Source organism: Lysinibacillus sp. NPDC097195 (genome assembly GCF_044762075.1).
Classification (GTDB): domain Bacteria; phylum Bacillota; class Bacilli; order Bacillales_A; family Planococcaceae; genus Lysinibacillus.
Map to the genome: position 1 here is coordinate 230,687 of NZ_JBIWDP010000003.1, position 115,343 is coordinate 346,029.

The following is a 115,343-nucleotide window of genomic DNA, read 5'->3' on the forward strand; positions in this document are numbered from 1 at the left end:
TCCTGGTACAAATATATCATGCACACCTTCTAATGCATCAAGCTGAGCTACGTTTAGTTCGATGATGACTTGGTCTGCTTCTTGCACGAAAATCGGAGAGTTACCAACTGAAGTTGTAGGAATTAATAAGCCGTCTTCTGTAATGGCAGTAGCTTCAATAATCGCAAAATCAATAGGACCAATAATACCTTGACGTACTAGTTCCGCATTGTGTGATAAATGGGCATCCACATATGTGATGTCTCCACTATTAATCTTATTACGAATACCTGAATCAGCTTGGAAAGGGCTACGCTTGCGAATAACACCAGCTTCTGCTAAGTATTGGTCAACTTCTGGCCCAAGAGATGCACCTGTATATACATCTACTTTGAAGCTTTCTGTTTTCGCTTTCTCTACAAGTGCAAGCGGTACCACTTTTACGTCACCCGCACGTGTAAATCCACTCATACCAAGTACCATGCCGTCCTTAATCCAAGATGCTGCTTCTTCTGCTGTTACAACTTTGTTTCGTAACTGTTCATTACGAAGCTTTTTTGCTAACTTTTCATCCATTCCTTATTCCTCCATCCCACTTTTATTTACTTCAACTAGATTATTTGCCCTTGCCATTGGTACACCCAACCAATGTAAAAAAACAGGAGATAAATAACCTGTCGCCATACATAATTTTACACTATTCAGAAGATTTAAGCTATATCTAACAAAATAATTTACTTTACGATGTATTTTTCATTGTTACTATAACGGCAATTACTCTAACACTTTTTGCTATACCGTTGATATCTGCTAGGGCGGTGCTTTTTTGTCGGCACTACGTAAACAAGAAAGAATAGCTTTTTAAAAGTTGTGTCTCATGCTTTGCTAAATGATAAGAAACGTTCTAGATGGAATCTATCATTCGATTTTAGAAAAAAAGCGTGCTATGCTTTTTATAAAATGGGTAAAAGGGGATTTTTAAATGGTAAAAGAATTATTACGTAGTCACTCTTCTGTTCGTATTTATGATGGCAATCCAATATCTAAAGAGATTGTCGAAGATTTAATTGCTACTGCACAAATGGCTGCTACATCTCACTTTGTTCAAGCATATAGCGTAATTTGGGTAACAGACGAGGAGAAAAAAGAGCAACTAGGCTTACTTTCTGGAAATCCACGTCAATACGAAACGTCGGGCGGTGCTTTTGTTTTTTGTGTAGATTTTAAACGACTGCAAATGGCAGGAAAATTAGAGGGCGTTGATATAGTTGCGGATTCTGCAGAGAACGTGCTCGTTGGTGTTGCTGATGTAGCATTATTTGCGCAAAACTTTGTAATTGCGGCTGAATCTATGGGATATGGCATTTGTTATATCGGCGGTGTGCGTAATAAGCCTGAAGAAATTAGTGAATTATTTAATCTGCCTGATTATGTTTTCCCATTGTTCGGATTAACAATCGGTGTTCCAGCTCGACGTAATGAGGTGAAGCCTCGTTTACCAGTTGCAGCCGTCCTACATGAAAATGAATACAATACAGCAAAGTATGAGGAACTTTTACCTTCTTACAATGAAACGATGGAAGCCTATTATAATAGTCGTTCCTCCAATCGTAAAATTGATAACTGGACGAAGCAAATGGCTGATTTCCTAATTGAACAACGTCGTCCTCATATCAATAGCTTCTTAGCTAAAAAAGGATTTAACTGGAAATAGAATTATTAAAATGGAGTTACTATCGTATGATAATAACTCCATTTTTTTCAAATTACAAATGGCTTTTTATTAACAAACTAGTATTATCGTCTTGTTCTATATGTTAAATTCAGGGACAAATTAAACGAAAAGACACTTCCCTTTTCCAACATTTCCATTAATATTAATAGAAGGACTTTATCTCGAAAGGAGTTATGTCAACATGTCCTACGTCAATAAGCATCTTGCTCGTACCCTAGAACAACAACATAAGAGAAGCGTAAGAGGTTTATTTTTAAAAATCCAAGACTTAAACAATGACTGTTTACTTTTAAGAAAACGGCTTGAACAACATATTGACCTTACGCAATACAAAGACGCGATTGACTATGTCGATCAATTCGTTTCCTATACAAGCATTTTAAATTTGAAATTTGTTACGAATACACAAAACCTTGAAGTAGTAGTATTGCATGCTCTTTTACTGGAATATATAATCGAACAACAATCAGCCTCTACGTTTGACTATGAACTTAATTTATTGCATGACTATATGCAAGAAATTCTCGCATTAAACGAACATGCGTCAACACTTTTTTCCAACCATAAAGAAAAAATGCTTCGGTACATCGAGAAGCAAAACATATAAAAAAGACGATCAAGACAATAGAATTCATTGTGCTGATCGTCTTTTGTTTTTATTGTAAACCTTTAATGATAAGCGAGCGTACTGGTAAGAATTGCTCTCCAGTTTCATTATACGTGAGGATGACTTCATCGCCTTCTTGTAAGTAAATAGCAAGAGGCTCAGTTTCAGCACTTACTAAATAATTTTCACCGTTATTCAGTAAAAACGATACTACAGTAAAGTCTCCAAGGCGTTCCTTATAGACACGCACTACTGTTCCACTTGCATTTTTCTGTTCTGCATGTGAACTACCATCGACCGTACTGCCACCACGAGTTAGCGCTGTTTTATATAATTTTAACGCTTCTTTTGGTGTTGTAGCATAAGCTGAAATCTCAGGATTTGCGGCAGAAACAATAAAGTAATTTTGTAAGAAGCCATTAGAATCTAGCACTGCTGTTAACCAACTCGCCTCTCCATAAAAATTATATAAAACAGGCATTTCTCCAGCCCATTTTTTCTCAATAAATTTCTTTTCAATAATTTGCAAATTACCTTGTGAATCCATATAAGATTCATCTTTATTTCCTGTGTAATAGGTTGCTTCACCAGTTCTGGCATTTGTTAATGAGTAACCAAGCATAGAATCGACGCCCTCTTTTGGACTCGTGAAGTCTGTGAAATAATACATATCGCCCGCTTCATCGAAAATCGGACTGACATTTGCTTCGGTCCCTTCATCAGAAGGCAACTTGACATCTTTTTTACCAAACATACTATTCCAATAACCATGAACATATTTGCCATAATAACTATTTTGTAAACTTACTGTCTCAGGTGAAACGGCACCATCAATAAATGCTGGCACATCGGCTAATTTCACAACTTCAGATTTACCTGTCAAGGCATCCACAAGGACAATACCTTTTACGTCGAAGCCATTTCGAGCAGATATAAATTCTCCATATGAACGGATGTAGTATGGTTTACCGTCATCATCGATTTCCAGTTGGACATCGCCATAAAAAATAAGAAATGGATGCTGTAAGCGCATGTGACGTTCTAAGTTAGCATTTAGAAAAGCTGAAGGGACATATTTCATTTCCTGTGCAACAAATTTTGGATTGTCCGCTGAGTCTGTGGCACTCATTGTAAAATAACCTGGTGTCGTCTTACCGTTCATCCATTTAAAGAAGCCTGAAAATTCCACTGGTGCGATATAAACATACTCGCCATTAACCTTCTGTATTTGTAAACGTCCTAGCTCATAATAACTTGTATTTGGTACTTGCCCAAATGCCTTTTTCATTTTATTGCGGACGAATTTAGGCGGGACACTCGCCGGTGTTTGCGTTTCATCAAACGGCTTAATCTCGACCTCTTCTTTCATTTCCGCAGATTTAAATTTTTCGTTAGCATTCCATAGTGGTGCGGATAATACATAGACCCCCACTACTAAGCTCGCTAAAAATAAAAGACCTTTTATTTTTCTTTCAATACCACTTGCTAAAAATGCACCACATAAAGTTAGTAGTATAATTACCGGCCAAAAGACAAGCCAGTTAACATCAATTTTTGTCACATAGAGCGCAATACCCGATGCGATAAATCCGATAACAAACACAGCGATAAAAAAGTAGCCCACTACTTTCTTCGATTGTCCATCTTCACGCTTTTTTGTTATGAGCGGTGTTAACAATACACTCGCAATAATTGCAATGACTGCAGAAGCTATTAATAGCTTAGTCATTTTATTCACCCTCTCCTCACTTACTGTCTTTCTTATTTACGGTTACATAGAGAAAAAGTTTCAAACATAAATTGAACGGATATTGCCTTCACGCTTACTGATTAATAGGATGTTAAAAGAACTTGTCATCAAAAAGGGAATTTAAGCAGTAATAGAGAATTTCAAAGAAAAGGAGCTGAAAATTTGGTTAGAAAAATTTTGTTAGCATTTATCATCTTATTTGGTCTTTATTATATTTTTTTCTTTTCACACATTGACCAAAGAGTAATACTTATTTTCAAAATTATCCCGATGATTTTGATTATTATCATGGCAGCAATTCCAAAAGTACAGGCGATCAAAAAATATCAATTATTAATTGTTATTGGCTTAGTATTTTGTATGATAGGAGACTACACATTACAATGGTTCCTTATCGGTCTTACTAGCTTTTTAATAGGCCATATTTTTTATATCTTTGCTTTTTCAAGCACTAATGAACAGCCAGTACCAACTTGGGCAAAAGTTTTATTACTTCTATATGGCGTAATGATGGCTATATGGATTGCTAGCACAGTCTTTAAATCTGGTGAAACAATACTTACATTTGCCGTTCTTGCCTATATTGCAATTATCTTAACAATGGGTTGGACTGCCATTCGCACCCGTTCTGCATTCGCTATAGTTGGCGCAATTTTGTTTATCGCATCGGATTCGTATTTAGCAGTGAATAAATTTGTTATGCCACTACCTTTCTCGCACGAAGTAATTATGTTGACGTATTATAGTGCGCAAATACTTATTGCATTGAGCATTGTTCAATATTCCGAAATCCGAAGTAAAGTGGTACAATGAAAGTGCCTGGCACTCAAACAATTCTGAATTGTTTGAGTGCCAGACACCTACAAAGGAGGCCATATATTCTATGAAAGAACAAGTAATCGAGCGATTAATTCGCTACGCAAAAATCGATACTCAATCAGACTTCACAAGCGAAACAACTCCTTCTACTCAAAAGCAATTCGATTTATTGCATATTTTGAAGGATGAACTTGCCGCAATTGGCTTAACAGACATTACTTTAGATGACAATGGCTATTTATTTGCAACACTTGAAGCAAATACAGATAAAGAAGTACCAACAATTGGCTTTCTAGCACATGTTGATACAGCGACTGATTTCACAGGCAAAAATGTTAATCCGCAACGAATTGATCATTACGATGGCGGTGACATTCGATTAAATGAAAATTTAGTCATGTCGCCAAAAGAGTTCCCCGAACTTAAAAATTACGTTGGACAAACACTTATTACGACTGACGGCACGACATTACTTGGTGCAGACGATAAAGCAGGCATTGCTGAAATCATGACGGCTATGGAATATTTAATTAATAACCCTTCCATTAAGCACGGCAAATTACGTGTAGCTTTCACACCTGATGAAGAAATTGGGCGCGGACCTCATAAATTTGATGTCGCTGCATTCGGGGCTGACTATGCTTATACAATGGATGGCGGACCATTAGGCGAGCTTCAATTCGAAAGCTTTAATGCTGCAGGTGTGAAAGTGACAACAAAAGGCACAAGTGTACACCCAGGTTCGGCAAAAAATAAAATGGTTAATTCTATTACAATGGCTATTGCATTCCAAAACGAAATGCCATCGGATGCGGTACCTGAGAAAACAGAAGGGTATGAAGGCTTTATTCATTTAATGGACTTTAAAGGGGCTATTGAACATACTGAGCTTTCTTATATCGTACGTGACCACGATCGTCAAAAATTCGAGGCGAAAAAACAATTAATGCGTGATGCCGCTGCTAAAATTCAAGCACAATTTGGCCAAGATGCACTGACAATTTCAATCGAAGACCAATACTATAATATGGGTGAAAAAATTGAGCCTGTAAAAGAAATTGTAGACATTGCACGCCAAGCAATGGATAAATTAGATATTACCCCAAATACATTACCTATCCGCGGCGGTACAGACGGCTCACAACTTTCTTACATGGGCTTACCAACACCAAATATTTTTGCTGGTGGCGAGAACATGCATGGTAAATACGAATATGTATCTGCCGAAACAATGGAAAAAGCTACACAAGTTATTATTGAAATCGTGCAGCTATTTGAACAACAAGGTAAGTAAGTTTATTTACTTTCGAATGATAAAAATTAATAATAAAGACGCTATAAACAGTCTTTAAGCTAAAATCCGCTTCGCTCCCGATGAATAAGGCACGACTAGCACAATTCATTAAAATCGGTGCATTTGCTTGTTCTTAGGAGTCTACGCGGATTTTTCTTTACTACGAAAGAATGGGGACAGATTGATAAACTGGCTTTCATTCTCAATATTAATGACTGAATTTTCGAATTACATAAAAGTTAGGTGATGGATTATGAAAGAAATTGCATTAGGCATTATAGCTTCACTATTTTTTGCGGTAACATTTATTTTTAATCATGCAATGGAACTGCAAGGTGGCAGTTGGCTATGGAGTGCATCACTTCGTTACTTCTTCATGCTACCTTTTTTACTAGTTATCGTCTTTTATCGTAAGGGCTTTTCACAGCTTACAAAAGAAATGAAAAATAAACCTGTAGCATGGCTACTATGGAGCTTTGTTGGCTTTGTGCTCTTTTATGCACCACTTACATTTGCAGCAGCGTTCGGTCCAGGCTGGCTCGTTTCAGGTACATGGCAATTTACAATTGTTGCTGGTGTACTACTCGCTCCCCTATTTGTGTCAGTAATCGCCGGAAAAACAGTGCGTCAAAAAATTCCGTTGATTTCCTTTCTTATTTCATGTGTTATTTTAGTAGGGATTTTGCTTATTCAAATACCACAAGCACAGTCTGTAACATCGAAAAATCTAGTATTAGGAATTTTACCGGTAGTTATTGCAGCATTTGCTTACCCCCTCGGTAATCGTAAAATGATGGAGATCTGTGGAGGACGCATTGATACATTCCAACGGGTACTAGGTATGACTGTTGCATCGATGCCTGCATGGATTGTCATGGCTTTGTATGCCGTTTTGACCGTTGGGCTACCTTCATTAAACCAAGTGTTACAATCATTACTAGTCGGTATTAGCTCAGGCGTCATTGCGACCATTCTATTTTTCATCGCAACTGATCGCGTTCGTGAACATCAAGGCAAACTAGCTGCTGTGGAGGCAACCCAATCAACGGAAATACTATTTGTCATTGTTGGTGAAGTACTACTACTCGGCATTGCGTTTCCAGATCCGATTGCACTTGCAGGACTTGGCGTTATCATTGTCGGTATGCTATTGCATAGCTACTATACGATGATTCTTGGAAAGAAAAGTGTTCCTCAGCCAACATCCCCTTCTGAGCAGTCGAGCACTACTTAATAAAGGCTTATGTTTTGTTGGCTTAACAAAAAAGGACGACTCATTCCTATACGGATGAGTCGTCTAGAGATTTTACGTTCCCAAAAAATGAGGGGGGTTTTAGGAGCGCTTTATGAACTAGCAAACTTCTGGAGAAAAGTAGCTAAAGTTCATCCTCTCTACACTCGTTTTGCAGAGAAGGAATAATCTTTACACTGATAATGATAATCATTATCAATTAAATTGTCAACTACAATCTTTAAATTAACTAAAAATTTTTTTATTGGTCATAAAGCTTTTTTCAATGAACGGCGGTATTGCCATTGTTTTAACTGAAAATGTAAAAAACAACCGATACAAAATCCAGCAATTGCAACCGATGAAGCAATTACTACCATCGTAGTCATCACATACCCCACCACTTGCCAATTACACAAAAAGGCTACTAGGCCACTAGCTAAACATATGCAAGCAATGCTGGAATTAAACCTTTGTTGCTGTGCATCCTCCGGTATATAGGCAGTAGGAGCTTTTCGTAAAAACAATGTTCCAAATCTAATAACCGGATTAAAATGACATACAACACCGAGTAAGTTAGCAACTAAGGGAATCGCTAATAACCATGCATAGCCTGTAATCCATGATACTAATACACTAAGTAAAATTGTCCATTGATTGAAACGAACAAGCGGTCTTGGAATTGCATGTGTTAATGACATCTAAAACCAACCTTTCTTATATGTTTAATGTATTTTACTATATTGCATTCCATTTGTGAAGTAAAAATGAATAACATATAATTGAAGGTAATGATTGAAAAGAAAAGGTGATGACAATGCCCGCTTTAACGATGGATCAAGTCAGACAACTGAATTCCTACAGTATTTATACAACAGAGCCAAAACGAACGCTTTTTACATTAGCTGATATACATAAAGACTTTTACCATCCTGATTTTTTAAACCTTATGATGGGCATTACAGATGCCGCAACAGAAACAGCCGCTATCTCCCATTTTGCACGACGCTACGGCATGTTTTTTGCTATGCAACTTTATATGCTTGCCGCCTACGATGAAATTTGGGACGGAAAACCAATTGAGCTTCGCTTTGATGCGGCTAAGGAATTCAATAGCTTCACTGTCGCTATGTTCGTTAATCCTAACGATTGGCGTTATGTGGAAGAAGAAGAGCGACAAGCTGTCATTGAAAAAATATTATATGACGGGCATGTCATCGTTTCGCAGCTGCGTAAAGTTACATCAATTTCCCCTTTAACCATTTGGGAAAATTTCTTTGGCTACCTACTTTGGCATTACCATCAATTATTGGCTAACCCCGGCTTGGCAGACCAAGCAATGGATGATATCGAAGTATTAGAAAACCCTAAAACATGGGCTCGTTTCTCGCAAAAATCGTGGTGGGCGGAATATACCGGTGGTCAGAGTCCTACAAATTTAGTAAATGTTCCGGTTCGCAAATCTTGCTGCTTTTCCAAAGATATTCCTGGTCTTTTGGCATGTGGATTTTGTCCACTTAAGAAATAACAAAAAGCCTTACTTCTCACGTTTGGTGAAAAGTAAGGCTTTCTTTTATTTTTCAAAAACAACAAACCATTCATTTTGTTCTTCATACATCGAAGTTCCTGTAAACCCTTCTTTTAAAAGCTGCTGTTGCATGGCTGTATCTGACATGACAACAGCTTTTTTTTCAACATATTGTGGCTGTTCAAGTTGTAAATCCTTATAAAAAATATAGCGTAATTTATCTACATATTTAATTTTCAAGCCCTTGATAACTAGCCCTTGTGAAAATTTATCCTTTAAGCTCGGAATATTATACGGTTTAACCGTTGAACAAACGTAGTCATAGCTATTTAAATCTATTTCATTCATCACAATAGTTGCTAATGTTTTTTGTAATCCATAACCTCGATAAAGGGGCGAAACATTCGAGATTTCTTGATATAACACGCGATGGAATTGCTCCTCTGGAATAGCACAATCATATCCAAGGTGCTCGTCATCAACAGGTGGATTTAATAATGCTCGGAAGCCAATTAGCTTATTTTCAACATATGCTCCAATCATCAAGCCATTGCCTTGTAAAATGTATTCGAATTCTTCTGTCGATAAAGGCTGTAAAATGCTTTGATCCGGCAATACTTCATATACCTCTTGTTGCAATGTCAGTATAGCTGGTAAATGGTGCAGTTGTAATATCGTGACATAAAAAGGCGTTTGTCCAAGCAGACCTTCATAAATTCTATCCATGTTGAAGCCTCCTTAAGCTGTTACGGTTGTTGAAAATTGGCATAGTTCCTTCAGAACTTCTTCATCGACAGCTACACCTAGTCCAGGTTGTTCTGTCAGGCAAATGAATGGGACATCATAGTGTAAATTTCCGACATCCTTAGAGAATTTCAGAGGCCCTGTCAATTCGACACTTGTCATAATCTTTTTAGAAAATGCAACGTGGAAACCAGCTGCTGAACCTACAGACGATTCCACCATCGAACCAATCTGACATTCGATGCCAGCCATTTCCGCCATAACTGCTAATTTCATCGCAGGGTAGATGCCTCCGCATTTCATTAATTTAATATTTACTTTATCTGCTGCACGCTTTGCAATAATTTCACGCATTTCACGTACGCCACGAAGCCCCTCATCAATCATTAACGGCACATCGGACTTCGATTTAATTTCTACCATGCCATCAATATCTTCACTATCAACAGGCTGTTCTAACCAATCAATATTTAAATCCTTTAGTGCACGTAAACCTTGTAATGTTGTAGCCGCATTGCCCCATCCTTGGTTTACATCGACACGTATCGCAATATCCTCGCCTACACGCTCACGTACTGCTTTTATACGAGCAACGTCACGTCTAACTTCAGTTCCTACCTTCATTTTAAATGACTGATAGCCCATTTCTACACGTTTAGCTGCCTCGTCTGCCATTTCTTCAGGCGTTCCAATACTCAACACATGAGTAATTGGGAATTTATCATGATAACGTCCGCCAAGCAGCTGATAAACCGGCACTTGTAATGCTTTGCCAGCAATATCAAAACACGCAATATCAATTGCTGCTTTAGCAGCAGGTACATCCTTCACAATATGATTCATTTTATCGTGAAGCTTTTCAAAAGCCATTGGATTTTCTCCCATAATGGCCGGTACTAACTGGTGTGTTAATACTGCATACGTACTTTCCCATGACTCGCCTGTTACATGTTCATCCGGTACCGCTTCTCCGTATCCGACAATACCCGTATCTGTTGTGATTTTCAAAATAATCGAAGGCATTGTATTATATGTAGCATAACTAATAATAAATGGCTCAATAAGTGGTAATTGAATCGCAAAAACTTCTACTTGTTGGATTTTCATTTTTTATCATACTCCTGTATAATTTATGTTGTCGTTAATATGTCGCTAAATACTTAAAAAATATAAAAAGGAACGATGCCTTTGTCTACAAAAATAGCAGTAATATGCTCTCATGCTTTTAAAAAGCGTATCTCTAGTATCGCACAAAACATAGAGAATATTCAAATAGAATTTTATCTTTACAAACACCCTTCCGATGCACCGGCTTTGTTAAAGCAAATCAACCCATGTGATGCACTTCTATTAGGAGGTACATTGCCATATTTATATGCCCAATCATCTCTTGAAGCATTACCGATTCCTTGGAATTACTTAAAACAAGATGAGATGACCATTTCTACGACTTTATTGTCACTTATAGCAAACAAAGCAATCCCTTTACCAAGACTGTCCATAGACGTCATGCATCCAACATTCGTTGATAACGTACTAACTGAGATTGAATATATTGGCGCAAAACCTTATGTTCATCGCATTTCCATTACAGAACCAACAGACAATGTCTTGCATAAGCATATTGCCTTATGGGATGCTCAGCACATCGATTTTGTCATCACCAGCATTCATAGTGTATATGATGAGTTACAGCTACGTAACATACCTGCTATGCGTATGATCGATGCCACAAGTTCAATTATGCAATGTCTAGAAGAAACAAAAACACAATCACTACTTACTAAATCCGAATCGGCAAAGGCTGTCGTTGGATTTTTAGATATTCCTTACAACAATCGTAGTGCAGATATTTTACACAATATAACTACATCTACACATGCAACTTATAAGCAAATTAATCCTAACTATTTTGAGCTATATACAACAGCTGGACATTTACAAAATGCGCTTGAAAAGGAACATTTCCAGCAGCTTAGCCAACAGCTAGATTCACCTTTCAGACTTGCCTTTGGCTATGGACACTCCATTTATGAAGCAGCTGAGAATGCTACACAGGCATTGAAATTTGCTAAGCCTTTTGAAATATATATTTTGGATGAACACAAAAATCTATTAGGGCCATTCCCAAAATTTGAAGGTAAACTGTCTTTAAAAACGAAAGATCCGTATATTTTACAAATGGCAAAACAAACAAGCTTAAGTCCATTAAACATCTCAAAAATTATTCAATTCAGTAAAGAACGGCAATCTTCACAATTTACAGCACAAAATCTTTCAGAATACTTGCAAGTTACACGTCGAACAACTGAACGTATTATTAAAAAGTTGGTTGATCATGGTTATGCGAAGATTGTTGGTGAAGAAATGACACACCAACAAGGTCGTCCTCGCACAATATACGAATTAAACTTTGCAACCTATTAATAGGCAAAGACAAGCTCCAACACAGCGTTGCTCATTGGCTAGTGCAATACCTAAGCATATGACATATTCCATGCTTACGGCCTTACTTCACTAACCAAACGCAATTTACTGATGGGGCTTGTCTTAATTTTCATTTAATTCACAGTCTTAGTCGACTGCAACCATATTATTCATCTCTTGTTCTTGCACTTCTTTTTTACGTTGCTCTGCTGCTTCCACTTCTTCTGGCGTCATTTTAATAATTTTAAATCCGATATAGCCATAAATAATTGAAATAATTGGCACCGTAAAGTTTAGTATTGCATATGGGGCATATTCCATAGCACTAACACCTAATGTGGCTAATATAAATACCCCACAAGTATTCCAAGGGAAGAATACGGATGTTAACGTTCCCCCATCCTCTAGAGCGCGCGATAAATTTTTCGAATGCAAGCCTCGTTTTTGATAGACATCAGCAAACATCCGTGAAGGGACTACAATTGATATGTACTGCTCAGAACATGTCGCATTTGTTGTAATACATGCAGCAATGGTTGAAGCAATAAGGCTACCTGTAGATTTAGCAAACTTCACCACAACATCCATAAGCGCCTTCAACATGCCCGAATATTCTAACACCCCACCAAATGTCATGGCAACAATTGTCATTGAAACCGTATACATCATTGAATCTAAGCCACCACGATTAAAGAGCTCATCCACCATTTCATTTCCTGTAGAAATAACAAAGCCTTCTTGTAATGCATGAACAGCCATCGTTGGTGTTCCACCTTGCACAAAAATCTGTAATAAGAAGCCTGAAATAATACCAACAACTAACGCTGGAATTGCTGGAACCTTTTTCGCTACCATAACAATTACCCCTACTGGGACAAGTAATAGCCACGGTGAAATAACAAAGCTTTTTTCCATAACAGCAAGCGTCGTCAATATGTTTTCTGAATCCATTGCTACATCAGCAAAACGTCTTCCCATAAAACCAAATGCAACAAGTGTAATAATTAAAGCCGGGATTGTCGTATAAAGCATATGTTTTATATGCGCAAATAAATCTGTATTTGTTAAACCTGCTGCTAAATTCGTCGTATCCGATAAAGGTGACATTTTATCACCAAAGTAAGAACCTGAAATAACTGCTCCTGCAATCATCGGTGCTGGAATACCCATACTTAAACCGATACCCATACCAGCAACACCTATCGTTGCCATTGTCGACCAAGAACTACCGATTGCTAGTGAAACGATTGAACATAATAGCAAAATCGTCACTAAAAACCAAGCTGGAGAAATTAATTTTAAACCGTAAAAAATCATTGTGGCAACGACTCCCCCACCAATCCATGCGCCAATTGTCAAACCAACTAAAATAATAATGACAATTGCAGGAAGAGCAAGGCGTATACCTTTATACATCATTTCTTCAATTTCCACCCACTTATAACCGTGTTTTTTGGCAACAATTGCTGCTACAATTGTTCCCACGATCAGTGGCACGTGAGGACTTTGCTCTAACACAACTACTGTAAATAACATCGTAGTTATCATTATTACAAAAGTTAGGAGTGCCCAAGTCGCACTAATTTCCTTTTTCATTGTCCCATCCCCTTTTTTTGCACCTAATTACAATTTCCCATTCCACAAGCGCAAATATATTTTTACGTTTTTTAGCTTAATATTCAAAAAATATAAAGTCAACGCAAAAAATTTATGCTTCTATAGCAATTATCATAGTTAAAGGGCAAAAAAACGCTTCCAACTAGCTGATACAAACCATTCAAAACGCCGCATTTTTATGCATTCTTTTAAAATAGCGCAAACAAAAAGGCTCCACCAAAATTTGATGAAACCTTCAAAATATTTTTTATTTATGTTCAGGCTTTTTTTCTAATAAACACGCCAGTACTTTCGATGCATCGATTAATGCACTTCGTTCAAAAGTCATTTTCGGGTGATGTAAACCAGGTACTAAATTAGCACCAATGCCAATCATGGTCGCTTTTAGCTCCGGTTTTTTAACTGTATAAAAATGAAAATCGTCGCTACCTGGCGTTGTAATTTCATCAGCTAAAAATTGTTCACCAAGCGTTTCTAATATAGCATTTTTAGCCATATTGGCCGCAATCGGCGACACTTCGGCACCAGGGGTGAAATCAAGCCATTTCCAATTTAGTTCAATATCAAACTGTTGCTGTATTGATTTCAATCCAGCTTCAATACGATTTCGGAGCAATTCCAGCTGATCATTATGCTGCGCTCGAATATCCATTGAAAAGCTCGCGCTACCCGGAATGATATTCGTGCTTCCACCATCTGCAATAATCTTCGTTAACTTTGCAGAGTGTGGCTCGAACGGCGATAAATGAATACTCGTTAACATTAATTGAATTGCCATTATGACATCAATCGCATTTTTACCTTGATGTGGTCTTGCACCATGTGCATCCGTACCATGAATAGTACCATCTAAAAAGTAAGCAGCACCATGGTGGATAGCCGGTGACACTTTTCCTAATGGAAGCTCTTCAATCGGTCTCAAATGAACACCAAATAAATGCGAAACACCATCTACAGCACCACGTTCAAATGCAGCACATGCACCATTCCCTACTTCTTCTGCAGGTTGAAAAATAAAACGTACACGATGTTGCAATGGTCGATCTTTTAGCAGCAATAATGCTCCTAGTACCATTGTAATGTTAGCATCATGACCACATGAATGGTTTGCCTGCCATTTACCATCAACTTCTTGCCATAATGCATCAATGTCTGCACGCACTGCCACGATCTCATCGCCTGTACCAATTTCAGCAAGTAACCCTGGTACATCGCCTAACAAACGATAAGATACATTTAAGTCGTCTAAGATAGACGCAATTTTCTTCGTTGTTTCAAATTCCTTCCAACTTACCTCTGGATAATTATGAAAATGTTCAAACCATTGATACATCGTTTCTTCTAACATTGCTGCACTTGTCATAACGACACCTCGATACATCTTTTTTCCAATCATTATACATGAAAGCTTTTTAGAAAAGTATATATGAAATTAGTACTATAATGATTTAAATATCATTTAACTTGGTAATAAAACACTCAATTAATCATTATTATTTTATGTAAACTTTATTGAAAATGTGCGAAAAATTCTTTTATACATAGCAAAAGACTGTGTTAAAAGATCTAGTTCCACTTTTAGCACAGCCTTTTGAAAATGCAATTATAAGCTTGTAAAAAAACCCTCTGGATATTCTTCATAATGTATTTGAAGTGGTTGCTCCTCATTATTATTTGTCGTTTGTAATTCAGGCTCTTGATCCATCAAATACGTTTCAAATTTCGAATTAAAATTAAGCTCCATTATCTTGCCTCCTTTATTAATAGAATTTTCTGATAATTAAATTATATACTATCTTTTTACGGAAAATCAACAAATAATACTTATTATGCATAATTTATATCAATTTAATCTCTTATCGAGATAATAACACATTGAATTTTGTGGAATTACATGTAAATATCCAGATTTCTTCTTCTGTTATATCCACTAATCGATGGAGACAAAAGAAAAAGTGTTAGATTGACTGCCATCAATCTAACACTTTTCGAGGCCGTTGACGTCCGCTACGGCGGTGCTTTCCGCGGACACACTTGTAAGCCGCAATTCGCTAACGCGCAGGCTTGTTGCGCCTTACTTTGCGTGCATGCTGAACAGAAGTACCAACTTCGCTACCATCAGCGTTTCATTTTGTTTATATGGTACAAACATCATTAGTTAAACACTTTTTGCTATGTCGTTAATGTACGCTTCTTAACTATTAATAACTTTATTAAACTGTTACACTTTTACTCTGCGAATTTCCGTTATCAGAGCCGTTACCGCCATATTTATGCTGTGTTAAAATTTGAATCGTTACTAGCGCAATGAAAATGGCCAAGCCTGCCCAATCCGAGAACTTTTCAGGGTAGATAAGCAATAGACCCGCTACGATCGCAAATAAACGCTCGATCCATAGTACTTTTCGGTACCAGAAGCCTATAACGCCAGCGCCAATTGCCACCATTCCGGTAACAGCTGTAAATACAACCCATAAAATTTGCGGAATTGTTGTATCAATCATTAGCAAAGCCGGCGAGAACACGATCATATATGGAATGATAAACGCTGCAATGGCAAGCTTTGCCGAGTTAACACCTGTCTTAATTGGATCGCCACCTGATATACCGGAAGCAGCAAATGCGGCGAGTGCCACTGGCGGTGTGATATCCGCAATAATACCAAAGTAGAATACAAAGAAATGCGCCGATAATAAGACAACAACTGGCACTAATTCCTGTGGTGTATTTGGTGATAATAATGCCACAATGGCAGGCGCTGCAATTGTCGATGTAATGACATAGTTGGCCGTTGTTGGCGCGCCCATTCCTAAAATGAGCGAAGCAATCATAACGAAGACAAGTGTTAAAATAATACTGCCTCCTGCCAACGCTACTAAACTATTAGCTAAACTTAAGCCGAGACCTGTTTTCACAACTACACCTACAATAATACCCGCACAAGCTGTTGCTGCTACAACACCTAATGCTGTGCGAGCTCCCTCAACTAATGCATCGATAATATCTTTCGGCTTTAAGCGTGTATCTTTGTTGAACATTGTTACACCAATTGAAATAACAATACCGTAAAGGGCAGCATGCATTACAGGTGTACCCGTTAACATCAGTACAATAATAGCAATAATTGGTAGTAATAAATAAATCTTCTTAAATACTTCTTTACGGTTAGGCATTTGATCATCACGTAAGCCTCGTAAGCCGACACGCTTCGCTTCAAAATGCGTCATTATCCAAATCCCTGTAAAATAAAGCAACGCAGGAATTGCGGCTGCTTTGGCAATATCCCAATATGTAATTCCGCGTCCAATAAACTCCACCATTAGAAACGCCGCGGCACCCATAATCGGAGGCATTAACTGACCACCAGTAGAAGCTGCTGCTTCAACTGCCCCTGCAAACTCTTTCCGATATCCTAGCTTTTTCATCATCGGAATTGTGTACGAACCTGATGTTACAACGTTTGCTACAGAACTTCCCGAAATCATCCCCTGTAATGCACTTGAGAACACAGCTACCTTAGCTGGCCCACCAATTAATTTTCCAGCGAACGCTACCGCTAAATCATTAAAATATTGGCCAACTCCCGTTTTTACGAGGAATGCCCCAAATAATAAGAACACAAAAATAAAGGTAGCAGATACGCTAATTGGCGTTCCTAAAATACCATCTGTCGTAAAATACATCAGGTTAACAATGCTTTCAAAATCTTGCCCTCGGTGCGCCATAAAGGCAGGAAAATAAGGGCCAAAATAAGCATAAATCAAGAAACATGTTGCAATAATCGTAATCGGTAAACCGACTGCACGACGAGCAGCCTCAAGCACGAGAACTACCGCTATTAAACCGACAATAAAGTCCAACTGTGTAATGGTACCATTACGATTAACAAGCTCCGTATAATTCAATGTCCAATACGAACCGACCACTACAGCTAATAACGATAAAATATAATCGAACCAGGCAATTTTATGCTTTGGTGCTTTTCGTCGAGCTGGGAATAGCAAGAAAATAAGTGCTAAACCAAACCCTAAGTGGATCGTTCGTTGAATTGGTGCTGTAAATTGCCCAAAAATAGCCGTGTATAACTGAAACAAGGAGAATGCTAATAATCCAAAGAAGATGACATGTTTCATAATACCCGAAATTGTACGTACATTGGATTCAATATCATATTTTTCAAGTATGGCTTGTTGCTCTTCTGCCGATATTTGTTCGAATTCTTCTTTTACTTCGTTGTTGCGTTCTTGTAATTTTGTCAAGTCAATCTAACTCCTTTCCATCGTTCATATAGCGATATACGCTTCACCTCAAATAAATAGGATTTACCCCTTTGCAAATCTTTTTTTAAATCATATTCATAATTTTTATAAACAAATACAAGATCTAAATCTAAGTCCCCTATAAAAATTGTAAAATCCTCAATAAATTCCTTATCAAATTGCAAAAAATATTTTCCATCTCTTTGTGTTAAAGTTTGATTTTCCTCTGCGTAGGCGGGCATACCAATCGCTAAGTCCTCATACTCCATCCCTAACATTTGAATACGATTTCCTGCTACGCTTCGATAATATTCAAGCACATCTGATTTATGGATTGAATGTGTGTACCTTATTCCAAAAGCATCATCACCAGCAAAAGGTAAATAATGCACGACTGGATTGTCTATCCGTGTTTCTGTAAATGCAAATACCTTTTGAAGAGGAAGAAAAATGAATATGCCAACGCCAATACTACATATCGCTATTACAAATACTAATCTCCTCATTCGCATCACATCTATTCCCCCACTTTAAAAACTATCCGCTTTTAGCCTGTTCGTAATAAAAAAGGGCCCGAAGCTTTACGCAATCCGAGCCCCAATTGTATGTGTAAGAAAGTATCCATTCTCTTATCAATGTCCAGAAAATCACATCACTGATCAAACAATTCAAACAGGCAAGTTACTTTTGAGCTTGTTCATCAAAGTACTTTTGAGCACCAGGGTGAATATCAATGCTGATACCATCTAAAGCTGTTTTAGCATTAATTAATTTTCCTTTGGCGTGTGAAATCTTATCTGTGTTGTCATAAATAGCCTTTGTCATTTGGTAAACAATATCTTCCGAAAGATCCTTATTTACTGCTAACATCGCAAGAACAGAAACGGTCTCCGTATCTTTTGCAATACCGTAAGTACCAGCTGGTACTGTATCTTTTGCATAGTAAGGATATTTGGCAATAAGCTCATCTGCTTTACCCGCATCTACACCGATAATATTGACTTTAGTTGTAGCATTTAACGCCTCTACAGCACCTGTTGGTGTACCAGCGGTAATAAATGCAGCATCAATTTGACCTGATTGTAAACCATCAGCCGATTCACCAAAGTCAAGATTTTGCGCTTTAATGTCATCCATTGTTAAACCATGAATTTCAAGTAATTGTTCCGCATTGGCATAAGTACCAGAACCCGGAGCGCCTACAGAAACTTTTTTTCCTTTTAAATCAGCATATGTTTTAATACCAGAAGCTTCAGTCGTCACTAATTGAACCGTCTCAGGGTATAGTGCGCCTAATGCAGCAATCGTATCGATTTTTTTACCTTCAAACATTAATTTTCCTTCAGTTGCGTAATAAGCAATATCCGTTTGCACAAACGCAATATCACCTTTACCATCTTGCAATGCAGTCATGTTAGCCGCAGATGCTTGTGAAACTTCAGCAGTCGTTTTAATGCCTGTTTCTTTTGAAATGAAATCAGCAAATGTTCCACCTAATGCATAGTAAGTCCCCTGTGTTCCACCTGTTAATAAACTTATAAAATCTGGCTTCTTAGAGCTTGCTGTATCACCATTTCCTGAATCCTTCGACCCTGTACTACTATCCGTCCCACATGCAGCTAAAATTAATAATGCAATGGCACTTAGTAGCATCAATAAACTAAAATGTTTTTTCTTCATAGTAACCTTCCCCCTTTGGTTATAATTAAGAATCAATTTAAAATTATCAAACTTAGTATAATTATGTCAACACATTAATAGTAAATTCAGATAATTATATTTATACAGAATGTCCAACACCTCAATAAACCCCTTTCAGTAAAACATCTCCTTTACCCTTTAATTTTCTCTACTAAACTTTTAAATTCTTATTTTCTGAAATTATATTAATATAAATAATGTATACATTTTGTATAAAAGTCTACTAACTTGTATTTATTACATTAAAAAACGGTAGGGAGCTATACAGCACCTACAATCTTGTTTATCCGCGAAAATCCATTGAAAAAAAAAGATAAGCTCCACCATAAAGTTATGGTGGGCTTACCCGTCTTCATTATTGAATGACACCACAAGCAATTCTTGTACCCGAATTGCCAGCAGGATCTGTTTTGTAGTCATCAGCTGATTCATGAATTACTAATGCTGTACCTTCTCCATTTAGTAGTGAATTTCCAGCATTTTTTTGTAGTGTAACACCTTCAGCTAAGAAAGTTAAATCGACTGTGCCATCTTCCCCAATTTCTAAATTAGGTAAATCACCTAAGTGATAGCCCTTCGGATTTAAAGTGCCGTGCTCTTTGTTTGTCGGGTTAAAATGAGAACCCGCTGATTCAAACGTTGGCGCTTCACACTTACCAACAGCATGGATATGAGTTCCATGATTTCCTGCTGGTAATCCACTTAAAGCTAATGTCACTTTGACTCCGTTGTCCTCTTCCTCGAAATAAGCATTACCATAACTTTCATTATTAGCGCCAATGACTTTAGCAGTTGCTGTTAAGGACGCATTAGCATTAGAGTTAACGGCTACTTTTTCCTCTTTCTTATTAAAAAGGTTGCATCCTCCGACAAATACAGTCAAAGAAATAAGTAATATTGATATTTTTTTCATGTTATTACCTCCTCTATTTCTGATGTTGCCCATCTCTGCCAATACTTATGCAACGGAAAATTGGGTTTTCTCATCACAATAATAAAAGGTCATATCAAGATTTCTAGAATCACCTGTTAAACCATTCGAATCGCTGATTGAACCTTAAAAATCACCGGTAAAACTTCTCGAACCGCCGAGAAATCCCTAGAAATCGCTGATAGAATCTTTATAAGTACGGTTTTTTCTAAATGGGGATTAACATACTAAAAGGCAGTAAGAGAGAACTCTTACTGCCTTTTGTCTATAATATAAGACGATACTTATTAAGTTATAGCCCTTTTCTATTATGATTGAATGACACCACAGGCAATTCTTCCACCGGATTCACCAGTCGGATCTGTAGTGTAGTCATCTTCGTTTTCGTGAATGACAATGGAAGTGCCTTCTCCATCCATCATAGAATGTTCAGCATCTTTTTGTAACGTCAAACCTTCTGCAAAGACAGTCATTGTTGCAGTGCCATCCTCTTTGACCTCTAAATTCGGTAAATCACCTAAATGATGACCATGCGGGTTATCCTTGCCATGCTCTTTCAGCGTTGGATTGAAATGTCCGCCAGCAGTACCGAAATCCGGTCCTTCACACTTGCCAACCTCGTGTATATGCATACCATGTTTGCCAGGAGGTAAATTACTTACCTCTACCGTTACTTTTACACCATTAGCCTCTTCTTCAAAACGCGCTTCCCCTATATCTTCATTATTAGAACTAATTACTTTTGCGCTAGCTGTCAATGGAGTATCTGATTGGACACTTTCTTTTTCAGCATTCTCCTTCGAACCAGCACAACCTACCAAAAATACAGCCAAAGAAATAACCAATAAAGTTGTCAATTTCATTAAATTACCTCCTTTTTTTATAATTTTATCATCTGTCCGAATAATTGCGCAACTGATAACTGGGTATTTATACTTATAGAAAAAAATAGGAATTTCCCATAATAATACTGAGAAATCCCTACTGTTATTAATTTAAAATTTTCACTGTAACTGTTCTAACTCCCCAATTACGGGCTTGTCCATCAGAAGGGATAAAGACATCGATTTTATTCCCCTTTATGGCACCACCAGTATCTGCTGCAATTGCTTCTCCATAACCTTCTACCCATACTTTTGTACCGAGCGGGATAACCCGAGGATCAACGGCAATTACTTTTAAATTTGGATTGGAGCGTATGTCTGTACCATTTGCTGTAATACCCGAACATCCTTCACAATAAGCAGTATAAGCTGTTGCTCGCATCGTATAAGTTTGACCATCTTTGTTAGTTGGCGCACTCACGGCTTTGGTAACTGGTTTTGTTGTAGTTTTCTTAGCAGCGCTTGCAATACTTTTTGTCGGTTTAGGTTTTGCTGCAGATGCTTTCACAGCTAAAGTTTCACCGACAAAAATTAAATCAGACGAGAGGTTATTCCATTCTTGTAAATCATCGACTTTCACATTATAGGCTTTAGCAAGGCTGTATAATGTATCGCCCGCTTCAATACGGTGAGTAGTATCTTCCTTATCTTCCTTATCTTCCTTTTCTTCCTTTAGAATTCTCTCTACACCTAGCAACTGCTCCGACTCAACCCAAATGGAATCAATTTCATCTAACTGTTGAAACTCAGCTAAACTTAAATTATAAATATACGGGATCCCCCAAAGTTTGCCACCCAGTTCACCAGCATTTACCCCCTTAGCAGAAGTAGTACTCCCGAACATTCCTACGCCAAGAGTCAATGCCACAGCAAGTGCTATCGCTTTTTTCTTCATAATAAGTAATACCTCCAATTGTTTTAAATTTCTACAATCTGTTGCTAGCACACTAGAGAATTAGGCTCTTAAATATGCACGCAATATTGTAGAATGTAGCTAAATATCACAGGACATCGGACCTGATATTACAAATTATTACTATTTATCCGGTAATTTATACAATTTCACTTATTTTTTTAGTAGCACAAACAATTTATTGGGAAAAAACAGCTCCAATCACTATTATCTATTTGCATATTTTATATAATGGAAATACAGTCTTATTAACCGATAAGATAGAAAAGGAGATGTTTTTTAAGCACGAATTTATAGAGGGTTTTAACATATAGCGCTACAAATTATCTGGATGTGGAGATAAAAAAAGACCATAATCAAATATGGCGCTTTACATTCTAAAAGTACTCACCACTTTTATAAATGGTAAATAAAGTTAAAATAATGGTAAAATATGTTGCGTTGTATATTAATTTGAAAGTTGGTGTTCCTATTGTGATTCGAGTCATTATAGTAGACGATGAACCATTAGCTCTTTTAAACATGGAAAAACAGTTAGCACAATTTGATTCAATAGAAGTTGTTAAAGCTTTTTCTAAGATTCAAGATTTGCTCGATCAAGCACCGACATTAGATTTCCACGTAGCCTTTTTGGATGTAGAAATGCCTGGTATGAACGGATTGGAAATTGCTCAACTGTTAAAGCAGTGGAAAAAGAATGTCAGTATTGTATTTGTTACAGCCTACCGAGATTATGCAATTGAGGCATTTGAAATTAATTCTCTCGACTATTTACTAAAGCCCATTTCTAAAGCCCGACTTGAAACCACGATTAACAGAATACACGAACTTCTTCAACTAGAGCTAACAACGCCTGCACAAAATCTGCTAAATGAACCATCACCATCTCTAAGTATCCGTTGCTTAGGTGGCTTCACTGTCTTATATAACGAAACTGTCGTGCATTGGCGAACTGTTAAAACAAAAGAGTTATTTGCCTTCTTACTAGCCAATCTTTACACGCATATTCCAAGAGACACGATTATTGATGCTTTATGGGCAGAAACGGATTATAAAAAGGCAAGGGTGCAACTACATACAACAGTTTCCTATCTACGAACAACGCTATCTGCTTTAGGATATTTAAACGTATTACAATATGCTAACGGGTGTTATATTTTACGATTGGATAATTTTCACTGTGACGTATTGGAATTAGAACAGCTAATTAAAACTAAAGAGGAAGTTGGTGAGCTCGCTATAGATGAAGCGGAAGTCTTTATTCAAAATTATCAAGGTGAGTACATGGCAACCTTAGATTACGCTTGGATTCATAGTAAAACCAATTTCATTCACAACCAACTAACACTTTTGCTCAGTTATTTAGTGGAGCATTATACAATAACAAATAATTTTAAAAAACGGGAGCAGACCTTACTTTTGATGATTGAGTATAATCCTTATTCTGATAAAATAATCCAACAACTTATACAACATTATGTAGATGAAGATAATCGTGCAAATGCAGTAAAAGCATACAAAGCATTTAAAAAAAATTTATTTACAGACCTCGGGATTCTTCCTAACCAAGAAACGTTAGAGTTATATGCTACAATTGCGCATGATTAAATAATCAGCACGAAATAAATGCAAAAAAGTGTTAGATTGACCGCCACCAATCCAACACTTTTTGCATTGTTATTGTCTATTACGGTGGTGCTTTCCACTCAGCACAGTAAGCACATCCCGACTTACACACCGACTGTCCACGTCTTCTAGCTTTTTTCTCGTTTAATTAACCACGAGGGAAGCATCAACTACCCGTATACAATTTCTACCCGACTGTTTTGCCTCATATAATGCTTGGTCAGCAATTGCAATTAATTGATTGGGGTCACTAATATAGGATGTAAAAACAGTAATACCTGCTGACAAAGTTACCGGACGCCCACTTGGATTTTCTGCAAATGCTTGTTTAAGCCGCAATTCTTCAGCTACTTTAATAGCGTCATCTATGGCGGTATGCGGTAAAACAACTAAAAATTCTTCTCCCCCATATCTAAAGCAACTCCCCTGCCGCTGTACAATTTCTTCCATCTGGATGGCAAAGGCTTTTAAAACTTCATCACCGACCGTATGACCATATGTATCGTTCACTATTTTAAAATCATCTAAATCGATTAATAGTATGGCATGTGGCACTTTTTCTGCAATTAATTTATTCAATACTTGATCCATACTTCGCCGATTAGGAATACCGGTTAAGGAATCTAATTTTAATTGGTCAGTTAATTCTTCAATTTTACTTTGTGAATCGCAGATTGATGTTAGCAGAACATTTTTTAAGTTACTCGCTTCTGCATACCAAACATCCACCGATTTTAAATTGCTAACCCCATAGGCCTCTTGTCCACTTTTAGTCATTTCCCGCAGTGGGCGGGTAATTTTTAAAGCAAACCACCATACTACTATGAAAACGATTACAAGCATGACTAACAAAGGAAATAATATTTTTTTTAAGAACACTTTTATCGAAAGAATATCTTCCTGATTTACAGCTTTTTTAAAGTCTCCGTCCGCCACCATTTCTTTCTCACTGTTTTTCATTATCCCTTTTACCCCTTGGACATTATGTTCAGCTATTTCTGAAACTTTCCCCATATACTCTTCCTGCATAATAAGTTTAGGTTGGATAAGCATGTCATTAAAACTTTGATAACTAAACCAAATGCTGATACTAGATGTAACGAGTACAGTAAGCATCACCATACTAACAATGACAAACGATAATTTAAAATTGAATTTCCCCACAACAGATCATTTCTCCCATTGAGATTGATATTTTGCTAAAGCTATATAGTGTTTCCATTCCATTACTAAAAGTTTTTATTTTAACATCATACGTCATACCTCTTAAAAAATACTTAACAACTAATCGTTTTAACCTGTTTTTTCAAAAAAATATTACGTAAAAAGAACTAAATTTTATCATTTTCTTAATATAAAGTTTTCTTTTCCTAAAATGCATGGCATGGTAAAACAATGCAATATATTACGATTTATAGGAGGTTCAATGAAGCGTTGAAAAAAACTTTTGCCAGACATTTACTCATTATAGCTTTCATTTTTATCGTCCTTACAATCTTCCGCATACTTTGGCTAGCATATTTTACACCATCACAGGAGCAACCAACTGCACAGGCAGGTATTTTAGATATGCGCAATCAGTCATTATCAGAGGATATCATTTTTCAAATGAATGGCGAATGGATTTATTATCCTGAAGTTTTAGTAGATACAACTAACTCCAATCTTCTAGAACAAATGATTAGAACCATCCCTATGAAAGATGCATCAGCTACGACTCAACAAGTCGGCACTTATCGTTTAAAAATTTTATTAAATACTAATGACAATCGTTCAGATCACCGTTATGCAATCCAAGTTCCTGCTATCGCAACTGCTTCAGCCCTGTATATTAATGGGAAACTTGTAGGTCAGTCAGGCGTTGTGTCTACAAATGCCAGTGAGCATCAGGGACAGGCGGCCCCATACACTGTCTATTTTACGGAAGAGCAGCCTGTGATTGACGTTATATTACATGTATCCAATTTTGATACACCATCTAATGCAGTTATTACTAAACGACTTTCTTTTAGCTCAGCGCCAGCTATGATGCACCATCAACTTATTACACAATTATCACTTGTATTTATTGCAATGTTACTCATTTTATTTGCATTATTTAGTATCCTTGTCTTCCTCTTTATTTACCGAAAAAAAATCGTATTGCTGTTTACTGTCGGTTTTCTTTTACCGTTAGCTGATGAACTCATTACATATGATCGATCCATACTTAATTGGTTACATCTAGATTATGCATGGTCAGTAAAACTATCTAATATTGTTTACCTCGGTGCTTCCTTTTTCTTTGTGCAATTTATGCGCACCTTGTTAGAGAAATATCAACAAGTAAAATATTTTAAATGGTTCTCCATGCTATATGGCATTGCAACATTGCTTATCTTACTATTGCCTATTGGTTGGCTATACACCGTTAATCTGCTGTTTTATTTACTCTATATCGTGTCATTTTTATCTGTCGTTGCACTTGCCTTAAAGGAGTACATAGGAAATCAAGAAAGTTCAGCTTTTATTGCCTTCACAGCTATCGGTACAACCAATGGCATCATTTGGGGCTTAATTAAAATGTATTTCGTCATAGATATTCCTTTCTATCCGTTCGATTATTTAATGATTGCCTTAGGTTTTTCAGGTTATTGGTTTCAACGCTTTTATGAAAATAAACAACAAATTGATCTACTTGTTGCTCAATTACAAAAAGATGTGGATATGAAGGATGAATTTTTATTAAGCAATGCACAGAAATTATGGGACCCTATGAATAAAATGATTACGTTGGGACAAACAATTTATGATAATAAAAACAATCATTTTGATACAGAAGACAAACAGAATTTAAAATATTTAATTGATATTGGACGAAGCATGTCCTTCACGCTAAATGATATTTTGGATTATACCCGCTTAAAAGATGGCAATTTACATCTTCATAAAAAAACTGTTAGTATTCAAGCCGTTGTCTCAGGAGTTTTCGATATGCTGCGTTTTATCGCAACAGGCAAACAAATCCAAATGACTTCTACTATCGCAAGAAGCTTCCCTTATGTACTAGCAGATGAAAAACGGCTTATACAAATTTTATTTAATCTTTTACACAGCTCAATTAAGTATACGAATGCTGGTCAGATAGAAATTAGCGCAACTATAGAAAAAAATATGGCTCTTATCCATATTAGAGATATAAGTTCTGGTATGGATAAAAACGATATGAAGTGTTTAGATCAGCAATTTTCTTTTGCACAAGGGCTGGAAGATAATGATGGCGTTCACCTTAGTTTATTAATTTCTAAGCAATTAATTGATTTACACGGTGGGGCATTGCAAATCAACGCAAGTCCAAATAATGTCCTCGATTTATTTTTTACTTTGCCGATTGCTGAAGATATGAAGGTTGAGGAGCAGGATAATACACCACAAGAGAATGTATTTTTATCAACGAGTGCTGTAAACTTTGAATCCGTACCTTCAGAAAAAAAGTTTAAAATTTTAATGGTTGATGATGATCCTGCTAATTTAACAATGATGCGAAGTTTATTTACCACAACAGAATATGATATTACTGCACTGACAAGTAGCGAAAAAGTAATGGAATTATTGCCTTCGCAAAGATGGGATTTAATTATTATGGATGCCATGCTACCGTATATTTCTGGATATGCCTTGATTGAAAATATTCGCGCGCACTACTCCTTACTAGAGCTACCAATATTATTATTAACAGCTCGTAGCAATCCTGAAGATGTCTATACTGGATTTGCACTTGGAGCGAATGATTATGTTACGAAACCTATCAATTCCTTGGAACTGAAAGTACGTTGTCGCGCTTTAATTGACTTAAAATATAGCATTCATCAGAGACTACATTTAGAAACAGCATGGCTTCAGGCTCAAATACAGCCTCACTTTTTATATAATACGCTGAATACCATTGCATCACTTAGTACAATTGATCCGAATCGCATGATTGACTTAATGCACCATTTCGGCAAGTATTTACACGCCAGTTTTGATGTGAAAAACTTGCAACGAGTGATACCGCTTCACGATGAGCTTGAGCTCGTCCGTTCGTATCTTTATATTGAACAGCAACGTTTTGGAGATTTATTGCAAATAGTTTGGGACATTGATGAAAACATCAATATTGAAATTCCACCTATTACAATTCAGACTTTAGTAGAAAATGCACTACGGCATGGTGTATTAAAACAAAAAGAAGGAGGCACGGTTTGCATTCGCGTTAAAGAGCTTTCACAATATGTAGCCATAAGTGTTATTGACGACGGTATCGGGATAGACGCTAGTACATTAGACGGCTTGCTATCCGAAACAAATACCTCTAGTCCAGGCATCGGCTTACGTAATACAGATTTACGCTTAAAAAGAATCTATGGACAAAGGTTACAAATCACAAGCACACCGAACAAAGGAACAACCATCACCTTCCACATCCCCAAAAAGTGACAGGCACGCAAACAATTATGAAAATTAAGAAAAAATCCACATGTTCTCCTGCAGCTTACGTTAGGCTCGCGGAGACATAGTGGATTTTTTTATGGTGCCAGGCACTCACACAATTTTATACAATTTGCTAATCACCAAAGTACTGGCTTTGCTACCATTAGCCATAGCATTATTAGCAATAACACAATATACATCCATGCCTTGCGATGCAATAACGCGGCAAATTGTTGCTGATTGTAAGCAGGCGTATTAAATGTTCGAATGGTCGGCTTAAATGCTCTTGCCAAAAAGACAATGGATCCCGCCATCACTAAAAATGTTAGCACTACCCAAGACGTTGTCCACGGATATCCCCCACGCCACATTAACAAAATACCTGACGCAACTAAAACATGCCCAGCATGTTTTACAATTGTAATGGCCCCTTGAAATACGTGGATGTAGGCTGGCATTTCCACATGTGAAGCTGTCCGCATTTTTTTGACGATTGCTAAAACAACAAACAAAGGCCCAATCGAAAGAACCGCACTTAAAATATGTATATATAGAAGAAGTGTATAAATCGATATCATATTGCATACTCTCCCTTTAATAAGTCTTACTAATTATAGCATTCCCCTTTACATTCTCTTATACTAATTGTGAATCCTTTGTAAACGCAGCGTCAATCATTGTAAAATTGTTTGAAATCTACACAAAGAGGGTATCTATTATAGTAACATGCACTTATAGACACAAATAGGAGTGATTATTATAGGAATTCATCATTTTTTTACAAGTCTTAATGATTTAGAACGCATTATTCGTGCACCAGGCCGCTTCAAATTTGAAGAACATAATGTAGCTGCCCATTCTTGGAAGGTCTCTCAATATGCGATGTTTTTTGCTACACTGGAAGAAATGAACGGTGCTACAGTGAATTGGAAATCGTTATATGAAAAAACTATTAACCACGATTTTGCAGAAGTATTTATTGGAGATATTAAAACGCCTGTAAAACACGCTAGCCCTGAGCTTAAACAGATGCTTGCACATGTGGAAGAAAAAATGATGGAAAAATTCATTATGAACGAAATCCCTAAAGAGTTCCAAGATATCTTTTTCGACCGCATGAAAGAAGGCAAAGATGCAACAATTGAAGGACGTTTACTTGAGTTTGCTGACAAACTAGATCAGTTTTATGAAGCATTTGCGGAATTAAAACGAGGCAATACCGATATGGAATTTGTCTACATGTATCAATCGGCATTGTCAAAACTTTTATTGATTCCCCTACCAGCAACTGTAAACTATTTCAAAACTGAAATATTAAAGGATGCGGTTAAGGAGAAAACGCATATTGATATTCAAGCGCTAACAAATGAAGTATTAAACACAAAAAAATAACGTGCATGTACAAGTTTTCCGGTGAATTGATCGACGGAAGGCTTTTTTTATTTTCTGAAAAAAGTCGTATAATAGAAGTGATAGGAGGGAAAATTTTGTCACATGAATGTTCCGTTGTAGAAGATTTACTACCCTTATATAAAACGAATGGCCTCCAAGCCGACACGACTGATTTTATTGAGCAACATTTAGCTAACTGCAAGCATTGTCAGCAACTAGCCGCATCGAAGCTATCATCTAATCACAACTTATCGATGAAAAGCACCTTAACATTTTTCCATTTGGTTTTCATCGTGCTATCTTTTATGTTTGCCCTGAACTCGTCACTACTTGGCAATCACAAAAGCTTTGTCGCGTTATATGCCCTGTTTGGTTGCCTTACTTATTTATTTTATAAAAACATTTGGATTGTCTTTGCAATAAGCTCTATTCCCGTTTTCGTTTGGGCCATTATAAATAATTTTAGCAATCCGCTTTATATTAAAAACTTCTCTTTAATAGAAATTAGCTCACTTATAGCGGGCGCTAGCTATATAGCTCTTTTACATACAATTTTCGCCCTACTCGGCTCCGCTTTCGCCATTATTTTACGTAGGTTTTAAATGATAAAAGCATCTCTCGTTAGAAAGATGCTCGTTTATCATTGCTTGCTTACGCTTTTTTCACAAACTCTGATTTTAATTTCATCGCCCCGAAACCATCAATTTTACAATCAATATTGTGGTCCCCTTCAACAAGACGAATACTTTTTACCTTTGTGCCAATTTTTAAAGTTGAAGAGCTTCCCTTCACTTTTAAATCTTTAATAATGGTTACCGCATCACCATCTGCTAGCAAGTTACCGTGAGCATCTTTTACAATCAGTGCATCTGAATCCTGCTCTGTTGCATTAGTGCTCCATTCATGTGCACATTCTGGGCATACAAAGTTTGCGCCATCCTCATATGTGTATTCAGAATTACATTTCGGACAATTTGGATATGCTGACATTTCCGCTTCCTCCCTTTACATTTCGATAGATAAATGATTACGCTCCTATCTTTACATACTTACTATCATTTCGCAAAGGTTGTTCGCATTTTCCGTTCGTATTTGTGAAAAATATATGAAGCACCGCTATATAATCCAAGCATTTACTATCCATTATTTTCACGTTTAAGAGCACGTGCCCATTGACTTTTTTTCATAAACCCTCTTACTTGCATCTTTGTTTAGCATGCATTATTATATCCTTAAAGGCTGCATTGTTCGTATAATATTAAGTTTTAACCTTTAAGCTGTAAAAGGGAGTTTTATTATTGGAGTTGGAATGACGGGCCTCACACTAAGGTGCATGAGGATAAGCAGGAAAACTTCTGCGAACACCCACTTTGAGGAGTGGTGGTTTAAAACTTTCTATAATAAATACGGCATACGCGGCTTTTATATTTACTATTAGAGCCTCAGGGCTTCAAAGCGACTCACCCTTCTTTATTGGAGGGTGAGTTTTTTTGTACTAAAAGCCAAATACCTTATGAAATCACCCTTTTTTCATCAGTATCCATCAAGTAAATTCCTGTATCCGACTGAATAACAAATTGTTTTTTTCAAGATTGACCATCCTCATTTATCCAACACTTTGCAATACTTTCAATATAAGAGAAGTTCGAGTTGGATAATTGACGTAGTACTTTTTCCCATTTCTCACCGAAATTACTTTTTACATAAGAATCCTTTGGTATTTCCCTTAAAAGCTCCGCATCGTATTGAAAATAACAAGTTTGCTTTTGTTCTTCGCAATAACTCGCAAAATATAATACATCTTTTGTTGGTATAAGCGCATGACCACTCGAATGTAATTTTTTCATTAGATTATATTCATTCCTCTCAAAAATTTAACTTTGTGCCACTACAGGCACTTTTCTCTTCTCAAAAACCCGCCCTAAAAATGGAACAATAATACAATTTATTTCGTTATTTAACGTAACACACTCCAAAGGGGATGATAATAAATGAACTCAGCTATTATTTTCGATATGGACGGTACATTATATCAGACAAACTTAATTTTAGAGCCTGCACTAGAAGCAACTTTTGAACAACTACGTAAAAACGGACTATGGACAGGCACTACACCTATTGAAAAATATCGTCAAATAATGGGTGTACCTTTACCTGTTGTATGGGAAACTTTATGTCCAGAACACAGTATTGAAATTCGCCAAGAAAGCAATAGCTTATTCCAATTGGCACTGATTGAACAAATTTCATCATGTAATGGAGCTTTATATAATGAAGTAGAAAATACTCTAGCAAAGCTTTCGAAACATTACCCTCTGTTCATTGCAAGTAATGGGCAAACCGAGTATTTACAAGCAATCGCAGATACTTATCAGTTAACAAAATGGATTAAAGGTATTTACAGTATCGATTTAATTGCGTCAGGGAATAAATCTGAGTTAGTAGCTACCGTTTTAAAAGAAAATAATATTAACCATGGCTTTGTAGTTGGGGATCGCTCTTCAGATATTCAAGCGGCATTAGATAATGATTTGATTTCAATTGGTGTTCGTTTTGACTTCTCTCAAGAATCTGAATTAGAAAAAGCTCATTATACAGTTAATCATTTTGATGAAATAGACAAAATCATTGAGCATGAATTAAATACTACTGCTTTCGATTAAGGAAAATATATGAGCATAATTCCTATTAAATCCACTGGTATCGCTGCTATTTTATTAAAAGAAATAAATAATATGTATCATGTATTACTACTCAAAAGAGCATCTCATCATTTACATAATACATGGTGCTATATAGGAGGGGGTATTGAAGAAGGTGAAACAGCAATACAAGCTGTTTATAGAGAAATTGCTGAAGAAACAGGAATTACAGAGCTCGTATTGTATTCCTCGAACCAATTTGATCAAATTTTCTCTCCGCAAGAAAATTACATTTACATAGCACCTGTCTTTGTAGGCTTTGTTCATCAAGAACAACCTGTTGTATTAAACGATGAGCATAACGACTATCAATGGCTTCCTTTTGAACAAGCAAAAGAAACTGTGAGTTTACCTGGTAATGAGGAAGTTCTTCAATCTATTGAAAATAACTTTGTGAAGAAAAAACCTTTAAGTTATTTACAAATCTAATTTAGGTATACATTAACAGCCACGAAATTATGATTTCAACATTTCGTGGCTTTTTTAAGACCATTGTTTATCCATCCGAAGTTCGAACGAAACTTCAAAGTTATTCCTCTATACAAGAGGCATTTGCTAATTTCTTTGCCGATATCATTAATGACGGATACACAGAAGAGCTTAATAAAGGTTGTTTTTGTATTAATACGATGGTGGAACTAGCACCACATGATGAGAAGTTTGAAATTTTGACGCGAGAACATCAAATGTATCTAACGGTCATCTTTCAAGAGACCATTGAACGAGGCATAAAAACGGGAGAACTCGAAGCAAATACTGATGCAAAAGCTTTGGCTCAGTCACTGATTGTTGCGTTAATAGGTCTAACAGTTATGATGAAATCTCGCCCTCAACGTTCTTTTATCGACAATGCTATTGCAACAACCCTTACATTGCTTCGCTGATAGGATGCTATAAAAATTAAAATCCACTACTTCCCATGGTACAAAGACACAATCACGATCGATGTCCTTGCACCATAGAAATTCAAGTGGATTTTTATGCTACCTTACATTTTCCACGCGCTTTCCATTAACGAAAAATGATAGCACAAGGCCAACAAGGGCAATGGCTGCTATAAAGAAGAAAGCGTACTTTGTTCCTTGTGCCAATAATTCAAATGATGAAGCATTGTGGAATTGCTCCATATATTTGCTTTGCCCACTAACCATTAATGTAATAGCTAACGCTGTTCCTGTTCCACCTGCTATTTGTTGTAATGTGCTCATTACTGCAGCTCCATCAGCGTATAATTCACGTGGTAACTGATTTAAACCATTTGTTTGAGCAGGCATAATAATCATCGAAATACCAATAAAGAATATTGCATTCGCCACAATTATTTGCCAAACAGGTGTATGAGCGGAAATCGTGAAAATAAAAAAGATGCTTCCTACAAAGGTGAACAGATAACCGAGTGGTAAAAATTTCTTTGCGCCAAATTGATCGAACAGCTTTCCTACAACCGGTGATAACATCGCATTCATCGCACTACCTGGCAAAAGAATAAGACCAGCAACCGTAGCACTAAATAGTAAAGAGCCTTTTAAATACATCGGCAATAATATAGCTGTTGATAAAATTAGTAACATACCACTAAATAACAACACAGTACCTAACGTAAACATAGGATATTTAAACGTTCGTAAATTAATCATTGGTTGCTCCATTTTAAATTGGCGAATGACGAATAAAACGATAGCCACGATTCCAACAATAAACGGGATATATACATCTGCTGAAGCAAAAGATTTTTCTGAAACAGTACTTAAACTGTAAATAAAGCCACCAAATCCAAGCGTCGATAAAATAATGGACAGCACATCAATCGCTGGTTTCGTAATCTTAGAGACATTATCAATTTGTTGAAGCCCTGCTATCACTAACCCTGCATAAAAAACAAGGCTAATCCAGAAAATATAAGACCAATCCAATGAGTCCACAATTAACCCAGCTAATGTTGGCCCAACTGCAGGCGCTGTCGTGATAACTAGCCCCATTAAGCCCATGACTGCTCCACGTTTATTAATTGGAAAAATTAATAAAATAACATTCATCATGAGCGGTAAAATAATACCTGTTCCGAATGCTTGAATAATACGACCTAGCAGTAAAATGGGAAAGCTTGGTGCTAACGCTGCTAAAATCGTTCCCACAATTGAAAAAATTAATGATCCAACCACTAACTGTTTTGTTGAAAACCATTGAATAAGAAGGGATGAAACAGGAACTAAAATTCCGATTGTTAATAAATAACCTGTCGTAAGCCACTGCGCTGTTGCAGCTGTCACGGTGAAATCAGCCATAATATTTGTCAGTGCCATATTTAAAGCTGTTTCACTAAATAACCCGATAAAAGCCGCAAACATAAGGACAAAAGCCATACTTTTAGGTTTGCGTACGGGCACAACTTGCATTGATGGAGCCATAAAATACTTCCTTTCTTTCTCTAATTAATTAGACCGGTCTATATAATAAGCATAAAAATGAAGCCCCTTGTTACTTCGTAAGCAATAAAGGGATCATTTTATTAATATGAATTAAAGGCTCATCCGATTTCTTTGTTATACAGTGTGTAATGCCACCTTCAATTAAGGCACCGATGGTTTTACTAATTAAGAATGCACGTTCTTCACTAAACCCACTACTTCTTAATTTCTCAAAGTAAAGATTTCCCCATATTTCAAAGGTCTCTTCACAAGCCTGGCGTAAATTCTCATTGACAAATGCTGTTTCCATGGCGAGTAATCCCATTGGAACGTTTTTTAAATTTGATATTGGTTCTATGTCTTGAAAAATCCCCGAAATACTTTCTATATGATATTGGAAAGCCTTTACTGGATCTTCGAAAGCTGCTAAATTTTGCTCAATTTCTGCCGCAATTCTTGTTGCTGATAAATTGATCGCTTCAACAGCCAATTGTTCCTTACCATTTGGAAAATGATAATATAAAGAACCTTTTGGGGCCCCACTCTCTTGGATAATTTGACTTAAACCTGTAGCGTGGTAGCCTTTCAGATGAAAAAGTCGCGTTGCAGCTTCTAGTATTTTCTCTCGTGATGAATTTTTACTAGACATAGGCTGTACCTCCTTCAAAAATTATAACGAACGGTCTACATAATAATAAAAGTCTTTGATGATGTTGTCAATTGTAATAATAAATTATTTTACTTCCACGACAAATGTATATGAAACCTCACCGTTTGACCATTGAGCGAACACCTCATATACATATCGCCCCTTACTTATCGGAGCTATTATCTCATCGTTATGCAATAAAATTCCTTTCTCTCGACCGTCTTCATTCCAAAGATAAACGTTGATTGTGGGATTTTCCTCAATTTCGACTTGGATGTTCGTACTAGGTTCTAACGGAATAGCATCAAGATTTTCGGCTACTTGGTTGGGAGATGCATGATCGGTTAGAACAGTTTCAGTTGATAGTCCTTTTCTCCTTTCCCATCGATAGCCACCCGCTTCTATTTCATACTTTTTACCATCAACATGAACCCAGCCTGTCATAGATGGAGGGAAATTTTCCTTATTGTCTTCTACTTCAAGGGAATTTTTATTTACATTGGAACAACCCGCTAAGAAAAGTGCAAAAATACTCATTAATAAAAATACCTTTTTCAAAGTCCTTCCTCCTTTTCCAAATTAGACTCTCAAATGGTTAAATCGTTTCATTTTTTTACATTAAATGAAGTGATTGCTCTCATTGAACAATCACTTTTTTTGCCAAACTATTTTTTATGGACAGGAAATTTGGAGGAATAAATTAATTCTTCCGATTTTGAATAACAGCTAATGTTCACTGGCAAATAGATTGGTCCATGTGCTTTCTTAAGAAAAAAACGCTGCCCATCCGACTTTATAATGTTCGCATTTTCAAAAATACCTTTCTGCGTCTCTACCGTTATTTTAACGATTTCAGGGTCTATAATGACTCCAAAATAATAACTTACATTCTCTTTGCTCTTTCCTGATGCACTCCATGTAATTTGATCGTCTTCTAATGGAGGGTAATACGTTGAGGATAGCGTACCTTCCTCGCTTAATTTCCATGTACCAAGCCAATTTTGTTTTAGTACTGCAACCATTATCGATTGGCTATTTCGAAAGATCGTTAGCCATTGCTCATCAATTTCTTTGATGAGATAAACATCCTCTGCTGATTTAGACCAATTTTTTGTTATATTCAGTACATCCTTTTCAGTTGGTTGTTGAAGATGCTTGTAGGTTATAAATAATGAGCAAATAATTGCTGTTAGAACAAAAACAAAGCTAAGCAAGATTTTCTTCATAAGATAATCCACCTCTTTTGTTTGCGATTTCATCAAGGTTTTTTAGGGTTCAACTCCACCAAAAATTTTCAATAATCTGTTACACTATCGATATATTCCTCCGACTCTATGTATAAAAATGTTCTGCTCGCTCGTTAGCCCACCACCAAAATGGTGCTCCTTGGCATACAATAAACCTATCCAACCATAATTCAAAGTTCATTGCGAGAGGTATCAGTTCTTCAAACGAAGCAATGTGGTCTTTCCAACATAGGTAATTCAAATTGTGTTGTGAATATATTGAAGAATTGATAACAATATTTTTTTCGTAAATATAGGCAATCGCATAACAGCCTTCATATTGGTCAAAGTGTTTATTATAGTCGATAATTTGTTGTAAACTATACAGTTCAATTTCCCCACCGTAATGAATATCATCAAATAAGCGACAGCCATTCGTTATTTTCAAAAATGCTCTATAGTCTGACGGAATGATCCATCCTGTTTGTTGCTCAAAATCCTTTAATTCCTTCTCACTTGCAGGAGCATTAAATGTACATTTAGCTTTATATAAATATCCTTGCTCACTTTGAATTTGGAGAACATCCCCATTTTCCTCTAAACGCTTTTTTAAAGCTTGTAACGTTTGTCTAACAATATCACCTTCTTTTAGCATTCAGCATCCACCTCAACCATCCATTTATTTACATATATTAACTTATTCAACAGTAAGCAAATATTTACCTTCTATTAAAAAGAAACTGCACATTATCTAATTAATTTCAATTGTCTGTTTTTTTGGTTTGTGGTATAAAAAAACTGAAAAAGACCCGATAGGAGGCGATTATCATCAAATTAAGGCAACAATATACTTGTCCGTTGGAGCTAGTTCAAGACATGATTAAAGGCAAATGGAAATGTATTATAATTTGGCGATTGCGGCTTGGTCCTACATCTCCATCAAAGTTAAGACGTGACATTAAAGGAATAACTGAAAAAATGCTGTTACAACAATTAAAAGAGCTAATGGATTTTCAGCTAGTGCAGAAAGAAGAATATCTTTCCACTTACCCGCTTCGAGTAGAATATCGTTTGAGTCCAAAGGGGCAAGAAGTTTTAAAGTCTTTAGAGATATTACAACGATTAGGGATTCAATATATCGAAGAAAATGAAATATTAGGACTTCAGCAAATGTAGTACCCTTACAAAAAAGTGGGTAATTGTCGATTATTTTTTCGCCATGTTATGATGACCTCAACTAAATGATATGGAGGTACACACCATGAAGAAAAAATACTTATTTATGCTATCTATTATTTCACTGCTAGCTATAGCTGGATGCAGTAGCAAAAATGAAAAGACTTTTGTCGTAACAAGTTCTGGAATAGTGGATGGCGTTATTCAAGATCAATATGGGCAATTAGGCGATTCATTTAATGAGCATGGTATGCCTACTTATTCATTGCCATTAAAGTTCGAAAATGCCCCAAAAGAAACGGTGTCCTATGCATTAGTAATAGAGGACAAAGATGCTTTCCCTGTTAGTCAAGGATTCTCTTGGATTCATTGGACTGCAGCTAATATTCAAAAAGATGAGTTAAAAGAAAATGAAAGCCAGACAGCGACTGATTTTGTCCAAGGTGTCAATAGTTGGATGAGCCCTCAAGGAGGCAGTCAAAGCCCTGAGCTCTCTAGCTTTTACGGTGGGATGGCTCCACCTGATAAACCACATACTTACGAAATTCATGTCTATGCATTAGATACTACAGTCGACTTAGAAAATGGATTTTTAATGAATGAGCTGTATCATGCGATGGAGGGACATGTCTTAGCTGAGTACACTTTAAAAGGTACTTATCCGAATAAAAAATAAGTATCTACTCTTTTAAAGTTATATCAATGTAGTTTTATGTAATAAATAAGTCCAGGACTGCTCGTTTTTGAGAGTCTCTGGACTTTTTTGTTTGCTCCTAGTAACATTGGAATAAGAACAAATTGTTTTAGTTTTTTCATGAAATCATTGAAATTTTAGCCAGTCATTAGCAACAATTTAGACAAAAAGAGCTTGGCTAATCATTTTTTTGTTTTCTTTACTCAATGAATATAGGATATACTTTTATAGTCCTGTTATTGGCACGTAAAAATAGAAATTTAAATTCAGAAAGTTTTATTGGAGGTTTATTATGAATTACAGAATTATTAACAAACAAGTATTTGAACAAGCACAGCTACGTTCCGTTTCGGATGTACCATTTACTGAAGAAGAACTTCAAAACGGTATGAAAATTGCAGTTTCTAAAGCAGATGAAACGTTGGCTTTGTATTTACTAGATATCGAAGGTCATAGAAAATTTGAAGTTCGTTGGGATGATTCATCAGAAATTTTCAACGGTTGGTATTCAGCTTGGGATAATTTCTCTTGGTGCCTAGATGTAGTAAGCAAATAAATAGAACTTGATGAAATAATATCAACTAGAAACGAACATCCTTTTGTTTTTGGTTGATATTATTTTATTTATATAATATTTCAAATTGCTAATGAAGGATGTTTCATACAAGAAATAAAAATAACGAACGGCTTAACCCATTAGAATTAAAGGGCCAAGCCGTTAAATAAATTATTTTTAAAAGAAAATCCAATGAGCATTTGCTTTTTAATTATATTTTAATGATATATATTTGATTAACGATAAAAAGTTGCTGATGTTATTAGTTGATAGCGATTAGAATCTTTGTAGAACCATACTTCATCTTTATATTCTTTGTATAGAACTGGCCACCTCCAATGAGGTTTAGTATATCGTTTCCATGTATAGTAGATACGTCCTCTTTCAGACGATAGAGCGCTAACAAAAGCAGATACTACTCCCGCAATGGCTGGTACCACTATTCCTCCAGTAAAAATTGAAGCAACAAGTCCTGCAAGCGCACCTACTGCTAAAGAAGTATAGCTAAATGATCCATTATCCGTCCATTCATATTTCCATTGTGATCCCCCAAAACCTGCACCTTGATCAACCGAAAAAGGTCTGATAGTGAAACTGTTAATATTCCCCTCACTTTCACTCACCATACTATTTCCAATTTCATCAACTAAAGAACGTAACTCTGATGGAACTAACTGACCATCTAAATATAAGTCTCCTGTTTCTAAATCATATGTTGCTTCATATTTTTCTACACCATTATCCGCCAAAACACTCCTCTTGCTATCATTCATAGTTGTTGTAAAGGTATAGCCTTCTAAAACGCCCGAACCTATACTCACTTTACTCTCTGAATTATTTATTTTTTGTGCGTTAATATATTTGGGAGTAAGGAACGAAAAAAGCAAAGTAAAAATCAATATATAAGTTATACTATTTTTCATAACTATTGCCCCTTTCTCAAATTATTATTATTATATATTCGGAATAATAAAATTACTTAATTTATTTGTCAATATATTATATGGAGTGATATTATGAAATTTTTAAAAAAGATTACATTTATCCATCCTATAAGAAAGTACATACATGTCATACTAGTCATTTTCATGTTTTTTCTTGTCGTTCCTGCTGGATTCAATCCACTATTTTTAAATTTAATCATGGTCCTTTTTGGATTCGTCATATTAAATCGTGGTTTTGATTACAAAGGAACGGACAATAAAGCTTTTTACAAATGTTTGTATATGGGCATAGCGATGTGTTTATTATTTATTGTTTTATTTATTGTCCAATTTATAAGAAATGAATAACATACGTTACGCATGCCTTTCACTTTCGGGTAGTTAGCAATGCACGGAAGATGATTTTCTTTCATTCGTTAGAAAAAATAATCTAACTCCCTTTCCCCTTGTATAATTCATACGCAATTTGAACATATATGGAGTAACAAGGGAGGAATGAACATGAAAAAACTACTTTACATCTTAGTGCTATTCACATTATTACTATCAGCCTGTGGAAAAAATGCTGAGCCGAAGGAAGTAGCCGTCGATCAAGACACATCTGTTAAAGATATTGTAGGAGCAATCGTTAAAAATAAATTTACTGTAGAAGAAACGGATGGTATTGTGACAATATCGATTCAAGATACAGATGTTCGAGAAGGGTCGAAAAATCAGATGCTGAAAGATTCGGGCAGAATCTTTGCGGAGCTTTCTAAATTAAAAAGTGTGAAAACGCCTTCGATTATTTGGTTCGCTCCATTAACCGGTGCTAATAACAATGAAGAAATGACAGAAGTATTAAGCGTGTATTTTGACGAAGAAGACTTTAGAACCGTCAATTGGGCTGATTACGCTCAATTAAACATCGAGTCCATAGCGACTAAATATAGAGAGAATCCAGCACTAGGCGATTAAAATACTGCTCTGTGAAATGAAGTTCACGCTTTAAGACACGGACAAGTAGAAGATGCGGCTCTCGATTGATTTGTTTCCACGGAAAGGACTACCGTAGCGAACATCAACAGCACGGCAAAAAGTGTTAGATTGTAGTCAATCTAACACTTTTTTCTTTTGTCCTTGCTCTTTAAGAAACTATGTATGATTTTCCTTCATATAAAAGTAAGGGTATTCGTTTTCGAGCTCCAATAAAATTTATATCCCTATTGTATTCATTAATACGAGGCGCCAACCATCTGGATCTTCAATCGTCACACCTTTTTCTGCCCAATAAATGTTTTCTGGTGCTACTTCTGGATATCCCATTTTCTCCAGTCGTTGCACGATACGTTGAATGGTCTCAGGGTTTGGCATATACAGCACAAGAAGATTATCCTTCGTCGGTGCAGGACATGGGCTACCATCAACATGCTCAGTAAATTCTAAATGATAATGGGCATTCGGCAGACCAATCATAATACCATCATAGCCTCGATGCCCTTTAAACGAGCCAATCTTTTCTAAACCTAATCCTTCACAATAAAATCGCTCTATTGCTGTTAGCTGATTAGTTGGTCTTGCGACACGTACCTGTACAACTTCCTGCGCCCATAGTTCTTTCATCATCATCTCTCCTTTTAGGATAATTATATAATGGAAAAACTTGAGAGGAGAACGGTCAATAGTCTGAGTTCTATCGCGCGAACCATATATAATCTGCTGTTACTAATGGTTGTTCCTTTTTTAAGTAATAAGCCTCCGCAACCCAATACCTTTGTTCATACTTCCGCATTATTGCCGATTCATCCCCTATATACGCATCACGCTTTAACACCCTTTTTTTCTCAACTCTAAAGGGCATTCTAAAAATATTGTATAGTCATAAAACTTCCGCCATTCATTGCGCTGAAGAAAGACTCCTTCTACTAAAAGAATACTGTTCGCTATAAATTCTCTTGTTATATTAAACACTGTATTTGTAGCACTGTGATAAAAAGGAAGTGTAAATTCTTGAACATTGCCATGTACTTTTTCGAGAAAATTTTTAATACATGCTACATCCCATTGTAAATAAAAATATTCAAACCATTGATCATAACCAGTATTGTAACGTTTTTCACTTTCGACAATATAATCGTCCATATGTAACACATTAATAGTACATTCCTTTTTCAACGTGGTCGCTAATTCATTTACAAACGTTGTTTTACCAGCACCCCCTAAGCCATCAATAGCAACAATAAGTGGTCTTGCATCACGATCAGGACTATTAAATCGCTTCATAATCTCGGCTGTAATTTGGTCTTTCAATACATTCACACTCCTATCCTTAAAAAATAACCAGCTTACTCCTGAAAGTAAACTGGTCTCTAATGATTAATGTGGTAAAGCAACATCAAATGAAGCAGCGGTTTTTGCCTTAACTTCCTCCAATGTTACACCTTCTGCTAATTCTATTAACTGCATACCTGCATCTGTAAAATCAAAAACAGCTAAATCTGTTATTAATCTGTGCACGACACCTTTTCCAGTTAACGGTAACTCACATTGCTTTTTAATTTTCGACTCACCGTTTTTATTGACATGCTCCATTACAACAACGACTCTTTTCGCACCGACAACAAGATCCATGGCGCCGCCCATGCCCTTTACCATTTTCCCAGGAATCATCCAATTGGCAAGATCACCTGTTTCAGATACTTCCATTCCACCTAGAATAGCAAGATCAATATGCCCCCCGCGAATCATTGCAAAGGACTCTGCGCTATCAAAATAGGATGCACCTTTCACTGCAGTCACAGTTTCTTTTCCCGCATTAATAAGGTCAGGATCTACTGCATGTTCATCGGGATAAGGACCGATACCAAGAAGTCCATTTTCGGATTGTAACAATACATCATAATCAGCAGGAATGGCATTGGCAATAAGTGTAGGAATACCGATACCTAAGTTAACATTCATACCATTTTGAATTTCTTTTACAGCTCTATTAACAATTTTATATCTAGTATCTAACATTATGCTTCCTCCTTTCTGACCGTTAAGCGCTCAATACGTTTTTCATAATTGTCACCGAGTAAGACACGTTGCACAAAGACACCTGGTGTGTGAATATGATCTGGATCTAACTCGCCCACCTCTACAATTTCCTCAACCTCCGCAATGGTGATTTTACCGGCCATCGCAGCCAATGGGTTAAAGTTACGAGACGTTTTTCGATAAATTAAATTGCCAAGCTTGTCTGCTTTCCATGCTTTGACAAGTGCAAAATCTGCGACAATCCCTTGTTCTAAAATATATTCCTTGCCGTCAAAAACCTTTACTTCTTTACCCTCAGCAATTGGTGTGCCAACCCCTGTAGCAGTATAAAAGCCAGGAATACCTGCTCCTCCAGCACGTAAACGTTCTGCTAATGTCCCTTGGGGTGCAAGTTCTACTTCCAGCTCCCCACTTAAAAATTGTTGTTCAAATATTTTATTTTCACCAACATAGGAAGCTATCATTTTTTTTATTTGTTTATTCGCTAGTAATAATCCTAATCCCCAATTGTCCACTCCGCAGTTATTACTAATTACCGTTAAATCTTTCGTTCCCTTTTGCTGTAACGCAGCAATTGCCTTTTCAGGAATGCCGCATAAGCCAAATCCCCCTACTGCTAATGTAGCACCATCCTTAATATCTGCAACGGCTTCCTCAAACGTATTCCACACTTTCCCGTTTTCCATATCGAAACCCCCTATAATTGCTCGTTTATTAAGGAAAATTCTACATCATTACTAAATCGCAAGTAAAGGAATTAATTGGAATAGTATTTATGCTTATTTTGCATAAATCTAACTATACTATTCTTCTTCCGTTCGAATTGTCTTTAATAATTGCTTTAAAGCATATGATTGATATGTATTTTTTTTCGTAATTACGCCAAGGCGCCAAGGCATATGAAAGTTCTGTAAAGGGATAATTTTGACATTATGATTCGTCTGCTTTGCAGCAATAGAATAAGGCAAAAGGGTTACGCCTAAATTGGAAGATACGAGCTCCACAATTAAATCCCATTGTGAACTTTTGTAGCCAATGATAGGGGTGAATCCTGCCTTTTGACATGATTTAATGACATAATCATGCAATGTAAATTCTTCTGTAAAAGTAATAAAAACTTCATTTTTTAAATCTTGTAATAAAATAGCTTCGTGCTGTGCTAGTGGGTGTTGTTCATTAATAAAAACAAAGAACTGATCTTCCACAAGTGATTGCACGATAAATTTTCGTTCATCTGAAGGTAACACGACGATGCCCATATCCACTTCTCCATTTTCTACTAATGTCCCAATTAATTTCGCTCCTCGTTCAATGAGCTCTAAATGGACATTTGGATATTGTTGATGAAACTTACGCGCAATTTCAGGGAAAAATAAAGTGCCAATAAGTGGTGGGATACCTAATTTAATTGACCCTGATTTAATGTTCAATAAATCATCGAGCAATTTATGTAAGTCATGGACAGAACGCATAATTTTTTGGCCCTGTTTATACACAATAAGACCCGCATCGGTTAACTCCACCTGGCGTGTAGTTCGATTTAATAATTCTACATGTAAATTGTCTTCTAATTTTTTTATACTCTTACTTAATGACGGCTGTGACACAAAGGATTCACTCGCCGCTTTTGTAAAACTGCCATGTTCCACTACTTCCATAAATGCCTTTAAATCACGCAATTCCATCTGAACACCCCTTATTTATTCTTATTTGTTATGAAAAGTTTTCTAAAAGTACTATTTAGTTATCAATTCTCTTTCTTTCCTGTTAATCCTTCTACAAAGTAACAATAGCTATAAACTGCAGCACGATAAGGTTTTCTTATTGAGTAAATAATATTTTCAGCAAACGACATCGCTTATAATACAACGTATTATTTCTAACTCATGTATCATTCATCATCCTTCATTCGAATTTTCTCTTTATTTACCGATTTCTCTATGTAAAATTAAAAATGAGTGTTACTAAGACTAAAAGGGGGATTATGTAATTGAAAACACTAACGAAAATATCAAATGCTATTATGGAAAAGTATTTACCCGATCCGTACATTTTTGTCACTATACTCACATTACTAGTTTTACTATTAGGGGTTTCCTTAACAGATTCCTCGCCATTGGACATGATTACTTACTGGGGAGATGGCTTCTGGGAGCTACTAGCTTTTACAATGCAAATGGTCGTCGTATTAGCTGCTGGACATATTTTGGCGAATAGTCCTGTCTTTAAAAAAGGGCTCACTGCAGCAGCAAGTAGAATTAAAACGCCAAGTATGGCTATTATTGTTGTGACATTTATTTCTTTAATTGCTTGTTGGATTAACTGGGGATTCGGGCTAGTAATTGGGGCACTTTTTGCAAAGGAAATTGCACGCCAAGTTAAAAAAGTAGACTATCGTTTATTAATCGCAAGTGCTTATTCTGGATTTGTTATTTGGCACGGTGGTTTAGCAGGTTCGATTCCGTTATCGATTGCAACGGATGGTCATCCATTTGCTAATATTATGGGGGTTATCTCAACAAACGTTACACTATTCTCGACCTACAATTTATTTATTGTGGTTGTTATTATCTTAACACTGCCATTTTTTAATCGTTGGATGATGCCAAAGGATGAGGATATGGTGGAAATTGAGCCTTCCTTATTATTTGAGGAAAAAATAGAACTACCTAAGCCTGAAAAACATTTTGCAAGTCGTTCAGAACGTAGCTATCTATTAACCATTTTAATAGGTCTTATTGGGGTTATTTATTTAATTCATCATTTTACTACAAAGGGCTTTGTCTTAAATTTAAATGTTGTGAATACCATTTTTATTGTACTCGGTATTATTTTCCACGGCACGCCACAGCGTTTTCTTGCCGCTGCGCAAGATGCAATTAAAACAACAACAGGTATTGTGTTTCAATTTCCGTTTTATGCCGGTATTATGGGCATGATGACCGCATCAGGCTTAGCCATAGTATTTTCAGAGTGGTTTGTCAACATCTCAAACGACCACACATTTTATTTATTCACATTTTTTTCTGCTGGTCTTGTTAACTTTTTTGTGCCTTCAGGGGGTGGTCAATGGACCGTTCAAGCACCGATTATGTTGGATGCAGCCACTAAATTAGGGGCTGATTATGCTAAAACGGCGATGGCCATTGCATGGGGAGATGCTTGGACAAATATGATTCAACCATTTTGGGCGCTGCCTGCACTCGCAATTGCTGGTTTAAAGGCTAAGGATATTATGGGCTTCTGTTTATTTATCCTACTCTTTACAGGTATCATCATTAGTATTGGTTTGTACTTCTTCTAAAAAATAGCCATTTAGAACCTCTTTTGAACAAAACTCATGTTCATAAGGGGTTTTTTGTTTTATATTACAGATTAATCTATGGTAAATTTTTATGAATACCGGTATATTTGACTAGTTGAGAGATTTTTGAGAGTTTTATTTCCTATAATAAATAAGAATTTTGTCATAATTTATCGAAGATTGGAGATAGAACAGATGTTAAAGCAATTGCTTGAAAATCGTACTGTAAATTTAGGCTATACCGGTTTCTCATTTCATCACCATGTTTATGAACTACAAAATTGCGTAGAAGTATTAGGAATTGAAGCGAAGTCGCTTCATCTTGAACATAGTCAAATTGCAGCGGCTTATATAGATGGTAAACGTATTTTTATAAAAAGTATGCACTACGGAAAAACACTGATGAAGTTAACAGATGGTCGTGATGAGGCAATCGTACAATTATCTGTTCTACCTTCAGGAGAAATTCATGTAGAAGTTAAACCCTTTATAGGAAATGCCAATATTGTTTCTGTTTATTTTCGTACAATTTTAGCAGATACTGCAATCGCCATTGATTTGAAAGGTGCATTAAAAAGCTTTTTACTGGCTAATCAACTGATGAACGATACAGATAGTATTTTAGAAGTGCACTATCAATCGATGCACCCAAACGTCTTAAAGAATTCCTATGCTGGTAATTTTGTATTAGGCTATCACCCTACTGGTGAATCCATCGCAAATGGTGATGAATATGCATTAGCTAATCGCATAGCGAATTTACAGTTTTCAAAGATCGTCATTTTGCAAGACGGTATACATAAAATAATTGCCTTAAAAATGTTACTTTCCTTTGTCATTAGTAATCGTATCTTTGTTAATAATGAATTATCGATGTGACTTCTTTACTAGAGAAGCAATCATGCAAGGTTTACATATTATTTCAATAGCGCTCATTCTTTCATTTTTACTAAATAACAGGTCGATTTCTTTGCTTTGTTAAGTGACTATTGAAGTCATGAACGAGGACTTGTCACCATTGTTAATTGTTTTGTACTAAATTTAAAATAAAAGGGATTTTATTAATGCTTATTTTTTTGTTCATCTTATGTGTCATCATCATTGGAAGCTTCTTGTTACAAAGAATGCTTCATAATAGAAAGAATCGATTAGAAAAGAAGAAGGTTATGGAGGAACGTTTGAAAAAACTTATTTTTACAAATAAACAACCACAAAGATAGTATTTCCTAACTATTTTATTAGCATTTATGTAAAGTGGTACACCTATTTCAAAGAAGTGATAATTGGCATCATACTAGGTTCACAACTTTTAATAGCTAATCTTTATAGGAGGAAATTTGTAAATAAATTGTGCTTTTTATTTCAAATCTTTTTAGTTTAGTGGTAAACTATCTAATGTCAATTAAATGAAGTAATACTGAGTATGATTTATTGTTATATGTCAATACTCAGTTTATCACTCACTCTAGGAGGAATTTTATTATGAAACGTGTTGAAAATAAAGTAGCACTTGTTACTGGCGGTGCATCAGGTATCGGTTTATCAGCAGCAACTTTATTAGCTAAAGAAGGAGCTAAAGTTGTTATTGCTGACTATAATCTTGACGGTGCAAAAGAAATTGCTGATGCATTAGTAAAAGAAGGCTATGAAGCAGCTGCAGTATTTTTAGATGCTGGTAATGCTGATTCAATCAAAGCAGCAGTAGAATTCACTGTTGAAACATTCGGTTCTTTAACAGTATTATTTAACAATGTAGGTTCAACAAACTTACAAAAAGACTTAGATGTAGTAAACATGGATTTAGAAGAATTTGATCGTCTAGTAAACATCAACTTAAAATCAGTATTACTTGGTAGCCGTTTCGCTATTCCACATATGCAAAAAGCTGGTGGTGGTTCTATCATTAACACTGCATCTATGGGTGGATTTGCAAGTGACCAAATCCGTACAGCTTACGGTACAACAAAAGCTGGCGTAGTTCACTTAACAAAATATATTGCAACTCAATACGGTAAAGATAAAATCCGTTGTAACGCTGTAGCTCCTGGTTTAATTTTAACTCCAGCTGCGAAAAACAGTTTACCAAAAGAATTACTAGAAATTTTCACTAAATACAATGCATTACCATACAACGGTGAAGCAGATGATATCGGCTATGCAGTATTATTCTTAGCATCTGATGAATCTAAATTCATGACTGGTCAAACACTTCAAATTGAAGGCGGCCACTACATTGCGAACCCAACAATCGCTGATACAAACCTTTGGGCTTCAAACCAACAAAAATAATGCGCTGCTCAACAATTAGTTGAGCTTGCAACTAGAAAAGACATTAAGGCTTGTACGCCCCATGTCTCAGACTGTAGATATACTCCAATAAAATTTGGATATGTCTACAGTCTTTTTTATAAATTGTTTCCGTGCCTGGCACTTCACAAAATGCTAAATTGGAGAAATCCACTTTGCTTTCCACGGGTATAGTGTAAGCCGCAACCCGCTAACGCGCGCTCTGTTGCGTCTTCCAACTTGTGCGTTCCCGCAGGAGTCTTTATGAATTTTTCCTTAGTAATTATAAAATTGTTTGTGTGCCTGGCACCTCTCGAAATGCTAAATTGGAAAAATCCACTTCGCTTTCCGCGGGCATAGTGTAAGCCCACATTTCACCGCCATAAACGCTGCGAAAGTTCAGAATTGTTCGAGTGCCTGGCACCTTAATGTTAGTTAGCCTTCTCTAATGCTAATTTAATGCCGAATGCTATTAATACCGTTCCTGTTAAGCCTTCAATTACCGCTTTTGTTACCGGCTTCTTCATAAAGGCGCTAATTTTATCTAGTAAATAAACATAGAAGATAAACCACATTGCCGTTAAAGCAGTATAAATAAGGCCCATCAGTAAAAATGGGAAAAATGTGCCGTTTGAACCGTCCACAAACTGTGGCAAAAACGTTAAAAAAAACACAGCTACCTTTGGATTTGTAACATTGGTGAAGAAACCTTGTTTAAAGCACGATTGGTGATCATATTTATTATCGATTTGTGTGTCATCATTGACTACCGGCGACTGCGAGCGAATCGTTTTTAATGTCCATAATGTTTTAATACCTAAATAGCACAAATACACTGCACCAACGTATTTTAAAATTGCAAAGATATAAGCCGATTTTACAATAATTGCAGAAAGGCCAATGACTGCTGCTAAAGTATGAATAAATAACCCACAGCATGAGCCAATTATTGTTTGCAACCCACCCTTTTTATTCACTGTTAATGTATTTTTCGTCGCAATTGCAGTATCGGGACCAGGCAAAATAATTAATAAAATACACATTAATAAAAACATCGGGATATTCTCCACGCCAACCACCTCCGAAACGTCTGAAAATTATAAAAATAATTCTACCATACGTATTCCTTTTAAAAAAGATAGAAGTTCCCATATCCATTGTGATTGACATATAACCATAAGGTGTTATATATTTGTAACACCTTATGGTTATATTTATAATAAAGGAGCTTATACAATGCCTGAACAACTACAAAATATTATAAAAACGGTTATGTTAAATGCACCGATTGATAAAGTATGGGAGACGGTGACAGATGCCGAAAAACTTGGCTCTTGGTTTATGCCAAACGATTTTAAAGCTGTCGAGGGACATGAATTTTCACTACAATCTCCATTTGGACCTTCGCCATGTAAAGTAGAAAAAGTAGAAGCACCACATTTTGTACGTTTTGCATGGGATACAGATGGTTGGTATGTAACATTTGAGTTAAAGCAAATTGGGGAACAAACAGAGTTTACACTTACGCATGGTGGCTGGAAAGAAGCATCTCATATCATTCCAAAGGCAAACATGCCAGCTGAAGCTGTTCGAAAAAATATGGATGGCGGTTGGACAATGCTTGTAGGCAAAAAATTAAAAGAAATTGCAGAAGCAAAATGACACAGCTTGCGGAAAAATATGATGTTTTCCAAGCAATTGCCGATCCAACAAGACGGCATGTATTGCAACTACTAGCAGCAAGCGATAAACCAATTGCTGTTATTTCGGAGCATTTTACAATTAGTCGCACAGCTGTCGTCAAACATTTACACATATTAGAGCAAGCCAAGCTGGTATCTGCCCAAAAAAAAGGCCGAGAAAAAGTATACACTTTACACACCGACCGGTTAAAGGAAATTGAAGATTGGTTACAATACTTCCATTTATTTTGGGATAATAAGTTGGCACAATTGCAAAATATCGTGGAAAACGACTAAAGAATTTTAAGAACAGCATAAAACGAAAGCCGCAACGATTCGCACGAGCAATCGTTGCGGCTTCCTCAATGTTACCTCATGTAAAATAACCCACCATTAATAATGTCTATCTTAATTTTGGCATCATATTGTTCTTCTAAAGCCATTTTTTCTATTTCGTAACATTCTGGTTTTTCTTCTACATCTTCATAAAAATAGTCTAATACGCGTTGTGCTCTTTGCCATCTTTTTTTAGCTTGTTCAGCCCAACTATGGTCATCCTGTTGAATAATGGCATCTATCGCTTCATCCAAGCGTTGCAATGCTCGTACAGGTTTAATGATATATTGTACATAAAATGCATCTTCTGACTGCGTTAACTCCCAATCGAATTTATTGATTGTTTCATGGAAATGTTCATTAATCGTACCTGTTAATAAGTTGATGCCAAAAGAGTAGAGCATTTCTTTCGTTCGATCGCAGCAATACGAAACTTTATAGTTTACGCCAAGCCATGGCGTAAGCATAACTTGACCTAAAGCCGGATCAACCTTTTGAAACATTTGAACAAAGGCACCTAGTTCTCTCGTTGCTTGAAAAATTTGATTGAGCCGCGGTGATCCAAAATGCACAACTTCCCCAAGAATTTTCCCCGACAATGCATTTTGATCTGTAATGAATGTCACTTGTGCAGGGTTAGGTTCACCATTTGTAGCTTCTACGTATTGCCAGTAAAAAGGGCGATTCATAATTCTTTTATCCATTGCAATCGTTAATTGTACTGTTAGGTAATGCTCATCCTCGTATACCATACTACATTCATTTTCTAAGAAAAATTGTCGTAAATAATTGTGAACCTGTTGTGGATACATGCCCCTCTCCCCTTACAATATCATTACGCCTTGGCGTTCATTACATCCTAACTTGCTTTTCTATTGTCATCTGGGACATCCGCCAATGCTTGGTTTTTTCTTTTGTTAAACGGATTTTTTGAAATTCGTTAAAATCGCATCTAGATCTCCAACTACCTTTTCAAAAACATCAATTTTTGTATGCAATAATGCCAATATATCTTTTTCAATTGTGTCTTCTACTGCAAGATTATAAATATGGACATCATGTTCTTGTCCTAAACGGTGAACACGCCCTATCCGTTGCTCTAACTTCATTGGGTTCCAAGGCAGATCGTAGTTAATTACATGGTGGCAAAATTGCAAGTTAATCCCTTCCCCACCTGCTTCTGTGGCAATTAGTACTTGCGCTTTTTCTTTAAACAAGTGCTTCATGTAATCACGCTTATTTTTATTGAACTTACCATTAAACAGCACACTCGTAATACCATGAGAATGTAAATACCACTGTAAATATATTTGAGTTGCACGGTATTCTGTAAAAATAATGACTTTATCCTTAGCCTGTTCGATAATTTCAAGTGTCTTAACAGCCTTAGAATTTACTTCTAATGCCATAACCTTTGCTAGAATGGCTTCTAACTCTTCCCGTTCCTCACTATTTTCAAGCATATTGGATAACGTTAATGCGGTTGCTTCTTTGCTACTACACATTTCTTTTTGCAATGTAATTAATGAAAACGAGGCTGTTGCTGTAAGGGAGCCAAGTAATTGATAGACTTCCATTTCTTCCGGGCTAAAATGGATGGGCACAATTTGAACACGGCGTTTTGTCCACTCAACACCTGTATCTTCTCGTCTATTTCGTACCATTACCTGATTGACTAGTTCCTTTAAATAATCATCGTGCTGTAAGTCATGCTTACTTGCGGAAAATGCAGATTGGAATGTTTCATAATTTCCCAGATGACCTGGTTTGAGCAATGAAATAAGATAATAAAGCTCGAACACATCATTTTGAATCGGTGTTGCCGTTAATAATAAGCAAAACTTCTTCTTTAACCCTTGTACAAATTCGTAAATTTGGGTTTTATGATTTTTTAACTTATGCGCCTCGTCAATAATGATCATGTCATAATCTTGGGCATAAATAAGTTCTTTATGTGGGCTTTTTTTTGCTGTATCCATGCTCATAATAACAATATCGTAACGCTCAATTGGGCAATTTTTTTTATAAGCAATAGCAGGTATGTGGAATTTTTGATTTAATTCTTCCATCCATTGATTAATAAGCGATGCAGGTGCTAGAATTAATGCTTTTTTTACGAGCCCTCGTATTAAATATTCCTTTAATATTAATCCTGCTTCAATTGTTTTACCAAGCCCCACCTCATCCGCCAATATCGCTTTACCATTCATTTGTTCTATAACGGTTTGAGCGGCTTCTAGCTGATGGGCAAGTGGCGTTAGCTTCGGTAAAAACTTAGGTGCTTGCAAACCAGTAAATTCCGGAATTAAATTCATTTTCACAATTTCATAGTTCATGTTATATAATGTCCAACTATGCCAATTTTCTAGATTTTCAAGCCTGCTTATAAATCCTTCTTGCCAATCGGACGACCTCTCCACAATCATGATCATCACCTCATGCTATTATTTCTAAATTAGGTTGTCCAAAAAAGAAAAAGCTATGTCCATTACTTATAGGTTTCTCTTCGAAGTGAAGAAAAACATAAAATGTACGCTTCTATTACTTTTTGTTACACTAATGGAAAAAGATATAGGAGAAAGCAATGCGCAGAAAAATTTTTATTTTACATGAGATTTACGGAGTTAATGATTTTATAAAAAAACAAGCGCGAACGTATAGTGATGCGAATACGAGCGTCGAATGCATCTCACTTTATCAAAACGCAGAAGTATTTACATATAATCAGGAAAAGGAAGCTTATGACTACTACATACAAGAAATCGGTTTTGATAAACCCCTTCAAAAGCTAACAACCCTCCTAATGGAAGCTAAAAATCACTATCAGGAAGTAGTTGTAATGGGATTTAGTGTGGGCGCAACATTAGCTTGGAGACTATCTACTTATCCAATAGATCGTATTATTTGCTTATATGGTTCAAGAATCCGTCAATATATGGACATACATCCCACATGCCCAACGCTTGTCATATTGCCAAATAACGAGAAAAGCTTTGATGTCAATGAATTAAAGCATGGACTAGAGAAATTGCCTAATGTTCAAGTAAGTCAATTTTCTGGCAATCATGGTTTTATGGATGACAACAACTTAAATTATTGTCAACAAAGTTATCAACAGGCACAATCTGAAATTTTGCGTTTTTTACGCAGCAAAAGCTTTCGGGAGGACTTAGAATGACTCAAATTGAAAAGATTGTTATCGAACCTTATAGCGAAGCAGGTAATATTATTTACCCTAGTTTCCAACTGCCATTACAGTCTGCTAGTATCATTGGCATTTATACTGACGTAGCAAAGATTCAGCCATTAATGCAGTGGTTTTTAAAGCAACCTAATTCATATAGTCATGTGCGAGAAAATGCATTATATGAGCGGCTAACAGTAATGGAGTATATTCAATTCTGTTTTAAGCTTTTTACAGTGCCTTTAAACAGCAAAGATGCCATCTTAAAGCTCTTAGCTCTAACCGAACAAAAAAATACGAAAATAAATAAACTCCAAAATGGCGAGAAGCAACGCTTGAAACTGCTCCATACATATCTTAATACTGCACATAATCAAATTATTGAGGAGCCTTTTCAAAATCTCGATGAATTTTCTAAGCATAGCGTTCAGCAATTATTAATTGCACTGCAAAAACAAGGAAAATCCATACTTTTACTTTCTAATAATTTGGAGGACTTACTCATTTCGTGCAACGAAATATACAGATTAGACGCTATAGGTCTGCATCCACTCGATCTTAAAGAGGAAGACACAGGGGCATCTCCCCCTTCAAGCGAAAATATTGCCATTAAACTCGATAAAATTCCTACAAAAAAGAATGACAAATTAATTTTGTTTAATCCACCTGAAATTGACTATATCGAAAGTGTAGAAGGTAACGTTTTCGTCTATGTAGCCGGTGAATCCTATCCTTGTACGTTATCATTAACTGACTTAGAGCAAAAATTGACACCATTCGGCTTTTTCAGAAGTCATCGTTCTTATATCGTGAACCTCCAAAAAGTACGTGAAATCATTACTTGGACCCGTAACAGCTACAGTCTTACGTTAAACAGCAATGAAAAAACAGTAGTACCTTTGTCGAAAAATAAACTAGCAGATTTAAAAGAAATACTCGGAATATAGTAGATTTCCCAGGAAATAAACGACTCCTGTCAGCAGGATATTGCTCCTGTGAAGCTTATTTTTCCGCCTCTCACCTGTAATTTAATGTTTCGTTTCGCATCGTGCCTTAAAGTGGAGATATCAACAACCACAGGAGGTTACATATGGAGACAGTCATTGATGTACAACATTTAAAAAAGGTCTTTCATAAGGAGACAGCATTACAGGATGTTTCCTTCACTATTAAAAAAGGAGAAATATTTGGTTTCCTCGGTCCAAGCGGCTCCGGGAAAACGACGACAATTAAAATTTTAACTGCACAAACAGAAAAAACTGCTGGAGAAGTTTCTTTATTTAATCGACCTGCCAGTGAAATGAAAACCAGTCAAAACCGCCAACGCTTTGGCATTTTAACAGATAATAGCGGACTATATACACGGCTTTCAATAGAGGAAAATTTATTACTTTATAGTAGCTTATATCACTTGCCAAATACAGCAGTAAAAGAGGCGTTAGATTTTGTGAACCTTTATGCTGAGCGGAAAAAGAAAGTAAATCAACTTTCTAAAGGGATGATTCAGCGTGTTACATTAGCGCGTGCCATTATGCATAAACCGGAATTATTATTTTTAGATGAGCCCACTTCAGCGCTCGACCCTGTCAATACACAGCATATTTATAATGGCTTACGAAAATTAAATGCCTTGGGGACAACTATTTTTTTAACGACACATGATATGGGCGAGGCAGAAATACTTTGTGATCGTGTTGCTTTTTTACATCAGGGAAAGATTCGTGCAATTGGTTCTCCTAAGCAGTTAAAACAGGAATTTGGAGACGAAACCTTTACGGTCGAATTAACCAATGGGCAAAGTGAAACGATTCAAAATGGCGCTCAAGATGCGCAGAAACTCTATGATTGGATGCAAGCTAATGCTGTTGCACGTATTTATACAAATGAACCAACTTTAGGCGATATTTTTATGCAAATAACAGGGAGTGATTTAATATGAATATTTCTATGTCTCGTATTCAAGCCATCTTTATGAAGGATTACAAGGAATTTTCCAGAAATTACGCAGTATCTGTGATGATTTTTTTACCGCTTATTTTAGCTTTTGCTTACAATAAAATGGGCACTAATAATATTGACGCTTATTTTTTACCGATAAATTTAGCCTTTGCAGGTGTTACTGCTTATGTACAATGTTGCTTGATTGCCGAAGAAAAAGAGAAAAATACGCTTCGCAGTTTAATGCTGTCTCCCGCTTCACTTGCAGATATTTTAATAGGAAAAAGTCTATTCGTCTCCATTGTGACGATTGTTATAGTAGGTTTGTCCATTTACCTTGTTGGTTACGAGCCGGCTAATCTTTTCATTTTAGCTATCGCCCTATTACTTTCAATTATTTTCTATATCGCCCTTGGAACATTATGTGGCTTGTTTGCCAAAACCATAATGGAAGCATCTATTATCGTGCTGCCTGTCATGTTTATCTTCTCATTTGGCCCGTTCGCTTTAGCACTAGCCTCTGTCTATCCAGTGTTAGAAATTGCAAAGTGGCTTCCAAGTGCCCAACTCATCCTTTTAGCAGATGCTTTAGAAGGTAGCTACTCTTCGATGGACTACATTATTCCTATCGTTACGATTATTGCTTGGTCAGCAATCGCTTGGATTGCCACAGGCTTAATCTACAAAAAAAGAATGGTAGATTAAGTGCCAGGCACTCACACAATTTATAAGCTAAAACGAATCGAAGCCGCAACAAACCGCATAACAGCGGGGGTTGCGGCTTCCAAAACCTAGTGCCAGGCACTCACATAATTTTAAACTTTTCATTACAGCAATTGCTGTTCGAGTTCTTCGATTTCTTCTAATGTGTCTGCATACCAAACACCAACAAATCGCGATTCTACTTTATTGTCATAGTAGTCCCCATCATAAAATGCTAGTGGAAATAGAACACCTTGTTTAATATATTGTTCAATTTTTTGATAGAATGTTTCATTATCCTTCACATCTTTTGCTGCATAGGTAGCAAATTTATTAACAGGTTTACCTAATGCTTCATGGAACATTAACATAGAAGTCGAACCGTTTTGGCGGAAGTTCAGATCAATTGCTTGCACATCTCCAGCCTCTGTTACAATTAAATCAAAACCTGCCACACCGACAAATCCTTCTGCTACACCACGTTCCATAATATGACGACCTACTTCGATGACCTTTTCTGGTACTTTTTCTACAATAACATTTCCTTCATAGATACCATTATCATCTGTCATTTGTTGAGAAGCACCTAAATACTGTATACCTAGCTCTTCACTATAAACGAACTGACAACTGTAATTATCTTTTGCCTGTAAAAGCTCTTCAATAATAATACTTTCCGTTCCATTCATCCGAAATTGACGTAAACCCTCTGTTAACTCATCTTGATTTTGGCAAATGATGACGCCATAACCACCAGAAGTGGGTGAATCATCTCCTGGCTTGAGGACAACAGGTGGCTTCCAATTTTTCATTGCATCAGATAATCTATATAATTCGATATTTAAACGACTTGGGACATATTTGCTATCAATTAAGTGGTCAATATATGCTTTTGTATTGAGTTCATTAAACTTAGCAGCATCCATCCAATAACAATTACGGCTCATATGCTCGGCGTCATGCAAGTACTGACAAACAATCGTTTTCCCCTCTTCACACCAGGCATCTAATTGCGCTAAATATTCTTCTTGTGTTTCGTAAGTATAAGGTTGCTCGACCCAATCTAAACCCGCTAATTCATGTAGTTTTTGAGCCTTCTCTGTTTGTGTCGCTCGATGTACTAAAACAGGAATATCCGCAATGGCAACTTCCCTTGCTGTTAAAGCATCTAGTTTATGGCAGTCATCCATCATCCACGGATTATCGCTATATGGCGTACGAGGTGTATACACAGCATTATCACCGTAAATTTGTCGCAATGTTAATTTCGGCTTTAACATACTAGTCCCCCACTTTTCAAAATAGATTTTATGTTATCTACCCGTGAATGCCAAAGCCAACACATCATTTAACGAAAACTAGCTTTTTAGACTAATAAAAATCCATTTTTTTACTCTTTTTTAATAATTAACAGTAATGTCTATTGCATTTTTAAGTTACTTCCTTGCTAACAAGCTTTCCATCTGTACCTTTACTACGGGCCATTCTTCTATTGTTATACTATACATGACCGTATGCCGTGTCGAACCATCTTTGCGTACCATATGATTGCGTAAAACACCTTCTTTTATTGCCCCAATCCTTTCAATTGCCTTTTGGGATCGTCTATTTTCATAATCTGTTTTAATTTGTACTCGTTGTAGACCAAGTACTTCAAAACAATAGCTCAGTAATAAATATTTACAATTTGTATTTACCGCACTTCGCCAACTTGCTGGGGTAAGCCATGTTGAGCCTATTTCCAGCCTTTTATGTTTGCAATCTATATCCATATAACGGGTTGAACCTATAATTTGACCTGAACGTTTATCCACAATGACAAACGGAAACTCCTCCATTTTATCTTTTTTAGTCAACGCATTTTCCACAAAGTTATGCACATCCGCTTCTTTTTCTATCACTGTGGATAGATACGGCCAAATTTCTGGATAACTGCCTGCTTTCAGTAGCCCTTGTATATCCTCTTTTGCTAGTGGTCTTAATAAAACAACCTCATTTTCCAAAGCTTTAAATTCCATTGTCCACACTCCTTTTTCATTATTAAACGGTAATTTTGATATGATAGATAGTACCAATTATTAAAATTCTGGCCATACCAGGGAGTTGATAGATGATGGAACTTGCTATTTCGTTCTCAGAACATTTGCCTAAATATGTACAGGTTTACGAAAACATTAAACAAGCTATACTTTTAAAGAAACTTTTAGCACACGAACAATTACCTTCAAAGCGCACGCTTGCCACAACATTAAATGTCAGTGTTCATACTATTAAAGAGGCATATGAGCAATTACTAGCAGAGGGTTATATTTATAGTAAAGAACGCTCAGGCTATTATATAGCGCCATTTGATTTGGAATGGCTTCAGCAGTCACAAAGCAAAGATGTCGCTTTCTTATCCACAAGCGAAGATACAGTGAAATTTGATTTTAATAATGGTCATGTGGATAAAACCGCCTTTCCTCTGAAAACCTATCAAAAGCTGCTGAAAAAACACTTTACTGTGGATGTTTTATCAACAAGTCCTTGGCAGGGTGAATTTGCTTTACGTCAGGAAATTGCCCACTATGTCAATCGCTCCAGAGGAGTTATGTGTGAACCATCGCAAGTTTTGGTCTATAGCGGTACACAAAGCCAACTGCAAGCGCTATGCCACTTTTTCGGGCCTGAAATTGAAGTCGGTTTAGAAGAACCAGGCTTTAAACGAGTACGAGTTACTTTACAGCAATGTGGTTTAGCAATTCATCCTATTCCTGTGGATAACTTAGGAATTACCGTGCCGAATAAGGGTATTCACATGTTATACACAACACCCGCTCATCAATTTCCACTTGGCATGTTTATGTCCATGGAACGACGTGTAGCACTACTCCAATGGGCTACACTAAATGATGCTTTTATTATTGAGGACGATTATGATTCTGAATTTCGTTATAAAGGGCTTCCCATTCCATCTCTGGCAAATATGGATCAGCTTCAGCGAGTCATTTACTTTGGGACGTTTTCGAAGACTTTGCTTCCTTCTCTACGAATGAGCTATATGATTTTACCTAAGTCTCTTGTAGAGCCCTTTATCCGCTTTTATCAGGAACAAAAATCTATCGTCTCCAAATTAGATCAGCTCGTATTAGCAGACTTTTTATCGCAAAGATTATTCGATAAACATTTAGCAAAAATGCGCACTATTTACCGTAAAAAACAGCAGACTTTACTGGCAGCGATTCGTAGTTATTTCTCTGATGAATTCGAAATTATCGGTGAGAATGCTGGACTACATATTATTGTGAAATTACCTAAAAGATTGTCGGAGCAAGATGCCATTCACCTTGCACATGCAGTAGGAATCAACGTCTATCCTTGTTCTACATCATTTCAATTACCTAGTGAACATGGCATGATTATTATTGGCTATGGCGGATTAGCACTAGAGGAAATTGATGAAGGCATTGCCTTGCTTGCATCTGTCTGGCAATAGTCTTACGTTACCTTGAAACTTTTTAAACTAGTTTACGTATTGTAATTAAATGCACTTACAAGGGGAATAGTCGAATGGACACTCAGGAGCAATTAATTAACTATTTACAGGAAATAGAAGCGTGGGAAAAAGATCAAAAAGGGCTATGGTTTTGGGAAAGATTAGGGCGAATACCTTTTAAAATTTTAGATAAGATGACTCCGGCTTTTATTCAACAAAAATTAGCTTTACTTGTCGATGAGCTCGGAAGCTATATTCAATCTGGTGGCAAATATTTAATCAATGAACAAGCGATGCTTCAAAAAATCCGTAAAAATTCTTCGGATCAAAATATTTTTACAATCTCTGATATCGGCAATATTCCTTTAGAGGAGATGATTGCACTTAGTGGCCAGCTTCAAAAAGAGCGCGTAAAATTGGCAACAGTCCAAGGTGCCTCAACTGGTTTTGGTGGTATTTTCACATTAGCAATTGATATCCCCTTTATTTTAGGAATGGCTCTAAAGACTTTACAAGAGATTGCAATTATTCATGGCTATGACCCGAATGATAAAATGGAACGTATTTTCATTGTGAAATGTCTGCAATTTACGTCTGCTGATATTGTTGGCAAAGAAGCTATTTTGGAGGAGCTCTCTTCTATGCATAGCAACAATAATGTATCTGAAAAGATGATTTCACAGCTTCAAGGTTGGCAGGAAGTATTTTTCACATATCGCGATCAAATGGGATGGAAAAAACTTTTCCAAATGGTACCGATTGCAGGCATGATTTTCGGGGCCTACGCCAATAAAGGGATGATGCAAGATATTGCCGAGACAGGCATCATGCTATACCGCAAAAGAAGAATATACGAAAAACTAAAATAGTGCCAGGCACTCACACAATTCCCACACAATTTAGAAAGAGCCAAGGAATACAGGTTTTCCTTGGCTCTTTGCGAGTGTCAGGCACTCACACAATTCTCACACAATTTTAATTAATATTTTCCCTTGATGCTGGCGGCTCTCCATCAAGGTATGTGCCTTTTCCATGTCCTCTAAGCTAAACACGGCAGCAATGGGCACTTGGAAACTTTCATCCTGTAATAATGCAAAAACATCCGAAGCGACTTGTTGTAACAGTTCTGGTTTTAACGCTCGAGTCGTCCCTAAGCTAAAGCCTTTGACATTACGGCAGCTACTATGTAAATCCGACGTTTTGATTTGCCCCACTTCACCACTACTATTACCAAACTGTACAAGTGTACCAAATGGAGCTAAACAGTTAAAACCTTCTTGTGTAACCGTTCCTGCAATGGAATCAAAGATAACATCGACCCCAAGACCATTCGTATAGTCATTAACTTTCGTACTAAAATCGTCATATGTTAGCACATGGTGTGCACCTAGCTCATATGCAATTGGCGCTTTCTCGATATTGCTTACAGTACCAATAATTTTTTTTGCACCGCAATTTTTCGCCATTTGTATCAGCATTGTGCCAACCCCACCTGATGCAGCATGAATTAACACACTCTCTTCAGAACTAATTTGTGTAATCCGATGCGTTAGCATATAAGATAAAAATAAAACAGTCGGTATCGCAGCTACCTTTTCAAGAGGTACACCCTTTGGTATGCGGAAGACGAGCTGTTCATTGGCGACAACATATTGTGCATACGCACCGTTTTTAGGAAAGGCAATGACCTGGTCACCCTTGCTAAATCCACTGCTATCATCAAATACCTCTTCTATAACACCCGCTACATCCAAACCGAGTATCATTGGAAAATTAGCTTTTGCTTTATTGCCTGTTCGATTTTTTATATCAGCAAAGTTTACACTTGTATAGGACGTGCGAATGAGCACTTCCCCTTTTGAAATCATTGGTTTTGGACAATCTACAACAGTTAATACTGACGGCGGTCCAAAAGCATTTATCGTCACAGCCTTCATAAATTCCCTCCTCCCTGTTATAGTAAAATTATAACTAAATTTTCCTGATAATAGTTAGTTAATTACTTCAATACTTTTGGATTAGGAGGGATTTTGATGACCATCAAACCTAGTAAAGAAACTTACAACGATATCGCTTACAATTTTTTCAATATGAACAGTGATAAAATTTGCTTTATGTTCGCTGGTACAGGGTACAACTATGACAAACCACTACTGCATTATGCTACTTCGTTAATGCTTGAATTAGGCTATGATGTTGTTCAAGTTTGTTATACCTTTGAACAACATCAGTTTAACCAACCAGCAAAAGCTATCTCAGAAATGGTTTATCACAGTGTGAATTCTATCGTGACATATTATTTACAATCGAACGCCTACAAAGAAGCTGTGTATATCGGTAAATCGCTTGGTACATTACCGATTTCTGACTATTACATACCGCAGGAGACCTTACTGCCTTCTCGTTATATACTGTTAACACCGCCGCTATCGTTTGAACATGTTATGCAAAACTTAGCAAATCAACGAGCATTTATAGCTATTGGAACTGCTGACCCGCATTTCTCCGAGGAAAGGATGCAGCAACTTGCTTCCCATCAGCTGACAATTGCAGAAAATGCTAATCATTCATTAGAAACTGCTCACAACACAGTTGAGTCCATTATTCGCTGTCAGACATTATTATCAGAGCTCAAAACTTATCTTCAATCAGTAGACCATGAATGACGATATACGAGTAAGGGCTATCAATCGAATGAAAAAGTAAACTTTATTAATGAAGACAAATAGCCGTTCTCATATTGAGTACTATATATTAAGATTGTAGTGTTAAAACACCATCTTCCATGCGGTAAATTCGGTCACAGTAAGTTAACATACGCTCATCATGCGTTACCATGATAGCCGCCTTTTTACGCTTTTTCACTTCATTAGAGATAAGCTGAACAACCTCGAAAGCGCGCTTAGAATCTAAACTTGCTGTTGGTTCATCTGCTAAAATTACACTTGAATCATTCATAAATGCTCGGGCTATTGCTACACGCTGACGTTCCCCTCCGGATAACTCATTCGGAAATTTTTTTAGCTTTTTCTCTAACCCTAAATCTGACAATAATTGCTTTGCAAACTGCTGATCAGCAGTTGATACTTTGCCTGCCATTTTTTTTACTAAAAGTAGTTGATCTAGCACATTTAAATAAGGTATTAAATTAGATGTTTGTAAAATAAACCCTATCTCATTTAAGCGAAATTCAGAGAGTTCTTTCTCCTTTAGAGCCTCAATTTTTTTACCATTTACAATCACACTACCTGATGTAGGCTGTAACAAAGCACCAACTGCTGATAATAATGTACTTTTCCCGGAACCAGAAGGACCAATAATGGCTACTAACTCACCTGCCTCTACTTCCATTGACACTTTGTTAAGAGCCGTAATAATTGAACCGCCCTCATCATATGTTTTCGTCATGTTTTTCACTTCTAAACGTTGCATCTATTCCACTCTCCCTAATGCTGTTAATGGATCTACTTTAGACACTTGGCGAACACAGACAAAAGAACTTAACACACTAATTAGTAAAAGAGCGAAACCATAAAGTACAACTAGTGTAGGATCTAAGTTAAATGGCATGCCTTCCGGGAACACAAGTGCTGTTAAATATGTCAGCACGACGCCTATAAGAATGCCTACAAATGAAATGACAAACACTTGTGACACAATTGCTTTTGTAATAAAGCTATTTTTTGCACCAATGGCTTTCATTACACCAAATTGTTGTGTCTTTTGAATCGTCAAAACATAAAAGAATACTGCTATAACAAATGCAGAAATAGCAATAAGAAACACTAGCATCATTACAATTGTCCCGTTCTCTTCCATATACCCTGGCATTCCATTAATCGCCTGACTTTTCGTTGCCGTTTCTATGTCACCGATCTTTTTACTAAAGGAATCTGTATCTAAATTAGATGCCTGAATTGCTATAGCATTTACAACGTCTTCAATGCCGTTATTGGCACCTGGTGCAGCAAATTGATAAGCTCTCCATTGTTCTACCGTGCTAAATAATACCGGTAAATGGTTATAGGTTTCATTTTCAACAAAGCCGACAATTTTCAGTACTATTGTTGAACTATCCACTTTAATTTCGTCACCTATTGCATAGCCTTTGTCTTGTAAAGTTTTATTGGCTAAAACTCCATTTTCAATATTTTTATCTAGTTTCTTACCTTCAATGACTTTTGGTTCGATAAATGAACCTGCTTCAATCCCCAATAGCGCAATATCGGTTTTTTCATCAATACCCTCTTTAGAAACAGCCGCCATTGCAGAGCCAAATAATGCGCTATCTTCAACTTCACTTTGTGAATCTATTTTTTCTTTTAACGTCGCAGAAATTAAAGATTTACTAAATTTAGATCCTGAGCCTTCCTCATATACTACGTAATTAGCATTAAGATTTTTTATTGTAGCTGCACTTAATGTGGAAAGTCCGTTCCCAAGACCAGACAAGATAAACGTTAACCATGCTATTAACACAATAATCATTGTAATCATTGAGTAGCGTAACTTTGCATGTTTAATTTCTTTTAAAGCTAAAAACATCGAAAATTTCCTCCTCCAAACTTTAAAGTTACACATGTGTCACTTTGGAATAAAAAAAAGTACACATACGCAACTAGTATTATACTCATTAGTTACACATGTGTCACTTATTTTTTCCTCTTACGCCATTTAAAATTAATAACTTCGTAAATTTGATAAATTCTACATCATCCATTTGACTATGATTAGGAATATTAATACTCTGAAAAATAAATCCGAGGACAAGATCATTTGGTATGTCTACATCTACAAAGCCCTCTTCTTTTCCTTGTTGGACAATACGCATTAAAGGCCCGTACATATTAAAATGCATTGCTGATAGCTTTTCTTTTTTTTCTAGCATTTGCGGGTTATTGGACGTTGGGATAATATCAGCAATTCCTAATAGCAAATGTAAATCCTTGGAACGGAAAATACTATGCAATAACTCGTCTAATTGGTCAAGGTAAGATAAATCTGCAGGGATTGATAATAACTCTTTCACGTTTTTATCCATTTCGTGTAGCATAAAATCCATAAGTAATTCATCTTTATTTGTATAGTATTTATAAATAGCTGCTCGTGAAACCTCTAACGATTCTGCTAACCGAGCTATCGTAAATCCTTCATAACCAACAGCTAATACTAATTTTTTTGATTCTAAAAATAAATCGAGCGTACTAAACTTTCGATCGCGACCCATGTATTCCTCACTCCCTACACTTTAATTATATCCTTTAGCATACGCTACAATTAAATAGTTAACAATATTTGCAAAATCTTATTTAATTCTATATCAACCCAACAAATGAATTTGCCAAATATTTTGCGTTCTACTCTTTAAAGTTTTATGTAATGATAAAAACACCCCGTTCAATGTTAATTACCTTAACATCCACGGGGCATTTTATTTAGTTATGATTAATATTAATACACTAAGCCAAATAGCGCTTTGATGTGTGTAAGATAGCGAATGTTAGACGCTTCTTTCATAAGTGTTGCTGGAAGACCTTTAAGTTGTGTGTTGCTAGCTCCAATAGTAGCAACTGCATCTTTGCGGCCTAAGCTTGCAAGTGTACCAGAGTTAACTGCTGAGAATGGTTTCATTTCTTGGTTTTTATATTGTGCGAATAAGTTGTAACCAGCGCATTCGCCCATTTGCCAAGCAACTTGTGCAGTTGGTGCGTAAAGTGGACGTCCACCATCAGCTGGTAATGCAACAGAAGCATCTCCGATTACAAATACATCTTCGTGAGATGTAGATTGTAAGAATTCGTTGATTGTTGCTTTGCCACGGTCAGCAGCAAGACCAGATTCAGCTACGATTGGAAGTGCAGCTACACCACCAGTCCAGATAAATGTATTGGCAACGATTGGCTCACGGTCTTTAAGTGAAATTACGTTACCTTCAACACCTGTTACAGGCGTACCAGTGATGAATTCAACACCACGTTTTGCTAAACTTTCAGTTGCACGTTCAATAAGTACATCTGGAAGTACTGGTAAAATTTTAGGACCAGCTTCAACTAATTTAATTTTTAAATCTGCAAAGTTTACACCGTGTTTTGCTGCGATTTTCGGGAAGTTGTCCACGATCTCACCAACAAGTTCAACACCTGTTAAACCGCCACCGCCGATAACGATTGTTGCATCAGCTTCGTCTTTTGACTGTGCATATGCTTTAATGCGATCTTCGATGTGTTTGTTGATTTTGTTTGCATCGTTTACAGACTTAAGTACCATTGAGTTTTCTTCTAATCCTGGGATACCGAAGAAACCAGTTTGGCTACCTAAAGAAACCACTAATGTATCATAATTTAAAGTGTAACCATTATCTAGGTCAACCTTTTTAGTATCTACATTGAATTTAGTTACTTTCGCGATTTGTAAATCAATATCTAAACCTTTAAAGATTTTTTTAAGCGGTAAAGCTACTGCACCTTCTGCAATAGTACCACCAGCTAAACGGTGAAGTTCAGTGATGATTTGGTGCGTTGGGAATTGGTTTACTACAGTGATTTTAGCTTCATCAGCTGATAAATACTTACGTGCTGTTAATGCAGTTAATACACCCGCGTAACCAGCACCTAAGATGACGATTTCTTTTGACATGATTAATTAATCCTCCGTCCTTACAAATTGAATATATATCGGGTCTTATTTAGATTTACGTTCAGCGTTTACTTGTAAAAAAGCATTAACAAAACGGAAAACATTTTGAACTTGTGGGTCTTTGATCATTTTTACAAGACCAAATAAACCGATTACTTCACGGCTTTCAGAAGCACGATCTTTTGCTTCAATAGCAGTAGCTGCAAGTTGTTTAGCTGATCCTACTACTGGCGCAGCCATTTCTGTTACAGCACCAACAGTATCGCTTTTTAATACTTCATCAGTTGCAACTGCTTGAGCGAACTCATATGATTTAGTTAATAACGTCATCATTTCAGTTAGCTTCGGTAATTGCTCAACTAAAGTTGTTAGAGATTCTTGTACCTCAGGCTTTAATAGTTGGTCTAGTACATCTAATTGTTCTTGACTCACAGTTAATTGTTCAGACTGTGCTTGGTTATTCGTTTCTGACATTTTTGAACTCTCCTTTGCCGTCAATAATACTATTTTTTATATTGCCTCCATGTAAAAAAGACCATTAAGCGATCTCTTAACAGTCCTTACAGCGGATTATCTTACATTCACCAGTCACAAGGGCTGGAAAGCGAATTTCATGATTTGTTACATATTCTCCATTTTGCACAAAGCGCATCACAATTCCATCCTTATCTCTTATCTTGGTGATATTACAACATCCATTATAAGACTGTTTGCGCATTATTTCAATCAACTACAGCACAATCTTTAAAAAATAGTTTATTTGTAAACCATTTTAAGCTGTTAGTGCTCTATTTTTGCTTGTTTTGGAAAATAATGAAAGTTTATCAACTAATTTATTTCTGCAAGGACGCTTTAAAAAATGTTATTACCTACAATTTTTCTCACTTTTCGACTGATAACCAAAAGAAATTAATAATCTCTTTTGCCGCTTCATTAACTGTTTGAAACAGTCTTTTTCCTTCGCCATCCTTAAAATAGCCAACGGACATTAATGCCATAAACGTATGGGCGAAAAATTCCGCATCCCCCTCACGAATTGTCCCTATTTCCATTTCCCGTTGCATCGTCTGTTCAATCGTTTTATACATCTCATTTTCTGATGCATGCACTTTTTTTAATTGCGCATTGGATAAATTAATTGTAGCTTCTCGCATAAAGTTCTTCATATCAATATCTACAGTGGCTGATAAATGGACTTGGATAAGTTGCTCTAATCGCTCTTTAAATGGGATAGGCTGTTCTAAAATTCGTTCAATATGGACTCTAATTCTTTGCATCATTGCAACTAATGCCGATGTATATAACTCCCCTTTAGTTGGGTAATAGTAATAAATGGTGGCTTTCGTAACATTACAAGCTTTCGCTACGTCATCCATTGATACATTTTTATAGCCATCTTTTATAAATAGCATTGTCGCTGTCTCCAAGACAATATCTTTTGTAGGTTTAGCCTTGTCATCATGGCGAGGTCTTCCTAGAACACGCGGTGATTGTTTCAACAAGTTCGCCTCCTTATAATGTGCTTCTTTTAATCATATTATAACATATCAAAACTTCTTTATTGATTAATTAACCTTCTAGTATATATAATTAATATACATTACATGAAACGGAGGTTTTCTCATGAAAAAACATCCACTTGAGCAATGGGGCTCAATGGTGGCAAATAAAAAAGGGCGCTTTTTAGCACTCGGATGCTGGGTTTTACTTGTCCTCGTCCTGTCATTTGCTTGGCCACAGATTAATAGCATAGACAGTGAATCAGGTAAAAATTTACCCGATAATGAAATGTCTGAGCAAGCAGCAGCAATTATTGCTGACGAATTCCCAAATGATGCCGGTACCCCATTATTGCTCGTTTGGCATAGAGAAAGCGGGTTAACAAACGAAGATTTTAGTGCCATTCAAAAGGTTTATGCAGAACTTAATGCTAATCCTTTAGATAAACAAACTTTAGTTCCACCTTATGATCAAATGCCCCCACAGGCATTTGCAGCATCTACATCTGAAAATGGTTCTACTATTGTTACACCTGTATTTTTTGAAAAAGATGCTTCAACCGATGCTTTACAAGAAAGTCTTGATACATTAACAAAAACAATGGATGCTAATAATGTCCAATTAGATAAAGATTTATCAAGCGATGCACTCCATGTGCGCTATTCTGGACCTGTCGGCATTGCAACTGATGCCGTTAGCTTATTTTCACAAGCTGATGTGAAATTAATGATTGCGACAGTGCTTCTTGTATTAGTGTTATTAATTTTAATTTATCGTTCTCCATTACTTGCAATTATCCCATTAATCGTTGTAGGCCTTGCTTATGGTGTCATTAGCCCAACGCTCGGGTTCTTTGCAGAGCAAGGATGGATTGATAAAGATTCACAAGCTGTTTCCATTATGACCGTATTATTATTTGGTGCAGGAACAGACTATTGTTTATTCTTAATTTCAAAATATCGAGAAATTTTATTTACTGTTGAGGATAAGGCGACAGCAATGAAACTCGCTGTGAAAGAATCGGGTGGCGCTATTATGATGAGTGCCTTAACGGTTGTTATTGGTCTTGCTACGCTTAGTCTTGCCCATTATGGTTCTTTCCAACGCTTCGCAGTGCCATTTAGCTTTGGTGTATTAATCATGGGGATTGCAGCACTAGTTGTCTTGCCAGCTATTCTCGTAATTATTGGGCGCGTAGCCTTTTTCCCTTTCACTCCTCGTACAGAGGAAATGGCAAAAGCTAAGGGCAAAAAACAGCACAAATCTTCACATAAAGTTAGTCATAAAATTGGGCGCTTTGTAACGCACAAGCCTTGGATAGTTATTGCAGTCACTGTCTTGCTCCTTGGTGGCTTAGCAGCCTTTGTACCACGAATCCAATATACATTCGACTTATTATCTTCATTCCCAGAAGATATGCCGTCCCGTGAAGGCTTTACTTTAATAGAAGAGAATTTTTCACCTGGCGAGCTAGCACCAGTACAGCTAGTTATCGATACACAGGGTAATGATGTAGATTTACAACAACAACTTACAAACATTTCATATATTGATAATGTTTCAGATGTGCAAATTGGTACGAAAAACAATTCTATTCAATTATACGAGTTATCATTCAATGCAAACCCATATGCACAGGAATCTTTAGATCATATTCCGGAATTAAAAGAAGAAGTTGTACAGTTACTTAAAGATGCCGGAATAAAAAATGCTGATAGCCACGTATGGATTGGTGGAGAAACAGCTAGTCAATACGATACAAAACAAGTGACTGAACGTGATGAATCTGTCATCATGCCGACAATGATTGCTTTAATAGCCGTCTTATTATTTGTCTATTTACGTTCAGTAACAGCAACCGTTTATTTGCTTGCTACAGTTATTATTTCGTATTTCGGCGCACTTGGTGCAGGATGGCTTATTTTGCATCATATTATGGGCGCAGAGGCCATTTCAGGCTCCATTCCGCTATATGCCTTTGTATTCTTAGTGGCACTTGGTGAGGATTATAATATCTTTATGATTTCAGAGATTTGGAAGAAACGCAAAACGAAGGATCACTTAACAGCAGTAGAAGAAGGCGTTGTGCATACTGGTAGTGTAATCACATCAGCCGGGCTTATTTTAGCAGGTACATTCGCAGTGCTTGCTACATTACCAATTCAAGTATTAGTTCAATTTGGTGTCGTGACAGCTATCGGTATTTTACTCGATACGTTTATCGTGCGACCATTACTAGTTCCAGCCATTACAACAGTACTTGGCAAGTACGCATTTTGGCCAGGAGCCCTCTTTAAAAAAGATAACTAAATTGTTTGAGTGCCAGTCACTCAAACAATTTAGAAATTTATGAAAAACAAGCCTTTGACAGGAACATAGAAAGCCTCAACAATTCAAGCATTCACGAGGGTTATCCCACACTTTTCACCCGGGGAAATGCACCTGAGAAGTGTTCTGAGAAGTGTTCTGAGAAGTGTCAGGCACTCAAACAATTCTTCAATAAAAATCCCACCGACAAGCTTGTCGGTGGGATTCTTTTTGTATCTTTAATTATTTTGTAGGTTTTTTCAAGTCCATTGTAGCTGCTGCACTTTCTACTTTTACACGTTTTAAGAAGAACGCAAGTATTAAGGCAACTACTGTCAGGAATGCCGCGATTAAGAAGGAATGTGTAATACCATCTAATAAAGCATTTTGCATAATTTGTTCTTGCATTTGTTGCATTTGCTCTGCTGTAGGTACAACACCTGATTGTGCTGCTTTCTCCTTAGCTTCGGCAATTAAGTCAGCTGCTGTTGATTTTGTACGATTATTCATAAATGTAACTAAAACCGCACTACCAATAGCCCCAGCTACTTGTTGTAATGTATTGTTGATTGCCGTACCATGTGGGTTCATCATTTGTGGTAATTGATTTAAACCATTCGTCATAATTGGCATCATTACCATTGACATACCTAACATACGAATTGTATACAGCGATACGATAAATGTATAACTAGAATCTAACGCTAATTTTGTTAAACCGAATGTTGCAATTGTAGTAATTGTTAAACCTGTGATGGCTAAAATTCGTGGTCCGAACTTATCAAAAAGTTTACCAGTAATTGGAGACATAATCCCCATTGCAAGTGCACCCGGAAGCATCATTAAACCAGCTTCAAAAGGCTCAATGCCACGAATTGATTGCACATATGCAGGCGTTAAAATCATCCCAGAGAACATCGCCATCGAAACAATTACAGAAATACCAGAAGCTAAAGCAAACATTGGATATTTGTAAATACGTAGCTCTAGTAAAGGCTGTTCCATACGTAATTGTTTAAAGATGAAGATAAATAAAGAAATAAACCCGATGATAATCGTACCGTAAACCCAAGGACTAGACCATCCTTTATCACCAGCAGTACTGAAACCGTATAGAATACCACCAAACGCAATTGTAGATAATAATACGGAAGGAATATCTAAGTGCACTTTACGTGTTTCCATTACGTTATCTAATTTCCAAATACCAAATAGCAGACTGATAATTGCAAATGGTATTATCATTTGGAATAGCATACGCCAGTCATGGTGTTCAACAATATACCCTGATAATGTTGGGCCAATCGCCGGTGCAGCAATCATAACTAACCCGAATACGCCCATTGCTGCTCCACGTTTTTCTTTCGGGAAGCTAGTCAACATAACGTTCATTAATAATGGCGACATACTCGCAGCCCCCGCTGCTTGCACCATACGACCTGCAAGCAACAAGCCAAACGTTGGAGCAAAGCCTGCCATAATTGTACCTATTGTAAAGATAGACATTGCAGCAATAAATAAATGTCTATTTTTAAAGCGTGTCACGAAAAATGCTGAAGCAGGTACTAAAATACCACTTACAAGCATATAACCCGTTGCAAGCCATTGTACTTGTGCATACGTAATACCAAAATCTTTCATGATTGTTGGCAATGCAACATTTAACAATGTGTTGTTAAGAAAAGCAACAAAAGCACCCACGAACAAAATGGCAATCATGCCATAAGGGGGCTTTTTCATTGTTAAGTCATTATTCATTTATATCCCTCTTTCTTCCTTGTTGTTTTGCGATAAAACTAATTTTATACTCGCAGTCTACTTTTTTCAACAATTAAGATTAAAAAATTTTAAAACGTTGATATATAAGCGTTTACATTGTAGAATACGAGTATAATAATTTAAAAAGGTGAGGTCATGAACAAAAGAAAAAGACAAATTATCACTGCAGCTCGGGAGCTATTTACAGCAAAAGGATTTTTAGATACTTCCATTAACGATATTATTAGCGCAGCCAAAGTTTCAAAGGGCACTTTCTACAATCACTTTGTTTCTAAGAACGAATGCTTAATCGCCATTTTAGACGAGGGTCGCGAGGAAGCAAGTAATCGTCGACACGAGCTTCTTTACGGAAAAGATCCTACAGATTTAGAAATATTAACACAGCAAGTTGCTGTATTGATGCATGTTAATCGCGAGCACAACCTAGTACAAATTTTTGAATCAATTTTCCATTCACGGGATAGGGAGCTAAAAAAAATCCTGTTAAATTATCACTTCCAAGAACTAGAGTGGCTTGCAAATCGACTTGTCCAAGTGTTTGGTGAAGAAATTAGACCGATGAGCTATGAATGTGCCGTTCAAACATTCGGGATGATTAATATTTCTTTACGTGCCGTGTTAGTAGCTGATTATAAATATTTAAACCGCGAAGCAATTGTACGAGTAGCATTACGCAATATAAGCGTAATTATACCTACTATGCTTGAATCAAAAGAAGTGCTTATTAGTGCGGACATGATTAACGCGATACAAAACGTCATAAATTATCAACATGTAAGCAAAGAAGTGGTGATTGAGCAATTGCAAGGCTTTATAAAGGGACTTTCAGAGGACGAAACACTCGAAGGTTTTGAGTTTGCAACATTCCTTTTAGAAGAACTTCAAAAGCAAAAACCAAAGCTCTTTATTATTGAATCGCTACTTACGCCTTTCAGAAAAGCATTTGTCGGAACAGAACATGCAGCTGAAGCACGTGATATCGCCAATAGTTTATGGCGCTATGTGAAACTGGAACAACCATCGGAGCAATGTAAAAGATAAATAACGATGAAAAGTGTTAGATTGACTGCAATCAATCTAACACTTTTTTTCATTTTTTACGCCGTGCACCGTTTTTTTTGCACTTAGATTATTCCACGAAACACCTTTATGGGAAGACCGCCTTTTACTTAGTTATGGCTATTTTATGTTATTTTCCATTCCGTTCATAAATCGCACAGCAAAAACATTATTTATTTGAGGTAGCCTATTATTTTTAGTAGCGACAGCCTTCACTTATAGTTCAAATGATGGCTCATTGAAGATAAAAAGGCAATGGACGTCTAAATTGATAAAGCGAATACCATCTATGCGCTATGCTAATGGAAGCTATCAAGAAATTTATGATTTCCGCTTAAACGTTTTACCTCCTGGCTTTGATAATCCACTACTATTCTATAGCGCTTATTGTCAGTCCATTATTTTTCCGCATGGCACTTGTGAGAAATCATACCTAGAACTTACACAAATGACATGTTGCTTATAGCAGGCTCATTGCTGTTAGCAGCAGGAGCTTTGTTTAGCCGCCTTTCTATTTCAATCACGAGCTTTACAGCCTTGCTTTTGAAAGTGTCGGTAAGTTATCGTTGACCAATCTTATTGCAAACTTTATTTGTACTACTGTGTTTTACGGATATAGTCTAGGCTTATTCTTCAAATTAAGTATGTTTGAGGGCATTTTTGCATTGCAGTATATAGCTTGCAATGTGAAAAAGGTGAAAATGGGGTCCATTTAAAGCAGTACTTTGCATTTGGACAAATGGGTCTTGGAGTAGTCGGATTAAACAGAAAGGAAGTAATTCAAATGAATAGTGGCTCTAAAGAGGATTTCACTGACACTTGGTGGTTTCTAGGCATTTGCGCAACAGTTACGTTCGTTTTAACAATTTTTGCACTTTAATCGCTAACTACTTTCATCAAATACCCGTTGCTAAATATTGCATCACATCTCTTAGCCCCTTCTGTTATTCGTTTTCAAACGCCCCCTACTGTATACTGTAAGTACAAAAACAGCTTAGGGGGCTTTTTAGTGTTACAACGAATGATAATTACAGGTTATAAACCACATGAACTAGGAATATTTAACGACAAGCATCCAGGAATTCCTATCATTAAAAAAGCGTTAGAAAACCGCTTGAGAATTTTAATAGATGAAGGGTTAGAATGGGTTATTATTAGTGGTCAGCAAGGCGTGGAAACATGGGCTGCCGAAGTTGTCTTAACGTTAAAGGAAGAGTTCCCTGACTTAAAATATGCCATCATTACACCTTTTTTAGAGCAGGACAAGAACTGGCAAGAAATGAAACAAGAAAAATATCAGTCGCTTGTGGCACGGGCAGACTTTGTAACGAGTGTCACAAAAAAACCATATGAAGCGCCTTGGCAATTCACTGAGAAAGACAAATTTATTATTCAAAATACGGATGGTCTATTGCTCGTCTATGATGAAGAAAATGAAGGCTCCCCGCAGTATATCAAGCGCTTGGCTGAAAAATATATGGAAAACCATGACTATATACTTCTAACTATTAACTCCTATGATCTCCAAGTGATAGCAGAGGAAATGCAACAACAGGATTGGTAGTTTAACAAATGCCTCCCCACTAGTGAAGTATGTAAAATCTTTGCGACAGTTTAATATTGATATAATTTTCTGACAACTTTATAATAGATGGAATAATATTAGTAAGAGTCTTGAAAGGAGCTGTTGACATTTGAATAGAAAAATCGAAATGATTTTAGAGCCTTCTCCAGTGAATGTCTCACACGATACGTATCGAAGAGAGTGCCGGTATACACGAGGCATTCATATTGAGGAACAAGAGTTTAAAGCCATTTTAAATACAATGTGCCACGATTCACGCTTATATTTTGATTTCCACAACCCAAGGAAAGAGATTAAAAAGGGAACTTATTTAAATGGACACTCCGGTTTAGCGCGAAATATTTATGATTACTATAAAACTTATTACAATATTGAAGTACCTGAAATAATAAACGGCAAAGATTTTTACGTAAAAATAATTTAAATACCCATTTAAGTCAGGCACCCAAACAATTCTGAATTTTAACAGGAAATAAAAAAACTACACCCCGCTTGTCCAACAAGCGGGGTGTAGTCTAATACCATTATTTATAATTAATGATATGGCTTATTTCCACAAACCATTTTTCACCATTTTTTCTTTATTGCCGAAAGCAACTAGTACAGCAATGATATTAATAATTAACATAACAACAATGATCCATAATACAGGAGTGTAGCTTCCAGTAAAGTCAAAAATGTAGCCATATGCTGGTAGTGCGATAATACCCGCAACTGCCAAACCGATAGATACCGTTGAATAGATTTGACTGTAATCTTTATTACCGAATAATGCAGCAGTAATAGCAGGAGCTAATGTTCCGATACAAGCTGATACGAAACCGAATAGGCCAACAGCCACTACAATTGCAATTGTACTTTGTACAAAGAATAACAATAATAACATTGATACTAATCCAATTACCATCGCGATAATTGTCGTAGTTTTTGGTCCGATTTTATCGATTAAATAACCAAAGAGAATAGAACCTAAAAGTACGCCGACCATTAAAGCAGACATAATGTTACCAGCAAATTTCACACTAAATCCTTGATTCACAAGGTATGTTGGAATGTGAATTGAGAAACTTGCTACAGAAGTAATGATAAAGAAGAACAACAGTAATAATGAAAATGCTAATGATTTTTTAGCATCTGCGAAAGAAATACCAGAATTACTAGTATCTTTCTCTACTTTTTTCTCGTCAGTGTTAGTTGCTTCAGCACCATAAGGTAATAAACCTTTTTCTTGAGGTGATTTTCTTAAGAAGAAAATAATTGTTGGAACAATAATTACGATAGCTGCAACACCTACCATAATATAAGCACTTCTCCAACCTTGGTTAGCAATTAAGTTACCAATTACCGGAGAAGAGAAAGCTCCAATTAAACCACCTGAAGCAGTAATAATACCTAAAGCTAATCCACTGCGTTGTTTAAACCATTGATTAATTAATACCGGACCTGCTAATACTGTGATTAATACACCACCAACAGCTAGAGGAATCGCAAGGATATACCAGCCCCATACTGAGCTCATCATACCGAATAAAGCGAAAGAACCTGCTTGTAAAATAATTGCAACAACAAGTAAAATACGTGTATCGTATTTAGCCATTAACTTACCACCAATTGGTAGGAAGATCATTGTTACGATTGATGAAATACTTAGATATAACGTTAAATTCCCTAGACCTACACCAATGTCTTCCGATACTGATGGTAAGAATAGACCTGCAGAACTGTTTAGTCCAGACTTAGCTAGACCGACTGTAATACATAAACCTAGTAAAACTAGCCATGCAAAGTGAAACTTTTTCTTATTAGCACTCATTTCCCTATTTCTCCTTTTATTTAAAAAAATTTATTTTACACGAAACGCCAAATTTCGCCATAAGACTACAATTTAGCAATAACGTAATGATAAAAAAGACATAATGTTGTATACTTGCTTTACTTAACTTGCGCCATTAGCATTAGCTATATGCACAATATTTAAGTTGGATCTACTTTATAAAAAGAATTTACGGTTTCCTTGAAAATTGATTTTTTAATGAAGTGGAATCCTTGCGCACTGACTATATCAAAATGCTTATACACTCTTTTTATATAAACCCGCGATAGCTTACTTTTAATGTTTCTGCAAGCAATAACGCAGTTGATTAATTCACCTCTAAAACCCCACTACACTAGACTTTATCTTGTTTTCGCCCCACGTAAACACCTCCAACAAATGTGAAACTTCTGTGACCTGCAATTTATTTTACCATTAAACTGTTTAATATTAAATTAATTAATTTCACAGAAAATTCATTTTCAGAAGAAAAAGTACTTGACAGCGCCTTTTTTTCTATCTACACAAAAGTATTTTTATCTATTTTTCTCACCTCATAAATAGGTAGTTATAACTAACATAGGAAAAAATCGAAAATAAGTCTTTACTACTTACTAATAAAATTAATATAATCAATCTTAACCATTAATTTAAAGGTAAATTATTTCCTTTATTAGTGATTAATTACTATTTTAATATAACAATTTTACAGGAGGTCTTTAGTGCAATATGATTGAGCAATTAAAATTAATAGACTTAAAAAATAAGAACAAACTAATGCTTTTCACTTATTTAGCTTCTACAATTTTAGGTCTAATTGGTACATTTTCTTTAAAGCCAGATATTTGGATTATCCTTTTCTATAGCGCGCAAATTATATTTTATCCATTGATATACATAATTAGTAATCGTTATAAGAAGGAAATTGTATTCCCCTACTTAATCGTTATCGTTATGAATATTTTTAATATCTGTTTAGTATTGATTCATGGCGGTCAATTGTCTACAGCGCTATCCATATTTTTCTTTGCGGTATTTGCTGCTGTGCAATTTAACAACAAAATTTTCGGTGTTGGTTATGCTTTAGGTTTAGTAACGCTTATCCTAATTTACCTTTTCCCTTCACCTGAATTTAAGCCCTATGTCGTAAATATAAGTTCTTTTGTTATCATTTATCTTTTTGTTGGTTTTCTATTAACAATATTAATTCGTATGAATCAAAATCAATTTAAAAAATTACAAGAGTATAGTGAAATAGCCGAAGCAGATGCGAAGTTAAAAGAAGAACATAAAATGCATCTAGAACGAGAAATCGATGTTATTGCTGATAGTATTAGTAAAATTAACGAAAAAGTTCAGTTTAGTTTAAGATCGCAAGAAGAGATTCAAATAGCGATGAATGAAGTATCAACAGGTAGTATGATACAAAGTGAACAAATTTCTAAAATAGCAGACAGTGCACAAAATAACTTAGCTGCAATCCACTCTATGAACGAAATAACAGTTCGTTTAATAGATGATTCTGTTCAATCTAGCAATCTAGCAGATGAAGGCCATAAAAAAGTTCACCTGCTAACCACTGAAATGAATAGTCTTCAAGACGTTATTGCTAACTTAAGCGAAAATTTCAAAGCTTTAACTGAAAAAATAGAAGAAACAAATCAGTTTGCGAACGATATCCAACAAATTACAGAACAAACTAACCTATTGGCTTTAAATGCTTCTATCGAGGCAGCTCGTGCCGGAGATGCCGGAAAAGGTTTCTCCGTTGTGGCGCAAGAAATAAGAAACTTAGCAGATTTAACGAATAATATTACCGTTAAAATTACAGAAAATTTAACGGATGTTAATACAACAAATAAATTAGCACAGGTTAATATGCAAAAAAGTAGTGATACATTACATCAAAGTGTAGAGTCTACAAAGTTAGTTAATGCAAACTTCATTCAATTAAGCGACATTTTACATTCATTAAAAACGCAATTTAATGAATTTGAGCAATTATCAAATGAAGTAGCTGTAAATAGCCAAAATGTTGATACATCAACAAATGACTTTGCAGCAATTATTGAGGAAGCCACTGCAACACTGCAACAGATGAATGCATCAATTGAAAGCATTACAGCTGACAACCACACAATCGCGAAGTACGTGGATGACACTGCTAAAAGTGCAGATAATATAAAAAATACTTATTAACAGTGCGCTAATGGTGCTAAAAAGAGTACGGGAGCTTTATTCGCTCCCGTACTCTTTTTTTAGGGCCCTTTTTAGTGCCAGGCACCCAAACAATTTAGAATTTTTAGTAAATTTATTTAAAACGCATATTACGTTAAACGCTTTTAGCAAGGTGCTAGGGGCGCTTGCCGATTATATTATATTGAGTGTTAGCACAGTGGATGACTACGCTTTAAAAGCCTACAATCAGCTTAAAAAAACGCAATCTGTAACACCTACCTTTAATCCCCTCCTTCTTGCCCAACGCAAAAAAATAGTATACTAAGCAACCACTTAGCATACTATTTCCACTATTAAAGAGCCTATAAGTCAGCGACTTGTGCGCTAACTGCTTTGTTATTATATACTTCTGTGTCTAACTCTTTCGTTACACGTGCTGTTGTAACCCCTGCTGTCATCGAACCACTTACGTTTAATGCAGTACGTCCCATATCAATTAATGGCTCAACTGAAATTAAAATCCCAGCAAGTGCAACTGGTAAGTGAAGCGCCGATAATACAAGAATCGCTGCAAACGTCGCACCACCACCGACACCTGCTACACCAAATGAACTAATCGCCACTACTGCAATAACAGTAATGATAAAGACAGGATCTAGCGGATTAATACCAACAGTCGGTGCAATCATAATAGCCAACATGGCAGGATATACACCGGCACAACCGTTTTGACCAATCGATAAACCAAATGAACCTGCGAAGTTCGCTATCCCTTCTGGCACACCTAATCTTCCTGTTTGCGTTTTAATATTCATCGGTAAAGTCCCCGCACTTGAACGTGAAGTGAAGGCGAATAACAATGTTTCAAGCGTTTTTTTCACATACGTAAATGGATTTAAACCACTTAATGAAAGAATCAGTAAATGAACAAGGAACATAATAATTAATGCAACATAAGAAGCAATAACAAACTTGCCTAAGTTGTAAATTGCCCCAAAGTCAGACGTTGCAACTGTACGTGCCATAATTGCTAAAATACCGAATGGAGTTAAACGTAACACAATCGTTACAACACCCATAATTAAGGCATGCACACCATCTATACCTTTTTTAATAGTAGCGGCCATCTCTTCATCTTTACGCGCAACACGTAAATAAGCAAAACCTAAAAATGCTGCAAATATAACTACGGCAATTGTTGATGTTGAACGAGCTCCCGTTAAATCAAGGAATGGGTTTGCAGGGAACAATTCGATAATCTGCGTTGGTAAATCAGGTGCAGTCATGCTTGTTGTTTTTTCTTCTAAATATGCTCCACGCTCAGTTTCGGCGTCGCCATGCATAATTTGCGTAGCATCTAAATCAAAAATTGTCGCTGATAGAATCCCTACTCCTGCGGATACTGCTGTAGTACCAATTAAAATCGCTAAAATTAAGGCAGCCATTTTCCCGAAATTTTTGCCAATCGTCATTTTCGTAAAGGCAATTAAAATAGAAATAAATACTAATGGCATTGCTACCATTTGAAGCAACTTCACATAACCAGTACCAATAATGTTGTACCAAGGCGTTGTTTCAGCCAATACTTCCGAATCAATACCATAAAATAATTGCAGTCCTAGACCAAGTGCAATACCTAAGCCTAGACCAGCAAAAACACGATTGGAGAATTTTACGTGTTTTTTGTTCATAATAACTAAAATTCCAACGCACACAAGTAACAGTGCTACGTTCAGAATGACTTGTAAAGTTGACAATAGAAGGCCCCCTAAGTTGTTTTAATAAATGTAAATCGAATTATATACCTATAATACCTATTATTCAAGTATGTTTTATTAAGATTAGTATTTTTAAAAATGTAAGCGCTTCATTTAGTTTGATTAAACTACTGAAAAGGAATACAATCATATTAGTTTAATAGTGTACTTACATTTGGGAGGAGAGAATGTTTATGGCAAAATTACAAAATAAAGTGGCGATTATTACAGGTAGTGGTGCAGGAATCGGTAAAGAAATAGCACGCACATATGCACAACAAGGTGCAAAGGTCGTCATTGCTGACTTCAATGAGGACGCATTGACTGCAACCGTTACTGAATTTAATGAAGCTGGATTAGAGGCATTTGGTGTTAAAGTAAATGTCGCTATAGAAGAGGATATCCAAAAAATGATTGCTAATACGGTATCTCATTTTGGTCGTATAGATATTTTAGTCAATAATGCTGGAGTTGGTGACAATATGCAAGCAGCTGCAAATGTAGAGGATGCCATTTGGCAGCGTGTCATGGACATTAATGTGAACGGTGTAATGCGTGCCATCCGACAAGTATTACCAATCTTTATTGAAAATGGCGGCGGAACAATAGTCAATATGGCTTCTATTGCTGGATTAACTGGTGGTCGCGGTGGACTAGCTTATACAACCGCTAAACATGCTGTTGTCGGTATGACAAAAAACATCGCCTCTCACTACGGTCCACAAAATATCCGTTGCAATGCGATTGCACCAGCACATGTAGAAACAGGTTTCGCAGCGACAATGACCAACGTTGACCCATTTGGTATGGAACAATCTGTGCGAGGTGTTCAACTTATGCCAAAAGCAGGTCAAGTTGCTGATATTGCGAATATCGCCCTATTTTTAGCTTCTGATGATTCAGCTCTGATTAATGGTGTAGCAATAGCAGCCGACGCAGGCTGGAGCGCTTATTAACATTTTCAATGAGTGTTTATATATTTACGAAAAAACCTACCACATGTATTAAATGAGGTAGGTCTTTTTTCTGCTTTGCAGTAATTTTTGCACCGCTCCGCTACACAAATTTAATGGACGAGGTAGGTTTCTTTACTATTAATTAAATAACAGCTTCCCAATATCTTTTTACATTCTTTCTTTAAACGAGCTACAGCATCAGACATTTGGTCAACGGACGTAAATTGCTGATATTCATTTGTCATAACAGCTATAGATAATGAAGTACAGGTAAAACGTTCTAATTTTCCAGCTCTATTTGGAACTTGTACTCGAAGCAAATCCTCTAGCTCATAGAAATCAATAATACGAGCATCAAACTCTTCAATAATCGTTTGGCAAATGCCAGCCACTTCATAATGTGGAACAATTGCTACAAAATCATCGCCGCCGATATGTCCTAAGAAATCTTTTACACCGGCAATATTTCTACTGAGGATTTCAGTTAAATAGAGCAAAACATTATCCCCTTTTTTAAAACCATAGGTGTCATTATACGTTTTAAAATGATCTAAATCGAAATAAATTAGACTATATTTTTCAAGATGTAATGCTTCTTCTAATTTTTCTTCTATTAATTTATTACCAGGTAAGCTTGTTAGAGGATTTAAAAAACTCGCAATGGCTACTTGCGTCTCCACCAGCTTTAATAGCAGTTCTCTAATACTGACTACCCCAACATATTGCCCTTTGCTAATGACAATAACATCATCATATAGATCCTCTGCTCGCCTACCCATCGCCGCCGTACTAACTTCGGTAATAGGTGTCCCATAATCTACAATAAGGGGATTATCTTTAATGATAAGCTGATTTTGTCGTCCCATAAATAAATGATAACCATAACGTGTACCAATTTTTTGATAGAAATGCGTGCGGGTAATATGTCCAATTGGTCTGCCATCTCGAACAACAACTACACTTCGCAATGATGGGTTGCTCGTAAAAAGTAAATCGACTTCTTTATTTTTCACAAATTCATCAATACAAGGAACGTTTTCTATGACTTCTCCTATCTGCATCGTCATCCACCCTTATTTCCCCCAATTGAATATCTTTTGCTGGCTTCCCTAACGCATATCCTTGTGCATAGTGGACGCCAATGGCTTGTAAATATTCGAGCTCTTCTTGCCGTTCTATTCCTTCTGCAATAATTTTTGTTTCGGCTTGTTCAGCGTACTTCATTAATAGTGTAACAAGTTGCTGTTGTTCACAGTTTTTATCGATAAATTGAATTAATGAGCGATCTAGTTTAATAAATTCAGGCTTTAAATAAATTAGCGTCTTTAAACTATTATAGCCTGACCCCACGTCATCCACTGCAATGCGATAACCTTGTGAACGATAATGTGATAATACTCGTTCAAACTCCACAAAATCTAACACAGCACTGCGCTCAGTTAACTCAAAAACTACCTGCTGTGGCTTAATATCGAGCTCTTTGAGCAATTGTAATGTTTCACCACTGTTATATTTCTTATCTAGTAAGACGTTTGGGTGGATATTGAGAAAAAGGGTAAAATCATGATTTAGTAGCTCTCCATACAGGCGCTCTTTGAAACGCTGCAAAGAAAGGTTACGACAAAAGCGTTCAAATAAAAAGACGCAGTCTGTTTGTCCTACAAATTCATAAAATTGATCGACACTATTAAATAAATCAGAAGGGGTTGGTCGATTTAATGCTTCAAACCCCATTGTTCGCATTGTTTGTAACTCCACAATCGGTTGAAAATAAGTATGTAAATCTTTAGCCTCGATAATTTTTTGCAATGCTTTTAATCGTTTTATATATAAAGTATTGTTTTGATGCTGTTCGTATAAATGATTTAAATATAAAAAAACACTGCTTGTTTTCACGTTTTGACTCACAACAGACTCCATTTGCCACCTCTTAAATTGGTTATTATTATCCATTGTAAACTTTCATTGTAAATGTGCTATGAAGTAGTTGTAAAAAGAATTCAGAATTGTTCGAGTGACTGGCACATAAACAATTTTGAATTGTTTATGTGCCAGTCACTATTGACAAATTATTTTGATTATTTATCATTAAATATAGTAAGTATTTTTCTTTCTATTCTGAAAATTGTAGATTGCTAGTAGATGTTTATTTTTTTCTTAGGTCTTTATAGGAAAACCTATTGAGATAAATTATTTTCAAGGGAGGATCATGTCAATGAGTTTGTCTATTCAACAACTATTGGAGAACAGAGGAATTACAGCAAAATCTGAGCACCTTGAACTACTGCAAACACGGTGGGAAAGTATGCAATCACTTCGCAGCAATTTAGAAGGCATTGCAATTGATGATGCGGATATCGCGATTCGCAACATACCTGGAGGTGACCATATTGAAAACTGATTTACATTTAAAATCTGTAGAAGAATTGGCGCCATTACTTGAAAACAAAACACTCTCTCCCGTCGAATTGACGAAGGAAATTTTAAACTTTGCTGAAGAAAGTCAGCCGAAAATTAATGCTTACATGGCTTTTTATCGGGATGAGGCTTTAGAGCAAGCTAAATTGGCAGAGCAAGAAATTTTAAATGGTCAGTACCGCGGCATGTACCACGGCATTCCGCTGGCACTAAAAGATAATTTATACTTTAAAGATAAAATCACGACGATGTCTTCAAAGATCCATAAAGATTTTGTGTCAAATTATGATGCGACCGTTGTAGAAAAGCTGCGTGATGCTGGTGTTATTTTTACCGGAAAATTAAGTATGCACGAATATGCATGGGGCATTACCAATAATAATCCACATTATGGACCTGTACGCAACCCATGGGATCTCGATAAAATCCCAGGCGGCTCTAGCGGTGGTTCAGGTGCAGCCGTAGCAGCTGGCGCAAGCGTAGCATCATTAGGAACCGATACAGCAGGCTCAATCCGGATTCCTTCTTCAGCATGCGGCATTGTCGGCTTGAAACCTACGCATGGTCGTGTAAGTAAATATGGCTGCTACCCGCTTGCTTGGAGCTTAGACCATATTGGACCAATGACAAAAACGGTAAAAGATGCCGCGGCCATGCTCGAAATTATTTCAGGTTTTGACCATCGAGACCCTACATGTGTCAATGTACCGGTAGATCATTATTTACAGCAAATTTCTGGTGATGTGAAAGATTTAGTCATTGGTGTAAATGAGGATTATTTCTTTAACAGAGTAGATTCAGACGTTGAACGTGCAGTTCGGGCAAGTATTCAACAATTAGTAGACCAAGGGGCAAAGGTAGAAGTTGTGAAAATCCCATCCTTGCAATATGCAGAATGGGCGGAGCTTGTTACTTCTCTATCTGAGGCATCTGCTATCCACCACTCAGATATGCAAACGAGACCACAAGATTTCGGTAATGATATTCGTCTTTTGTTTGAGCTAGGTGAATTACCATCAGCCGTTGATTATTTACAAGCACAACAAGTACGGAGACAAATTAAGCAAGAGTTTACGCAAATATTCAATCAAGTAGATGTTTTAATCACACCTACATTACCGATTGTAGCTAATACCATTGGCGATGACTTTGCAGATTTGAATGGCGAAAAAGTCGACTTAATCGACAATATTATTCGCTTCACTGGACCAAGTAATTTAACGGGCTTACCAGCACTTTCTGTTCCATGTGGATTTAAAGGTAATTTACCAATTGGCTTACAAATTATTGGACCAGCCTTTAACGAAGGACGTATCCTAAATGTAGGCTACGCAATTGAACAAACCAATCCGTTAAAAAATAGAAAGCCTGACCTTTTTGCAAACATTTAAAATAATTTGGAACCGTCCATTCGTGGGCGGTTCTTTTTGTCCATTTCAAATAAAAGCTAGCAACTATATTCATGTAGCCTAAAATGATGGTACGATACTTAATAATAAATTATTGGAAAGGTCTAGATTCCCTAATGAACGTGAAAAACTTTTTGCAATTGCCTATTACAAAGGATTTTACAGTAGTTGCAGGTAGCAATGGTTTACATAAACCTGTCCAAAATGTTGAAATTCTTGATTTTGAATTTTCTCCGGATATCGAAACGGTTCGAGAAACAATTTTCACACCCAAAAGTGTAGTACTCAGCAGTTTATTATTTGCCAAACAGCAACCCGACTATTTATTACATGCTGTAAAAAGCCTTATTCAATTAGACGCTAGCGCCTTAGCCTATAAGCCCGTTATTTATAATGATTTACCCGACGAAGTACTCGCTTTAGCGAATGCTCATCATTTCCCGATATTACGATTTGGCGGCGATGAATTTTTCGAAAAAATCATTTTAGAAACAATGGCTTATGCCAAAACACAAGATTATACATTCTTTTTAGAAACCATTATGAAACGGCTTATTCAAGAAGAAATATCCGATGAACAAATTACCTCTTTTTTGCAACAGTTAAACAAACCATTTGAAAACTATGTATTTGTCGCCAATATTCAAATGCTATCAGTAAAAGATACGCAATGGATGCAACCATTTTTACAATTAGAGCTACTATTAAAAACAGGGCTTATTTGTAAATATAAAAATAGTATCTTTATTATCGTGACCAACCCATCTCAGCATTTTCATTTTGAAAAATTTCTTACTGAATGGCTGACTATGTATGATATTTCTACAGACCAACTCACGATTGGCTACAGTCAAATGCATGTCACACAAACAGCACTTCACCTTGCTGTTCGCGAAGCCTTCTTTGCTCGCATCATGGCGGAAATTGATATGATTGCTACTTGTCATTACGAACAGCTTGGATCAGAAAGCCTACTTATTGAACTGCATCGGAAAGACCCGCATTTTGCTATTAATTATGTTAATAGCTATCTAGGACCATTGCTTGATGAAAAAGTCGATACAGATTTATTGAATACTGCCATCACCTATATTGCAAAAAAAGGTAATATTAAAGAAGTAGCTGTTGCACACTTTTGCCATCCAAATACGATACGCTATCGCATGACAAAAATACGCCAGTTAGTAGCACCATTAGATAATGATTATGTATTTTATGAACGCTTATCAGCAGCCGTTAAAATGTACTTATTACATAGCAAACTAGCAGATTAATAGAAGCTTTGGAATAAGTACAAAAAAACGCCTGAAAGTTTAGAATCACAGTCAAATTCTTTTCTTCCTTCTCATGCTATCCTTATTGGAGTAAGGAGGAAAAATGATGAAACAATACATAGCTGATGGCATGCTTCTAACAACTGCTATCGTTTGGGGTAGCGGGTTTGTAATAACAGCCGTTGCACTAGAATATTTAACTGCCTATCAAGTGATGGCAGGAAGGTTTATAATAGCTTCGATTATCCTAAGCGTAATTTTTGGCTACAAGTTAAAAAAAGCAACAAAATCTGTAGTCTGGAAAGGTATTATATTAGGAACGATTTTGTACATTGCCTTTGCCCTTCAAACAGTCGGTTTGCAATATACGACGCCTTCTAAAAATGCGTTTTTAACGGCAGTAAACGTTATTGTCGTGCCGCTTATTGCCTACGCTGTCTACAAACGACGTATTGATGGCTATGAAATTATCGGCTCTATTATAGCGCTTGTTGGAATCGGATGTTTATCTTTACAAGGTTCGCTCACAATGAATATCGGAGATGCTCTTTCTCTCGCTTGTGCTGTCGCCTTTGCTTTTGATATTTTTTGTACAAACCTATTTGTGCAAAAGGAAGATGCAATCGCTCTTACGATTATTCAGTTTTTAACGGCATCCATTTTAGGTATTTTAGTCGTCGTGAGTCAAGGCGATATTCCAACTACCCTTGAAAAAGAGGCCATCTATTCAATTATTTATTTAGGTATTTTTTCAACGACCATTGCGTACCTTTGTCAAAACGTAGCAAATCAATATACAACTGCTACAAAGGCAGCCATTATTCTGTCAACAGAATCCTTTTTCGGCATGGTGTTATCGGTCATCTTCTTACATGAAGTACTAACGAGCCGTATGATTATAGGCGCTGTCTTAATATTACTCGCTATTTTAATCGCTGAAGTAAAGCCCGCCTATCCAAAAAAACGGATGATGAATAACTAACAATAACGCTCGACTAACAATAGTTTCAGTTTATACTGAAGCTATTTTTTATTTTGCATAACTGGTAATGATACTTGTTGTAATGCCTACGACTAATACAGTAACGATGGACAAAATTAATGTATTGGAGGACAGTAAAAAACCTCCTATAACAATAACGATTGAATCAATAAAAAAAATAAGAATTCCTACATTCATGCCCGTTTTATCACTTAAAAACTGTGCAACAAGATCTGTTCCTCCAGTGCTTGTCTGATAGCGAAGCATTAAACCGATGCCAAAACCAACTAAAATTCCGCCAAATATAGCGCTATACATCGCATCGATTTGAATGACATTTCTTATAGGCTTTAACAGGTCAATAATAAACGACGAGGCAATTAACCCATGCACACTATTGTAGAAATAAGCTCTGTATTTAAACCAGGCTATAATGAATATTGGAATGCTTAAAATAATAATCATCAGGCCTATTTTTAGTTTATACAAATAATACAAAATTAGCGCTACCCCTACAACGCCACCGTCTAGTATTTGATAAGGTGTTAAAAATAAGTTAATGCCTAATGATATCAAAATACTTCCTACTATAATGACCAAGCCCTTCTTCAGAAAAAACATACAACCCCCCTCCGAGACTAAGCATGTACTTATAGTATGAAAAAATTGAATTGAACATGTTTTAGACTTGGCTACATGGAAAAAATACTTTAATCTCTCAAGATATTCTTATAAATAAGTGAAAATTATTTACTAGGAGTAAAAGTGTATACATAGTGCATGCTCATTCGTTGAAGGGTGCTATAGGTATCTTGATACACAAACAACATTACGTTTACTGAAAAGCTCCGCAGTAGCGGTTATCAACGGCAGATGGCTTTTTTCAATATGTAAAAGTATGAAACCTTGCTATTCATGCTTTTGCAGAAGAGTTGATGGTACTGCAGGCGGGGGCTCCTACGGAAACGCACACAGTGTAAGACGCAACAAACCTGCGCGCAAGCGAGGATTGCGACTTACGTGTGCCCACGGAAAGGTCCGCCGTAGCGGACAACACAGATATAGAATAAAGTATTACGTAAGATTACTTATAAATCGCTACAGGAATTTTTGTATTAAATTGTTTTTGCAGTTTACGTGTCCATTCCCCTGGCTTTCCTGTACCGACAACATAATCATCGATTTCAATAACAGGTGTAATTTCGGATGTTGTAGATGTAATAATGACTTCTGTCATCGTCTTTAACTGCTCTAATGTAAAAGCTTGTTCCTTTACTAATAGGCCCATTTCTTTTGCACACGTGAGCATAACATTGCGTGTAATGCCATTTAAAATCATATTATTCGCTGGATGTGTGTAGAGTACCCCATCTAAAATGGCGTGAACATTCGAGGAAGCCCCCTCTGTCACGACTCCATCACGATGTAAAATTGCCTCATAACAACCTTTCTCATAGGCCTCCTGCTTTGCTAATACAGGTCCCAATAAATTTAATGTTTTAATATCACAACGCAACCATCGAATATCCTCTAAAACCGTTGCTTTCACACCATTTTCGAAATTTGCTAACGGCCGTGGATTTTCCTTAACATTTGCTATTAAAACTGGCGTACACTTTTCCGGAAAATGATGCTGACGTGGGCTAGTGCCTCGTGTAATTTGAAGATAAATATGACCAGTAGCGAGTTTATTTTTTTGCACAAGGTCACGCAATAACTGCATTAACATATCTTTTCTATAAGGAATGGCTAGTTTTATTTTCTCTGCACTTACATAAAAACGATCGAGGTGTTCATTTAATGTAAATACCTCTCCATCATAAACTTTAATGACTTCATATACGCCGTCTCCAAATTGATAACCTCGATCCTGCGAATCAATAATCACTTTCTCATCTAATACGAGTCGGTCATTCCATAAGCTATATCCCATACATGTCATTCCTTTTTTTAATTGTTTATTCTTTCGCCTCTTGTGAATACTGGTGCATTTTTTCCTATTAAAACTGCTATAACGACGATAACCGCAACCAACAGCGTAAACCAAGTAATGGATTCATCTAGAAAGATGGTGGCAAATAATATCATCAAAAATGGCTGTAAATATTGGATTTGACTCACCCTTGCTATACCGCCCATAGCCATCCCGCTATACCAAGCAACATAGGCAAGAAATTGACTTACGATGGCGAGATACAAAAAGCTAACCCAAGCTTGTATTGGCGCATCTAGCATGTCAGCTGAAAAATTGACTATTACCGGAATAATAAAAAAAGGCGCTCCCATCATAATGGCCCATGCAATCACTTGCCAGCTCCCTAATTCTTTTGCCAGCAAACCACCTTCTGCATAACTAAGACCCAATATAATGACTGCTGCAAGTAACGCTAAATCGGCAAATTGTATTTGACCAAACCCTAGATGAATGGCATAAACAATAACAGCGAGCGCACCAATGAAACTCGACAACCAAAATTTGAATGATGGCTTTTCACCTGCTCTATACATGGCGAATCCGGCTGTTGCTAACGGTAATAACGCTAATTCCACCGCACCATGAGCAACAGGCAAGGATGCCATTGCCCACGATGTAAGTAGTGGAAAGGCAAAAACAACACCAAATGCTACAATTCCAAGACTTTTAAATTGCCGACGAGTAGGAAGCGTTTGCTTTTTAACAATAAATATAACGGCTACTAAAATAGCGGCAACAACTACCCTACCTAACCCTACGACAGTCGCGCCAAAATAAGTTACAGCAACACTTGTAGACGGCAGCGTTAAACTAAAGCAAATGACACCTACTAGCCCTAAGAGCAAACCGAGCTTCCCTTTATTCTCCACTTGCATGCAGCCACTCTCCTTTCATAATCGGTACCAGCTTCTGGTATAATCAAATACTAACGGGTACACTTATATGAAATAAATAGCTTTTTTACTTATCTGTCCTGGTACAGTTAAAGGGGGAGTCAATATAGATACCAAATACATGCAAATTATAGAGGAAGTAAAAGAGCAATTAACAACAGGCAAACTTTATGCAGGTTGTAAGCTTCCATCTGTACGTCAATTATCTGAGCAATTTTCGTGTAGTAAAAATACGGTTATTCGAGCTTATTCTCAATTGGAACAAGAGCATGTTATTTATGCCATTCCTAAAAGTGGTTATTATGTAGTGAATGAATTTCAGCATGATAAGCATGCGAACGAAATGATTGATTTTTATTCTGCTGGTCCAGATATTCACGCATTGCCCTACGTTGATTTTCAACATTGTATGAATCAAGCGATTGAACAATATAAAGAAGAGCTGTTCACTTACACCGATCAACAAGGTCTCTATTCATTGCGTATACAGCTCGCGACATATTTGCAAAGTTTACAGGTATTCACCCAACCCGAAAGATTGGTCGTCGTTTCAGGCTCTCAGCAAGCACTTAACTTATTCGTAACAATGCCTTTTCCAAATGGCAGAAGCAATATTTTAATCGAGCAACCGAGTTATTTTGGGATAATTGAATCCATACAGTTGCATCAAGTAACAACTTACGGTATTGAAGTAACAATGGACGGCATTGACCTTGAGCGTTTGGAATATATTTTTCGTAATCATGACATAAAGTTTTTCTATGTCATTCCAAGATTTCATAATCCTCTTGGTCATAGTTATACGAATAGCGAGAAGAAAAAAATTGTGGAGTTAGCGGAGAAATACGATGTCTATATAGTGGAAGATGATTTTTTAGGCGATCTTGACCAAAATACCAAATCAGATCCTCTCTTTTCATTTGCCCCTTCTGGAAGAGTCATTTATATCAAAAGCTTTTCGAAAATCTTCCTACCAGGGTTAAGAATAGCCACTGTCGTGTTACCTACTCAAATGGTTGATAGTTTTTTACGCTATAAATTTAGTGCAGATTTTAATAGTTCCGCTTTATCTCAAGGAGCATTAGAAATTTATTTAAGAAATGGCATGTTTGAAAACCATCTTAAAAAAATTAAAGCGCTCTATTTTAAAAAAATGCAAATCCTGCAAGAGGCATGTGAATTATTACTCCCGGCTAATACTTCTTTTACTAAGCCATCATCAGGTTTTTACTTATCCATCGTTTTACCTGATAATATAACAGCCAAGCAAATAGTGCATATGCTAAACGAACAACATGTATATGTTGATGATGCCTCTAGAATGTTTTTACCGGAATATAAAAAGGACAATATATTACGTTTATGTATTTCACAAGTAAATGACAGTCAAATTAAACTTGGCATTGAACGCTTGGCTCACTGTATTACTTTAATTAACAGTAGAAAACACCAAGCACCGAAAACTTTTTTACATTTCCAAAATGGCTAAACTCACTGCTTGAACGGCAGAAACTACGTGAAAAAGTGGTAGATTGACCGTAATCTTTCTACCACTTTTTTGCTGCGCGCTTGTTTCTATCGGCGATTCCCATGGGTTTATCGGCGATTCGCCTGCTTCTATCGCAATTCCCTCAAGTTTAGCGTTAATTTGAACACGCTCTAACTAATAATATAATTACGATAATAATGACGAGCGAACCGATATTGATTAAACACCCACTGCTTGGGGCACCTGTGCGGGCTTGAGCTTCTGCACTATTTAATGCTCCCCCAGGATTATATCTTTGCTCTTTTGCTTTTAAATTTTCTCTTTCTCTCTCTGCCATCAAAGCCCCCCTTTAAGTTAAAACATCTCTTCGATAATTATTTGTTCATAACATGCAACTCGTACATGCCGATATTTTTATTTCTAATGTATCAATATAAATAGTTAATGGCTTGGCTTCGTAATGGGCTGTTATTGCACCCTGCAAAATTTCTTCTAACACAGCAGACGACTATCTTGGTATTAACAAAGTGTATAATATGTCATCGCATGTCACTTCTTTTCGCCAAGTCATTTCTTGTTTTGCTTCATCAAAGCCACATTCATCACATACCATTTATCCCACTACCCTCCAACCTATATAATACCAAATATTACTTTATTTAAATGTCTTAAATATATAAATAAAACAATCTATTGACATTCGAACGTAATAAATATATATTTTCATTGATAGTGATAATCATTATCATTTAAAATATATTTAGTAGGAGTGTTATTCTAATATGAATCAAAAGCGTTACTTTTCATTATTTACAATGTTCATCATAGCTGTACTTTCCTTTGCTTTAGCTGGATGCGCAGATCAAGAGTCTGGCTCAGCATCTACCGATTCAAAAGATGCAACAGCAAAAACAGATGCTAAGTCAACTGAAACACAGTATCCAATTGCCATTAAGCATGCATTTGGAGAAACTGTCATAGAAAAAAAACCTGAGCGTGTGGCAACGATTGCATGGGCAAACCATGATGTTGCCTTAGCACTTGGTGTTGTACCAGTGGGCTTCTCCGCAGCAAACTATGGGGTACAAGATGATAGCGGCATGTTGCCTTGGACTGCAGCTAAATTAAAAGAATTAGGAGAAGAAAATCCAACGATTTATCAAGATACCGATGGTTTAGATTTCGAGGCCATTGCGGACTCTAACCCAGATGTTATTTTAGCTGCTTATTCAGGTATTACACAGGAGGACTACGATACTTTAAGCCAAATTGCGCCGGTAGTTGCTTATCCAGAAATCCCATGGGTAATTTCATGGCGTGACCAAATTTTATACAATGCAAAAGGTATGGGTATGGAACAAGAAGGCAAGCAATTAATTGCCGATACTGAGAAGTTAATTGCCGACAAGGCAAGTAGTTTCCCAGAATTAAAAGGAAAAAAAGCAGCATTTGGTTCGTTCAATGCAGCTGATTTATCGAAGTTTTATATTTATACACCAGCTGATCCTCGCGGTGAATTTTTAGAGGAATTAGGTATGGACTATCCACAAAGCGTTAAAGATCAAATTGCTGATGAATCTAGCTTTTATATTGAATTAAGTGCTGAAAATGCAGATGCTTTAAAGGATGCCGAAATCTTTATCACTTATGGTGATGACAAAACGTTAGCGGCATTACAAGCTGACCCTATTTTAGGAAAAGTGCCAGCAATTCAAAATGGTGCAGTAGTCGTCATTACTGATAATACGCCATTAGCTGCCGCAGGTAACCCAAACCCATTATCCATTCAATACACAATTGACGAGTATTTATCATTAATCTCCGATGTTGCGAAAAAGCTGAAATAACATGATGCATACTTCCGTCTCAGAAAAAAAGCATATTTTGATGCCTCGTAACTTAAGCAGGCTCCTTATTTTGCTGTTCATATTGCTATGCCTTAGTGTCGTTGCATCGCTTGTATTTGGTTCTCGGATGATTACTTGGAGTCAACTTCTGGATGGTTTACTCCATTCAGAAGTTGCATCACATGAAGCCAATGTTGTTCGCCAAAGAATTGTCCGAACAATTTTTTGCTTTATGTGCGGTGCAGCTTTAGGCGTATCGGGTGCATTAATGCAATCTGTCACACGCAATCCTATTGCTGACCCTAGTATTTTAGGTGTCAATACAGGTGCAGCTTTATTTGTTGTGTGCGGAATTGCTTTTTTACATATTAGTTCTGCACATCAATACATTTGGCTGGCCATAATAGGAGCTCTCATTACTGCTATATTTGTCTTTACTGTTGGATCGCTTGGTAGTGGCGGCGCAACACCGATAAAGCTCGTCTTAGCAGGTGCAGCAACGAGCGCTATTTTATCATCACTCGTAGTGGCAGTGATGATTCCGCGCACGAAAGTAATGGATCAATTTCGATTTTGGCAAGTTGGCAGTGTCGGATCAGGAAGCTGGGATACTATTACACTGTTTATTCCGTTTTTAATCGTTGGACTCGGTATTGCGATTTTTTCTGCGCCAGCGTTAAATGCGCTTGCACTTGGAGATGAAGTGGCAACTGGCTTAGGTGTGAAAACTGGGACGATACGACTTATTGCTTCATTTGGTGGCGTCTTATTATGCGGTGCGGCAACAGCTTTAGCCGGGCCAATCGGCTTTATCGGTTTGCTAGCGACACATTTAATTCGCTTAATAATCGGTCCAGACGTCCGCTATATTATCCCCCTTTCCGCATTAGCTGGGGCCATTATTTTAACAATAGCTGATGTGTGTGGAAGACTAATAGGCAGTCCAAGCGAGCTTGAAGTAGGTATTGTTACTGCCTTTATAGGAGCCCCACTTTTAATTTTAATTACAATGAAAGCGAAAATGCGTGCACTATGATGAATGAAACAATGATGGCAATTTATAGCTCCAAAATGAAACGCAAACGTCGTTTCATACTCATGACGTGTTTGCTATTAGTAATGGCGATTGGACTTATGTTTTTAATGCTGATGCTTGGCAATACCATTTATCCAGTAAAAGATGTGGTCAGTGTAGTATTAGGTGGAAATGTTAAAGGTGCTTCTTTTGCAGTAGGAACAATCAGATTACCACGCATGATTGCTGGTCTATTTTCAGGCTTTGCCTTCGGCGTTGGCGGATATATTTTCCAAACGATGCTACGAAATCCATTGGCCAACCCTAACGTTATTGGCATCACAGCTGGCTCTAGTGCTGCTGCTGTTTTTTGTATTATCGTCTTGCATGCAAGCAATGCCGTTGTATCAATTGCTTCTGTTTTAGGAGGACTGTTAACAGCTATCGTTATTTTTATTTTGTCAAAAGGTAGCTCATTCTCCATCGGGCGATTAATTTTAATTGGTATTGGTATTCAAGCCATGTTAAACGCTTTTATCTCTTATTTAATGGTCATTGGTAATACGTACGACATTCCTTCTGCGATGCGTTGGTTAAGTGGTAGTTTGAATGGAGCGAAAATAGAAAATCTCTATCCTTTGATTGGCACCGTTTGTATTTGTACGCCCATTGTCCTTTATTTGGCTACTAGATTAGAAATATTAGAGCTTGGTGAGCACGCAGCGACATCACTCGGTGTTGCTACGAATAAAACACGTTTGTTGCTGTTACTTAGTTCGGTATTGATGATTGCCACGGCTACTGCAGCTACTGGTCCTATTGCTTTTGTCGCTTTTTTAGCGGGTCCTATTGCCAAAAAAATAGTTGGTGTAGGCTTTTCAACTATCGTACCTGCAGGCTTGATTGGCGTTATTTTAGTATTAGCTGCAGATTTAATAGGTCAGTTTGCATTTGATGCCCGATATCCTGTTGGCGTCATTACCGGGATTATCGGTGCACCGTATTTAATTTATTTATTAATCCGTATCAATCGAAAAGGAGATTTATAACATGAAGCCAACACATACATTTCGAGCAGAACACATTACGGCTGGTTACGACAAAAAAACGATTTTACAAGACGTTAGTGTAACGATCCCTAGCAATAAAATCAGTATCATTATTGGTGCGAATGGCTGCGGAAAATCTACGTTGTTGAAGACAATGGCTCGACTAATAAAGCCGACTGCAGGGCAAGTGACGTTAGATGGACAATTAATTCAAACAATGCCACCTAGGCAACTTGCTAAAATACTAGGCTTATTACCACAATCACCTATTGTGCCAGAGGGAATTACTGTTGCAGATTTAATTGGCAGAGGTAGATTTCCACATCACCGCTTTTTAAAAGGCTGGTCAAAACAAGATTATGCGGCTGTCGCAGAAGCGATGGAAATGATGAAAATTACGGAGTTTGCTGATCGTCATATTGATGAACTATCAGGTGGTCAAAGACAGCGGGTTTGGATTGCCATGGCATTAGCACAGCAGACCGATATTTTATTTTTAGATGAGCCAACAACATTTTTAGATATAACGTACCAAGTTGAAATTTTAGATTTACTGACAGATTTAAATCGTAAGTATGGCACGACCATCGTGATGGTGTTACACGATATTAACTTATCCGCACGTTATGCCGACTATATTTTTGCCCTACATGAAGGCAAACTTGTCGCAGAAGGTACGCCAACTGACATTATTTCAAACGCCTTAATAAAAGATATTTTTGCGCTCGATTGCATGGTTATCGAAGACCCTGTTTCGACGTCTCCTTCAGTCGTGCCAATTGGGCGACACCATAACCAGCTAGATGCTATGACTTTAAACAAAGGTAATGGGACTAGACGACAAGAACATCTAACTGAATCCGTCATTTAAACATGCCAATGAGTCCCCCCTTATGGTAAAAGAAAAAAATGCCACCTCCTAATCTAAATTACTAGATAAAAGAAGGTGGCATAAGAACGTTAATTTAATTTTCACCCATGCATCGGATCATTTTTATGCTTTGGCCCAATCATGTTAAATAAAATATTTAAGATAATCGCTGTAACCGAACCACAGACGATACCGTTAGAAGTTAAAATCGCAATACCTGGTGGTAGTGATGCAAAAATATCTGGAACTACGGATACACCGACACCAAGACCAACTGCAATCGCTGCAATCATCGCATTTTCCGCTGATTCATTCATAACAGGTACAAGCATACCCATACCTTGCGTAATCACCATACCGAACATCGCTAACATTGCCGCACCAAGTACTGGTGTTGGAATGATTGTTGTTAACGCTGCGATTTTTGGTAAGAAGCCAAGTGCTACAAGGAAGGCACCTGTTAGGTAAATGACTTTGCGATCTTTTACACCAGACATACGCGTAAGTCCAACGTTTTGAGAGAATGTTGTATATGGGAAGGCATTAAAAATACCTCCGATAACAGAAGCAAGACCTTCAGAACGATAGCCACGTGCTAAATCTTTTGACTCTAGTTTTTTATTACAAATATCGCTCAGTGCAAAATAAACACCTGAAGATTCTACTAAAGAAACCATTGCTACAAGCGTCATTGTCAAAATCGCTGATGCATCAAATGTCGGTACGCCAAAATAGAATGGCTGCACCATATGGAAAGCACCCGCTTCTGATACAGGCGAGAAATCTACTTTCCCCATAAATGCGCCTAAAACAGTTCCTGCAACTAAGCCAATTAAAATGGAAATAGCACGAGCAAAGCCTGTTGTAAAACGATAGACAACTAAAATAATAACTAATGTAATAAACGCTAATGCAACATTCGAACCTGATGCAAAATCTGCCGCACCTTGTCCACCCGCCATATTGTTTAATGCTACTGGTAATAATGAAATACCAATAATTGATACAACCGAACCTGTTACAACTGGTGGGAAAAATTTCACAAGCTTACCGAAGAAGCCTGCGATGACCACGACAATTAATCCGGAAGCAATAATGGAACCATAAATATCAGTAATCCCTTGTTCAGGGTTTGTCCCAATTAAAATAATTGGGCTAACCGCTGTAAAAGTACAACCTAGCACTACCGGTAAACCGATACCGATAAATTTGCCTGAATACACTTGCAGTAATGTAGCGATCCCACACATCATAATGTCAATCGCTACTAAATAAGTCATTTGCTTTGAATCAAAACCTAGAGCATCTCCGATAATAAGCGGTACTAAAATAGCACCTGCATACATCGCAAGTAAATGTTGAATTGCTAGCGTTGTTGACTTAAAGGCATTCATTATGCACGATCCTCCGTGGCAAACGTTACTTCACCATCTTCTAAAGAATCCACAATTGCCAATGATTCTACTCGAACACCTTGTTCACGTAATAATTTACCGCCATCTTGGAAGCCTTTTTCAATAACGATACCAACACCAACAACATTTGCCCCTGCTTGTGCTGCAATATCAAGTAAGCCTTTTACCGCTTCACCATTTGCTAAGAAATCGTCGACAATTAGGATGCTGTCATCTTTATTTAAGAAATTACAAGATACTGAAATTTCATTTGTTTCGTTTTTAGTGAAAGAATGTACTTTTGAAGAATACAGATTATCTGATAATGTTAAAGATTTGCGTTTACGTGCAAATACGACTGGTGCCCCAATTTCAAGTCCTAAAAAGACAGATGGTGCAATACCTGAAGACTCAATCGTTAATACTTTTGTAATAACATCATCAGAGAAGCGATTTGCAAATTCATGCCCAATCTCTTTCATAAGTTGTGGATCGATTTGGTGGTTTAAAAATGAGTCAACTTTTAATACAGAAGAAGATAAAACTTTACCTTCCTGCTTAATTTTGTCGTGTAATAACTTCATTGCTGTTTTTCCTTCTTTCTTATAATAATAAAAAAAGCGCTAAATACTTTGATTCCATTCATCTACGAGTGGAGCAAGGCATTCAGCGCAAAAACGTCGAAACTATTAGAAAAAACATACTTAGTATGCCTATTTCTAAAACAATGCTACCCATAGTCGATTCATTTACGGTAAATCGGTAGAAACTTACGAGCCATATTCTCGCTATTATATGAGTGAAATAGTATTAAGCTGATAGTTCTCTTCATCCGGCAGAAGGTTAAATCTACCACTGAAAAAAGTTTAAATTTTCGGAATTTAATGGTATTTACGCATTATATTGACGTAAACGTTCGTGTTTTACAATTTATGTTCTGATTATATCAGACTATTTTCGAGCTTGCTAGTCATTATTTTGATAAATGGAAAGGTACTGTCATAATGACGACATTTTTGTGAAATAACAGCGATGTTCGGATTAATAGACTCGATTGATTGTGCAGCATATGATGCCACCCTTTTTTCGGTAAAAACTGTGGAATCACTACCGTTACTTGATAACCCATTTTTGCATATTGATGTTCTACCTTATCAATAAATTTTTTCAAAGGATGCGTAATACTGCGATATGGCGAATAGTAAGTAACAAGCCGTACATCTGGTTGCCATGCTTTCCATTTTTCTTCAAAGGCTTTTGCATCTGCCTGATCAAATGCGACGTAAAAGGCGATTACTTTTTCAACGTTCAAAGACTTCGCGTAATGCAGTGAATTTTCTACCACTTTTGTAATACCGGCTACTGGCACGATAAAGACATTGCCATCCACGGTCGGTAATGTTTCTCCACTAAGTCGTAGTTGCTCCCCAACAGCATTGTAATGATGCTTAATGCGATGAAACATCCAAATAATAAGTGGTAAAAAGATAAATACCGGCCATACTTGAGGAAGTTTAGTAACAAAAAACATCATCGCTACGACAAATGAAATAGCTGCCCCAATTGAATTAATAATAAATTTCATAACCCAACCACTAGGCTTTTCACGCCACCATTTTCGCATCATACCAGATTGGGCTAATGTAAATGGAATAAACACACCAACTGCATAGAGCGGAATTAGATGCTCTGTCGTGCCGTCAAACAAAATAATAAGTACGATAGCTGCTAAACCAAGCATCATAATGCCATTTGAATAGCCAAGACGGTCGCCGCGAATTTGAAATATTCTCGGAATAAAGCCATCTTTCGATAAATTGACTGCCAATAAAGGAAAGGCTGAATAACCTGTATTCGCAGCAAGCACTAAAATCATTGCTGTCGTTCCTTGCACAATATAATAAAATATATTGCGCCCAACACTTGCTTCGGCAATTTGTGAAACGACCGTTGCTTGTGCATTTGGTGCGACTCCATAGAAATAAGCTAAGCCTACAATTCCAATAAAGAGTACTGCTAAAATACTCCCCATCGCTAGGAGTGTTTTCGCTGCATTTACCGGTGCTGGGCTTTTAAAATTCGGAATTGCATTCGATATGGCTTCAACACCTGTTAACGCCGAGCTTCCTGAAGCAAATGCTTTTAATAATAAAAACAAACTAATGCCTGCAACAGGTGTACCGATTTTAGAATGTAAATCTGCTGGAACTTGCCCAGTTGCTACGTTATACATTCCTACCCCAATAAGTACTAACATGACAACGACGAATAAATATACTGGGTACGCTAAAATAGATGCCGATTCAGTAACCCCTCGTAAATTTAAGATTGTTAAGCAAATAACAAAAAATACAGCAATCGGTACATTATAAGCATGCAAACTTGGAAATGCCGACGTAATGGCATCTGTCCCCGCTGAAACACTTACTGCAACCGTTAAAATATAATCAACAAGTAAAGACCCTCCCGCTACAAGGCCTGCATTTACCCCTAAATTTTCACGCGATACTACATATGCTCCACCGCCGTGTGGATAAGCGAAAATAACTTGGCGATACGATAAAGTAAGTGCGATAAGCAGCACTACTACCCCGGCTGCAATCGGTAACGAATACCAAAAGGCGACCGTACTAACAGTCATCAGCACAATTAAAATTTGTTCTGGGCCATATGCCACCGAAGACAATGCATCTGATGAAAGTATGGCAAGCGCCTTTGTTTTACTAAGCTTTTGTTCCCCTAATGCATCGGATCTTAATGGTTTACCGATAACATAACGTTTGAATGATGATCTCATCCTTAACACCTTCTAGTTTCATAGAGTGTGTTTCATTTTTCTAAATCGATTACACCTTCGCATAATCGGTCTCTTTCTATCTACTGGGGCTTTTATCGTAAGAAATGACAGCAAAAAACGCCTACAAGTCATCACTAAATACGACTTGTAGACGTCTTAACGTCTGACAAGCTCCAACTTTTCTGCTCTTAACGCTTACGAGGTTAGCTGTCGGATTCGGGCCTGAGTAGCCCTACTCTTGAAAAAGAGATTCACCCCAAGAATTGTTTACACAATCCATCAAAATTGGGTCCCCCGCGTTTAGTTGCTTCAGCGATTTAGAAATTTGAAACTTTTATAATGATGTCATATTACGCCTGTAAATAAAAAAAGTAAAGAAGTTATTGCCTGGTTTTTTGTAAATTTTTTGGTGGCGTTTTCATTTGCCTTTGTGGCGATTTTGTATGGTTTGGGGGCGATTTGAAGTCCATTCGTGGCTGTTTCACATCGTTTTGTGGCAATTCAGCAATTATCCACGAATCACCCCGTAAATCAACCATTTACCAGCATTTTTTATAATTTACAAAAAAATAATGAGCAAACTTCTTCACATTTTTCAGTTCTAGCTATAGAATAGTAGTATTATTATTTTCCCATAGGAAACTTTATTTCATTTACGATACTTTTTGAAACGAGGGAACAAGATGGCCTATAAACAAATTACAAAACCGGCAGCTCAAGCTGTTTTAGATGGAGATATAAAAGGCTGGCGGCGCATTTTACCTTTCCTAGGTCCGGCATTTATTGCGGCTGTTGCCTATATTGATCCCGGCAACTTTGCTACAAATATTACAGCTGGCTCGCAGTACGGATATTTACTTCTTTGGGTTATTGCCTTTTCTAATTTAATGGCTGTACTCATTCAATCTTTATCAGCCAAACTCGGCATTGCAACGGGAAAAAACTTGCCAGAAATAGCAAGAGAGAACTTTTCTAAAAAAACTTCTATATTTTTATGGATTCAGGCTGAACTTGTCATTATTGCCACCGATCTCGCAGAATTTATCGGGGCTGCCCTCGGTCTATACTTATTATTTGATATTCCGATGCTGCCAGCAGCACTTATTACAGCCATTGGTTCATTTGCAATTTTAGAACTACAACGTAGAGGTTTTAGAGCGTTTGAAGCAGGTATTTCTGGTATGGTACTCATTGTTGTGCTCGCGTTTGCGTTCCAAACATTTTTAGCACAGCCAAATTGGGGCGACGTAACATTAGGAATGCTGACACCTCAATTTGATGGTGTTGACTCCCTTTTACTTGCTACAGGTATTTTAGGGGCAACCGTTATGCCACACGCTATTTACTTGCATTCTTCATTAACACAAAATCGAGTAGTTGGTCGTAATGACAATGAAAAACGACGTATTTTCCGCTTCGAATTTATCGATATCGTCATTGCAATGATTATCGCTGGTGCGATTAACATGAGTATGCTGATTATTGCAGCAGCCGTATTCCATACGCAAGGCTTAGTAGTGGAGGATTTAGATATCGCCTATAACGGCTTACGAGAAGCGCTTGGACCTATGGCAGCGGTATCTTTCGGACTGGGACTTCTTATTGCAGGGCTTGCAAGTTCTTCTGTCGGGACATTGGCAGGCGACGTTGTTATGCAAGGCTTTATTCAACGCAAAATTCCGCTATATTTACGTCGAGCGATTACGATGATTCCACCGTTGGCTATTATTGCAGCGGGTGTCAATGCCACTTATGCGCTTGTTTTAAGTCAAGTCATTCTGTCATTCGGTATAGCTTTTGCGCTTATCCCACTTGTGATGTTTACAAGTAAAAAGACCATTATGGGTAGCCTAGTTAATCACCGTATTACGACAATTCTTGGATGGTTTGTCGTTGTCATTGTCGTTACGTTAAATATCTACTTATTATGGGAAACGTTATTTGCTTAAAATATAGGTAGAATAAGCAAAAAGTGTTAGATTGACTAAAATCAATCTAACACTTTTTCTATACCGTTGATGTCCGCTACGGCGGCCGCTTTCCGAGGGCACACACGTAAGCCGCGGGAGTCGCCGCCTTCGCTACCATCAACTAGTAGTCTCTCGAAATTCATTAAATGCTTTATCTAGCCAAGTATTATGACAATGCCTTTAACCCTACAACTCCAATGATGATACAGCAAACACTCGCTAAACGGCCTTTACTTTTGGATTCACCGAAAAACAGCATGTTGATTAACACTGCTCCTGCCGTACCAATACCTATCCACACTGCATAAGCTGTACTTGTTTGTAAAAATTCAAAGGACTTATATAAAAAGCTAAGAGACGCAGCAAACCCTCCTACGTAGAGCAGCATACTAATAAATCCTTTTTTTGTGCTGTATTTTTTTAAACCAATCACCGATACAAGTTCACTCGATGCAGCTAATAAAACAAAAAGCCATCCCATACTATATCACCTCTTTTGCACGTTTATGCTCTTCCACGCTATCCGCAACTTTTAAGCCAATCACACCTATAATTAAGATTAAAATAAAGACAAGCTTACCGATGCTCACTACTTGATTAAATAATAAAATATCCATTAACGTTGTCCCCATCGTGCCTATTGCGGCGAAAATCGCATACACTGTGCCAGTTGGCAATTTCTCACATGCTTTTGATAAAAAGTGCAAATCTAGCCCGATAAATATGACAATTAATAGCCAGTGCCACCAATGTGAGGCCACGTTAAAGCCGTAGATCCATACTAATTCAAAAAAACTTGTTAACCCTACATACAACCATGCTCTTCCCATTAAAAACCCTCCATAAAATAATGACTGAACTTCATTCATTTTTTGCGTAAAAAGAAACTACTTTATTATTTTAGTAAAAATCCGCTACCTTATTGGAAGATGTTGCAATCACTTACATTCCACACATCAAGTGAAAAAAACTAGCGGTATCGTTTTACAAAAAAAATTATAGATATCAAAAAAATAATATAACTAAATTAGCTACTATGCTTTTTTTGCAACAGCATTGTTTAAAATTAACGCATTACAAATAAATTCAAGTAAATCTTTTTTGTCTGCATCAATTAATACTTCATCTTTTGAATCAAATAAGTAAGCCCGTTCTGCTGCAGCCTCTATTAACCCAAACACCATCTTAGCCGTTGAATAAGAATCAATTGCTAATAAAATTTCACCTTTCGACTTTGCGCCGTCCAGCTCTTTTTTTAACCAATTATAGTAAGGTGTATACGCATTTACCCAGTCTTTTAAATAATCCGAAGCCGACAAACCAGCATAAATGATTGCGACAAGTTCCTTATGCTCCCTCGTCATCATAAATATTGTATCGATTAATTGTTTAAATTTCTCAACTAGTGTTGCTTGCTCATCCACATTTTTTTGTATTGCTTCAAAAATATTATCAACCATTACTTTAGCAATGGCGGGCATAAGTGACATTTTTGAAGGAAAGTACAAATAAAAAGTTCCTTGTGCTATACCAGCCCTTTTTACAATATCAGCGATTTTTATTTTGTCGATACCTTGTTCTTTAAATAGTTGAATAGCAGAGGTTACGATGCGTTTTTCCTTATCCATTATGCGCCCCCCTATAAAATCTTGAATTTTTAAAAATTGTAATCCAAACAAATATAGAATTCAACTAATACTTTTAATAAATCATACAATTTTCTTGTTAAAGAATAGTTAAATTTATTAAGTTTTCCTAATTGAAAAAAAATTAGTTTGACAAATGAACCATATTCATTTAAATTTTATCCCAAGGAAGATGACTTAAATTCATTTTAAGAAAAATCTGCCTTAAGTAGTATTTTTGTGACTGCAAGCACTAATTTTCACCTTAACTTTGGATAGCACCAAGGAAAAAATAGGTAAATAGGCATTACTTTTAAAACGAAGGGGCGGAAAATTGATGAAAACAGGTTATATTTTTGACGAAAGTTATTTCTGGCATGATAACGGAAGTGGAACTTTATATTTACCTTCAGGTGGTTATTTAGAAACAGATGTCTTTGTTGAACATCCTTCAACAAAAAGACGTATTAATAATTTACTAAACCGTTGCGGTTTAATGAAAGCATTAGAACAAATTGAGCCACGCTCTGCAACACGCGAGGAAATTGAAATGTTCCATACGAAGGAATATGTAGATAAAGTAAAGCATTTGAGTGATACAACTGGTGGTGACGCTGGGGATCACGCCATTGTTGGTAGAGGCTCTTATGAAATTGCTTTACTGTCAACTGGTGGTGCTTTAAAAGCTGTGGATGTTGTGATGAACGGTGAAGTCGATAATGTTTATGCATTAACTCGCCCACCAGGTCATCATGCAGAGGCTGCAAAAGGTATTGGCTTCTGTATTTTCAATAATGTTGCGATTGCCGCTAAATATGCAAAACAAAAGTACAATTTAGAACGTGTAATGGTGCTAGATTGGGATGTACACCATGGTAATGGTACCGAAAGTGCATTCTACGATACAGATGGTGTATTATTCTTCTCCGTACATCAGCATTTAAGCTTCCCGAATAATACCGGTTATGCCGAAAACGTAGGTGAAGCTGACGGTAAAGGCTTTAACGTCAACATCCCGCTTCCTCCAGGCACAGGAAATGCAGGCTATATTGAAGCATTTAAGTCGATTGTAGAACCAATCGTCAATGACTATAAACCAGAGCTAATTATTATTTCTGCTGGACAAGATCCAGGCATGTTCGATCCACTTGGACGTATGAATATGACTGCTGAAGGCTTTGCAGAGCTAACGAAAATCATGATGAACTTAGCAAACAAGCATACCGATGGAAAAATCGTCTTTTGCCATGAGGGTGGTTACAGCAACGCTTATGTTCCATTCTGTACTTTACGCATTATTGAAGAATTATGCGGCGTAAAAAGTGATGTAGAAGACCCGTTCCAAGATTCACAAGGCTATCCAGATTTCGTAAACGAAGTAGAAAAGAAAGCCATTAATGAAGTAATCGCTATTCAATCTGGTTATTGGCCATCATTAAAAGTTACTGTTTAATGCTATAACACTATTACTATATTTCAAATGTTTAAATAAGAGGGAGGGTATCTATGAGCAATTCGTCAATTGAGGAAATTAGTTATGAACATATTCCTTTAGAACAGCGTAATGGCACTGCCAAAGAGTTATTTTTCACATGGTTTGCTGCAAGTACAGTTTCTACAACACTTGTAACTGGTTCACTCGCTATTGTATTAGGTTTAAATTTTTGGTGGTCATTAGTTGCTATCTTATTAGGGCACGGCATTGGTGCTACTATTATGGCACTCCATTCTGCTACAGGCCCAAAAGCAGGTTTACCACAAGTAGTACAAAGTAGAGCACAATTTGGCTACTTCGGGGCCATTTTGCCGATGTTAATTATTCTTATTATGTATTTAGGCTACGGCGCAACAAATACAGTATTAGTCGGCCAGGGCGTGGAAGAAACACTCGGTCTTAACATGAATGTAACTGTTATCGTTAGTCTTATTCCGATGGTACTTCTCGCTATTTTTGGACAAGGCCTACTGCAAAAATCAATGAAAATTTATACGATTGGCTTTACAGCAGTATTTTTTATTTTATCGATTATGATTTTAATGAATGTATCAATGGAGCTTTTAAATGCTGGTAGTTTTTCTTTCAGCCAGTTTTTATTAATGACTTCTATCTGTGTTACATGGCAAATTACATATGGTCCTTATGTATCTGACCATTCAAGATTTATTCACCCATCCCAATCGAAAAAGGTGTTTACTTATAGTTACCTTGGAAGCTTTGCTAGTTCAGTATGGTTGATGGTTTTAGGTGCTGCCATTGCGACAATGGTTGTTAACGGCAATGTGATGGCACAAATTAAAGATATGGGCTCACTAGGTTTCATCATTGCCCTATTATTATCACTTGGTGTTCTGGTTATTAACTCCTTAAACATTTATGGAGCAGGCATTATTATTTTATCGATTGCGAGCAATTTTTTAACATTTAAAACATCTGCTAGACTACGTACTATTACTTCTATTGCTATTGGAGTAATTATTGCTGTTATTGCCACTTGGAGCTCTAGCAATTTCATGGCTAATTTCCAATTATACTTAGGGTTTATTTTATTCTTTATTATCCCGTGGAGCATGATTACATTAACAGATTTTTACATTTTAAAGAGAGTACATTATCCACCAGATGAGTTCAATAAAAAGGATGGTATTTTCGGCAAAATTAATATCCCAACTATGGTTATTTATTTGCTAACGATTTTTATTCAAATTCCATTTATTAATACGGAGTTATATGTAGGTCCTATCGCTAAAATGCTAGATGGACTAGATATAGCATGGATTATAGGTGGTGCAGTTTCTTTCCTACTATATATTAGCTTTGCGAAATTAACGGCACCTGCCAAACTTACTGTAGACGTCTACCCAACGTCTAATGTACCAGAAAATAATTAATAAATATGGTTCGCCAGGCTTCCCCAAAGCCTTTTGAAGCCCCTGTATTGTATTCCACACAGGGGCTTTTCTATATTAAACATCTACTTTTTCGATGTTGCGGATTGCTAAATAAGCTACAACTATGCCAATAATGGCTAATGTAATAGGGATGATGATAATATCGTTTAAGGAAAAACTACCCGTATTTGAAGATACAACCATGACAATCAACAATGATGACAGGATTGTTGTTGGAATGGAGTATTTTTTCATACCAAAATACAATGGAATAAGAGCCATACCAGAAGCTGCTACAGCATTCATAAGCACAGTAGGAATGCGTTGGATAATCATTGCATTCGTCAACGTATCTTGAACAAGTTGGAAGTTTGTGCTAATTACAAGGAAAATGATTGTTACAAAAATATTTGAAAGTATTATAGCGCTAAATGTAAATAGCACGACAATAGCAAGCTTTGCGGCAATGAACTTTTTTCTATTAATCGGATACATAAATGCTGTTATAATTGTTTTATTTTTATATTCTCCAATAATAAGCTTTGCTATTAATGTTGCGGCAAAAATAATAAATACACATCTTACAAATGAATCAATAATAGCGAAAGCTATAGGATAATTTTCTAGCACTATATCACCTTCGAATTTTGAAATAACTACAATCATAAACATAAATCCTAATATAGCGATATTGGCGATGATTGCTGCTTTTACATACCTAGCAAATTGGTATTTTTTCATTTCTAAACGCATCAAATTAAGCATGGACCTTCCCCCCATTGATCAATTTCATGAAATAATCCTCTAAGGAACTTGTTTTTCTAGTAATTTCTTCAATCTCGATGTCATGCTCTATTAACGTTTTAGAGATTACTTTTTGTGAAATGGACGTATCATAAATACGAATACAGTGCTCATCTATACATTTAAAATTGGCAATTTTTAATTGACTATCTAATAAAAAGGCTGCCTTTTTCCCATCACTCACAATTAATTCAATAAAATCTGCCTGGTTATGACTTATCTGCTCCATTGATACTTCAGCAATTAATTTACCATTATTAATGACGCCAATTGTATCCGCAATTTGCTCGATTTCAGCTAATATATGGCTGGAAACGATAATAGTAATGCCATACTCTTTACTTAACATTTTGAATAATTGTCTTAGCTCCCTTATGCCAACTGGGTCAAGCCCATTAATGGGTTCATCTAAAATAAGCAACTCAGGTTTAGTCAAAATTGCACGGGCTATACCTAATCGTTGCTTCATCCCTAGTGAAAAATCTCTTACTTTTTTACCCTCCACATTGATTAATTTTACTAAATCCAGCACATGCCCAATTTCATTTTTATTGTAATATCCCATATATTCGCAATGTAATTCGAGATTTTCGTGAGCAGTTAACTTTTCATAAAAAATTGGATATTCAATAATTGTACCCATCCTCTTTAACACTTCATATGAATGATTCGTTAGTTTTTCACCAAAAATTTCGATATCCCCATTTGTTGGTTTAGCCAAATTCGTTAGCATTTTCATAACCGTTGTCTTCCCTGCACCATTTGGACCTAAAAATCCATAAATCTCTCCCTTCTTCACATGTATATTGACAGAGGAAACTACTTCATTTCCTTCATAGACTTTTGTAAGTTGATTTGTTTTTACAATAAACGCCATTGCAACCATCTCCCTTATTTGTGGCTTTCTTTATTATAAGAAGAAAAACTCTCTATTTTATTACTTGATTCTTACAAATTTCTTAAGAAATGAAAAAAAGCCTATAGAGCATTTTTAGCTCTACAAGCAGGGCTAGCTTAGTACATTATTCTTTTTAAGGAAACAGTAAAAACCGTTTTTTCATAAGGTATACTCGTCAGTTGGATAGTACCATTCATGATTTCTACAAGCCGCTTCGTTATCGTGAGACCTAGCCCACTCCCTTGAAAGCTTTTATTCCTTGAGTCTTCAAGCGTATACATTCTCTCAAAGACGCTATCGATATGAAATTCATCAATCCCTTTGCCACAATCCCAGACATCAATATAAACATCACTAGTATCAGTCCTTATTGTTAGCCCTAGTTTCCGCCCTTCAGCCCCGTAAGCGATGGCATTAGCGATTAAATTGTTTAATACTCTATCTAATGCATCCTCATTGCCTAGAGCATAAATCGGTGCTTCTGGTATGTGAATGTCAATATCAAGGCCTAACGACATCACCATATCATAAAATGATAAAATATTTTTTCGGCAAATTTCATTTACGTTTACTTTTGTTATGGGGTAATCTGTATCGCCCGCTTCAATTTTGGCCAAATCAAAAAATGTATGAATAAGCTTCAGTACTTCCTCTGTTTTCACATGGATTCCTGCAAGTAAACGATTGCGTTCTGCATCGCTTAGCGAATGTTGTAGCTGCAGCATTTCTGTATAGCCTAGTACAACGGTTAATGGCGTTTTTAAATCATGTGAGATATTAGCAAGCATTTTTTTCATCGAGCTTTCTGTTTTGCGATGTTTGGCTAGTATTTTATGTGTATCCTCCAGCAATGCATTGATAGTAGTAAGTAATGTTTGTAATTCTTGATTCGTTGTAGCAACTAAAATTTTCTCGTGTGATTGTGTATTCATAATAGCTTGTAGTTTTGTGTGCATGTAATGGAGTGTAACGTTTTGCTGCCGTTTTTCTTTGCTCTGAAACATAATGATAGCTATAAGAAAAAGAATAATAATTGTTAGAAATAATGTCATATCGCTAGCCCTCAAATTTATAGCCAATCCCCCAAAGTGTTTTAATATACTGGGGTTTGGAAGGATCGTCTTCGATTTTTTCTCGTAATCTTCTTATATGGACATTAATTATATTTTCATCGCCATAATAGTCATCATTCCAAATCAATTGATAGATTTGTTGTTTAGTAAAAACCCGATTGCGATTAGTAATAAATAATTTTAAAATAGCAAACTCTTTGGAAGTCAGCTTCAGCTGTTGTTGATCTTTCTGTACTGAAAAATTAACGACATCAATTACCAAGTTCCCAATAGTCATTGTTCCTTTTGCTTCTTCCATCGGACTTGAATATTGAGTCGCCCTTCTAATGGCGGCTTTTACACGCGCTGAAAATTCCAACATGGAAAATGGCTTGGCAATATAATCATCTGCACCTAATCCAAGGCCTAATGCTTTATCAACATCACTATCTTTTGCGGACATTATAATAATTGGTATTGCTTCTTTTTCGCGAACCCTTTTTAACACTTCTAAACCATCTAATTTAGGCATCATGATGTCCAAAATAATTAAATCAAAGGATTTTGTTAAACAAGTTTGCACTGCCTCTTCACCATTTGAAACAGCTGTAACAACAAAGCCTTCCATCATTAAAAATTTTTCAACCATTTCTCGTATCGCTACATCATCTTCTACAAGTAATATATGTTTTTGCAAGTTCAAGCACCCCGTTTCTAAAAACCTTCTTTTTATTAAATAACGACTCTTATAATTATTTGTAATGATTATCCTGACTTTATATAGCTTACCATATGTTATTTTTAATTTTAATGCTGTAATAACCATATACTTGTAAACAAAAAAGCTGTCCTCTACTGATAGGACAGCCTAAAACATATAGAAAGTGCCAGGCACTCAAACAATTATTGGAGCGGAGGGCGGCGACTCCTACGGGAACAGCACAACTACGTAAGACGCAACAGACCGCGCGTATGCGAGGGTTGCGGCTTACGTTGTGCCCGTGGAAAGCGTCCGCCCGTAGCGGAAATCAACGGTCATAAACTAAAAGCTGCCCTACGCTAGTAGGACAGCTCACTTTTTACTTTTCCACTTTTAAATCGCATTTTTCTAGTGGAATCATTTTCGTTTTATGTTTAATTTTATAGCCTAACCATAAGGCAACGAACAGCGGTATACCGATATATGAAACAAGGACACCATACCAGTCAATCGAATCGCCCGTGAAAGCTGTATAGTTTTGACCAATGACAACAATCATACAGACAGTAAATGCAAACAGTGGACCGAATGGATAGAGCTTTGCTTTATATGGCAGTAAATTCGTGTCTAAACCTTGCGCTTCATACGCTCTACGGAAGCGATAATGACTAAAAGCAATACCAAGCCAGGCAATGAAGCCTGACATCCCAGAAGCGTTTAAAAGCCACATATAAACAACGCCATCTCCAAAGAATGAAGCTAAAAATGCTAAGCAACCTACCGCTAATGTTAGTAGTAATGCATAAATCGGAATGCCACGACGGCTAAGCTTTGCAAAAATTTTAGGTGCGTGGCCATCTACTGCTAATTGCCATAACATACGAGATGAAGCATATAAACCAGAATTACCTGCGGACAACATCGCTGTTAAAATAATAGCATTCATTAATGAAGCCGCAAAAGCAATGCCTAAACGGTCAAATACTAATGTAAATGGAGATACTGCAATATCTTCAGATAATAAACGTGCATCCGTAAATGGAATCAACATCCCAATGGCTGCAATCGCTAAAATATAAAATAAAATAATACGCCAAAATACAGATTTAACAGCTTTCGGAATATTTTTACCTGGATCATCCGTTTCTCCAGCAGTGATTCCTAATAGCTCTGTCCCTTGGAACGAGAAGCCTGCTGCTAGAAATATACCGAATGTTGCAAGGAAGCCGCCATGGAATGGCCCATCACTGATAAAGAAATTTGTGAAGCCAACCGGTGCTTGCCCGCCTATAATACCGAAAATCATCAATAGGCTGACGATAATAAAAACAATAACCGTTGCAACTTTTATCATTGCAAACCAATATTCACTTTCCCCATAGCTTTTTACAGACAGTAAATTAAATGTTAGGACAATCGCAATAAATATAACAGTCCAAAGTGCAGAAGAACTGTCTGGGAACCAGTACTTCATAATAAGAGAAACTGCTGCAATTTCTGCTGCAATGGTAATTGCCCAGTTATACCAGTAGTTCCAGCCAAGGGCAAAGCCAAGCGCAGGATCTACAAATTTTGTTGCATACGTACTAAATGACCCTGATGACGGCATATAAGCTGCCATCTCGCCTAAGCTCGTCATTAAGAAATACACCATAATGCCGATTAGTGCATAGGCAAGAAGTGCACCGCCTGGCCCTGCTTGTGCTATTGCGCCACCACTTGCTAAAAATAGACCTGTTCCAATAGTACCGCCTAATGAAATCATTGTTATATGACGGCTTTTTAATTCTTTTTTCAGCTCCGGTGCTTTATGACCGAGCTGATTAACTTTTATCTCACTCACATTAAAGCTTCCTTCCTTTTATAAGAGGCAAAAAAATGCCATCACATGAACGTTGTGATGGCTAAGTAAATCCTCTGTTTCTTCAAAATGATAGCGCAACACGTTGTCCAACGTGACAGTTCTGTTCCTTTCGGAGACAGCCCCAGCATGAGGTTTTCAAGTCCCCTCACACTTCGGCGATATTTCCTTTCAGCTAACATCGTTAATGCTTGTCATCTCCATTAACTTACTAATAAATACCGCGACCTCTACCTCAATACAAACATGAGGCATATAATTATTAAATTTATGATGTGTCCTAGTTTATCATACGACCTAAGACATTTCAATAAAACGATTAAAGTTCCGTATTTTGTGAATATTCAACTATTTTTATTAATGTGTTAAAGTGTTATAGTGGCTTGAATTATAATTGTTGTATCAGGGAGGTACTTATTTTGACAACAAACGAAGAATCTACGTATCCTAGCAGAAAGATTAACTGGAAGGGCACAACGCTCTTATTAGTCATCGGTGTCATCTTTCTTGCTTCGACATTACGTATGCCATTAACGGTTGTAGGGCCGATTATTTCCTTTATTCGTGAGGATCTTGGCATATCCAATGTGCTGGCAGGCTTTCTAACAACTATTCCATTGCTTGCATTTGCACTCGTGTCACCCATTGCACCAGTAGTTGCACGAAAAATGGGGCTTGAATTGACACTATTTTTATCAACGATTTTATTAGCACTAGGAATTGTGTTGCGCTCACTTGGTACAACTGGTTTACTCGTGTTCGGTACAATGATAATTGGTATTGCTATTTCATTTGGTAACGTCCTAATACCAGGGCTGTTGAAATTGAAATTCCCTTATCACGTAGGCTTACTGATGGCCTTTTTTACAATGTCTATGAACTTAACTGCAGGAATTGGCGCTGGCATTAGTTATCCAATAGCCAATGCTTCTCTTGGCTGGCAAGGTGCACTTGCTATTGCGCTAGTTCTTGTTGTAGTAACGATTGTAATTTGGATTCCTCAATTAAAAGCGAATAAACCTGAACCAACTGTAGCCTCTACGAAAACGCGTATTCCATTATGGAAATCACCCGTTACTTGGGCAGTTACTGGCGCTATGGGTTTACAATCATTATTATTTTATACAACTGCAGCTTGGATTCCCGAAATCTATATCGCACAAGGAATCGCCCCAGATCGTGCTGGGTGGATGTTCTCCATCATGCAAATTTCTCAAGTACCTATGGCTCTAGCTGTACCGATTATCGCTAGTAAAATGACATCACAACGACCTCTAGTTTTGATGTTTACTGCATTTTATGTTGTCGGCTTTACTGGCCTTGTCATGGAATGGACTAGTCTTGCGGTATTGTGGATGATATTGCTAGGATTAGCAGGCGGCGCTTCATTTTCACTTGCCATGATGTTCTTTACACTTCGTACTCGTACGGCATATGAGGCAGCTGATTTATCGGGCTTTGCCCAATCATTAGGCTATTTATTAGCCGCAGTAGGCCCTATTTTATTTGGTTACCTGCATGATTTATTTGGTGGCTGGAACACCGCTGGTTGGCTATTTGTTGTCGTTGCGGCTTTACTATTCTTCTGCTCATTTAGAGCTTCTAAAAATGAATATGTAAATTAAAAAGTAAAAGTGTTAGATTGACTAATCAATCTAACACTTTTTTCAATCAGAAGTATTCAATAACTTTACACCTTGAGTACCTAGTATTAGCCACCTCATTTTCAGTAAGGGGGTTTTTGGTAGAAATAATTCGGCGTATTGTACACATTATTGTAAGGCTTATGAAAGATGTGAGTTGTTGCAGGCGATAATGGTGGAATCAACCAAGTCCAGTTACCTGTTAAATCACGTCCTGCCTTATGTTCTGCTTCTTCAAACAGCTTAAATTGCTGTGCCGCTGTATGATGATCGACAATACTGACACCATCTTCTTTAAAGGAATGAAGGACCGCAATATTTAATTCTACTAATGCGCGATCACGCCAAAGCGATGCCTGTCTCGTGGTATCGAGTCCAAAAATTTCAGCTATTCTCGGTAATATATTATAACGATCATGATCGGCTAAATTGCGTGCCCCAATTTCTGTCCCCATATACCAGCCATTAAAAGGGGCTGCCTGAAAATCAATACCTGCCATTTGAAACCGCATGCTCGAAATAATCGGCACCGCATACCATTTCAACGCAAGCTCTTCTACTTGGGGATGCTCAGGATGACGAATAGCAACTTCCAATACGTCCTCTTGAGGAATTGTAAAGCATTGTGGACTTCGATTATCCACCTGTATAACAAGGGGTAGCACATCAAAAGCTGTGCCCTCTCCACGCCAGCCTAGTGATTCACAAACCTTTGTAAAAGATACCGAATGTGGATCCCCAACAATGCC

Annotated in this window: 112 protein-coding genes, 1 other RNA gene, 2 pseudogenes and 3 riboswitches (2 of these 118 running past the window's edge); of the genes and pseudogenes, 53 read left to right on the forward strand and 62 right to left on the reverse strand. The window is 36.8% G+C overall.

The genetic code is table 11. The features are described 5' to 3' along the window. A protein-coding gene (gene scpC, locus ACIQXI_RS16340; protein ID WP_402926992.1) for a succinyl-CoA:acetate CoA-transferase ScpC crosses the window boundary here: on the reverse strand, positions 1 to 555 show its start. The gene continues 966 nt to the left of window position 1, outside the view; only the first 555 of its 1,521 coding nucleotides appear in the window; the start codon lies at positions 553 to 555; its stop codon lies off the left edge, out of view. 406 nt (positions 556 to 961) lie between these two features. Between scpC and chrR the strand changes: the two genes are divergently transcribed. Both chrR and ACIQXI_RS16350 read left to right on the forward strand, forming a co-directional pair. Continuing rightward, positions 962 to 1,693 carry a class II chromate reductase ChrR gene (gene chrR, locus ACIQXI_RS16345; protein WP_402926994.1) on the forward strand — a complete coding sequence of 244 codons (732 nt, stop codon included), beginning with the start codon at positions 962 to 964 and terminating at the stop codon, positions 1,691 to 1,693. Positions 1,694 to 1,895: 202 nt separating this feature from the next. After that, a complete protein-coding gene (locus ACIQXI_RS16350) occupies positions 1,896 to 2,321 on the forward strand; it encodes a hypothetical protein (RefSeq protein WP_402926996.1) in 426 nt (141 codons plus the stop codon). A gap of 49 nt (positions 2,322 to 2,370) precedes the next feature. Here the strand turns inward: ACIQXI_RS16350 and ACIQXI_RS16355 are convergent, their stop codons facing one another. After that, complete coding sequence (locus tag ACIQXI_RS16355) at positions 2,371 to 4,050, reverse strand: hypothetical protein (protein ID WP_402926998.1); 1,680 nt, start codon at positions 4,048 to 4,050, stop codon at positions 2,371 to 2,373. A 183-nt stretch (positions 4,051 to 4,233) separates the two neighbouring features. On the opposite strand from ACIQXI_RS16355, the gene ACIQXI_RS16360 reads away from it, so the two are divergent. The 3 genes from ACIQXI_RS16360 to ACIQXI_RS16370 all read left to right on the forward strand — a co-directional run bounded on the left by ACIQXI_RS16360 (position 4,234) and on the right by ACIQXI_RS16370 (position 7,418). Beyond that, the gene (locus tag ACIQXI_RS16360; protein ID WP_402927000.1) at positions 4,234 to 4,884 is read left to right on the forward strand and encodes a lysoplasmalogenase; all 651 of its coding nucleotides are present in this window, start codon (positions 4,234 to 4,236) and stop codon (positions 4,882 to 4,884) included. A gap of 70 nt (positions 4,885 to 4,954) precedes the next feature. After that, entirely contained in the window at positions 4,955 to 6,184 is a 1,230-nt protein-coding gene (gene pepT, locus ACIQXI_RS16365; protein WP_402927003.1) for a peptidase T, read from the forward strand. A gap of 253 nt (positions 6,185 to 6,437) precedes the next feature. Next, positions 6,438 to 7,418 carry a DMT family transporter gene (locus ACIQXI_RS16370; protein ID WP_402927006.1) on the forward strand — a complete coding sequence of 327 codons (981 nt, stop codon included), beginning with the start codon at positions 6,438 to 6,440 and terminating at the stop codon, positions 7,416 to 7,418. A 266-nt stretch (positions 7,419 to 7,684) separates the two neighbouring features. Here the strand turns inward: ACIQXI_RS16370 and ACIQXI_RS16375 are convergent, their stop codons facing one another. Beyond that, positions 7,685 to 8,116 carry a DUF4395 domain-containing protein gene (locus ACIQXI_RS16375; protein WP_402927008.1) on the reverse strand — a complete coding sequence of 144 codons (432 nt, stop codon included), beginning with the start codon at positions 8,114 to 8,116 and terminating at the stop codon, positions 7,685 to 7,687. Between the two features lie 116 nt (positions 8,117 to 8,232). Between ACIQXI_RS16375 and ACIQXI_RS16380 the strand changes: the two genes are divergently transcribed. Further along, positions 8,233 to 8,943 (forward strand): Fe-S oxidoreductase, encoded by a 711-nt coding sequence (locus ACIQXI_RS16380; RefSeq protein ID WP_402927264.1) that lies wholly within the window; start codon positions 8,233 to 8,235, stop codon positions 8,941 to 8,943. A 45-nt stretch (positions 8,944 to 8,988) separates the two neighbouring features. Here ACIQXI_RS16380 and ACIQXI_RS16385 read toward each other — a convergent pair whose 3' ends face one another. Both ACIQXI_RS16385 and ACIQXI_RS16390 read right to left on the reverse strand, forming a co-directional pair. Beyond that, complete coding sequence (locus ACIQXI_RS16385) at positions 8,989 to 9,669, reverse strand: GNAT family N-acetyltransferase (protein ID WP_402927011.1); 681 nt, start codon at positions 9,667 to 9,669, stop codon at positions 8,989 to 8,991. 12 nt (positions 9,670 to 9,681) lie between these two features. Next, complete coding sequence (locus tag ACIQXI_RS16390; RefSeq protein WP_402927013.1) at positions 9,682 to 10,794, reverse strand: mandelate racemase/muconate lactonizing enzyme family protein; 1,113 nt, start codon at positions 10,792 to 10,794, stop codon at positions 9,682 to 9,684. Between the two features lie 75 nt (positions 10,795 to 10,869). Between ACIQXI_RS16390 and ACIQXI_RS16395 the strand changes: the two genes are divergently transcribed. After that, entirely contained in the window at positions 10,870 to 12,114 is a 1,245-nt protein-coding gene (locus ACIQXI_RS16395; protein ID WP_402927015.1) for a hypothetical protein, read from the forward strand. A 147-nt stretch (positions 12,115 to 12,261) separates the two neighbouring features. On the opposite strand, the gene nhaC is transcribed toward ACIQXI_RS16395, so the two are convergent. The 9 genes from nhaC to ACIQXI_RS16440 form a co-directional block, all read right to left on the reverse strand. Continuing rightward, complete coding sequence (nhaC, locus tag ACIQXI_RS16400; protein WP_402927017.1) at positions 12,262 to 13,710, reverse strand: Na+/H+ antiporter NhaC; 1,449 nt, start codon at positions 13,708 to 13,710, stop codon at positions 12,262 to 12,264. Between the two features lie 268 nt (positions 13,711 to 13,978). Continuing rightward, positions 13,979 to 15,094, reverse strand: a complete 1,116-nt coding sequence (locus ACIQXI_RS16405; RefSeq protein WP_402927018.1) for an amidohydrolase — start codon at positions 15,092 to 15,094, stop codon at positions 13,979 to 13,981. 240 nt (positions 15,095 to 15,334) lie between these two features. Beyond that, the gene (locus tag ACIQXI_RS16410; protein ID WP_402927020.1) at positions 15,335 to 15,475 is read right to left on the reverse strand and encodes a hypothetical protein; all 141 of its coding nucleotides are present in this window, start codon (positions 15,473 to 15,475) and stop codon (positions 15,335 to 15,337) included. A gap of 469 nt (positions 15,476 to 15,944) precedes the next feature. Then, a complete protein-coding gene (locus ACIQXI_RS16415; RefSeq protein WP_402927022.1) occupies positions 15,945 to 17,990 on the reverse strand; it encodes a TRAP transporter permease in 2,046 nt (681 codons plus the stop codon). After that, positions 17,987 to 18,502: a DUF1850 domain-containing protein gene (locus tag ACIQXI_RS16420; RefSeq protein WP_402927266.1), complete on the reverse strand. Its 516-nt coding sequence runs from the start codon at positions 18,500 to 18,502 to the stop codon at positions 17,987 to 17,989. The genes ACIQXI_RS16415 and ACIQXI_RS16420 overlap by 4 nt, the downstream gene beginning before the upstream one ends. Positions 18,503 to 18,671: 169 nt before the next feature. Continuing rightward, on the reverse strand, positions 18,672 to 19,670 hold the full coding sequence (locus tag ACIQXI_RS16425; RefSeq protein ID WP_402927025.1) for a TAXI family TRAP transporter solute-binding subunit: 999 nt from the start codon (positions 19,668 to 19,670) through the stop codon (positions 18,672 to 18,674). Between the two features lie 376 nt (positions 19,671 to 20,046). Continuing rightward, positions 20,047 to 20,604, reverse strand: a complete 558-nt coding sequence (locus ACIQXI_RS16430; RefSeq protein ID WP_402927028.1) for a superoxide dismutase family protein — start codon at positions 20,602 to 20,604, stop codon at positions 20,047 to 20,049. Positions 20,605 to 20,930: 326 nt separating this feature from the next. After that, a complete protein-coding gene (locus ACIQXI_RS16435) occupies positions 20,931 to 21,485 on the reverse strand; it encodes a superoxide dismutase family protein (RefSeq protein ID WP_402927030.1) in 555 nt (184 codons plus the stop codon). Positions 21,486 to 21,612: 127 nt separating this feature from the next. Continuing rightward, positions 21,613 to 22,401, reverse strand: coding sequence for a 3D domain-containing protein (locus tag ACIQXI_RS16440; protein WP_402927033.1), 789 nt, complete (start codon positions 22,399 to 22,401; stop codon positions 21,613 to 21,615). Between the two features lie 492 nt (positions 22,402 to 22,893). Here ACIQXI_RS16440 and ACIQXI_RS16445 point away from each other — a divergent pair, with 492 nt between their 5' ends. Next, complete coding sequence (locus tag ACIQXI_RS16445) at positions 22,894 to 24,027, forward strand: response regulator (protein ID WP_402927035.1); 1,134 nt, start codon at positions 22,894 to 22,896, stop codon at positions 24,025 to 24,027. A 162-nt stretch (positions 24,028 to 24,189) separates the two neighbouring features. Here the strand turns inward: ACIQXI_RS16445 and ACIQXI_RS16450 are convergent, their stop codons facing one another. Next, the gene (locus ACIQXI_RS16450) at positions 24,190 to 25,209 is read right to left on the reverse strand and encodes a GGDEF domain-containing protein (protein ID WP_402927038.1); all 1,020 of its coding nucleotides are present in this window, start codon (positions 25,207 to 25,209) and stop codon (positions 24,190 to 24,192) included. Between the two features lie 270 nt (positions 25,210 to 25,479). On the opposite strand from ACIQXI_RS16450, the gene ACIQXI_RS16455 reads away from it, so the two are divergent. Beyond that, a complete protein-coding gene (locus tag ACIQXI_RS16455; RefSeq protein WP_402927041.1) occupies positions 25,480 to 28,503 on the forward strand; it encodes an ATP-binding protein in 3,024 nt (1,007 codons plus the stop codon). Positions 28,504 to 28,634: 131 nt separating this feature from the next. Here the strand turns inward: ACIQXI_RS16455 and ACIQXI_RS16460 are convergent, their stop codons facing one another. Beyond that, positions 28,635 to 29,075 (reverse strand): hypothetical protein, encoded by a 441-nt coding sequence (locus ACIQXI_RS16460; RefSeq protein ID WP_402927043.1) that lies wholly within the window; start codon positions 29,073 to 29,075, stop codon positions 28,635 to 28,637. Positions 29,076 to 29,247: 172 nt separating this feature from the next. On the opposite strand from ACIQXI_RS16460, the gene ACIQXI_RS16465 reads away from it, so the two are divergent. Next, a complete protein-coding gene (locus ACIQXI_RS16465) occupies positions 29,248 to 29,889 on the forward strand; it encodes a YfbR-like 5'-deoxynucleotidase (protein ID WP_402927045.1) in 642 nt (213 codons plus the stop codon). Between the two features lie 95 nt (positions 29,890 to 29,984). Beyond that, positions 29,985 to 30,491 (forward strand): zf-HC2 domain-containing protein, encoded by a 507-nt coding sequence (locus tag ACIQXI_RS16470; protein WP_402927048.1) that lies wholly within the window; start codon positions 29,985 to 29,987, stop codon positions 30,489 to 30,491. A 49-nt stretch (positions 30,492 to 30,540) separates the two neighbouring features. On the opposite strand, the gene ACIQXI_RS16475 is transcribed toward ACIQXI_RS16470, so the two are convergent. Then, positions 30,541 to 30,879: a zinc ribbon domain-containing protein YjdM gene (locus ACIQXI_RS16475; protein WP_402927051.1), complete on the reverse strand. Its 339-nt coding sequence runs from the start codon at positions 30,877 to 30,879 to the stop codon at positions 30,541 to 30,543. A 243-nt stretch (positions 30,880 to 31,122) separates the two neighbouring features. Here ACIQXI_RS16475 and ssrS point away from each other — a divergent pair. After that, positions 31,123 to 31,315: non-coding RNA, 6S RNA (ssrS, locus tag ACIQXI_RS16480), on the forward strand. Positions 31,316 to 31,475: 160 nt separating this feature from the next. On the opposite strand, the gene ACIQXI_RS16485 is transcribed toward ssrS, so the two are convergent. Next, positions 31,476 to 31,736, reverse strand: a complete 261-nt coding sequence (locus ACIQXI_RS16485) for a hypothetical protein (RefSeq protein WP_402927054.1) — start codon at positions 31,734 to 31,736, stop codon at positions 31,476 to 31,478. A gap of 144 nt (positions 31,737 to 31,880) precedes the next feature. On the opposite strand from ACIQXI_RS16485, the gene ACIQXI_RS16490 reads away from it, so the two are divergent. The 3 genes and pseudogenes from ACIQXI_RS16490 to ACIQXI_RS16500 form a co-directional block, all read left to right on the forward strand. Then, on the forward strand, positions 31,881 to 32,552 hold the full coding sequence (locus tag ACIQXI_RS16490; RefSeq protein ID WP_402927057.1) for an HAD hydrolase-like protein: 672 nt from the start codon (positions 31,881 to 31,883) through the stop codon (positions 32,550 to 32,552). Positions 32,553 to 32,561: 9 nt separating this feature from the next. Then, positions 32,562 to 33,020: an NUDIX hydrolase gene (locus ACIQXI_RS16495; protein WP_402927059.1), complete on the forward strand. Its 459-nt coding sequence runs from the start codon at positions 32,562 to 32,564 to the stop codon at positions 33,018 to 33,020. A gap of 74 nt (positions 33,021 to 33,094) precedes the next feature. Then, positions 33,095 to 33,475: pseudogene (locus ACIQXI_RS16500) on the forward strand (TetR family transcriptional regulator C-terminal domain-containing protein); the annotation flags it as partial. A gap of 99 nt (positions 33,476 to 33,574) precedes the next feature. On the opposite strand, the gene ACIQXI_RS16505 reads toward ACIQXI_RS16500, so the two are convergent. The 5 genes from ACIQXI_RS16505 to ACIQXI_RS16525 form a co-directional block, all read right to left on the reverse strand. Further along, positions 33,575 to 34,999: an MDR family MFS transporter gene (locus tag ACIQXI_RS16505; protein WP_402927062.1), complete on the reverse strand. Its 1,425-nt coding sequence runs from the start codon at positions 34,997 to 34,999 to the stop codon at positions 33,575 to 33,577. A 70-nt stretch (positions 35,000 to 35,069) separates the two neighbouring features. Beyond that, positions 35,070 to 35,648 (reverse strand): TetR/AcrR family transcriptional regulator, encoded by a 579-nt coding sequence (locus ACIQXI_RS16510; RefSeq protein WP_402927064.1) that lies wholly within the window; start codon positions 35,646 to 35,648, stop codon positions 35,070 to 35,072. An 84-nt stretch (positions 35,649 to 35,732) separates the two neighbouring features. Next, a complete protein-coding gene (locus ACIQXI_RS16515; protein ID WP_402927067.1) occupies positions 35,733 to 36,206 on the reverse strand; it encodes a hypothetical protein in 474 nt (157 codons plus the stop codon). Positions 36,207 to 36,313: 107 nt separating this feature from the next. Further along, positions 36,314 to 36,874 (reverse strand): hypothetical protein, encoded by a 561-nt coding sequence (locus ACIQXI_RS16520; RefSeq protein ID WP_402927068.1) that lies wholly within the window; start codon positions 36,872 to 36,874, stop codon positions 36,314 to 36,316. 106 nt (positions 36,875 to 36,980) lie between these two features. Continuing rightward, positions 36,981 to 37,529, reverse strand: a complete 549-nt coding sequence (locus ACIQXI_RS16525; RefSeq protein WP_402927070.1) for an SMI1/KNR4 family protein — start codon at positions 37,527 to 37,529, stop codon at positions 36,981 to 36,983. A gap of 221 nt (positions 37,530 to 37,750) precedes the next feature. Here ACIQXI_RS16525 and ACIQXI_RS16530 point away from each other — a divergent pair, with 221 nt between their 5' ends. The 3 genes from ACIQXI_RS16530 to ACIQXI_RS16540 all read left to right on the forward strand — a co-directional run bounded on the left by ACIQXI_RS16530 (position 37,751) and on the right by ACIQXI_RS16540 (position 39,300). Further along, on the forward strand, positions 37,751 to 38,050 hold the full coding sequence (locus ACIQXI_RS16530; protein ID WP_402927073.1) for a winged helix-turn-helix transcriptional regulator: 300 nt from the start codon (positions 37,751 to 37,753) through the stop codon (positions 38,048 to 38,050). Positions 38,051 to 38,135: 85 nt separating this feature from the next. Continuing rightward, positions 38,136 to 38,726 (forward strand): YbhB/YbcL family Raf kinase inhibitor-like protein, encoded by a 591-nt coding sequence (locus ACIQXI_RS16535; RefSeq protein ID WP_402927076.1) that lies wholly within the window; start codon positions 38,136 to 38,138, stop codon positions 38,724 to 38,726. 310 nt (positions 38,727 to 39,036) lie between these two features. Further along, entirely contained in the window at positions 39,037 to 39,300 is a 264-nt protein-coding gene (locus ACIQXI_RS16540) for a hypothetical protein (RefSeq protein ID WP_402927078.1), read from the forward strand. A 236-nt stretch (positions 39,301 to 39,536) separates the two neighbouring features. Here the strand turns inward: ACIQXI_RS16540 and ACIQXI_RS16545 are convergent, their stop codons facing one another. Continuing rightward, positions 39,537 to 40,223: a hypothetical protein gene (locus tag ACIQXI_RS16545; protein ID WP_402927081.1), complete on the reverse strand. Its 687-nt coding sequence runs from the start codon at positions 40,221 to 40,223 to the stop codon at positions 39,537 to 39,539. A 93-nt stretch (positions 40,224 to 40,316) separates the two neighbouring features. Between ACIQXI_RS16545 and ACIQXI_RS16550 the strand changes: the two genes are divergently transcribed. Next, positions 40,317 to 40,592 (forward strand): hypothetical protein, encoded by a 276-nt coding sequence (locus ACIQXI_RS16550; RefSeq protein WP_402927084.1) that lies wholly within the window; start codon positions 40,317 to 40,319, stop codon positions 40,590 to 40,592. 153 nt (positions 40,593 to 40,745) lie between these two features. Next, on the forward strand, positions 40,746 to 41,201 hold the full coding sequence (locus tag ACIQXI_RS16555; protein ID WP_402927086.1) for a hypothetical protein: 456 nt from the start codon (positions 40,746 to 40,748) through the stop codon (positions 41,199 to 41,201). Positions 41,202 to 41,438: 237 nt separating this feature from the next. On the opposite strand, the gene ACIQXI_RS16560 is transcribed toward ACIQXI_RS16555, so the two are convergent. The 5 genes from ACIQXI_RS16560 to ACIQXI_RS16580 form a co-directional block, all read right to left on the reverse strand. After that, the gene (locus ACIQXI_RS16560) at positions 41,439 to 41,846 is read right to left on the reverse strand and encodes a VOC family protein (protein WP_402927088.1); all 408 of its coding nucleotides are present in this window, start codon (positions 41,844 to 41,846) and stop codon (positions 41,439 to 41,441) included. 204 nt (positions 41,847 to 42,050) lie between these two features. After that, positions 42,051 to 42,533, reverse strand: coding sequence for a nucleoside/nucleotide kinase family protein (locus ACIQXI_RS16565; RefSeq protein ID WP_402927091.1), 483 nt, complete (start codon positions 42,531 to 42,533; stop codon positions 42,051 to 42,053). Positions 42,534 to 42,599: 66 nt separating this feature from the next. Next, positions 42,600 to 43,241, reverse strand: a complete 642-nt coding sequence (locus tag ACIQXI_RS16570) for a 3-oxoacid CoA-transferase subunit B (protein ID WP_402927093.1) — start codon at positions 43,239 to 43,241, stop codon at positions 42,600 to 42,602. Then, positions 43,241 to 43,948: a CoA transferase subunit A gene (locus tag ACIQXI_RS16575; RefSeq protein ID WP_402927096.1), complete on the reverse strand. Its 708-nt coding sequence runs from the start codon at positions 43,946 to 43,948 to the stop codon at positions 43,241 to 43,243. Before ACIQXI_RS16575 ends, ACIQXI_RS16570 begins: the two co-directional genes overlap by 1 nt. 117 nt (positions 43,949 to 44,065) lie before the next feature. Next, positions 44,066 to 44,947, reverse strand: a complete 882-nt coding sequence (locus ACIQXI_RS16580; protein ID WP_402927099.1) for a LysR family transcriptional regulator — start codon at positions 44,945 to 44,947, stop codon at positions 44,066 to 44,068. A gap of 305 nt (positions 44,948 to 45,252) precedes the next feature. Here ACIQXI_RS16580 and ACIQXI_RS16585 point away from each other — a divergent pair, with 305 nt between their 5' ends. From ACIQXI_RS16585 to ACIQXI_RS16595, 3 genes are all read left to right on the forward strand, one after another. Then, a complete protein-coding gene (locus tag ACIQXI_RS16585; protein ID WP_402927102.1) occupies positions 45,253 to 46,566 on the forward strand; it encodes a short-chain fatty acid transporter in 1,314 nt (437 codons plus the stop codon). Positions 46,567 to 46,761: 195 nt separating this feature from the next. Beyond that, the gene (locus ACIQXI_RS16590; RefSeq protein WP_402927105.1) at positions 46,762 to 47,445 is read left to right on the forward strand and encodes a hypothetical protein; all 684 of its coding nucleotides are present in this window, start codon (positions 46,762 to 46,764) and stop codon (positions 47,443 to 47,445) included. Between the two features lie 603 nt (positions 47,446 to 48,048). Further along, complete coding sequence (locus ACIQXI_RS16595; protein WP_402927108.1) at positions 48,049 to 48,855, forward strand: SDR family NAD(P)-dependent oxidoreductase; 807 nt, start codon at positions 48,049 to 48,051, stop codon at positions 48,853 to 48,855. Positions 48,856 to 49,283: 428 nt separating this feature from the next. Here ACIQXI_RS16595 and ACIQXI_RS16600 read toward each other — a convergent pair whose 3' ends face one another. After that, positions 49,284 to 49,907, reverse strand: a complete 624-nt coding sequence (locus ACIQXI_RS16600; protein ID WP_402927111.1) for a LysE family translocator — start codon at positions 49,905 to 49,907, stop codon at positions 49,284 to 49,286. A gap of 181 nt (positions 49,908 to 50,088) precedes the next feature. Between ACIQXI_RS16600 and ACIQXI_RS16605 the strand changes: the two genes are divergently transcribed. Beyond that, the gene (locus ACIQXI_RS16605; protein ID WP_402927113.1) at positions 50,089 to 50,514 is read left to right on the forward strand and encodes an SRPBCC family protein; all 426 of its coding nucleotides are present in this window, start codon (positions 50,089 to 50,091) and stop codon (positions 50,512 to 50,514) included. Further along, entirely contained in the window at positions 50,511 to 50,831 is a 321-nt protein-coding gene (locus ACIQXI_RS16610) for an ArsR/SmtB family transcription factor (protein WP_402927116.1), read from the forward strand. The genes ACIQXI_RS16605 and ACIQXI_RS16610 overlap by 4 nt, the downstream gene beginning before the upstream one ends. A gap of 71 nt (positions 50,832 to 50,902) precedes the next feature. On the opposite strand, the gene ACIQXI_RS16615 is transcribed toward ACIQXI_RS16610, so the two are convergent. Both ACIQXI_RS16615 and ACIQXI_RS16620 read right to left on the reverse strand, forming a co-directional pair. Beyond that, positions 50,903 to 51,682, reverse strand: coding sequence for a YqhG family protein (locus tag ACIQXI_RS16615; protein ID WP_402927119.1), 780 nt, complete (start codon positions 51,680 to 51,682; stop codon positions 50,903 to 50,905). A 105-nt stretch (positions 51,683 to 51,787) separates the two neighbouring features. Continuing rightward, positions 51,788 to 53,302 (reverse strand): DEAD/DEAH box helicase, encoded by a 1,515-nt coding sequence (locus tag ACIQXI_RS16620; protein WP_402927121.1) that lies wholly within the window; start codon positions 53,300 to 53,302, stop codon positions 51,788 to 51,790. A 152-nt stretch (positions 53,303 to 53,454) separates the two neighbouring features. On the opposite strand from ACIQXI_RS16620, the gene ACIQXI_RS16625 reads away from it, so the two are divergent. The 4 genes from ACIQXI_RS16625 (at position 53,455) to ACIQXI_RS16640 (ending at position 56,697) form a co-directional block, all read left to right on the forward strand. Then, positions 53,455 to 54,048, forward strand: a complete 594-nt coding sequence (locus ACIQXI_RS16625; RefSeq protein ID WP_402927123.1) for a dienelactone hydrolase family protein — start codon at positions 53,455 to 53,457, stop codon at positions 54,046 to 54,048. Beyond that, the gene (locus ACIQXI_RS16630; RefSeq protein ID WP_402927124.1) at positions 54,045 to 55,001 is read left to right on the forward strand and encodes a LytTR family transcriptional regulator DNA-binding domain-containing protein; all 957 of its coding nucleotides are present in this window, start codon (positions 54,045 to 54,047) and stop codon (positions 54,999 to 55,001) included. Before ACIQXI_RS16625 ends, ACIQXI_RS16630 begins: the two co-directional genes overlap by 4 nt. Before the next feature lie 143 nt (positions 55,002 to 55,144). Then, complete coding sequence (locus ACIQXI_RS16635) at positions 55,145 to 55,993, forward strand: ABC transporter ATP-binding protein (protein WP_402927127.1); 849 nt, start codon at positions 55,145 to 55,147, stop codon at positions 55,991 to 55,993. After that, positions 55,990 to 56,697 (forward strand): ABC transporter permease, encoded by a 708-nt coding sequence (locus ACIQXI_RS16640; protein ID WP_402927129.1) that lies wholly within the window; start codon positions 55,990 to 55,992, stop codon positions 56,695 to 56,697. Before ACIQXI_RS16635 ends, ACIQXI_RS16640 begins: the two co-directional genes overlap by 4 nt. A gap of 122 nt (positions 56,698 to 56,819) precedes the next feature. On the opposite strand, the gene ldmS is transcribed toward ACIQXI_RS16640, so the two are convergent. Beyond that, positions 56,820 to 57,974: an L-aspartate--L-methionine ligase LdmS gene (gene ldmS, locus ACIQXI_RS16645; protein WP_402927131.1), complete on the reverse strand. Its 1,155-nt coding sequence runs from the start codon at positions 57,972 to 57,974 to the stop codon at positions 56,820 to 56,822. Positions 57,975 to 58,130: 156 nt separating this feature from the next. Continuing rightward, the gene (locus tag ACIQXI_RS16650; RefSeq protein ID WP_402927133.1) at positions 58,131 to 58,712 is read right to left on the reverse strand and encodes a GNAT family N-acetyltransferase; all 582 of its coding nucleotides are present in this window, start codon (positions 58,710 to 58,712) and stop codon (positions 58,131 to 58,133) included. A 92-nt stretch (positions 58,713 to 58,804) separates the two neighbouring features. Between ACIQXI_RS16650 and pdxR the strand changes: the two genes are divergently transcribed. Then, a complete protein-coding gene (gene pdxR, locus ACIQXI_RS16655; protein WP_402927135.1) occupies positions 58,805 to 60,169 on the forward strand; it encodes a MocR-like pyridoxine biosynthesis transcription factor PdxR in 1,365 nt (454 codons plus the stop codon). Positions 60,170 to 60,243: 74 nt separating this feature from the next. Continuing rightward, positions 60,244 to 61,038 (forward strand): EcsC family protein, encoded by a 795-nt coding sequence (locus ACIQXI_RS16660; RefSeq protein ID WP_402927138.1) that lies wholly within the window; start codon positions 60,244 to 60,246, stop codon positions 61,036 to 61,038. Between the two features lie 96 nt (positions 61,039 to 61,134). Here the strand turns inward: ACIQXI_RS16660 and ACIQXI_RS16665 are convergent, their stop codons facing one another. Continuing rightward, the gene (locus tag ACIQXI_RS16665; protein WP_402927140.1) at positions 61,135 to 62,106 is read right to left on the reverse strand and encodes a quinone oxidoreductase family protein; all 972 of its coding nucleotides are present in this window, start codon (positions 62,104 to 62,106) and stop codon (positions 61,135 to 61,137) included. A gap of 96 nt (positions 62,107 to 62,202) precedes the next feature. Here ACIQXI_RS16665 and ACIQXI_RS16670 point away from each other — a divergent pair, with 96 nt between their 5' ends. Continuing rightward, a complete protein-coding gene (locus tag ACIQXI_RS16670) occupies positions 62,203 to 62,835 on the forward strand; it encodes a hypothetical protein (RefSeq protein WP_402927142.1) in 633 nt (210 codons plus the stop codon). A gap of 88 nt (positions 62,836 to 62,923) precedes the next feature. On the opposite strand, the gene ACIQXI_RS16675 is transcribed toward ACIQXI_RS16670, so the two are convergent. From ACIQXI_RS16675 to ACIQXI_RS16700, 6 genes are all read right to left on the reverse strand, one after another. Further along, a complete protein-coding gene (locus tag ACIQXI_RS16675) occupies positions 62,924 to 63,601 on the reverse strand; it encodes an ABC transporter ATP-binding protein (RefSeq protein WP_402927145.1) in 678 nt (225 codons plus the stop codon). Continuing rightward, the gene (locus ACIQXI_RS16680; protein WP_402927147.1) at positions 63,602 to 64,714 is read right to left on the reverse strand and encodes an ABC transporter permease; all 1,113 of its coding nucleotides are present in this window, start codon (positions 64,712 to 64,714) and stop codon (positions 63,602 to 63,604) included. A gap of 103 nt (positions 64,715 to 64,817) precedes the next feature. After that, positions 64,818 to 65,396: a TetR/AcrR family transcriptional regulator gene (locus ACIQXI_RS16685; RefSeq protein ID WP_402927150.1), complete on the reverse strand. Its 579-nt coding sequence runs from the start codon at positions 65,394 to 65,396 to the stop codon at positions 64,818 to 64,820. 224 nt (positions 65,397 to 65,620) lie between these two features. Beyond that, positions 65,621 to 66,805 carry an NAD(P)/FAD-dependent oxidoreductase gene (locus ACIQXI_RS16690; RefSeq protein WP_402927153.1) on the reverse strand — a complete coding sequence of 395 codons (1,185 nt, stop codon included), beginning with the start codon at positions 66,803 to 66,805 and terminating at the stop codon, positions 65,621 to 65,623. A 45-nt stretch (positions 66,806 to 66,850) separates the two neighbouring features. Beyond that, entirely contained in the window at positions 66,851 to 67,279 is a 429-nt protein-coding gene (locus tag ACIQXI_RS16695) for a helical membrane plugin domain-containing protein (RefSeq protein WP_402927156.1), read from the reverse strand. 407 nt (positions 67,280 to 67,686) lie between these two features. After that, on the reverse strand, positions 67,687 to 68,304 hold the full coding sequence (locus ACIQXI_RS16700; RefSeq protein ID WP_402927158.1) for a TetR/AcrR family transcriptional regulator: 618 nt from the start codon (positions 68,302 to 68,304) through the stop codon (positions 67,687 to 67,689). Between the two features lie 124 nt (positions 68,305 to 68,428). On the opposite strand from ACIQXI_RS16700, the gene ACIQXI_RS16705 reads away from it, so the two are divergent. Beyond that, on the forward strand, positions 68,429 to 70,615 hold the full coding sequence (locus ACIQXI_RS16705; protein WP_402927160.1) for an MMPL family transporter: 2,187 nt from the start codon (positions 68,429 to 68,431) through the stop codon (positions 70,613 to 70,615). 240 nt (positions 70,616 to 70,855) lie between these two features. On the opposite strand, the gene ACIQXI_RS16710 is transcribed toward ACIQXI_RS16705, so the two are convergent. Continuing rightward, a complete protein-coding gene (locus ACIQXI_RS16710) occupies positions 70,856 to 72,370 on the reverse strand; it encodes an MDR family MFS transporter (RefSeq protein ID WP_402927162.1) in 1,515 nt (504 codons plus the stop codon). Positions 72,371 to 72,526: 156 nt separating this feature from the next. Here ACIQXI_RS16710 and ACIQXI_RS16715 point away from each other — a divergent pair, with 156 nt between their 5' ends. The 5 genes and pseudogenes from ACIQXI_RS16715 (at position 72,527) to ACIQXI_RS16735 (ending at position 75,459) form a co-directional block, all read left to right on the forward strand. Then, entirely contained in the window at positions 72,527 to 73,432 is a 906-nt protein-coding gene (locus ACIQXI_RS16715; RefSeq protein WP_402927164.1) for a TetR/AcrR family transcriptional regulator, read from the forward strand. Between the two features lie 569 nt (positions 73,433 to 74,001). Next, positions 74,002 to 74,166: pseudogene (locus ACIQXI_RS16720) on the forward strand (DUF418 domain-containing protein); the annotation flags it as partial. Continuing rightward, positions 74,130 to 74,330, forward strand: coding sequence for a hypothetical protein (locus ACIQXI_RS16725; protein ID WP_402927167.1), 201 nt, complete (start codon positions 74,130 to 74,132; stop codon positions 74,328 to 74,330). The pseudogene ACIQXI_RS16720 and the gene ACIQXI_RS16725, both read left to right, overlap by 37 nt. Before the next feature lie 129 nt (positions 74,331 to 74,459). After that, positions 74,460 to 75,014 (forward strand): SLOG family protein, encoded by a 555-nt coding sequence (locus ACIQXI_RS16730; protein ID WP_402927169.1) that lies wholly within the window; start codon positions 74,460 to 74,462, stop codon positions 75,012 to 75,014. A 130-nt stretch (positions 75,015 to 75,144) separates the two neighbouring features. Then, on the forward strand, positions 75,145 to 75,459 hold the full coding sequence (locus ACIQXI_RS16735) for a hypothetical protein (protein WP_402927171.1): 315 nt from the start codon (positions 75,145 to 75,147) through the stop codon (positions 75,457 to 75,459). Between the two features lie 123 nt (positions 75,460 to 75,582). On the opposite strand, the gene ACIQXI_RS16740 is transcribed toward ACIQXI_RS16735, so the two are convergent. After that, positions 75,583 to 76,848 (reverse strand): MFS transporter, encoded by a 1,266-nt coding sequence (locus tag ACIQXI_RS16740; RefSeq protein WP_402927174.1) that lies wholly within the window; start codon positions 76,846 to 76,848, stop codon positions 75,583 to 75,585. Positions 76,849 to 77,577: 729 nt separating this feature from the next. Here ACIQXI_RS16740 and ACIQXI_RS16745 point away from each other — a divergent pair. After that, positions 77,578 to 79,047, forward strand: coding sequence for a methyl-accepting chemotaxis protein (locus ACIQXI_RS16745; RefSeq protein WP_402927177.1), 1,470 nt, complete (start codon positions 77,578 to 77,580; stop codon positions 79,045 to 79,047). Between the two features lie 341 nt (positions 79,048 to 79,388). Here the strand turns inward: ACIQXI_RS16745 and ACIQXI_RS16750 are convergent, their stop codons facing one another. Further along, on the reverse strand, positions 79,389 to 80,783 hold the full coding sequence (locus tag ACIQXI_RS16750) for an L-cystine transporter (protein ID WP_402927180.1): 1,395 nt from the start codon (positions 80,781 to 80,783) through the stop codon (positions 79,389 to 79,391). A 194-nt stretch (positions 80,784 to 80,977) separates the two neighbouring features. On the opposite strand from ACIQXI_RS16750, the gene ACIQXI_RS16755 reads away from it, so the two are divergent. Continuing rightward, the gene (locus tag ACIQXI_RS16755) at positions 80,978 to 81,739 is read left to right on the forward strand and encodes a glucose 1-dehydrogenase (protein ID WP_402927182.1); all 762 of its coding nucleotides are present in this window, start codon (positions 80,978 to 80,980) and stop codon (positions 81,737 to 81,739) included. A gap of 110 nt (positions 81,740 to 81,849) precedes the next feature. On the opposite strand, the gene ACIQXI_RS16760 is transcribed toward ACIQXI_RS16755, so the two are convergent. Both ACIQXI_RS16760 and ACIQXI_RS16765 read right to left on the reverse strand, forming a co-directional pair. Next, on the reverse strand, positions 81,850 to 82,800 hold the full coding sequence (locus ACIQXI_RS16760) for a GGDEF domain-containing protein (RefSeq protein ID WP_402927185.1): 951 nt from the start codon (positions 82,798 to 82,800) through the stop codon (positions 81,850 to 81,852). Beyond that, entirely contained in the window at positions 82,760 to 83,659 is a 900-nt protein-coding gene (locus ACIQXI_RS16765) for an EAL domain-containing protein (protein ID WP_402927187.1), read from the reverse strand. The genes ACIQXI_RS16760 and ACIQXI_RS16765 overlap by 41 nt, the downstream gene beginning before the upstream one ends. A gap of 295 nt (positions 83,660 to 83,954) precedes the next feature. Here ACIQXI_RS16765 and ACIQXI_RS16770 point away from each other — a divergent pair, with 295 nt between their 5' ends. From ACIQXI_RS16770 to ACIQXI_RS16785, 4 genes are all read left to right on the forward strand, one after another. Continuing rightward, positions 83,955 to 84,140, forward strand: a complete 186-nt coding sequence (locus ACIQXI_RS16770) for a hypothetical protein (RefSeq protein ID WP_402927190.1) — start codon at positions 83,955 to 83,957, stop codon at positions 84,138 to 84,140. Continuing rightward, on the forward strand, positions 84,130 to 85,548 hold the full coding sequence (locus tag ACIQXI_RS16775; protein ID WP_402927193.1) for an amidase: 1,419 nt from the start codon (positions 84,130 to 84,132) through the stop codon (positions 85,546 to 85,548). The genes ACIQXI_RS16770 and ACIQXI_RS16775 overlap by 11 nt, the downstream gene beginning before the upstream one ends. 134 nt (positions 85,549 to 85,682) lie before the next feature. Next, positions 85,683 to 86,840, forward strand: coding sequence for a PucR family transcriptional regulator (locus tag ACIQXI_RS16780; protein WP_402927196.1), 1,158 nt, complete (start codon positions 85,683 to 85,685; stop codon positions 86,838 to 86,840). A 106-nt stretch (positions 86,841 to 86,946) separates the two neighbouring features. Beyond that, positions 86,947 to 87,822, forward strand: coding sequence for a DMT family transporter (locus ACIQXI_RS16785; protein WP_402927199.1), 876 nt, complete (start codon positions 86,947 to 86,949; stop codon positions 87,820 to 87,822). 48 nt (positions 87,823 to 87,870) lie between these two features. Here the strand turns inward: ACIQXI_RS16785 and ACIQXI_RS16790 are convergent, their stop codons facing one another. From ACIQXI_RS16790 to ACIQXI_RS16800, 3 genes are all read right to left on the reverse strand, one after another. Beyond that, the gene (locus ACIQXI_RS16790) at positions 87,871 to 88,443 is read right to left on the reverse strand and encodes a YitT family protein (RefSeq protein WP_402927202.1); all 573 of its coding nucleotides are present in this window, start codon (positions 88,441 to 88,443) and stop codon (positions 87,871 to 87,873) included. Positions 88,444 to 88,906: 463 nt separating this feature from the next. Then, positions 88,907 to 89,755, reverse strand: coding sequence for a D-amino-acid transaminase (gene dat / locus ACIQXI_RS16795; RefSeq protein WP_402927205.1), 849 nt, complete (start codon positions 89,753 to 89,755; stop codon positions 88,907 to 88,909). A gap of 17 nt (positions 89,756 to 89,772) precedes the next feature. Beyond that, on the reverse strand, positions 89,773 to 90,672 hold the full coding sequence (locus ACIQXI_RS16800; protein ID WP_402927208.1) for a DMT family transporter: 900 nt from the start codon (positions 90,670 to 90,672) through the stop codon (positions 89,773 to 89,775). A 139-nt stretch (positions 90,673 to 90,811) separates the two neighbouring features. On the opposite strand from ACIQXI_RS16800, the gene ACIQXI_RS16805 reads away from it, so the two are divergent. Further along, a complete protein-coding gene (locus ACIQXI_RS16805) occupies positions 90,812 to 92,179 on the forward strand; it encodes an aminotransferase-like domain-containing protein (protein ID WP_402927211.1) in 1,368 nt (455 codons plus the stop codon). A 154-nt stretch (positions 92,180 to 92,333) separates the two neighbouring features. Here ACIQXI_RS16805 and ACIQXI_RS16810 read toward each other — a convergent pair whose 3' ends face one another. After that, positions 92,334 to 92,516: a DUF6366 family protein gene (locus ACIQXI_RS16810; RefSeq protein ID WP_402927213.1), complete on the reverse strand. Its 183-nt coding sequence runs from the start codon at positions 92,514 to 92,516 to the stop codon at positions 92,334 to 92,336. 445 nt (positions 92,517 to 92,961) lie between these two features. Between ACIQXI_RS16810 and ACIQXI_RS16815 the strand changes: the two genes are divergently transcribed. From ACIQXI_RS16815 to ACIQXI_RS16830, 4 genes are read left to right on the forward strand one after another with little or no spacing between them, the layout of a single operon-like run. Further along, positions 92,962 to 94,026: an iron-siderophore ABC transporter substrate-binding protein gene (locus ACIQXI_RS16815; protein ID WP_402927215.1), complete on the forward strand. Its 1,065-nt coding sequence runs from the start codon at positions 92,962 to 92,964 to the stop codon at positions 94,024 to 94,026. Between the two features lies 1 nt (position 94,027). Further along, the gene (locus ACIQXI_RS16820) at positions 94,028 to 95,062 is read left to right on the forward strand and encodes a FecCD family ABC transporter permease (RefSeq protein ID WP_402927218.1); all 1,035 of its coding nucleotides are present in this window, start codon (positions 94,028 to 94,030) and stop codon (positions 95,060 to 95,062) included. After that, a complete protein-coding gene (locus ACIQXI_RS16825) occupies positions 95,059 to 96,090 on the forward strand; it encodes a FecCD family ABC transporter permease (RefSeq protein ID WP_402927219.1) in 1,032 nt (343 codons plus the stop codon). Before ACIQXI_RS16820 ends, ACIQXI_RS16825 begins: the two co-directional genes overlap by 4 nt. Position 96,091: 1 nt before the next feature. Continuing rightward, positions 96,092 to 96,961 carry an ABC transporter ATP-binding protein gene (locus tag ACIQXI_RS16830; protein WP_402927222.1) on the forward strand — a complete coding sequence of 290 codons (870 nt, stop codon included), beginning with the start codon at positions 96,092 to 96,094 and terminating at the stop codon, positions 96,959 to 96,961. A 101-nt stretch (positions 96,962 to 97,062) separates the two neighbouring features. Here the strand turns inward: ACIQXI_RS16830 and ACIQXI_RS16835 are convergent, their stop codons facing one another. The 3 genes from ACIQXI_RS16835 to ACIQXI_RS16845 form a co-directional block, all read right to left on the reverse strand. Further along, on the reverse strand, positions 97,063 to 98,355 hold the full coding sequence (locus tag ACIQXI_RS16835; protein ID WP_402927225.1) for a nucleobase:cation symporter-2 family protein: 1,293 nt from the start codon (positions 98,353 to 98,355) through the stop codon (positions 97,063 to 97,065). Continuing rightward, a complete protein-coding gene (locus ACIQXI_RS16840) occupies positions 98,355 to 98,939 on the reverse strand; it encodes a xanthine phosphoribosyltransferase (RefSeq protein ID WP_402927228.1) in 585 nt (194 codons plus the stop codon). The genes ACIQXI_RS16835 and ACIQXI_RS16840 overlap by 1 nt, the downstream gene beginning before the upstream one ends. Before the next feature lie 133 nt (positions 98,940 to 99,072). Next, positions 99,073 to 99,174, reverse strand: a riboswitch (purine riboswitch). A gap of 154 nt (positions 99,175 to 99,328) precedes the next feature. Continuing rightward, complete coding sequence (locus tag ACIQXI_RS16845) at positions 99,329 to 101,152, reverse strand: APC family permease (RefSeq protein ID WP_402927230.1); 1,824 nt, start codon at positions 101,150 to 101,152, stop codon at positions 99,329 to 99,331. A gap of 178 nt (positions 101,153 to 101,330) precedes the next feature. Next, positions 101,331 to 101,477, reverse strand: a riboswitch (cyclic di-AMP (ydaO/yuaA leader). A 358-nt stretch (positions 101,478 to 101,835) separates the two neighbouring features. Between ACIQXI_RS16845 and ACIQXI_RS16850 the strand changes: the two genes are divergently transcribed. Then, positions 101,836 to 103,101, forward strand: a complete 1,266-nt coding sequence (locus ACIQXI_RS16850; protein WP_402927233.1) for an Nramp family divalent metal transporter — start codon at positions 101,836 to 101,838, stop codon at positions 103,099 to 103,101. A 187-nt stretch (positions 103,102 to 103,288) separates the two neighbouring features. Here ACIQXI_RS16850 and ACIQXI_RS16855 read toward each other — a convergent pair whose 3' ends face one another. From ACIQXI_RS16855 to ACIQXI_RS16865, 3 genes are all read right to left on the reverse strand, one after another. Beyond that, positions 103,289 to 103,603 (reverse strand): DMT family transporter, encoded by a 315-nt coding sequence (locus tag ACIQXI_RS16855; protein WP_402927235.1) that lies wholly within the window; start codon positions 103,601 to 103,603, stop codon positions 103,289 to 103,291. 1 nt (position 103,604) lies between these two features. Next, the gene (locus ACIQXI_RS16860; RefSeq protein ID WP_402927237.1) at positions 103,605 to 103,952 is read right to left on the reverse strand and encodes a DMT family transporter; all 348 of its coding nucleotides are present in this window, start codon (positions 103,950 to 103,952) and stop codon (positions 103,605 to 103,607) included. Between the two features lie 204 nt (positions 103,953 to 104,156). After that, complete coding sequence (locus tag ACIQXI_RS16865) at positions 104,157 to 104,750, reverse strand: TetR/AcrR family transcriptional regulator (protein WP_402927240.1); 594 nt, start codon at positions 104,748 to 104,750, stop codon at positions 104,157 to 104,159. Between the two features lie 334 nt (positions 104,751 to 105,084). Between ACIQXI_RS16865 and ACIQXI_RS16870 the strand changes: the two genes are divergently transcribed. Together ACIQXI_RS16870 and ACIQXI_RS16875 are read left to right on the forward strand one after the other, a co-directional pair. Next, a complete protein-coding gene (locus ACIQXI_RS16870; protein ID WP_402927243.1) occupies positions 105,085 to 106,200 on the forward strand; it encodes a class II histone deacetylase in 1,116 nt (371 codons plus the stop codon). 53 nt (positions 106,201 to 106,253) lie between these two features. Beyond that, a complete protein-coding gene (locus tag ACIQXI_RS16875) occupies positions 106,254 to 107,636 on the forward strand; it encodes a purine-cytosine permease family protein (protein WP_402927245.1) in 1,383 nt (460 codons plus the stop codon). A gap of 75 nt (positions 107,637 to 107,711) precedes the next feature. On the opposite strand, the gene ACIQXI_RS16880 is transcribed toward ACIQXI_RS16875, so the two are convergent. From ACIQXI_RS16880 to ACIQXI_RS16900, 5 genes are all read right to left on the reverse strand, one after another. Beyond that, on the reverse strand, positions 107,712 to 108,401 hold the full coding sequence (locus ACIQXI_RS16880; protein WP_402927247.1) for an ABC transporter permease: 690 nt from the start codon (positions 108,399 to 108,401) through the stop codon (positions 107,712 to 107,714). Then, positions 108,394 to 109,317 carry an ABC transporter ATP-binding protein gene (locus tag ACIQXI_RS16885; RefSeq protein WP_402927249.1) on the reverse strand — a complete coding sequence of 308 codons (924 nt, stop codon included), beginning with the start codon at positions 109,315 to 109,317 and terminating at the stop codon, positions 108,394 to 108,396. The genes ACIQXI_RS16880 and ACIQXI_RS16885 overlap by 8 nt, the downstream gene beginning before the upstream one ends. Before the next feature lie 137 nt (positions 109,318 to 109,454). Further along, on the reverse strand, positions 109,455 to 110,390 hold the full coding sequence (locus ACIQXI_RS16890; protein ID WP_402927252.1) for a sensor histidine kinase: 936 nt from the start codon (positions 110,388 to 110,390) through the stop codon (positions 109,455 to 109,457). A gap of 4 nt (positions 110,391 to 110,394) precedes the next feature. After that, positions 110,395 to 111,087 (reverse strand): response regulator transcription factor, encoded by a 693-nt coding sequence (locus ACIQXI_RS16895; RefSeq protein ID WP_402927254.1) that lies wholly within the window; start codon positions 111,085 to 111,087, stop codon positions 110,395 to 110,397. 382 nt (positions 111,088 to 111,469) lie between these two features. Beyond that, positions 111,470 to 112,933 carry an amino acid permease gene (locus ACIQXI_RS16900; protein WP_402927256.1) on the reverse strand — a complete coding sequence of 488 codons (1,464 nt, stop codon included), beginning with the start codon at positions 112,931 to 112,933 and terminating at the stop codon, positions 111,470 to 111,472. A gap of 83 nt (positions 112,934 to 113,016) precedes the next feature. Further along, positions 113,017 to 113,192, reverse strand: a riboswitch (Lysine riboswitch). A gap of 178 nt (positions 113,193 to 113,370) precedes the next feature. On the opposite strand from ACIQXI_RS16900, the gene ACIQXI_RS16905 reads away from it, so the two are divergent. Then, positions 113,371 to 114,576, forward strand: a complete 1,206-nt coding sequence (locus tag ACIQXI_RS16905; RefSeq protein WP_402927257.1) for a CynX/NimT family MFS transporter — start codon at positions 113,371 to 113,373, stop codon at positions 114,574 to 114,576. Between the two features lie 101 nt (positions 114,577 to 114,677). Here ACIQXI_RS16905 and ACIQXI_RS16910 read toward each other — a convergent pair whose 3' ends face one another. Then, positions 114,678 to 115,343, reverse strand: the 3' portion of a protein-coding gene (locus ACIQXI_RS16910) for a nitric oxide synthase oxygenase (RefSeq protein WP_402927259.1). The gene runs 381 nt beyond the window's last position; only the last 666 of its 1,047 coding nucleotides appear in the window; its start codon lies beyond the right edge, outside the window — the gene reads right to left on this strand; it ends in the stop codon at positions 114,678 to 114,680.

Coding starts and splice junctions, on each gene's coding strand:
- chrR (WP_402926994.1), top strand. CDS start 962: ATGGTAAAAGAATTATTACGTAGTCACTCTTCTGTTCGTATTTATGAT.
- ACIQXI_RS16350 (WP_402926996.1), top strand. CDS start 1,896: ATGTCCTACGTCAATAAGCATCTTGCTCGTACCCTAGAACAACAACAT.
- ACIQXI_RS16355 (WP_402926998.1), bottom strand. CDS start 4,050: ATGACTAAGCTATTAATAGCTTCTGCAGTCATTGCAATTATTGCGAGT.
- pepT (WP_402927003.1), top strand. CDS start 4,955: ATGAAAGAACAAGTAATCGAGCGATTAATTCGCTACGCAAAAATCGAT.
- ACIQXI_RS16370 (WP_402927006.1), top strand. CDS start 6,438: ATGAAAGAAATTGCATTAGGCATTATAGCTTCACTATTTTTTGCGGTA.
- ACIQXI_RS16375 (WP_402927008.1), bottom strand. CDS start 8,116: ATGTCATTAACACATGCAATTCCAAGACCGCTTGTTCGTTTCAATCAA.
- ACIQXI_RS16380 (WP_402927264.1), top strand. CDS start 8,233: ATGCCCGCTTTAACGATGGATCAAGTCAGACAACTGAATTCCTACAGT.
- ACIQXI_RS16385 (WP_402927011.1), bottom strand. CDS start 9,669: ATGGATAGAATTTATGAAGGTCTGCTTGGACAAACGCCTTTTTATGTC.
- ACIQXI_RS16390 (WP_402927013.1), bottom strand. CDS start 10,794: ATGAAAATCCAACAAGTAGAAGTTTTTGCGATTCAATTACCACTTATT.
- ACIQXI_RS16395 (WP_402927015.1), top strand. CDS start 10,870: ATGCCTTTGTCTACAAAAATAGCAGTAATATGCTCTCATGCTTTTAAA.
- nhaC (WP_402927017.1), bottom strand. CDS start 13,710: ATGAAAAAGGAAATTAGTGCGACTTGGGCACTCCTAACTTTTGTAATA.
- ACIQXI_RS16405 (WP_402927018.1), bottom strand. CDS start 15,094: ATGACAAGTGCAGCAATGTTAGAAGAAACGATGTATCAATGGTTTGAA.
- ACIQXI_RS16410 (WP_402927020.1), bottom strand. CDS start 15,475: ATGGAGCTTAATTTTAATTCGAAATTTGAAACGTATTTGATGGATCAA.
- ACIQXI_RS16420 (WP_402927266.1), bottom strand. CDS start 18,502: ATGCGAATGAGGAGATTAGTATTTGTAATAGCGATATGTAGTATTGGC.
- ACIQXI_RS16425 (WP_402927025.1), bottom strand. CDS start 19,670: ATGAAGAAAAAACATTTTAGTTTATTGATGCTACTAAGTGCCATTGCA.
- ACIQXI_RS16430 (WP_402927028.1), bottom strand. CDS start 20,604: ATGAAAAAAATATCAATATTACTTATTTCTTTGACTGTATTTGTCGGA.
- ACIQXI_RS16435 (WP_402927030.1), bottom strand. CDS start 21,485: ATGAAATTGACAACTTTATTGGTTATTTCTTTGGCTGTATTTTTGGTA.
- ACIQXI_RS16440 (WP_402927033.1), bottom strand. CDS start 22,401: ATGAAGAAAAAAGCGATAGCACTTGCTGTGGCATTGACTCTTGGCGTA.
- ACIQXI_RS16460 (WP_402927043.1), bottom strand. CDS start 29,075: ATGATATCGATTTATACACTTCTTCTATATATACATATTTTAAGTGCG.
- ACIQXI_RS16475 (WP_402927051.1), bottom strand. CDS start 30,879: ATGTCAGCATATCCAAATTGTCCGAAATGTAATTCTGAATACACATAT.
- ACIQXI_RS16485 (WP_402927054.1), bottom strand. CDS start 31,736: ATGAAAAAATTACATTCGAGTGGTCATGCGCTTATACCAACAAAAGAT.
- ACIQXI_RS16490 (WP_402927057.1), top strand. CDS start 31,881: ATGAACTCAGCTATTATTTTCGATATGGACGGTACATTATATCAGACA.
- ACIQXI_RS16495 (WP_402927059.1), top strand. CDS start 32,562: ATGAGCATAATTCCTATTAAATCCACTGGTATCGCTGCTATTTTATTA.
- ACIQXI_RS16505 (WP_402927062.1), bottom strand. CDS start 34,999: ATGGCTCCATCAATGCAAGTTGTGCCCGTACGCAAACCTAAAAGTATG.
- ACIQXI_RS16510 (WP_402927064.1), bottom strand. CDS start 35,648: ATGTCTAGTAAAAATTCATCACGAGAGAAAATACTAGAAGCTGCAACG.
- ACIQXI_RS16520 (WP_402927068.1), bottom strand. CDS start 36,874: ATGAAGAAAATCTTGCTTAGCTTTGTTTTTGTTCTAACAGCAATTATT.
- ACIQXI_RS16525 (WP_402927070.1), bottom strand. CDS start 37,529: ATGCTAAAAGAAGGTGATATTGTTAGACAAACGTTACAAGCTTTAAAA.
- ACIQXI_RS16530 (WP_402927073.1), top strand. CDS start 37,751: ATGATTAAAGGCAAATGGAAATGTATTATAATTTGGCGATTGCGGCTT.
- ACIQXI_RS16535 (WP_402927076.1), top strand. CDS start 38,136: ATGAAGAAAAAATACTTATTTATGCTATCTATTATTTCACTGCTAGCT.
- ACIQXI_RS16540 (WP_402927078.1), top strand. CDS start 39,037: ATGAATTACAGAATTATTAACAAACAAGTATTTGAACAAGCACAGCTA.
- ACIQXI_RS16545 (WP_402927081.1), bottom strand. CDS start 40,223: ATGAAAAATAGTATAACTTATATATTGATTTTTACTTTGCTTTTTTCG.
- ACIQXI_RS16550 (WP_402927084.1), top strand. CDS start 40,317: ATGAAATTTTTAAAAAAGATTACATTTATCCATCCTATAAGAAAGTAC.
- ACIQXI_RS16555 (WP_402927086.1), top strand. CDS start 40,746: ATGAAAAAACTACTTTACATCTTAGTGCTATTCACATTATTACTATCA.
- ACIQXI_RS16560 (WP_402927088.1), bottom strand. CDS start 41,846: ATGAAAGAACTATGGGCGCAGGAAGTTGTACAGGTACGTGTCGCAAGA.
- ACIQXI_RS16570 (WP_402927093.1), bottom strand. CDS start 43,241: ATGTTAGATACTAGATATAAAATTGTTAATAGAGCTGTAAAAGAAATT.
- ACIQXI_RS16575 (WP_402927096.1), bottom strand. CDS start 43,948: ATGGAAAACGGGAAAGTGTGGAATACGTTTGAGGAAGCCGTTGCAGAT.
- ACIQXI_RS16580 (WP_402927099.1), bottom strand. CDS start 44,947: ATGGAATTGCGTGATTTAAAGGCATTTATGGAAGTAGTGGAACATGGC.
- ACIQXI_RS16590 (WP_402927105.1), top strand. CDS start 46,762: ATGTTAAAGCAATTGCTTGAAAATCGTACTGTAAATTTAGGCTATACC.
- ACIQXI_RS16595 (WP_402927108.1), top strand. CDS start 48,049: ATGAAACGTGTTGAAAATAAAGTAGCACTTGTTACTGGCGGTGCATCA.
- ACIQXI_RS16600 (WP_402927111.1), bottom strand. CDS start 49,907: ATGTTTTTATTAATGTGTATTTTATTAATTATTTTGCCTGGTCCCGAT.
- ACIQXI_RS16605 (WP_402927113.1), top strand. CDS start 50,089: ATGCCTGAACAACTACAAAATATTATAAAAACGGTTATGTTAAATGCA.
- ACIQXI_RS16610 (WP_402927116.1), top strand. CDS start 50,511: ATGACACAGCTTGCGGAAAAATATGATGTTTTCCAAGCAATTGCCGAT.
- ACIQXI_RS16615 (WP_402927119.1), bottom strand. CDS start 51,682: ATGTATCCACAACAGGTTCACAATTATTTACGACAATTTTTCTTAGAA.
- ACIQXI_RS16620 (WP_402927121.1), bottom strand. CDS start 53,302: ATGATCATGATTGTGGAGAGGTCGTCCGATTGGCAAGAAGGATTTATA.
- ACIQXI_RS16625 (WP_402927123.1), top strand. CDS start 53,455: ATGCGCAGAAAAATTTTTATTTTACATGAGATTTACGGAGTTAATGAT.
- ACIQXI_RS16630 (WP_402927124.1), top strand. CDS start 54,045: ATGACTCAAATTGAAAAGATTGTTATCGAACCTTATAGCGAAGCAGGT.
- ACIQXI_RS16635 (WP_402927127.1), top strand. CDS start 55,145: ATGGAGACAGTCATTGATGTACAACATTTAAAAAAGGTCTTTCATAAG.
- ACIQXI_RS16640 (WP_402927129.1), top strand. CDS start 55,990: ATGAATATTTCTATGTCTCGTATTCAAGCCATCTTTATGAAGGATTAC.
- ldmS (WP_402927131.1), bottom strand. CDS start 57,974: ATGTTAAAGCCGAAATTAACATTGCGACAAATTTACGGTGATAATGCT.
- ACIQXI_RS16650 (WP_402927133.1), bottom strand. CDS start 58,712: ATGGAATTTAAAGCTTTGGAAAATGAGGTTGTTTTATTAAGACCACTA.
- pdxR (WP_402927135.1), top strand. CDS start 58,805: ATGATGGAACTTGCTATTTCGTTCTCAGAACATTTGCCTAAATATGTA.
- ACIQXI_RS16660 (WP_402927138.1), top strand. CDS start 60,244: ATGGACACTCAGGAGCAATTAATTAACTATTTACAGGAAATAGAAGCG.
- ACIQXI_RS16665 (WP_402927140.1), bottom strand. CDS start 62,106: ATGAAGGCTGTGACGATAAATGCTTTTGGACCGCCGTCAGTATTAACT.
- ACIQXI_RS16670 (WP_402927142.1), top strand. CDS start 62,203: ATGACCATCAAACCTAGTAAAGAAACTTACAACGATATCGCTTACAAT.
- ACIQXI_RS16675 (WP_402927145.1), bottom strand. CDS start 63,601: ATGCAACGTTTAGAAGTGAAAAACATGACGAAAACATATGATGAGGGC.
- ACIQXI_RS16680 (WP_402927147.1), bottom strand. CDS start 64,714: ATGTTTTTAGCTTTAAAAGAAATTAAACATGCAAAGTTACGCTACTCA.
- ACIQXI_RS16685 (WP_402927150.1), bottom strand. CDS start 65,396: ATGGGTCGCGATCGAAAGTTTAGTACGCTCGATTTATTTTTAGAATCA.
- ACIQXI_RS16690 (WP_402927153.1), bottom strand. CDS start 66,805: ATGTCAAAAGAAATCGTCATCTTAGGTGCTGGTTACGCGGGTGTATTA.
- ACIQXI_RS16695 (WP_402927156.1), bottom strand. CDS start 67,279: ATGTCAGAAACGAATAACCAAGCACAGTCTGAACAATTAACTGTGAGT.
- ACIQXI_RS16705 (WP_402927160.1), top strand. CDS start 68,429: ATGAAAAAACATCCACTTGAGCAATGGGGCTCAATGGTGGCAAATAAA.
- ACIQXI_RS16710 (WP_402927162.1), bottom strand. CDS start 72,370: ATGAATAATGACTTAACAATGAAAAAGCCCCCTTATGGCATGATTGCC.
- ACIQXI_RS16715 (WP_402927164.1), top strand. CDS start 72,527: ATGAACAAAAGAAAAAGACAAATTATCACTGCAGCTCGGGAGCTATTT.
- ACIQXI_RS16740 (WP_402927174.1), bottom strand. CDS start 76,848: ATGAGTGCTAATAAGAAAAAGTTTCACTTTGCATGGCTAGTTTTACTA.
- ACIQXI_RS16745 (WP_402927177.1), top strand. CDS start 77,578: ATGATTGAGCAATTAAAATTAATAGACTTAAAAAATAAGAACAAACTA.
- ACIQXI_RS16755 (WP_402927182.1), top strand. CDS start 80,978: ATGGCAAAATTACAAAATAAAGTGGCGATTATTACAGGTAGTGGTGCA.
- ACIQXI_RS16760 (WP_402927185.1), bottom strand. CDS start 82,800: ATGCAGATAGGAGAAGTCATAGAAAACGTTCCTTGTATTGATGAATTT.
- ACIQXI_RS16765 (WP_402927187.1), bottom strand. CDS start 83,659: ATGGAGTCTGTTGTGAGTCAAAACGTGAAAACAAGCAGTGTTTTTTTA.
- ACIQXI_RS16770 (WP_402927190.1), top strand. CDS start 83,955: ATGAGTTTGTCTATTCAACAACTATTGGAGAACAGAGGAATTACAGCA.
- ACIQXI_RS16780 (WP_402927196.1), top strand. CDS start 85,683: ATGAACGTGAAAAACTTTTTGCAATTGCCTATTACAAAGGATTTTACA.
- ACIQXI_RS16785 (WP_402927199.1), top strand. CDS start 86,947: ATGAAACAATACATAGCTGATGGCATGCTTCTAACAACTGCTATCGTT.
- ACIQXI_RS16790 (WP_402927202.1), bottom strand. CDS start 88,443: ATGTTTTTTCTGAAGAAGGGCTTGGTCATTATAGTAGGAAGTATTTTG.
- dat (WP_402927205.1), bottom strand. CDS start 89,755: ATGGGATATAGCTTATGGAATGACCGACTCGTATTAGATGAGAAAGTG.
- ACIQXI_RS16800 (WP_402927208.1), bottom strand. CDS start 90,672: ATGCAAGTGGAGAATAAAGGGAAGCTCGGTTTGCTCTTAGGGCTAGTA.
- ACIQXI_RS16805 (WP_402927211.1), top strand. CDS start 90,812: ATGCAAATTATAGAGGAAGTAAAAGAGCAATTAACAACAGGCAAACTT.
- ACIQXI_RS16810 (WP_402927213.1), bottom strand. CDS start 92,516: ATGGCAGAGAGAGAAAGAGAAAATTTAAAAGCAAAAGAGCAAAGATAT.
- ACIQXI_RS16815 (WP_402927215.1), top strand. CDS start 92,962: ATGAATCAAAAGCGTTACTTTTCATTATTTACAATGTTCATCATAGCT.
- ACIQXI_RS16820 (WP_402927218.1), top strand. CDS start 94,028: ATGATGCATACTTCCGTCTCAGAAAAAAAGCATATTTTGATGCCTCGT.
- ACIQXI_RS16825 (WP_402927219.1), top strand. CDS start 95,059: ATGATGAATGAAACAATGATGGCAATTTATAGCTCCAAAATGAAACGC.
- ACIQXI_RS16830 (WP_402927222.1), top strand. CDS start 96,092: ATGAAGCCAACACATACATTTCGAGCAGAACACATTACGGCTGGTTAC.
- ACIQXI_RS16835 (WP_402927225.1), bottom strand. CDS start 98,355: ATGAATGCCTTTAAGTCAACAACGCTAGCAATTCAACATTTACTTGCG.
- ACIQXI_RS16840 (WP_402927228.1), bottom strand. CDS start 98,939: ATGAAGTTATTACACGACAAAATTAAGCAGGAAGGTAAAGTTTTATCT.
- ACIQXI_RS16845 (WP_402927230.1), bottom strand. CDS start 101,152: ATGAGATCATCATTCAAACGTTATGTTATCGGTAAACCATTAAGATCC.
- ACIQXI_RS16850 (WP_402927233.1), top strand. CDS start 101,836: ATGGCCTATAAACAAATTACAAAACCGGCAGCTCAAGCTGTTTTAGAT.
- ACIQXI_RS16855 (WP_402927235.1), bottom strand. CDS start 103,603: ATGGGATGGCTTTTTGTTTTATTAGCTGCATCGAGTGAACTTGTATCG.
- ACIQXI_RS16860 (WP_402927237.1), bottom strand. CDS start 103,952: ATGGGAAGAGCATGGTTGTATGTAGGGTTAACAAGTTTTTTTGAATTA.
- ACIQXI_RS16865 (WP_402927240.1), bottom strand. CDS start 104,750: ATGGATAAGGAAAAACGCATCGTAACCTCTGCTATTCAACTATTTAAA.
- ACIQXI_RS16870 (WP_402927243.1), top strand. CDS start 105,085: ATGAAAACAGGTTATATTTTTGACGAAAGTTATTTCTGGCATGATAAC.
- ACIQXI_RS16875 (WP_402927245.1), top strand. CDS start 106,254: ATGAGCAATTCGTCAATTGAGGAAATTAGTTATGAACATATTCCTTTA.
- ACIQXI_RS16880 (WP_402927247.1), bottom strand. CDS start 108,401: ATGCTTAATTTGATGCGTTTAGAAATGAAAAAATACCAATTTGCTAGG.
- ACIQXI_RS16885 (WP_402927249.1), bottom strand. CDS start 109,317: ATGGCGTTTATTGTAAAAACAAATCAACTTACAAAAGTCTATGAAGGA.
- ACIQXI_RS16890 (WP_402927252.1), bottom strand. CDS start 110,390: ATGACATTATTTCTAACAATTATTATTCTTTTTCTTATAGCTATCATT.